The organism is Litoreibacter arenae DSM 19593, from assembly GCF_000442275.2.
GTDB lineage: Bacteria > Pseudomonadota > Alphaproteobacteria > Rhodobacterales > Rhodobacteraceae > Litoreibacter > Litoreibacter arenae.
This window is the reverse complement of the sequence record NZ_KE557314.1, coordinates 1-110,872: the sequence shown is the minus strand read 5'-3', so window position 1 is coordinate 110,872 and position 110,872 is coordinate 1. Positions and strand designations below refer to the sequence as shown.

Sequence of the window (110,872 nt, the reverse complement as noted above, 5' to 3'; positions counted from 1 at the left end):
TTTCGGGCTTTGTCAAAGGCGTCGTGGGCTTTGCGATGCCAACGATCTTCATCTCCGGTCTTAGCACATTCCTGTCGCCGGAACTGGCGCTTGCCGGTCTCATTTTGCCCACCGTGGTGACCAATGGCATTCAGGCTTTGCGACAGGGGGCTCGGGCGGCGTGGTCGTCGCTGATACACTATAAGCTCTTTCTCGGCGTCGGCGCGGTGATGCTGGTTTTAAGCGCGCAATTGGTGACGATGATCCCATCCAACGTCCTTTATGTGGCGATCGGTTTGCCCGTCGCCGTGTTCACAGGCGTGCAGTTGTTAGGATGGAACCCGACGCTGCCGCGCCGCTCCGGCATGGTCGAGGCTGCGGTGGGTGCCGCCGCCGGGTTCGTCGCGGGACTGTCAGGCATCTGGGGACCACCCACGGTATTGTACCTGTCAGCAGTGAACACCCCCAAGCAGGAGCAAATGCGCATTCAAGGCGTGGTCTTCGGACTTGGCGCGGTAATGCTGCTGGCGGCACATTTGCAATCCGGCGTTCTGCGGCCGGACACGGTGCCGTTCTCGGCCATTTTGATCCTGCCTGCGCTGTTCGGCATTTGGCTTGGGTTCAAGGTGCAGGACCGGATAGATCAGGCGATGTTTCGCAAGGTGACGTCTTGGGTGTTGTTGCTGGCGGGCCTGAACCTGATCCGCCGCGGCCTGATGGGCTAGGACATCAACGCGCCGTCGCAGTAACGGGACAGATGCGGGATCCGCGACGGATCGACCACGTTGAAGCTGACGGAATAGACGAGTCTGCCGTCATGGCTGGCCTGAATGCCCCATTCGCCGGCAACCATTTCGAACGGGAACTCGAACAGGAAGAAGTTCAGGTTGGAGGCTTGCGGCAAAAGGCTGCTGGTCCAACTCTCTGTCGTGACATCCGTGCCGGGGTAGGGCGGATGGGTTACCGTGATCTCGGCGTCGCGTAGCTCCAGACCGTCGGGCAGGTGCACGTCAACGCCGAAGCCGATGCCCTCTGACAGTGGAACGATCTGCGTCGTGTGCTCGATCCGTTGGCTCTGGTCGCGTTGGGTGATGAAGCCCAAATGAGTGCCCGGCGCTGGCATCTTGGTGGAGTTGCCGGACGGGCAAACCAGCCCGTATTCCAGCTTTGACACCAATGTGCTGTCGTAGAGGGCGTCAGGCGCAACACTATCCATATGTTGCGCCTGCGCTGCCGTGGTGAAGCTCAGGAGGCCAATGATCGTGGCTTTGAGCAGCTCACGCATCATCCGATTGCGGCACTTTTCACGTCGTCGTCGATGAATGGGACGTACTGGCCAAAGTTTTCCGCGAACATTTCGACCAGCTTGGCGGCTTGCGCGTCGTAATCCGCCTCTTTTTTCCAGGTGCTGCGCGGATCAAGCAAACGGTTGTCTACGCCGTCACAGGTCACCGGAACCTCGAAGCCGAAATTGGGGTCCTTGCGGAACTCGCCCTCGTTTAGCGACCCGTTCAGGGCCGCCGTCAGCAGCGCCCGCGTTGCGCGGATCGGCATACGTGAGCCGGTGCCGTAGGCCCCACCGGTCCAGCCGGTGTTGACCAGCCAGCAGGACGCGCCGTGGGTGGCGATCTTTTCGCGCAGCAGGTTGCCATAGACCTCGGGACGGCGTGGCATGAACGGCGCACCAAAGCATGTAGAGAACGTAGGCTCCGGCTCGGTCACCCCGCGCTCTGTTCCGGCGACCTTGGAGGTGAAGCCTGACAGGAAGTGATACATCGCCTGCGCAGGGGTCAGGCGGGCGATGGGTGGCAACACGCCGAACGCATCACAAGTCAGCATGATGATATTCTTGGGGTTGCCGCCAAGTGCAGTGTCGGAGGCGTTGGAGATATAGTGCAAGGGATAGGCGCAGCGCATGTTGGCGGTCAGGCTGTCATCCTCGAAGTCCAATTCCTTGGTGTCTTCGTCATAGACCATGTTCTCGATCACGGTGCCGAACTTCTCGGTCGTGGCGTAGATCTCCGGCTCCGCCTCGGCGGACAGGGAAATCGTTTTGGCGTAGCAGCCACCCTCGAAGTTGAAGATGCCGTCGTCGGACCAGCCGTGTTCGTCATCGCCAATAAGCGTGCGGGACGGATCTGCCGAAAGTGTGGTTTTGCCGGTGCCCGACAGCCCGAAGAACACTGCCGCGTCGGAGGGGTCGTCATGGGCGTGGTTGGCCGAGCAGTGCATCGGCATGATGTTCTTCTCGGGCAGCAGGTAATTCAGCAGCGAGAACACGGATTTCTTGTTCTCACCTGCATAGGCCGTGCCGCCAATCAGGATCAGCTTCTTGTCGAAGTTCATCGCAATAACAGTCTCGGAGCGGCAGCCATGTTTGGCCGGGTCCGCGTGGAAGCTGGGGCAGTTTATCACGGTGAACTCTGGAACGAACTTCGCCAGTTCGTCGGCCTCGGGGCGGCGCAGCAGATGGCGGATGAACAGGCCGTGCCATGCCAGTTCGGTGACGATACGCACGTCAAGACGATACTTGGGGTCCGCGCCGCCGAACAGATCCTGCACGAAGTAGTCGCCGCCCTTCATATGCTCCAGCATGTCGTCATAGAGTGCGTCAAAGGCCGCAGGCTCCATCGGGGCGTTGTTCTCCCACCAGATGCTGTCTTCGACAGAGGGCGTGCGGACCACGAATTTGTCCTTGGGCGAACGGCCGGTGTGCTTGCCGGTGGTGACCAGAAACGCGCCGCCTTTGCCCAGCGTTCCTTCGCCGCGCTTCAGGGCTTCTTCGACCAGTGCAGGCTCCAGATAGTTATAGTAGGCGCTCCCAAGGCCGGTGATACCTTGTTTGTCCAACGTTTTCGCTGGATTGACGCGTCCTTTAATCATGAGCTTGCTCCTGTTGCGGGGGGCATGTCCCGCTGGTCTTGGTGCCGGTCGGGTCCTGTATCCGCCGGTGCCGCCCCGGCGGAGCGACTGGCTTTCGTATACCACGTCGGTTTTTGGAGGAAACCAGTCGGGCGTGGCTTGGTAGCGTTATCATGCGTCTGATGTGCGGCAAATTAGTCAAACATTAGGGCCTAAATACCCAAATGACGGCAGCGAAGCCTTGATTCGGCACTATTTCGTTGATTCTACGGCAGCTAGGACCGATGGTATTAAAAAACAAAAGCAATGTGCAGTACAAAAGGGGGCACCCGATGTCTAGAATCGCGTTGGTGGACGACGACAGGAATATTCTTACGTCCGTTCAGATGACTCTTGAGGCCGAAGGCTTTGAGGTTGAGACTTACAATGACGGTCAAAGCGCGCTGGACGCTTTCAGCCGCAAGATGCCGGACATGGCAGTTCTGGACATAAAGATGCCGCGCATGGACGGCATGGACTTACTGCAACGCCTGCGCCAGAAATCTGAGATTCCAGTGATTTTTTTGACTTCCAAGGATGATGAGATCGACGAGGTTCTCGGCCTTCGAATGGGGGCTGACGACTATGTGCGCAAGCCATTTTCCCAACGCTTGCTGGTCGAACGCATTCGCGCAATTCTGCGCCGTAAGGACGCGATTGCCAAGGACGATGCTGGCGAAGGCGAAGTCGCCCAGACTATGGTGCGTGGCGATCTGGTTATGGATCCGCTCCGCCACACCGTGACCTGGAAGGGCAACGATGTTTCCCTCACCGTGACCGAATTCCTACTGTTGCAGGCGTTGGCCCAGCGTCCGGGTTTCGTGAAATCCCGCGACCAACTGATGGATGTCGCGTACGACGATCAGGTCTATGTCGATGACCGTACAATCGATAGCCACATCAAGCGCCTACGCAAAAAGATGCGCACCGCAGATGATGACTTCTCGGCGATTGAGACCCTGTACGGCATAGGCTACAGATATAACGAAGAGTAACTATGTCTGCAGTAACGAGGTTTTCTTTGGCGGAGGCTATGCCGGCTAAAAACGCAGAACTGGTGATGGGCGAGGACTGGACGCAGTCGGGCGACAGCGTCGAGCACGAACTCAGATCGAAACGGGAGAAGCGAAATCTGATTTCGCTGAACCGCTCCCCTTTGGCCCGCAAAATCATCACCTTCAACCTGCTGGCTCTGGTCTTGCTGGTGGCGGGTGTTCTGTTTCTCAACCCGTTCCGCGACAGCCTTGTCGCGCAGCGGGAGGTTGCTCTGGTGTCAGAGGCGCAATTGATCGCGGACGTGTTTGAGGCGCAGATCGCCATCGCTGGCGACGATGCGGCATTGGCCAATCCGTCTGCCACGCTCAGCGCTCTGGACATCGCGCCGGGCGTCGAGGTTTACGTGTTCTCCCCGTCGCAAACTCTGCTGGCCAGCACGCTTGGCGCGAAACGCCCGGAACTTGCGGGTACCGAAGACCTCGTCAACGACCGCAACGGTACCGTCATCACCGGTTTCCTGAACCGGATTTGGGAAAGCATTTCGGGTGCCTTCGGCTCCAAAACCAAGCCCGTGCCGACGGTAAGCGGCGAGGACGAGGCGCGCAAACTGCTCGCCGCTTCGGCTGAAGGAACCACGCAAAGCCGCACCGGAACTGACGGGGCAGGTGGCAGTATCTTCTCCGTGGCGACGCCGATCGTGCAAAACGGGCAGGTTATCGGTATCATTGCGCTGTCCACCGTGGCGGGGCAGATCGACGATCTTGTCCGCAGCGAGCGGGAACAGGTCCTGCAAATGTTCGTCATCGCCATTTTGGTCTCTATCGGTCTCAGCCTTGTTCTGGCGTCGACTATCGCGAACCCATTGTCCGATCTCGCGGCCGCGGCGGAGTTGGGGCAAGACAAGAACGCCCGCAAGGTCAGCCCAAGCCGCGTGCGCATCCCCGACCTGACCGCCCGTCCCGACGAAATCGGGCGTCTGTCCGGTGCGATGCGGGGCATGGTGTCTGCGCTTTACGAACGCATTGATGCCAACGAGCAGTTCGCCGCTGACGTGGCCCATGAGATCAAGAATCCGCTGGCCTCCCTGCGATCGGCGGTCGGCACCTTGCGTGTCGCGAAAAACGATGACCAGCGCGGGCGCCTGCTTGACGTCATTGAGCACGACGTGCGCCGCCTTGACCGCTTGGTGAGCGACATCTCAAACGCGTCGCGTCTCGATAGTGAACTGGTCAAAGAGGACGAAGAACCCTTCGACCTCATGCGCATGCTCAACAACCTGACCGAGTATCTGGGCCAGCAAGCCGCCGAGAACGGCGTCGAGTTCATCAAGGACGTCCCGAACGAGCCGATCATTATTCACGGGCTAGAGGCGCGCCTGGCGCAAGTGTTTGTTAACCTGATCACCAATGCCACATCCTTCTGCGAAGAAGGCGACGCCGTCCGCATCTGGGCCCGTCGCCGTGACAACCGTGTTCTGGTCGTCGTCGAAGACACTGGCCCGGGCATCCCTGAACAGGCGCTGAATAAGGTGTTCAACCGCTTCTACTCAGAGCGGCCGGAGCGTCAGTTCGGCAACCATTCCGGCCTTGGGCTGGCCATCTCAAAGCAGATCATCGAAGCGCATGGCGGTGTGATCTGGGCGGAGAACATTCGCCCGACCGATGCCGATGTCACCTCCGAACCCCTGGGGGCCCGTTTCGTGGTCGGCCTGCCAACCTGATCCCCTTGGCGCGGCAAGCTAATTCGCTGGGCGTTCGCGCTGTTTCGGCTTAACCTTCCCTCATGCCATTTATCTGCCCGCCCCTGCCGTGCCAGCTACATGCCACTTGCGTCTGTGTAGATGGTGCAGGGCTGCTGATCGCGGGGCAATCGGGCAGTGGAAAATCGGCACTCGCGCTTCAATTGATGTCGCTCGGGGCGTCCTTGGTGGCGGATGACCGTTGCGATCTGGCAGACAGTCCAGAAGGCATCATCGTCAGCCGACCCGACACATTGCCCGAGGCTATCGAGGCCCGTGGCCTTGGCATTCTTTCCGCCCGTTGCGCTGGCCCCACACGCCTGAGCGCCGTGCTTGATTTGGACGAAGTCACCACGGACCGGCTTCCGGCCCGCAGCACCGTTTGGATTGAGCAGCACAAACTGCCGCTCTTGGCCAACAGCGCTGCGTCACATCTGCCCGCGGCGCTTTTGCTCTTTCTAAAGAACGGGTTTCACGGTTCAATGCTGCCATGAGCACCCAGCCACCCTCACCCAATCCACACCGGATCGTCATCATTACCGGCCCATCCGGCGCGGGCCGTAGCACGGCCATCAACGCGTTGGAGGATCTGGGCTTCGAGGCCATCGACAACCTGCCGTTGTCGCTTATTCCCCGCTTGCTCAGCGGCAGGCCGCTGGAGCGCTCGGTCGCGCTTGGGGTGGATGTGCGCAATCGGGACTTTACGACCAAGGGCTTGATGAAACTCGTGGACGCATTGCCGCTCAAGACCGAAGCGGAGGTCAGCCTGCTCTACCTCAACGCCCGCGAGGACGTGTTGGTCCGCCGCTACTCAGAAACCCGCCGCCCGCACCCCATGGCGCCGAATGAAAGCCTGCAAGACGGAATCCGGCGCGAGCGCGAATTGCTCGGTGCGATCCAGTCCCGCAGCGATATCGTCATCGACACGTCGGACCTGTCCCCGCATGACCTGCGCGCAGAACTCACCAAGCTGTTTGCGGCTCCGGGGGAGTCCGGGCTTTCGGTGCTGCTCAACTCGTTTTCCTACAAGCGCGGCGTGCCGCATGGGGTCGATATGGTGTTCGATTGCCGCTTCCTGCGCAATCCGCACTGGGATCAGGACCTGCGCAGCCTGACCGGCCAAGACGCGCGTGTCGCCGAGTATGTCACCGCCGACGCCCGCTTCGCACCGTTTTTTGACAAGATCACCGAGCTGACCGATTTGCTGTTGCCCGCATTCCATGACGAGGGGAAGTCCTACCTGACCATTGGGCTGGGGTGTACTGGCGGCAAGCACCGGTCGGTTGCCGTGGCGGAAATGATGGGCAAGGCCCTTGCAAACAAGGGTTGGCAGGTGTCTATAAGGCATCGGGAATTGGAACGTCAGCTAAAATCTGGCGCCGGGGATACGTAACGGGATGTTAGTCGGGTGATCGGTATAGTCATCGTCGCGCATGGCGGTCTGGCCAGGGAATACCTGTCCGCTGTCGAGCATGTGGTCGGGAAGCAAACCGGCATCCGCGCGATCACCATTGAGGAAAATCACAACCGCGCCGACAAAGAAGCCGAAATCTGCGCCGCCGCCGATAGCGTCGACGAGGGGGCTGGCGTCGTGGTTGTCACCGACATGTTCGGTGGCTCGCCCTCGAACCTGTCCTTGCTGGCCTGCCGCCCGCAAAACCGCCGCATCCTCTATGGGGCGAACCTTCCCATGCTCATAAAGCTTGCCAAGTCCCGCAGTTACGAAGTCGGCGATGCCGTGGACCTCGCGATGGAGGCGGGGCGCAAATACATCAACAGTTTCGATGGACCGGTTTGATATGGTTGAACGCGTTTTGAAGATCGTCAACGAAAAAGGGCTCCATGCGCGCGCGAGCGCAAAGTTCGTCGAGGTGGCGGAAGGCTTCAAATCCCGTGTGACCGTATCCAAGGACGGCATGGACGCCTCCGGCGACAGCATCATGGGTCTACTGATGCTGGCCGCGTCGCGGGGCACGTCGATCAACGTGAAGACCGATGGCGACGACGCAGAGGCGGCCATGGAGGCGCTGGACGCCTTGGTTGCCGACAAGTTCGGCGAAGGCTTCTGATGTCGGTCCGCGCATGAATGACACGCCGCCAAAAGACGCGCCGACCGAGGATCTGCCTTACGACCACCCCGAATATGTGGCCTACGACAAGCGTAATCTGTCCTACGCCAACACGTTTTCCAATCCGTGGAAAGTGTGGACGATCCGGATCATGGAGTTGTTCACTGGCAAACTGCATTTGCTCTACCTGATCCGCAAGTTCGAGCGGGGCGGCGTGAAATTCGGTCAGGGCTTCTGGCGCGACGCGTTGGATGTCATGGGGATCGAGCTTCGAACCCCGCAGGAGCAGATCGACAACATCCCGAAAGAGGGGCCGGTCATTTTCGTGGCCAACCACCCGCATGGGTTGGTGGACGGCATGGTGCTGGCCGAGTTGATCGGGCGCGTGCGGACGGATTACAAAATCCTGACCCGATCCCTGCTCACCGGCGTGAATGCCATCGACATGTTCATGATCCCGGTGCCGTTTCCCCATGAGGATGATGCGCTTCAGAAGAACCTTGAGATGCGGCGCAAGGCGATGGAGCACCTGAAGGACGGGGGCGCAATCGTACTGTTCCCGTCAGGCGTCGTGGCCACGTCCGAGACGGCATTCGGCCCCGCGGTGGAGGCAGAGTGGAACCCGTTTACCGCTAAGATGATCCACCGCTCCGGCGCAAAAGTGGTGCCGATCTACTTTCAGGGCCAGAATTCCCGCGCCTACCAGATCGCCAACAGGCTGTCGGCGACCCTGCGCCAAGGTCTTCTGATCTACGAAGTGCGCCACGCGCTGTACAAGCCCCAATCCCCCGTTGTAGGCGAAACTATCAACCCTGACGAGTTGCGGGAATGGGCCAGCAATCCGCGCGGCTTTGTCGCATGGCTGCGTGAGAAGACGCTGGCGCTGAAGCCTGAAGATAAGAAGTAGCGCCTAGCGCGTGGGCACTGGCGGGTCTTGTCGATAGTCGTAGAAACCACGCTGCGACTTGCGGCCCAACCAGCCGGCCTCCACATATTTCGTCAGTAGCGGGCAGGGGCGGTACTTCGTGTCCGCCAGCCCGTCATGCAGCACGTTCATGATCGCAAGGCACGTATCAAGGCCGATGAAGTCCGCCAGTTCAAGCGGCCCCATCGGGTGATTTGCCCCGAGTTTCAGCGACTGGTCGATGGATTTGACCGAGCCGACGCCCTCATACAGCGTATAAACCGCTTCATTGATCATCGGCATCAGGATGCGGTTGACGATGAAGGCGGGGAAATCCTCGGCGCTCGCGGCGGTTTTGCCCAGTTTGTCGACGACTGCCATGCAGGCGTCATAGGTCTCGCGGTCGGTGGCGATTCCGCGGATCAACTCGACCAGCTGCATGATCGGAACCGGGTTCATGAAGTGGAAGCCCATGAATTTCTCGGGCCGGTCCGTGCGCGATGCCAGCCGGGTGATGGAAATCGACGAGGTGTTCGACGTCAGGATCGTGTGCGGCAGCAGGTGCGGTAGCAGGTCCTCGAAAATCGCGGTCTTCACCGTTTCGCGCTCGGTCGCTGCTTCGATGATCAGGTCAGAGGGCCCCAGATCAGTCAGTGTCAGCGTGGTGGATATATTCGCCATCGCCGCGTCGCGTTCTTCGGCAGTGATCTTTTCGCGGCTGACCTGCCGGTCCAGATTGCCCTGGATAATCTCGATCGCGTTATCAAGGCTCTCCTGCGAGATATCATTCATCAGGACCTTGTAGCCGGCAAGCGCCAGAACATGGGCAATGCCGTTACCCATCTGGCCTGCGCCAACCACACCAACTTTCGAGATTTCCATATACGCCTACTCCATCAGGTCGTGGCCAAGATAGGCTGTGGGAGAGGGGACGTGCAAGAGCGGCATGAAACCTAAAAGTTTACAGAAATTAACACTTTAGCTTTTTAGCAATCCCCGACTGCGAACTTGTCTTTGGGTGAGTCGAAATAGAGGTGGGGCAATGGCCTACGAAAAAGTGGACGTGAGTCCTTTGAACTACAACCAATGTCGCTACGGTCAGTCGAAACTTTTGTTCCGCGGACCAAGGCGGAGCCTGAAGAAAGACTATATCTCCTTCATTGGTGGCAGCGAAACCTACGGCAAGTTCGTGGAAAAACCATTTGTCGAGCTGATCGAGGATGCAAAGGGAATTCCCTGTGCCAATTTCAGTGCGGTGAATGCGGGCGTTGATGCGTTCGTGCATGATCCGTCCCTGATGGGCCTGTGCAGCCGGTCGCAAGCAACTGTCATTCAGGTGATGGGCGCGCAGAATATGTCGAACCGGTTCTACACCGTGCACGCGCGGCGCAATGACAGGTTTCTCAAGGCGTCGACCTTGCTGAAATCCATCTACCGCGACGTGGACTTTACCGAATTTTCTTTTACGCGGCACATGCTGAAGACGCTGAAGGCGATATCGCCGCAACGCTTCGCTGCAATCGAGATGGAATTGCGGTCTGCATGGCTTGCGCGGATGGACCTGATGCTGCGCCAGATTGACGGACGGCGCATCCTCCTATGGCTGCGCGAACCGCAGCCCGCGATATTCTCGAATGCCGATCTGGGGCCGGAACCTTTGTTCCTGGATGCGCCTTTGGTCGGCAGGCTTGAAAGGATGGTGGATGAGATTGTCGAGGTCGACATCGCGGCAGAGCGCGGTAAGCTGGACGGAATGCTCTACAGCGCGATGGAATTGCCTGCTGCGCAGGAAATGATCGGCCCCTCGGCGCATGTCAAAATCGCGGACCGCCTGCTTAAAGCCTTGTAACAGAAACGAAAAAGGCCCGCCAAAAGCGGGCCTTTCCCAATATCAAAAACTTACAGCGCGTCGATCAGTTTCGGAACCGCGTCGAACAAGTCTGCAACCAAGCCGTAATCGGCGACTTGGAAGATAGGCGCTTCCTCGTCCTTGTTGATCGCGACGATGATCTTGGAATCCTTCATCCCGGCCAAGTGCTGGATCGCGCCGGAAATGCCGACCGCGATATACAGGTCCGGTGCCACGACCTTGCCCGTCTGGCCAACCTGCCAGTCGTTCGGGGCGTAGCCGCTGTCGACAGCCGCACGGGACGCGCCAACGGCGGCGCCCAGTTTGTCGGCCAGCTTCTCAATCAGCGCGAAGTCTTCTTCCGAGCCAACGCCGCGCCCGCCGGATACGACAACGCCTGCGGAAGTCAGTTCCGGACGGTCGGACTCGGCGACTTTATCTTCGACCCACGACGACAGTCCCGGATCCGCAGCCGCGCCGATATTCTCGACCGAAGCAGACCCACCCGTGGCCGCCGCGTCAAACACGGAGCCACGCACCGAGATGACCTTCGTGGCATCAGCGGATTTGACTGTCTGCAAAGCGTTGCCTGCATAGATCGGACGCTCGAACGTGTCGGCGTCGATCACGGCGGTGATGTCGGAGATCACCATCACGTCCAGCAGCGCTGCGATGCGGGGCATCAGGTTCTTCGCGTCCGTGGTCGCTGGGGCCAGGATGTGCGAATAGTCACCGGCAAGGCTCACCACCAGATCGGCGGCAGGCTCTGCAAGGCGGTGGCCATAAAGATCGTGCTCTGCGCACAGCACCTTGGACACACCTTCGATCGTCGCGGCTTCCTCGGCGGCGGCGGCGCAGGTGGCACCTACGCACAGCACGGTGATGTCGCCCAATGGCTTGGCCGCAGTCACAGTTTTCGCGGTGGCGTCCATGGACAACTGACCGTCGGTGATTTCTGCAAGAAGTAGAACAGCCATCAGAGGACCCCCGCTTCGTCTTTGAGTTTCGTCACCAGTTCCTCGACCGAGGCGACCTTGATGCCCGCCTTGCGGGTCTCGGGCTCTGCCGTCTTGACGATTTCAAGCCGGTTGCCGACATCCACGCCGTAATCGGCCGGTGTCTTCTCGTCCAAAGGCTTTTTCTTCGCCTTCATGATGTTAGGCAGCGAGGCGTAACGCGGTTCGTTCAGGCGCAGGTCAGCGGTCACGACGGTCGGCATGTTGACCTTGATCGTCTGCAAGCCGCCATCCACTTCGCGGGTCACAACAGCCTTGTCGCCGTCAATGTCCAACTCGGACGCGAAGGTCGCTTGGCTCCAGCCTAGAAGTGCGGCCAGCATCTGGCCGGTCGCGTTCATGTCGTTGTCGATCGCCTGCTTGCCGCAGATCACCAGACCGGGCTGCTCTTCGTCGACAACCGCTTTTAGCAGTTTTGCAACCGCCAGCGGCTCGATATCGTTATGCACGTCATCGGCAGCCACGATCAGGATCGCGCGGTCCGCGCCCATCGCCAGCGCCGTGCGCAGCGTTTCCTGACTTTGCTTAACGCCAATGGAGACCGCCACGACCTCGTCGGCTTTTCCGGCCTCTTTCAGGCGGATCGCCTGCTCAACGGCGATTTCGTCGAACGGGTTCATGGACATTTTGACGTTTGCAAGATCGACGCCGCTCCCGTCCGCTTTCACACGAACTTTCACGTTATAGTCGATCACGCGTTTGACGGGTACGAGGACCTTCATCAGCGGTATCTCCCTAGATCAGTGCCCGACATAGGCACGTTGTAATTCCACTTTCCGAGATACCGGACACAAGCCTCGGAAAACAGGCTAAAATCGACACGAGGCCCATCTGTGACGCCGCGTTGGTGAAAAAAGACGTAAAAATTTCACAAACGCAAGATGTTTGCGCTAGCGATTTGCCCCCGGCACCCAAAGCACGTCGTCCTTGCCGTCATTATTGGCGATGCGCGACGCGACGAAGAACCAGTCCGACAGCCGGTTGAGGTATTTCACCGCGTCCGGATTGACTGATTCCATCGTAGCAAGCTCCACGGTCAGCCGCTCCGCGCGGCGTGACACGGTGCGGCATAAGTGCAGTTGAGCGGCGAGAGCCGAACCACCGGGCAGGATGAAGGACCGCAGCGGCTCCAACGCCGCGTTCATCGCGTCGATCTCGGATTCCAGCCGCGACACTTGTGCCGCCGCCATGCGCAGCGGCGGGTATTCGGCATCCGCATCTTTTTCCATATCGGGCCGGCACAGGTCCGCGCCAAGGTCGAACAGGTCGTTCTGGATCATCGCCAGTTGCGCGTCCATGTCGCCCTCCGCGTGCTGGCGGGCTAATCCCACGGTCGCGTTCGCTTCGTCCACTGTGCCATAGGCATTGACCCGTGACGAATGTTTGGCCACCCGCGTACCGTTGCCCAAAGCGGTCTCGCCCGCGTCGCCGGTTTTGGTGTAGATTTTGTTCAGAACGACCATTTAGTCATGCGCCTCCCATGCGCCGGAAAAAGACAAAAACAAGTATCAGGATCACCGCGATAAATTGCGCACCGATGCGGTAGCGCATGATGCGGTTGGCGTGTTTGCGGTTGAACTCGCCCCCTTTGGCGAAGCCGCCAATGCCGATCAGCAGGATGATCAGCACCGCGATACACGCGACTGCGACTACAATGAAAAGCGGATCGTCGGCCATGGGTCAGCCCCCGTAGGTTGCAATGGTTTTAGTTGCATCTAGCGGAGCATACACGAAAAGCGAACCCGAATTACATGCGGTCAATCAGCCAGTCCAGCATGCGCGTCGGCAACAGGCGCTTGAATACTGCCATCAAATATGTCGGCTTGGTGATCTTGTAGCGGGCTCGTGGGTTGGTGTCTGTCAACGCTTGCCAGACCTTGTCGCTTACTGCCGAGGCTGGCAGCTCGAACGTGTCCGGCCCACGCTCCTCGTAGAGCCGTGTCAGCACCTTTTGCTCGTACTCCGCCTTGCGGGCCGAGGATCGCCAGTCGATCCATTTTTCGAAATGCGGGATCGAATTTTCCCGCAGCTTCGACGTGATCGGCCCCGGCTGGATCAGGATCACGTCGATCCCGCTGCCCCGCATCTCGATGCGCAGGGTATCGGTCAGCCCCTCCATCGCGAATTTGGTGCTGTTATACGCCCCGCGGAACCTGAGCGCGACGAAGCCCAGAACGGAGGAACAATTCAGGATGCGCCCGTGACCCTGCGCCCGCATGATCGGGATCACTTGCCGCGTCAGATCATGGTAGCCGAACAGGTTGGTTTCGAAGATCGAACGCAGCGCGTCCGTCGGCACGTCCTCAACTGCCGCCGGAAAGCCGAAAGCCGCGTTGTTGAAAAGCGCGTCCAGAGTGCCGCCGGTGCGGGTCAGCACCTCTTCGATGGCGGCGCTCATCGAGTCCGTATCGCTTTGATCCAGCAGGAAACTTTCCAACCCCTCGCGGGTCAGCCGGTCACAGTCTTCCTGCTTGCGGCAGGTGGCGAATACCCGCCAGCCGCGTTTGTGCAGCGCGTGGGCCGCGTCGTAGCCGATGCCAGAGGAACAGCCGGTGATGAGAATGGATTTGCGTGTCATGCGCCAAGCGCTACCCGATGCAACGCGCCGCCGCTACCCCGCGTCGCTCAGAAATTGCGCAGAGATGTAGGCTTCCAGTCCAGTGTCCAGAATATAGACCTTGGCCCAGCCGGACGGCAGCAACTCGATCACCTCCGCCGTATCGTCGCGCACCGCGCGGCCCAGTATCGCGGTCGTGGTGGAAGGCCCCGCCCGCAGGTTCACCCGCCGTCCCGTCACGCGGCGAATGTCGGTGGCAGCGGGGGCAGGTGCCGCAATGGTTTGCGCGGCGACAGGTTCCGGCGCGGCGGGGGGCGTGGTGTCGGTCGTGGCAGACACAAGAACAGGGGATTCGATGGTCTCGACGACGGCAGGGGCAGCGACCACTTCCGGCTCTTCGACCTCTGCCACCACGGGCGCGTCGCTTACCACGCTTGCGCTGCGTGTAACGTGTCGTTCCGCGCGGCTTTCGCGTGCGGCCAATTCTTCGGGCGAAGGCTCGCCCATGGTCAACAAAATCAGATACAAACCGGCACAAAGGCCGACCACCCACTTAAACATCAACAATTCCCCACGGTGTTCAAATTCTTTTGTCGCATTCTATCACAAATCGACCATGGGGAAACGTACCCATTTCCTCCCCCGTCCGTGCATCTCGCCGCTTTACGCTCCCCACATGGGACGCTACACAGCATCTATGTCCGACAACGCCGACATCCCCCAGATGGAGCCACCTGAGCTGCTCGAACCGCTTCGCCGCGCAATCGGCGAGCGCTATCTGACCTATGCGTTGTCCACTATTATGCACCGCGCCCTGCCCGATGCGCGCGACGGGTTGAAGCCGGTCCACCGCCGAATCCTCTATGCCATGCGGGAGCTGAAGCTGGCCTCGAACGGCGGCTTCCGCAAATCGGCGAAGATTTCCGGCGACGTGATGGGCAACTACCACCCCCATGGCGACGCCGCGATCTATGACGCGATGGCGCGTCTGGCGCAGGATTTCAACGTCCGCTATCCGCTGGTCGACGGGCAGGGGAACTTCGGCAATATCGACGGCGACAACCCCGCCGCCGCCCGTTACACCGAAGCCCGCATGACCGCCGTGGCCGAGGCGCTGCTGGAAGGTCTCAACGAGAACGCGGTCGATTTTCGCTCCAACTACGACGGCACGCTCGAAGAGCCCGCCGTCCTGCCCGCGACCTTCCCCAACCTGTTGGCGAATGGCTCCAGCGGTATCGCGGTGGGCATGGCCACGAACATCCCGCCCCACAATATCGACGAGCTGATCAACGCCTGCATCCACCTGATCAAGGCTCCGAACGCCCGCGACGAAACCCTGCTCGACCACGTCCCCGGACCGGACTTTCCGACCGGCGGCACCATTGTCGAGCCGGGCGAAAACATCTTTGAGGCCTACCGCACCGGGCGCGGCTCTTTCCGCTTGCGCTCCAAATGGGAGGTCGAGGATCTGGGCCGTGGCGTCTGGCAGATCGTCGTCACCGAGATCCCGTATCAGGTCCAGAAGTCCAAGCTGATCGAGAAGATCGCCGAAGTAATCCAGACCAAGAAAGTCCCGATCCTCGCCGATATTCGTGATGAGAGCGCCGAAGACATCCGCATCGTGCTGGAGCCGCGCTCGAAGAATGTCGACCCCGAGGTGCTGATGGGCATGATGTTCCGCAACTCCGATCTGGAGGTGCGGTTCTCGCTCAACATGAACGTGCTGATCGACGGGCGCACGCCCAAGGTCTGCTCGCTCAAGGAAGTTTTGCGCGCCTTCCTCGACCACCGCCGCGAGGTGTTGCAGCGCCGCTCGAAGCATCGTCTGGAAAAGATCGACCACCGTTTGGAGGTCTTGGAAGGTTTCATTCTCGCCTTCCTCAACCTTGATCGCGTGATCGACATTATCCGCTACGACGACGACCCCAAATCCGGCCTGATGTTCGAGGATTGGGGTAAAGACCATCCGCGTGCGATGGATGAGAAAGACTATGTCGGCCCGACCTCCCGCACCGGCGAGCCGTCGCTGACAGAGGTTCAAGCTGACGCCATCCTCAACATGCGCCTGCGCAGCTTGCGCCGTCTCGAAGAGATGGAGTTGAAGCGCGAACGGGACGAATTGATGGTCGAGCGCGCCGGTCTCGAAGACCTGCTCGACAGCGAAGACCTGCAATGGAAAAAAATCACTGAACAGCTGCGCGACGTGCGCAAGCAGTTCGGCAAGGACAGCGAAGGCGGCGCCCGTCGCACCCAGTTTGCCGAGGCGACCGAAATCGCGGAAGTTCCGATGGAGGCCATGATCGACCGCGAGCCGGTGACGATCGTGTGCTCCAAGATGGGCTGGGTCCGCGCCATGACCGGTCATATCGACCTGACCCGCGAACTGAAGTTCAAGGACGGCGATGAGGGCCGCTTCATCTTCCACGCCGAGACCACCGACAAGTTGCTGGTCTTCGGCTCGAACGGTCGCTTCTACACCGTGCTGGCCGCCAACCTGCCCGGCGGTCGCGGCATGGGCGAGCCTTTGCGCCTGATGGTCGATCTGCCCAACGAGGCGGAGATCGTGGATATGTTCATCCACACACCGGGCCGCAAACTGCTGGTCGCGTCATCAGAGGGCAACGGTTTCGTCGTCCCCGAGGACGAGGTCGTCGCCCAGACCCGCAGCGGCAAACAGGTGCTCAACGTCAAGGACGACGCCCGCGCCGTCGTCTGCCGCCCTGTCACCGGCGACCACGTCGCCATCGTCAGTCAGAATGGAAAGTTTCTGGTCTTCCCCGCGTCCGAGCTTCCCGAAATGGGCCGCGGCAAAGGCGTGCGGCTTCAGAAATACAACATGGCGCGTGGCAAGCAGGGCTCGCTGGAGCTAGACGGCGGCCTGTCAGACCTGACCACCTTCGCGTGGGAGGACGGCCTGACATGGGGCATGGGCGGCGGCAAAACCCGCCATGAGCCCGACCTGACCGAGTGGCTAGGTAAGCGTGCGGGCGTTGGCAAACGTCCGCCATATGGATTCCCGAAGAACTACAAATTCGACTGAGTCGGAATGGCTTCAGGAGGGTTATCCTAGGCGCTGATATGGAGCCGCGCCCACTAGCAAAGAGGGGCCCAAGCGAGCCCCTCCAATATGTCAGATCAAGAACTGGCGATTAGTTCCACCAGCCTTCGTCGACCGATTCCATCTCTTCGAGCTGTTCCTCGGTCTTGCGTGTCACAACGGCGTAGGTCTTGTCGTCGACCGGTGTCAGACGCATGTCTTCAATTGGAATTAGGACGTGCTTGTCACCAATGTCGAGAAAGCCGCCGACTTCGGCAACGATTCCGACCATCTGACCGCTGCGGTCAAGAATGATGTCTTCGATTTCACCGATATCGTTCCAGTCAGGACCAACGCCATCCGCTTCCCAGTTGCCCCAAGTGTCTTCGTCCATCGGGCCGTTCAGCGTGTAGATGTCACCACCGGTGATGTCGCGTGTTCTGATCAGATTTTCGGTATCCATGTGCGTTTCCGCCAGCGCCGGAGCCGCTGCCAAGCCAAGAGCCAACGCGAGAGAAGTAAAGCGTGTCATGTCATTTCCTTTCCTAATTGCGATTGAAGAAAAAACGTTAAACTTCTGTGGTTGTTCCAAGCTCGTGTCTTATTTCTCTCAGGGAACATCATCCGAATCCGGGCGAAGCCGAATGCGCGAGCCGCTCCGCGCAGATGTTTCCGGGCCAGTCATATCGCTCAACAATTGCCTGCCTGCGCAGTGGATTATGTACCAAGTGGAGGAAATTCTGTACAAGCCATACGCCGTGTACAAAATCTTGCGTCTCAATCGGCCCGCTCGACGTTCAGCCAGACCCCGCCTTCGGGTCTTAGAGTCAGGATCAAAACGGGGTAGGGGTCCTTACCCTCCACCCGCGTGAATTTGAACCGGGACAGGATCGTGGCCAGTATGATCACCGCTTCCTGCACTGCGAAACTCATCCCGATACAGATGCGTGGCCCGTCTCCGAACGGCAGATAGGCGAAGCGGTCGACTTTCTTGTCCTTGGAAAATCGTTCAGGGTCAAAGGCATCCGGGTCGTCCCACAGCAGCCGCGACCGATGGAGCGCGTAAACCGGCAGCATCACAGTATCGCCCGGCGCGATGGGGCGTCCGCACAACTCATCCTGCACCTGAGCCGTGCGCGACAGGAACGCCGCAGGCGGGTAGAGACGCAGGGTTTCGTCAATGATTTGACGCACATAGGGCAGATGTTCCAAGTCCGCCTCCGTCGCCGTCCGTCCTTTCAGCACCTCCTGTGCCTCCTCCCGCGCACGGGTCTGCACGTCTTCGTCGAAGGCGCAGAGATACAGCGCCCACGCCAGAGTAAGCGCCGTCGTCTCGTGCCCCGCGACGATGAATGTCAGCAGGTTGTCCCGCAGCTCGGATGTATTCATTTTCCGTTTGGTTTCAGGGTCTTCACCCGCCATGAGCAGGTCGAGAAGGTCCATGACCTCGCCCTCGGCCTTTTCCTTGCGGCTGTCGATAACCCCGTCTGCCATGGATTTCATCGCCTTCATGCCGCCCGATGACATCATCCGTCCGGGCCGTGGAATCCATGTCGGAAGCCCCAAGACATCAAACAAAGATACCTTTGCAGTGCTGTCGATATAGCCGTCAATCGCCTTGTGGATAGCCTCGCGGTCAAAGCCTTCGTCGCCCGAAAACGTGACGTCAGAGATCACTTCGAAGGTCGACGTCACCATTTCCGAATACATATCCGCCGCCCGCCCCACATGCGCGTCGATGCGCGCGCAAGACCGCTCCGCGGCGGCACTCATGATGGGCGCGAGGCTGGCCACGTTGCGGTGCGAGAACACAGGCGCCGCCGCACGCCGCTGCCAGCGCCAATGCGCGCCCTCGGCCACAAACAGGCTGTCGCCGATGGCGGGGCGCAGGATGTTCTTGGTCACGTCGGACTTGGGGTAATCGTCCAGCCTGTCGCGCAGGATGCGGCGGATCGCGTCGGGGTCCATGACCATGTGCCAAGGCTTGCCCATCTTGCCGGTGACGATAGGCTGGTGCAGCGCGATTTCGGGAATGATTTCAATGAGGTTCCGCTGTGCCGCCCGGAGAGACTGCAAGATGCCCCACTTCTCGGTGACGAGCTTGACGCGGGGCGGATATGCGGGGGCTGTGTCTTTCATGCCTTTCAATATATGCGCTCTTCGAGCCACGGCAACGCGGCGTATGATTGCACCCTTGGCGCGGCTCCGTTATCCAGTCGGGACTCAACTTATGGGGATACAACACATGCGCGCCATTCTTGTTGCCTTGTCCACCGTGCTGCTTCTGTCTGCCTGCGCGGTGCCGGACCCGGATACCGAAGAGCAAGTGCCGCTGGGTGATTTCCGGCTGGACCTGAATGTTGCGGTGACGGATCAGGCCAAAAAGATGGGTGTTTCGCGCACTGCCACGGCGGCAGAGTGGGAGAAGGTGCTGGAGGCTGCGATCGACAAGCGGTTCCGCCGCTATGAGGGCGAAAAGCTTTATCACATCAGCTACAGTCTCGACGGCTATATCCTTGCGACAAAGGGCGGGCGTCTGGCGCTGGCACCACGCTCCGCGATGAGCATGACGGTGCATATCTGGGACAGCGCCACCAAGACGCGGTTGGAAGATCGGTCAAAGCAGATGATCATCCTTGAACAGTTGGATGGCGAGACCTTCGTGGGTTCCGGCTTCTTCAATGACAAAGAGCAGCAGATGGAGAATCTGGCCGCACAGTTTGCCAAAGCGGTCGAGCGCTGGCTTGTCGCGAATGGCGATCTGTTCGGGCAAGACGTTGATGCGGAGGCCAAGAAAGCGTCGGAAAAAGACGATCTTCAGGCGTTAGCCGCAAAAGCGAAGCAGGACGAAGCGGCCAAGGCAGGAAATGCAGGCCAAGACACGTCCAACTGACGCTTGATTTTTCCTGCGATCCTGCCTAGGTAGCGCGCGAAGTGAAACGGGGCCGGGTGGGCCCCCCCAATTTTGAGGCGCCCAAAAGCTATGGCTAAGGAAAAGTTTGAACGCTCTAAACCGCACGTTAACATCGGCACGATTGGCCATGTTGACCACGGCAAGACCACGCTGACAGCAGCAATCACGAAGTATTTCGGCGATTTCAAAGCGTATGACCAGATCGACGGCGCGCCGGAAGAGAAAGCCCGTGGCATCACGATCTCGACCGCCCACGTCGAGTACGAGACCGAGACCCGCCACTACGCACACGTCGACTGCCCCGGCCACGCCGACTACGTCAAGAACATGATCACTGGCGCGGCGCAGATGGACGGCGCGATCCTGGTTGTGAACGCCGCTGACGGCCCGATGCCCCAGACCCGCGAGCATATCCTGCTGGGCCGCCAGGTCGGCATCCCGAAGATGGTCGTCTACATGAACAAAGTTGACCAGGTTGACGACGACGAGCTGCTTGAGCTGGTTGAAATGGAGATCCGCGAGCTGCTGTCCTCCTACGAGTACCCCGGCGACGACATTCCCGTGATCCCCGGCTCGGCTCTGGCCGCGCTGGAAGGCCGCGACCCGGAAATCGGCGAAGAGTCGATCCGCAAGCTGATGGCCGCTGTCGACGAGTACATCCCGACGCCAGAGCGTGCTGTCGACCAGCCGTTCCTGCTGCCGATCGAGGACGTGTTCTCGATCTCCGGCCGTGGCACGGTTGTGACCGGCCGCATCGAGCGCGGTGTGGTTAACGTAGGCGACGAGCTGTCCATCGTGGGCATCCGCGACACCGCGAAAACCACCTGTACCGGCGTGGAAATGTTCCGCAAGCTGCTGGATCGCGGTGAAGCTGGCGACAACGTGGGCGTCCTGCTGCGCGGCATCGACCGTGACGGCGTCGAGCGTGGTCAGGTTCTGTGTAAGCCGGGCTCCGTGAACCCGCACACCAAGTTCGAGGCCGAGGCGTATATCCTCACCAAGGAAGAGGGTGGCCGTCACACGCCGTTCTTCGCGAACTACCGTCCGCAGTTCTACTTCCGCACGACGGACGTGACCGGCACCGTGAACCTGCCAGCCGGCACGGAAATGGTTATGCCGGGCGACAACCTGAAGTTCGACGTCGAGCTGATCGCGCCGATCGCGATGGAGCAAGGCCTCCGCTTCGCGATCCGCGAAGGCGGCCGCACTGTTGGTGCTGGCGTGGTTTCCAAGATTACGGAGTAATCTGTCACCCGCTCAGGGTTAGTGAATAGAAAAGGCCGTCCCGAAGGGGGCGGCCTTTTTGCTTGAAAGGGTCTAAAATAGCGGTCTGCAAGGCGTCGGCAAAGTGTCGGCAAAACGTATGGCAGGGTGGCGGGCAGAGCTGCAATCTGGTTTAGAGTTTAATCCAGACCCACAAAGGCCGTTTTTATGTCCGACGATTTCCCGAAACCTTCGATACGGTTTCCGATTGTCCTGCCGGATGGCTCGGCGCATTCGGGAACGGTTTTCCTGAAACCGGTCCTGAAGCACCCGCGCATCGCTGTGGGCGACTACAGTTATGCCAGCGCACATAAACCTCCTGACGATTGGGCCACCCATCTTGCCCCGTATCTCTACGAGTTCTCGCCAGAGCGTCTGGTGATCGGTAAGTTCTGCCAGATCGCGGATGGGGTGACGTTTATCACGTCGTCGGCCAACCACCGCCATGACGGGTTCTCCAGCTTTCCATTTGCCGTGTTCGGGGGCGATAGGGATGGGCGTCCTTCGATGCCTGCACCCGGGCCGGATACGGTAATCGGGAATGACGTCTGGATCGGGCAGGGCGCGCGGATATTGCCGGGGGTGCGTATTGGCTCCGGCGCGATTATCGGCGCGGGGAGTGTGGTGGCGGGAGCGGTGCCGGATTATGCGATCTACGCAGGTAATCCCGCCCGCCTTGTGCGGATGCGGTTCGACGCGGAAACGGTGCAGGCCTTGCTGGATATTGCTTGGTGGGACTGGCCTATTGAGCAGATCCTGCGCAGCGAGGCCGCGATCTGCGGCGCGGACATTGATGCGTTGAGGGTTGCTGGCCTAGGGTAGCCTTCCCGGCCCCCCCAAAACTTGACCCATGTGCAGATGATAGCTTGCAAAGCTATCGCGGCTTTTATAACACCGCATCTTAAGTGCAGGGGCTTAGCTCAGTTGGTAGAGCATCGGTCTCCAAAACCGAGGGTCGTGGGTTCGAGTCCCTCAGCCCCTGCCATTTAGACTGTTCGCGTAAGGGGTCGTGTCGGCCAACATGAAGTGCCTGTCCGACATTGTATACGACCCCCGGCACGATCTGGCGTTTGACCTTTACCTGCCTGACAACCTTAAAGCGGATGCCTGCGTGATCTATGCGCATGGCGGCGGTTTCCGGCGTGGGCATAAAGCGCATGTTGAAACGGGGCATTTCGCGTTGAAGCTGACCGAGGCCGGCTTCGCTATGGCGTCGATAAGCTACCGTCTGCGCACGGGTCTTGATGCGTTTTCGCAGGAAGATGTAGCGCATATCGAGGCGCAGATGGTCCGGACCGCGAAAGTCGGTCTGAACCTGTCGCCGAATCTTTACGGGGCAGCCTTCATCGCGGCGATGGAGGATATGTCGCACGCCATCGAATACCTGTGGGTCGAGGGGGAGTGCTTTGGTATCGCGTCACGGAAAGTAGGCGTGTTGGGCGTGTCAGCGGGTGGTATTGCCGGACTGGCGCTGGCCTATCCACCGAAGCCTTGGATGCGCCGCGTGTCGCGTCCGGATACGGTTGTGGCGATCAGCTCTGCCATCGTGCAGCCTTGGCGGCTTGAGCAGGACGGCCCGCCTTGCCTGATGTTTCACGGGCCACAGGATCGCATTATTGCTTTGAGCAATGCGCAGCTTGGGACTGCGCGTGCGCAGCAGGTGGGCGCGCCGGTGGTGTTGATCGACACGAAGGTGAAAGGGCACGTCTCGCAGGTGGATGAGGTGCTGGACGGCTCGCACCCCGACGGAACGCCTTATATGCAGATGGTGGTCGACCAGTTTGCCCGCCTGCGCGAGGAAGACTAAACGTCGCTGCCCCCTTGCAAACAGGGGCAAGGAGACGTAGTTGACCGTCTAGTTACAACCAAGGGTCCGATCATGGCACGCACGAATCCAGCACAGTTTATCCAGCAGGTCCGCGCAGAGGTCGCCAAGGTCGTCTGGCCGACACGCCGTGAAGTTATGCTGACAACCGTTATGGTGTTCATCATGGCGACGATCACCGCCATCTTCTTCTCGCTGGTGGATATCGGTATTCGCACCGGCCTGAACAGCGTCTTCGGCCTGTTCTAGAGAGACGACTCGCGCGGTTTGCGCTCAGAAAGCGCTGGTGATGTGGACCGTTTTCGCGTCAGATCACCTGTGAACTTTCCCGCTGAGACGTGATCCTCATGACTGACAAAAGCAACCGTACCCCGTCCCTTGCAACCCGTGTGGCGCAAGCGCTACATTTCGTGGAGGCCGAGACCGGCGCGGTTACCCCCTCCATCCAGCCGACGGCCACCTACGCGCGTGACGAGAATTACGAGGTTCGCAAACCATACTGGTATCGTCGGGATGGCAGCCAGACCACGGCGCAGGCCGAGGCGGTGATTGCCGAACTGGAAGGCGCGCGCGAGTCGCTGCTGTTCGCATCGGGCATGTCCGCCTGCACGGCGGTGATCGAACACCTGCCTACGGGGGCGCATGTCGTTGCACCCAAGGTGATGTATCACGGCGTTCTGGCGCAGATTCAGAGGTATGAGGCCAACGGGCGGATCAAGGTGTCCTACTACACCGCGGGTGATCTTGACGAGATGGCAGCGGCTGTGCGCCCCGGCGAGACGCAGCTGGTCTGGGTCGAGACGCCCAACAACCCGGACTGGGCGGTCACCGACATAGCCGCTGCCGCCGACATTGCGCATGAAGCGGGGGCCAAGCTGATAACGGATTGCACGGGCACGCCGCCAAACCTGACGCGGGCGTTGGATTTTGGGGCGGATATCTCGTTCCACTCCGCCACCAAATATCTGAACGGCCATTCGGACGTGACCGCCGGGGTATTGTCCGTGCGCGAAACCGGCGCGTATTGGGACGAGATTTGCAAGATACGGACGCTGCACGGCTCCGTGTTGCATTCGTTCGATGCGTGGCTGCTGATCCGCGGGATGCGCACGCTGTTCTTGCGGGTGGAGCGGTCGTGTCAGAATGCCATGGCTATGGCCAAGCATTTCGACGGGCATCCGCATGTTGAAAAAGTGCTGTATCCGGGTCTTCCGTCCGACCCGGGCCACGCGGTCGCCAAGCGGCAGACGGGCGGCCAGTTTGGCGGGATGATGTCTGTGATCGTGACGGGGACGGAGCAGACCGCGATTGACGTCAGCCGCTTTTGCGATGTGTTTTATCCCGCGACGTCGCTGGGCGGTGTCGAAAGCCTGATCGAGCATCGCAAGACCGTATCGGGGGAGGGGTTTCCCGTGCATCCCCGCCTGCTGCGTCTGTCGATCGGCATCGAGGACTCCGGCGATTTGATTTACGACCTTGAGCAAGCGCTTGCGCGCGCCAACGGTTGAGGCCTGCATGTCGTTTAATTGCCTTCCAACCCCTTGAATCTCGGGCGCTTGCGGCGTAGTCCAGCGCTCAACACGAACACATGGCGCGTATCGATTCGAGATGCGCGCTGTTTTCGTTTCGGCAAATGTCACTGGTGATTCCGGTGTAACCTGCTGAAAGCATTGGAACTTACCGGCAATGCCGGAACAGATAGAGGCGCAGGCAAGATGGCAAAACGGTGGTATTCGGTATCAGTGCTGTCCAACTTCGAGAAGCGGATCGCGGAGCAAATTCGCGCGGCTGTCGAAGAAAACGGCCTTCAGGACGAGATTGACGAGGTTCTGGTTCCGACCGAAGAAGTCATCGAGATCCGCCGCAACAAGAAAGTGACCGCAGAGCGCCGTTTCATGCCGGGCTACGTGCTGGTGCATATGGAAATGTCGGATCGCGGGTATCATCTGATTAACTCGATCAACCGCGTGACCGGCTTCCTTGGCCCGCAAGGCAAGCCGATGCCGATGCGCGACGCCGAGGTGCAAGCCATTCTGGGCCGTGTCGAAGAGGGGGCCGAAGCTCCGCGCTCGACCATCGTGTTCGACATCGGCGAGAACGTGAACGTGACCGACGGTCCGTTCGAGGGCTTCTCGGGGCAGGTCGAGGAAGTAGACGACGAGAACCAGCGCCTGAAGGTGACTGTCTCGATCTTTGGCCGGGCGACACCGGTCGAACTGGAATTCACACAGGTCACCAAGACGACCTGATGTGCATCGCGTGGGAGGCGGCGCGCACGCGTGCGGGCACCGGACCACGGACAACCTGACCCCGGAAACGCGTTCCGGGGCGTTCTAAAAGGAGAAGGCCAATGGCCAAGAAAATCGCTGGCACGATGAAGCTGCAGGTTCCTGCAGGTCAAGCCAACCCATCCCCGCCCGTAGGCCCCGCATTGGGTCAACGCGGCATCAACATCATGGAATTCTGCAAGGCGTTCAACGCCAAGACGCAGGATCTGGAGCCAGGTGCGCCTTGCCCGACCGTGATTACCTACTATCAGGACAAGTCCTTCTCGATGGACATCAAGACGCCACCGGCGGCCTACCTCCTGAAGAAAGCTGCGAAGTTGAAATCCGGCGCAAAAACCCCTTCGCGTGAAGTGGTTGGTCACGTGACCACCAAGCAGGTGCGCGAGATCGCCGAGACGAAAATGAAAGATCTGAACGCGAACGACATCGAGGCTGCGATGCTGATCATTCTGGGCTCTGCCCGCTCCATGGGCATTGAGGTGAAGTAATGGCTAAATACGGAAAACGCACCACCGCCGCTCGTGAGCAATTCGCTGGCAAGCGCGAAGTTACGGTGGAAGAGGCTGTTGCTCTGGTCAAGAACAACGCCAAAGCCAAGTTCGACGAAACCGTCGAGATCGCGATGAACCTGGGCGTCGACCCGCGTCACGCCGACCAGATGGTCCGTGGCGTCGTGTCGCTGCCGAACGGCACCGGCAAAACTGTCCGCGTGGCTGTTTTTGCCCGCGACGAGAAAGCGGAAGAAGCGAAAGCTGCTGGCGCCGACATCGTCGGAGCGGAAGACCTGATGGAAACCGTCCAGTCCGGCAAGATCGAGTTCGATCGTTGCATCGCGACACCGGACATGATGCCCATCGTCGGTCGTCTGGGTAAAGTGCTTGGCCCCCGCAACCTGATGCCGAACCCCAAAGTCGGCACCGTGACCATGGACGTGAAAGCAGCCGTGGAAGCAGCAAAGGGCGGCGAAGTTCAGTTCAAGGTCGAGAAAGCCGGCGTTGTTCACGCTGGTATCGGCAAGGCCTCGTTCACCGAAGACCAACTGACCGAGAACGTGCGCGCCTTCGTGGGTGCGGTGTCCAAGAACAAGCCTGCTGGCGCCAAGGGCACCTACATGAAGAAGATCGTTGTGTCTTCGACTATGGGCCCGGGTGTCAGCGTCTCGGTCGAGAACGCGACTGGCAACTAAGCGGCGGGCCGCTTTGGCCTTGCATGCGCGAATTTGGATCAGGGCGGACCATATGGTTCGCCCTTTTTCCGTGATCACGGTGGATTGATCGGCGTTGCGCGGAAAACTTGAAGAAAAGTGAAAAAAGCAGACGCTTCGGGCTTGGCATTTCGGTCTCGGGGGACTACGTAGCCTCATGCTCTAGAGCGCGCGATTCGTCACGCGCTCTTTTGCGTTTCGTCCGAGATGGCGGGTTGGGGCTTCAAACCCCTTTAATTCCTGCCTGAGACGGGATCAGACCAGATTGACTGTGGGTGCAAACTCCAGGCGGTTCGGGCGTCCCGTTTACGATGGACCCAACCGCCGGAGTAATCCGGTAGACTGAGCCGGAAGGGTAACCTTCCACAATTGGAGTGAAACTGTGGATAGAGCACAAAAAGAGAAACTGGTCGACGAACTCGGCCAAATCTTTGAAAGCTCTGGCGTCGTAGTGGTTAGCCACTACGAAGGTATCACGGTTGCCGAGATGCAAGACCTGCGTGCGCGTATGCGCGAAGCTGGTGGGTCTGTACGCGTCGCCAAGAACAGGCTCGCCAAAATCGCCCTTGAAGGTAAGCCGTGCGAGAGCATTGCATCCTACCTGACGGGTATGACCGTTCTCGCCTATTCAGAAGACCCGGTTGCCGCCGCGAAAGTGGTGCACGACTATTCCAAGGACAACGAAAAGCTCGTTATCCTTGGCGGGGCTATGGGCGATAACGCGTTGGATGTCGCTGGTGTCAAAGCCGTGGCCGCCATGCCAAGCCGTGATGAGCTTATTGCTTCTATCGTGGGTTGCATCGGTGCCCCTGCTTCGAACATTGCCGGCGCGATTGGCGCACCTGCCTCGAACTTGGCAAGCATTCTCAGCACCATCGAGGAAAAAGCAGCCGCTTAATCCTCGGGAGATACCTTCGTGGGGTTGATACTTACGCGTTGGAACACAACTTAATAGAACGGAAACAGTATAATGGCTGATCTGAAAAAACTGGCTGAAGAGATCGTTGGTCTGACCCTTCTCGAAGCACAAGAACTGAAAACCATCCTCAAAGACGAGTATGGCATCGAGCCCGCCGCTGGCGGCGCCGTGATGATGGCTGCTGGCGGCGACGCTGGCGGTGCAGCTGCTGAAGAGCAAACCGAGTTCGACGTGATCCTGGTTTCTGCCGGTGCGGCAAAAATCAACGTCATCAAAGAAGTCCGCGGCATCACCGGCCTGGGCCTCAAAGAAGCAAAAGACCTGGTCGAAGCCGGCGGCAAAGCTGTCAAAGAAGGCGTCGACAAGGCCGAAGCAGAAGACATCAAAGGCAAGCTGGAAGCAGCTGGCGCCGAAGTCGAGCTCAAGTAATCGCTGCGCAGCTTGGCTGCGTAGATCTGAAATAGCTGGATCCGGAGCATTTCCGGGTCCGGCTTTCCGCGTCTCAGAGAGGGCTTGATAGAAAAGCCTTCTCTAAGGAGCGGTAAAGGTTCGGGAGCACGCCCGTGGGAAGGCGCGCAAGTATTGAACCTCACCTCCCTTGTCCAAGTGGCATGCCACCCGGCCCCGGGGTGACATGACCCGAGGAAATTGAAAGGCTTTGACGAGCATGGCTCAAACATACGTTGGTCAAAAACGCATCCGCAAATATTTCGGCAAAATTAATGAAGTTCTGGCGATGCCGAACCTCATTGAGGTGCAGAAATCCTCCTATGATCTGTTCCTGAAGTCCGGCGACCAGCTGGCACCGATGGACGGCGAAGGCATCAAAGGTGTCTTCCAGTCGGTTTTCCCGATCAAGGACTTCAATGAAACCGCCATTCTGGAGTTCGTGAAATACGAGCTGGAGAAACCGAAATACGACGTCGAGGAATGTCAGCAGCGCGACATGACCTACAGCGCCCCGCTGAAGGTGACCTTGCGTCTGATCGTGTTCGATATCGACGAAGATACCGGCGCGAAGTCGGTCAAGGATATCAAAGAACAAGACGTCTTCATGGGCGACATGCCTTTGATGACCCCGAACGGGACGTTCGTCGTGAACGGCACCGAGCGTGTTATCGTTTCCCAGATGCACCGCTCGCCCGGCGTGTTCTTTGACCACGACAAGGGCAAGACCCACTCTTCGGGCAAACTGCTGTTTGCTTGCCGCATCATCCCGTATCGCGGCTCGTGGCTGGACTTCGAGTTCGACGCCAAGGACGTTGTGTTCGCGCGTATCGACCGCCGCCGTAAGCTGCCGGTGTCGACCCTGCTTTATGCACTGGGGCTGGATCAGGAAGGCATCATGGATGCCTATTACGACACCGTTGAGTTCAAGCAGGTGAAGAAAGATGGCTGGTCCACCAAGTTCTTCCCCGAGCGGATCAAAGGCACCAAGCCGACACGGGACATCGTTGACGCCAAAACCGGTGAGGTTATCGCCGAAGCCGGCAAGAAAGTGACCCCCCGCGCCGTCAAGAAGTTGATGGAAGAAGGCAATGTCGAAAACATCCTGCTGCCGTTTGAGGGCATCGTGGGCCGTTTCGTCGCGCGCGACATCATCAACGAAGAGACCGGCGAAATCTGGATCGAAGCTGGTGACGAGCTGACTTGGGAACTGGACAAGAATGACGAAGTCGTTGGCGGCACGCTCAAGACCTTGCTCGACAATGGTGTGACCACGATCCCGGTGCTCGACATCGACAACATCAATGTGGGTCCCTACATCCGCAACACCGTGGCTGTGGACAAGAACTTCAGCCGCGAAACCGCGCTGATGGACATCTACCGCGTCATGCGTCCGGGCGAACCGCCCACCGTTGAATCCGCGTCTGCACTGTTCGAGACGTTGTTCTTCGACAGCGAGCGCTATGACCTGTCCGCCGTGGGCCGCGTGAAGATGAACATGCGTCTTGATCTGGACGCCGAAGACACCGTGCGCACCCTGCGCAAGGAAGACATCATCGCCTGCATCAAGGCGCTGGTCGACCTGCGTGACGGCCGTGGCGACATCGACGATATTGACCACTTGGGCAACCGTCGTGTGCGTTCCGTTGGCGAGCTGATGGAAAACCAGTACCGCGTTGGCTTGCTTCGTATGGAGCGCGCGATCAAAGAGCGTATGTCCAGCGTCGAAATCGACACGGTCATGCCGCAGGACCTGATCAACGCCAAGCCTGCCGCCGCTGCGGTGCGTGAATTCTTCGGCTCCTCGCAGCTGTCGCAGTTCATGGACCAAACCAACCCGCTGTCCGAAGTGACGCACAAGCGTCGCCTGTCGGCGCTTGGGCCAGGTGGTCTGACGCGTGAGCGTGCAGGCTTTGAGGTGCGCGACGTTCACCCGACCCACTATGGTCGTATGTGTCCGATCGAGACGCCGGAAGGGCCGAACATCGGTCTGATCAACTCGCTGGCGACCTTTGCCCGCGTGAACAAATACGGCTTCATCGAAACGCCATACCGCAAGGTTGTGGACGGCAAGGTGACGGATGATGTGCAATACATGTCCGCCACCGAGGAAATGCGCCACACCGTGGCGCAGGCCAACGCGCAGCTGACCGACGAGGGCCGTTTCTCCAACGATCTGGTGTCGACCCGCCAATCCGGCGACTACATGCTGCAATCGCGCGATAACGTTGACCTGATCGACGTGTCGCCAAAGCAGTTGGTCTCGGTTGCGGCCTCGCTGATCCCGTTCCTTGAAAATGACGACGCCAACCGCGCCTTGATGGGTTCGAACATGCAACGTCAGGCTGTGCCATTGCTGCAAGCCGATGCTCCTTATGTGGGCACCGGCATCGAAGGCGTGGTTGCAACTGACTCCGGCGCTGCCATTCAGGCGCATCGTGGCGGTATTATCGACCAGGTTGACGCGACACGTATCGTTGTCCGCGTGACTGACGATCTGGAGCCGGGCGATCCCGGCGTGGACATCTACCGTCTGCGCAAGTTCCAGCGGTCCAACCAGAACACCTGCATCAACCAGCGTCCGCTGGTGAAAGTGGGTGGCGTGGTGTCCAAGGGCGAAGTTATCGCCGATGGTCCGTCGACCGACATGGGCGAGTTGGCCCTTGGTAAGAACGTGCTCGTCGCGTTTATGCCCTGGAACGGCTACAACTATGAGGACTCCATCCTGATCTCCGAGCGCATTGCGCGTGACGACGTCTTCACCTCGATCCACATCGAGGAATTTGAGGTCGCCGCCCGTGACACAAAGCTTGGGCCGGAAGAGATCACCCGCGACATTCCGAACGTCGGTGAAGAAGCGCTGCGCAACCTCGACGAGGCTGGCATCGTCTATATCGGCGCCGACGTGGAGCCGGGCGATATTCTGGTGGGCAAGATCACACCGAAGGGCGAAAGCCCGATGACGCCGGAGGAGAAACTTCTCCGCGCCATCTTCGGTGAGAAGGCGTCCGACGTGCGCGACACCTCGTTGCGTGTGAAGCCGGGTGACTTCGGGACCGTTGTGGAGGTTCGTCTGTTCAACCGCCACGGCATCGAGAAGGACGAGCGCTCGCTGCAAATCGAGCGTGAGGAAATCGAACGCCTTGCCCGTGACCGCGACGACGAAATGGGCATCCTTGACCGCAACATCTACGCGCGTCTGCAAGGGATGATCCTTGGCAAGAAGGCCGTGAAGGGTCCGAAAGGCGTTAAGCCGAATTCGGAAATCACCCCTGAGCTGCTGGAAACCCTGTCGCGTGGCCAGTGGTGGCAACTGGCTTTGGAAGAAGAAACCGAAGCCGCCGCCGTCGAAGCCCTGAACAGCCAGTATGAAGCGCAGAAGAACGCGCTTCAGGCCCGCTTCGAGGACAAGGTCGAGAAGGTGCGCCGTGGTGACGACTTGCCGCCGGGCGTGATGAAGATGGTCAAAGTGTTCGTGGCGGTGAAGCGCAAGCTGCAACCGGGCGACAAGATGGCCGGTCGTCACGGCAACAAAGGTGTTATCTCCAAGGTTGTGCCGATGGAGGACATGCCGTTCCTTGAGGATGGTACTCCGGTGGATTTCTGTCTGAACCCGCTGGGTGTGCCGTCGCGTATGAACGTCGGTCAGATCCTTGAAACCCATATGGGTTGGGCCGCACGTGGTCTGGGTCTGAAAATCGATGACGCTCTGGACGAGTTCAAACGCTCTGGCGACAGCCAGCCGGTGCGCGAAGCTCTGGAGCATGCGTATGGGTCCGAGACCTATAATGACGCTTTCGGCAACATGATCGAAGCCGACATGATCGAATCCGCCGAGGCCGTGCGCCGCGGTGTCCCGATCGCGACGCCGGTGTTCGATGGTGCGAAAGAAGCGGACATTAACGAGGCGCTGACCAAAGCGGGCTTCGATACGTCCGGTCAGTCGGTCCTGTTCGACGGTCGCACGGGTGAGCAGTTTGCGCGCCCTGTGACCGTGGGTGTCAAATACCTGCTGAAACTGCACCACCTTGTGGACGACAAAATCCACGCACGTTCTACCGGGCCGTACTCGCTCGTCACGCAACAGCCGCTGGGTGGTAAAGCCCAGTTCGGTGGTCAGCGTTTCGGGGAGATGGAAGTCTGGGCCTTGGAAGCCTACGGCGCCGCCTACACCTTGCAGGAAATGCTGACGGTGAAATCGGACGACGTGGCAGGCCGGACGAAAGTCTACGAGTCGATCGTCAAGGGCGAGGACAATTTCGAGGCCGGTATTCCGGAATCGTTCAACGTGCTCGTGAAAGAAGTGCGAGGCCTCGGCCTCAACATGGAACTCCTGGATGCGGAGGAGGAGTAGGGCGCCCGCGCCCCACTCAACCCATCCCCTAATTTGTAAGGACGCAAAATGAACCAGGAACTGACAACCAACCCGTTCAACCCGATCGCTCCGCCGAAAAGCTTTGACGAGATCAAGGTCTCGCTGGCTTCGCCCGAGCGTATCCTGTCGTGGTCGTATGGCGAGATCAAGAAGCCGGAGACCATCAACTACCGCACGTTCAAGCCGGAGCGTGACGGTCTTTTCTGTGCGCGCATCTTTGGCCCGATCAAGGACTACGAATGTCTGTGCGGCAAATACAAACGCATGAAGTATCGCGGCGTCGTCTGCGAGAAATGCGGTGTGGAAGTCACGCTGCAAAAGGTCCGCCGCGAGCGGATGGGCCACATCGAACTGGCCGCACCTGTGGCGCATATCTGGTTCCTCAAGTCGCTTCCGTCCCGGATCGGCCTGATGCTGGACATGACCCTGCGCGATCTGGAACGTATCCTTTACTTCGAGAACTACGTTGTGATCGAACCGGGCCTGACCGATCTGACCTATGGCCAGTTGATGAGCGAAGAGGAATTCCTCGACGCGCAGGACGCCTATGGCATGGACGCCTTCACCGCCAATATCGGCGCGGAAGCGATCCGCGAAATGCTGGCTGCGATCGATCTGGAATCCGAAGCTGACCAGCTGCGTGAAGACCTCAAAGAGGCCACTGGCGAGCTGAAGCCCAAGAAGATCATTAAGCGTCTGAAACTGGTGGAAAACTTCCTCGAGTCCGGCAACCGTCCCGAGTGGATGGTTCTGACGGTAGTTCCCGTGATCCCGCCAGAGCTGCGCCCGCTGGTGCCGCTGGACGGTGGCCGCTTTGCGACCTCCGACCTCAACGACCTGTATCGCCGCGTCATCAACCGGAACAACCGCCTGAAGCGCCTGATCGAGCTTCGCGCGCCGGATATCATCGTGCGTAACGAGAAGCGGATGCTTCAAGAGTCGGTGGACGCATTGTTCGACAACGGCCGTCGCGGCCGGACCATCACGGGTGCCAACAAGCGTCCGCTGAAGTCCCTGTCCGACATGCTGAAAGGCAAGCAAGGCCGCTTCCGCCAGAACCTTTTGGGTAAGCGCGTCGACTTCTCTGGCCGTTCGGTCATTGTGACCGGTCCGGAGTTGAAGCTGCATCAGTGCGGTTTGCCGAAGAAGATGGCGTTGGAGTTGTTCAAGCCGTTCATCTACTCGCGTCTGGAGGCCAAAGGTCTGTCCTCTACCGTGAAGCAGGCGAAGAAGCTGGTTGAAAAAGAGCGTCCGGAAGTTTGGGATATTCTCGACGAGGTTATCCGCGAACATCCGGTTATGCTGAACCGTGCACCGACTTTGCACCGTCTTGGCATTCAGGCGTTCGAGCCGGTTCTGATCGAAGGTAAAGCCATCCAGCTTCACCCGCTGGTCTGCTCGGCCTTCAACGCCGACTTCGATGGCGACCAAATGGCTGTTCACGTACCGCTTTCGCTGGAAGCCCAGCTGGAAGCCCGCGTGTTGATGATGTCGACCAACAACGTCCTGTCCCCTGCGAACGGTTCACCGATTATCGTGCCGTCGCAGGACATGATCCTTGGTCTCTACTACATCACCATGGAACGTGAAGGCATGCATGGCGAAGGCAAGATTTTCGCCAATGTCGACGAAGTCCAGCACGCACTGGATTCCGGCGAGGTGCATTTGCACGCCAAGATCCAGGCCCGCCTGCCGCAGATCGACGAGGAAGGGAACGAGGTGCTGAAGCGCTTCGAGACCACTCCTGGCCGTATCCGTTTGGGTGCGCTGCTGCCGCTGAATGCGAAAGCGCCGTTCTCGCTGGTGAACCGCCTTCTGCGTAAGAAGGAAGTTCAGCAGGTCATCGACACCGTCTACCGCTACTGCGGTCAGAAAGAGTCTGTGATCTTCTGTGACCAGATCATGACCATGGGCTTCCGCGAAGCGTTCAAGGCCGGCATTTCGTTCGGCAAGGACGACATGATCATTCCGGACAGCAAATGGCCGATCGTCGACAGCACGCGCGAGCAGGTCAAAGAGTTCGAGCAACAGTACATGGACGGCCTGATCACTCAGGGCGAGAAGTACAACAAGGTGATCGACGCCTGGTCGAAGTGTAACGACCAGGTCACAGACGCCATGATGGCCAACATTTCCGACTCCGGTCGGGACGAGAACGGCGCTGAGAACGAGCCGAACTCGGTCTACATGATGGCTCACTCCGGTGCGCGTGGCTCGGTTACGCAGATGAAGCAGCTGGGCGGTATGCGCGGCCTGATGGCCAAGCCGAATGGCGAGATCATCGAGACGCCGATCATCTCGAACTTTAAAGAAGGTCTGACCGTGTTGGAGTACTTCAACTCCACCCACGGTGCCCGTAAGGGTCTGTCGGATACGGCTTTGAAAACGGCGAACTCCGGTTACCTGACCCGTCGTCTGGTGGACGTTGCTCAGGACTGCATCGTGCGTATGCACGACTGTGGCACCGACAACTTCATCAACGCCTCTTCGGCGGTGAACGACGGTGAAGTGGTTGCCTCCATCGGTGAGCGTTTGCTGGGCCGGACTGCTGCCGAGGACATTCTTGTTCCCGGCACCGACGAGGTTCTGGTCGCCCGTGGCGAGCTGATCGACGAGCGCAAGGCCGATGCCATCGACGAGGCGGACATTCCAACCGCCAAGATGCGTTCGCCGCTGACTTGTGAAGCGGAAGAAGGCGTCTGCGCCATGTGCTACGGTCGTGACCTTGCACGCGGCACGCTGGTCAACACCGGAGAGGCAGTCGGCATCATCGCCGCGCAGTCCATCGGTGAGCCCGGCACGCAGCTGACGATGCGGACGTTCCACATCGGTGGTGTTGCGCAAGGTGGCCAGCAATCGTTCCTTGAGGCCTCGCAAGAGGGCAAGGTGGCGTTCGAGAACGCGTCCATCCTTGAGAACGCCGCTGGCGAGCAAGTGGTCATGGGCCGCAACATGCAGCTGACGATCACTGACGAAAACGGTACCGAACGGGCCCGCCACAAGATCGGCTACGGCTCCAAGCTGCATGTCAAAGACGGCGCGAAAGTCAGCCGTGGCGACAAGCTGTTTGAATGGGATCCGTACACGCTGCCGATCATCGCCGAGAAAGACGGTAAGGCCCGTTTTGTCGACCTTATCAGCGGTATCGCCGTGAAAGACGAGACCGACGATGCGACCGGCATGACCCAGAAGATCGTGGTCGACTGGCGTGCAGCACCAAAAGGCAACGAGTTGAAGCCGGAGGTGATTATCGAAGGTGCGGACGGCGAGCCCGTGCGTCTGGAGAATGGCAACCCTGCCACCTATCCGATGTCTGTGGATGCCATTCTGTCCATCGAGGACGGTCAGGACATCAAGGCCGGTGACGTGGTTGCCCGTATCCCTCGTGAGGGTGCCAAGACCAAGGACATCACCGGCGGTCTGCCCCGTGTGGCCGAACTCTTTGAGGCACGTCGCCCCAAAGACCACGCCATCATCGCGGAAATCGACGGCTATGTGCGGTTCGGCAAGGACTACAAGAACAAGCGCCGCATCGCGATCGAGTCCTCGGACGATGCGGACGTCAAGGTCGAGTACATGGTGCCCAAGGGCAAACACATCCCTGTGGCCGAAGGCGACTTCGTCCAGAAGGGCGATTACATCATGGACGGCAACCCTGCGCCGCATGACATTCTCGCCATCATGGGTGTGGAAGCGCTTGCGGACTACATGATCGACGAGGTGCAGGACGTGTACCGCCTGCAAGGGGTGAAGATTAACGATAAACACATCGAAGTTATCGTTCGTCAGATGCTCCAGAAGTGGGAGATCCAGACCTCGGGGACCACGACGCTGCTCAAAGGCGAGCACGTGGACAAGGCCGAGTTCGACGCCGCCAACGAGAAGGCGATCTCGAAAGGGGGCGAGCCTGCAACGGGCGAGCCGATCCTGCTGGGTATCACCAAGGCGTCGCTGCAAACGCGTTCGTTCATCTCTGCCGCGTCCTTCCAGGAGACGACCCGCGTGCTCACCGAAGCCTCTACCATGGGCAAACGTGACAAGCTGATCGGCCTGAAAGAGAACGTCATCGTGGGCCGCCTGATCCCGGCTGGTACCGGTGGTGCGACGCAGAAGATGCGCCGCATTGCTCAAGAGCGTGACAACGTGGTGATCGAAGCCCGCAAGGCCGAGGCGGAAGCCGCGCTTGCACTGGCCGCGCCTGATGAGTCCGCGATGGGTGACCAAGCGGATGCGGTCATGGTTGAAACGCCGGAAAGCCGCGACGAGTAGGTCACGGTCTTAAAGGGAAAACAAAATAGGCCCCCGTCGGGAATTCCGACGGGGGCCTATTGAGTTATTCGGGGTTATTCGCTGCGGTTACTTGAGTTTGTCGGCCACATTCTCGGCGAATTTGTCGACCATCTGGATATAGTAATCCGTCGTGCTGCTGCGCAGGACGACCACGTCCTCATCAGGCGACAGCACAATCGGAGCGGGTTCGAAGCTTACTGTCAGATTGTAAGCCTGATGCTCGGAGTTATCCTGCAAGTTGCTGATGGTCACAGAACCTGATAGTTCCGACTCTGCGATGCCCAGAATGGACTGGAAGCTGTTGGCCAGTGACAATTCATCGATGTCGACGATGACGCTGGCACCGTCAGTCGCCAGTTGAGGCGTCACCTTCGAAATGATCGCGGTTTCCAGATCCTCTTCCAAGCTGGTGTAATAGGCGGCTGCGGTCTCGTTTTTGACAGCCGTCAGATCGACAGTGACGTCAACATTGCTGACGGTCGTTTCCGCGAAAGATGCCGTTGCAAGAAGTGCCGCAGCGGCGGTGGCGGGGGCTAGTAATTTTAGCATTTTTATCTCCGATGTTAGTTCTCGGCGCAGATGCGCCTTGGATATCGGTTAAACTCGATCGTATCGGTAAAGTTCCGAGAACCCCGTCGCTTAGTGCGAAGCTTGCAAGATAAATGCACAGGGTAAGGCTGCATCTATTCAGGCCAGCGCTTTGATGATAGCTGCGATTCATGGCAATCTCAGACAACACTCGCGGCGCCCTGTATATGACGGGCTCAATGGCAGCGTTCACGGTAAATGACGCCTGCATGAAGTCGCTTTCCGGCGAGTTGCCGTTGTTTCAAGCTATCTTGTTGCGATCAATCGCCGTTATCGCGTTTCTTGGCTTCATGGCATGGCGCGCGGGGAGCTTCCGGACACCCATAGCGCGCAGGGATCAATTGCTTATCGCGCTGCGCACGGTGGTCGAAATTGCGGCGGCGTTTTTCTTTATCTCGGCGCTCTTTCATCTGCCTATCGCGGACGTGACCGCGATCCTTCAGGCGCTCCCGCTGACGGTCACGCTCGCCGGCGCGGTCTTTCTGGGGGAGGCCGTGGGGTGGAAGCGACTTGTGGCCATTTTGATAGGTTTCGCCGGTGTTATGCTGATCCTGCGCCCGCCACTTTTGTTCGGAGAGGGAAGCGGCTTTTCTGTCTATTCCATATACGTGTTGTTGGCGGTGGCCTGCGTTACCGTGCGCGATTTATGCGCACGGCGGATTTCGGTCGCGGTGCCGTCGATGACGATTGCGCTTTCGGCCGCTGTTGGCGTCATGTCGCTGGGCGCGGTTGGAAGCCTCACCCAACCGTGGCAGCCAGTGAGCGCGACGTCGCTCCTGTGGTTGGCCGGGGCGAGTTTCTTTGTCATTGGCGGATATATATTCTCGGTGTCAGCGATGAGGTCGGGTGAGATCGGATTTGTCGCCCCATTCCGCTACACCAGCCTGATCGTGGCGCTGCTGCTCGGGTTGCTGATTTTCGGTGACTGGCCGGACAACCTTACGCTGCTGGGCTCTGCCATCGTCGTGGCAACGGGATTGTTCACGCTTTACCGAGAACGCAAGACCGCGAAACGTCAGCGTGCGGGCCTACGTTTGAGGTGAAGAGGCGTAGCAATTGCTACGTGATGTCGGGGCGTGCTGTTGACACCATTCACGACTCCACCTATTACGCGCGCAATCAGGTCGGGGAACGCTCGGCCTGCACTCAAAATTTAGTGGTCACGATCCGGACACTTATTCGTCCCGATCCTCTGTAAACCCACCGCGCGGATCCCAGGTAGGGTAACCCGCTGCGGGTCTTTGTGTTTGTGGACGCGCAAATGCGAAACTGAATAAGACGCTCCGTTCGGAGCGAAGATAAGCCGGGGACGCGCGCCCCAAACGAAGTTGCAACGAAGGGGAAAGTCCTCAATGCCAACGATCCAACAGCTGATCCGCAATCCGCGACAGCCAAAACGTAAAACGTCCAAGTCGATGCACCTGGAGCAATGCCCGCAAAAACGTGGCGTTTGCACCCGTGTGTATACCACGACACCCAAGAAACCGAACTCCGCTATGCGTAAAGTCGCCAAGGTGCGCCTGACGAATGGCTTTGAGGTTATTTCCTACATCGGCGGCGAAAGCCACAACCTGCAGGAACACTCCGTGGTTCTGATCCGTGGCGGTCGTGTAAAAGACCTTCCGGGTGTCCGTTATCACATCGTGCGCGGTGTGCTGGATACCCAAGGCGTCAAAGACCGTAAGCAACGCCGTTCGAAATACGGCGCGAAGCGTCCGAAGTAAGGAAGAGATCACATGTCACGTCGTCACGCCGCTGAAAAACGCGAAGTTCTGCCGGACGCCAAGTTTGGCGACCGCGTTCTGACCAAATTCATGAACAACCTGATGATCGACGGCAAGAAATCTGCCGCCGAACGCATCGTCTACAACGCATTCGACCGCGTTGAAGCCAAGCTGAAGAAAGCCCCTGTGGAAGTGTTCCACGAGGCGCTTGAGCTGATCAAGCCATCCGTCGAAGTGCGCTCGCGCCGCGTCGGTGGTGCAACCTACCAGGTTCCCGTCGAAGTGCGCCCCGAGCGCCGCGAAGCCCTGGCAATCCGTTGGCTGATCAAAGCTGCGCGTTCGCGCAACGAGCACACAATGGAAGAGCGTCTTGCAGGCGAATTGATGGATGCTGTGAACTCCCGTGGTTCCGCCGTCAAGAAGCGCGAAGACACCCACAAAATGGCCGACGCGAACAAAGCGTTCAGCCACTACCGCTGGTAAGAGGAAAGCACCAATATGGCACGCGACTACCCCCTCGAACGTTACCGCAACTTTGGCATCATTGCGCATATTGATGCCGGTAAAACTACCGTTTCCGAACGTATCCTGTTTTATACCGGCAAGAACCACGTCATGGGCGAGACCCACGACGGTGCCGGTACGATGGACTGGATGGAGCAAGAGCAGGAACGGGGTATTACAATTACCTCCGCTGCGACGACGACATTCTGGGAACGCACTGAAACCGGCACCGAGCCGGACAGCCTCAAGCACCGCATGAACATCATCGACACTCCGGGCCACGTCGACTTCACAATCGAAGTTGAACGCTCGCTGGCTGTTCTCGATGGTGCGGTTACCGTTCTTGACGGCAACGCCGGTGTCGAGCCGCAGACCGAAACCGTTTGGCGTCAGGCCGACCGCTACAAAGTTCCGCGTATCGTGTTCGTGAACAAAATGGACAAGATCGGCGCCGACTATGCCAACTGCGTCCGTATGATCGAAGACCGCACCGGCGCGACAGCCGTTCCGGTCAACCTTCCGATTGGCTCGGAAACCGATCTCGAAGGAACGCTGGATCTGGTGACCATGGAAGAATGGCTGTGGCAGGGCGAAGACCTTGGTGCGTCCTGGGTCAAGGCCCCTGTTCGTGACAGCCTCAAGGCAGAAGCCGACGAATGGCGTGCCAAGCTGATCGAAGCAGCGGTCGAAATGGACGACGACGCCATGGAAGCCTACCTTATGGAAGGCACCGAGCCTGACATCCCGACGCTGCGCAAGCTGATCCGCAAGGGCTGTCTTGAGCTGAAATTCGTGCCGGTTCTTGGCGGTTCCGCGTTCAAAAACAAAGGTATGCAGCCGCTGCTCAACGCTGTTGTCGACTATCTGCCGTCCCCGCTGGACGTTGTCGACTACATGGGCTTTGCGCCCGGCGACGAGGAAGAAGTTCGTAACATTGCACGTCGCGCGGATGACAACATGCCGTTCTCCGGCCTCGCGTTCAAGATCATGAACGACCCGTACATGGGTACGCTTACCTTCACGCGCATCTACTCAGGCAAGCTTGAGAAGGGCGACAGCCTGATGAACACCACGAAGGGCAACAAGGAGCGTATCGGCCGTATGGTTATGATGCACTCCAACAAGCAAGATGAAATTACCGAAGCATTTGCTGGTGACATTATCGCGCTTGCCGGCCTGAAAAACACCACGACCGGTGACACTTTGTCTGACGAGAAACATCAGGTGGTTCTGGAAACGATGACGTTCCCCGATCCTGTCATCGAAATCGCCGTCGAGCCCAAGACAAAAGCCGACCAAGAGAAGATGTCTCTGGGTTTGCAGCGTCTGGCTGCCGAAGATCCATCCTTCCGCGTCGAAACGGATATCGAATCCGGCCAGACCATCATGAAGGGCATGGGCGAACTTCACCTCGACATCCTGATTGACCGCCTGAAGCGGGAATTCAAAGTCGAAGCGAACATCGGTGCGCCTCAGGTTGCCTACCGCGAAACCATCGGTCACGCTGTCGAGCACACCTACACCCACAAGAAACAGTCGGGTGGTTCGGGGCAGTTCGGTGAGGTCAAGCTGGCGATCATGCCAACAGAGCCCGGCGAAGGCTACTCTTTCGAGAGCAAGATCGTCGGTGGTGCCGTGCCGAAGGAATACATCCCCGGCGTGGAAAAAGGCATCAACTCGGTTATGGACAGCGGCCCGTTGGCTGGCTTCCCGGTCATCGACTTCAAAGTCGAGTTGCTGGACGGCAAGTTCCACGACGTTGACTCCTCGGTTCTCGCTTTCGAAATTGCTGCCCGCATGTGTATGCGCGAAGGCATGAGAAAGGCTGGCGCCAAATTGCTCGAGCCGATCATGAAGGTCGAGGTGGTGACACCTGAAGAGTATACCGGTGGCATCATCGGTGATCTGACGTCGCGTCGTGGTCAGGTGCAGGGTCAGGATACACGCGGCAACGCGATTGCTATCGACGCCTTCGTGCCTCTGGCGAATATGTTCGGCTACATCAACACCTTGCGTTCGATGTCGTCGGGCCGTGCGAACTTCACCATGCAGTTCGACCATTACGAGCCGGTGCCGTCGAACATCTCCGAAGAGATTCAGGCCAAATTTGCATAAACGGGATGGCGGGGTGAACCCCGCCCTACCCACCAAACCGTAGGGCGGGGTTCACCCCGCCATCCGCTTAATAAACAGGAGGCCATCATGGCTAAGGAAAAGTTTGAACGCTCTAAACCGCACGTTAACATCGGCACGATTGGCCATGTTGACCACGGCAAGACCACGCTGACAGCAGCAATCACGAAGTATTTCGGCGATTTCAAAGCGTATGACCAGATCGACGGCGCGCCGGAAGAGAAAGCCCGTGGCATCACGATCTCGACCGCCCACGTCGAGTACGAGACCGAGACCCGCCACTACGCACACGTCGACTGCCCCGGCCACGCCGACTACGTCAAGAACATGATCACTGGCGCGGCGCAGATGGACGGCGCGATCCTGGTTGTGAACGCCGCTGACGGCCCGATGCCCCAGACCCGCGAGCATATCCTGCTGGGCCGCCAGGTCGGCATCCCGAAGATGGTCGTCTACATGAACAAAGTTGACCAGGTTGACGACGACGAGCTGCTTGAGCTGGTTGAAATGGAGATCCGCGAGCTGCTGTCCTCCTACGAGTACCCCGGCGACGACATTCCCGTGATCCCCGGCTCGGCTCTGGCCGCGCTGGAAGGCCGCGACCCGGAAATCGGCGAAGAGTCGATCCGCAAGCTGATGGCCGCTGTCGACGAGTACATCCCGACGCCAGAGCGTGCTGTCGACCAGCCGTTCCTGCTGCCGATCGAGGACGTGTTCTCGATCTCCGGCCGTGGCACGGTTGTGACCGGCCGCATCGAGCGCGGTGTGGTTAACGTAGGCGACGAGCTGTCCATCGTGGGCATCCGCGACACCGCGAAAACCACCTGTACCGGCGTGGAAATGTTCCGCAAGCTGCTGGATCGCGGTGAAGCTGGCGACAACGTGGGCGTCCTGCTGCGCGGCATCGACCGTGACGGCGTTGAGCGCGGCCAGGTTCTGTGCAAGCCGGGTTCGGTGAACCCGCACACCAAGTTCGAGGCCGAGGCGTATATCCTCACCAAGGAAGAGGGTGGCCGTCACACGCCGTTCTTCGCGAACTACCGTCCGCAGTTCTACTTCCGCACGACGGACGTGACCGGCACGGTGAACCTGCCAGCAGGGACGGAAATGGTCATGCCGGGCGACAACCTGAAGTTCGACGTCGAACTGATCGCGCCGATCGCCATGGAACAAGGCCTCCGCTTCGCGATCCGCGAAGGTGGCCGGACTGTTGGTGCAGGTGTCGTGTCGAAGATTACGGAGTGATTTAAGAAACACGCCACGTGGGTGGCAGTTGCTCTGAAAGAGCAATGAGAACCCACTCGGTTGTTATTATAGAACAGGCCGCCCCGAGCACTCCTCGGGGCGGCCTTTTTTGTAAGCTCTTCTTTTCTGTAATCTTATGGTTAGGTAAGATAATAGCATGAGTGACAAAAGATATCAGGTGTTCATCAGTTCCACATTTGAAGACCTTCGCGAGGAACGGCGGGCGGTTCAGGATACGATCATCCAAATGGGTGACTTTCCTGTTCAAATGGAATCATTCCCTGCTGCGGATGAGGGGCAGTTCGCATTTATCAAAACGCTAATTGATCAATGTGATTATTACGTGCTCGTTATCGGTGGGCGATACGGCACTCCTGCAGACGATGGGCTTAGCTATACTCATAAAGAATACAGATACGCGGTGTCCAAAGGTGTTCCTGTTTTAGTTATTGTTCATGAAAATCCTAAAACCATTGCGGTGGGCAAGTCTGAGATTTCCGAAGAGGGCCGCAAAAAACTAGAAGCTTTTATCTCGGAGGCAACGGAAGAACGACTCCGAACCACATGGTCCTCAAGCGATCAGCTCAAACTACGTGTTCGTGAGGCCTTGGAACATGCAAAAGCGACCAAGCACCGAGTAGGCTGGGTTCGTGGTGATACGACAGCCAGTATTAAAGCGCTGGAAGAATTAAATGAGGTGAGGAGAGAGAACGAAAAGTTCCGAGCTGCAGTTAACCAACTAGCAATCGAAATTCCGCTCCCAGACTTGCCTGATGCAACTTCGACGATTGAGATCGATTTTTTGCCATCATCGCGTCGTGGTGGTTACGGAGCAAGTGTAACGACTGCAGGAAGCGGCTCAATTTCCACCTCATGGATGTCGGCGTTCCCCATTTTTTATGGAAACCTCAAGTGGCGATCAGACGAATATAACGGAGATGATTTTTACTGGGTCGATGTCGAGGATACCCTTACGGCGATAGGTTCTGCCTTAGTACAGGAGGTTAGTGATCAAGACTGCACTGGGGCCTTCAAAATCAGCAAGGGTACTTACGACAAGTTGTCGGCGTTTTATATTGAGGCTGGTTTGATGAATACTGAAGGAGTAGAACCCTTCACGCAACTGGCGCAAAGATTAGCGCGACGCCATTTGTTAACAGATCCGGAGAAGCCTCCGTTTATCTTGAGCCGAGGAAGAACTACAATTGCCTCGGTGACGAGCTCCGTTGATGATGAAATTCCGTTCTGAGAGGTTTGGTGCAGCAAGACATCTAAGTTGTCATGCATTTGCTCCTAAACCCCCTAGACACCTCGACCGACTCCCCCTATAGCACCCACACGGAACAGGGGTACGCCACGCGTGCCCTTCTTTTGTTTCGGAAAAATAGACGCGATGAGGGTGCCGGATGAGCCGCTATCCTCCAATCCGTTAAGACCTCAATGATGAGGGATGATGTCATGGCTGCAAGCCAAAACATTCGCATCCGCCTGAAGGCGTTTGACTACCGGGTCCTGGATGCCTCCACACAAGAGATCGTAAACACCGCTAAGCGCACCGGCGCTGACGTGCGTGGCCCGATCCCTTTGCCCAACAAGATTGAAAAATTCACGGTTCTGCGTGGCCCACACGTGGACAAGAAGTCCCGCGATCAGTTCGAGATCCGCACGCATAAGCGTCTGCTCGACATCGTTGACCCGACCCCGCAGACCGTGGACGCGCTGATGAAGCTCGACCTGGCGGCTGGCGTTGACGTCCAGATCTCGGTTTAAGGAGGGCTTCCTGATATGTTGCGCTCTGGTGTAATTGCGAAGAAGGTCGGCATGACCCGCCTCTTCATGGAAGACGGCAAGCAGATCCCTGTGACCGTTCTTCAACTCGACAAGCTGGAAGTGGTTGCCAACCGCACCATGGAGAAAGACGGCTATACGGCTGTTCAACTCGGTGCTGGCACTGCCAAAGCCAAACGGACCTCCAAAGCCATGCGCGGTCACTTTGCCGCTGCCAAGGTGGAGCCCAAGCGCAAGGTCGCTGAGTTCCGTGTTGCCGAGGAAAACCTGATCCCCGTTGGTGAAGAAATCATCGCGGCCCACTATTTTGAGGGTCAATTCGTGGATGTTGCCGGTACCTCTATCGGTAAGGGTTTTGCCGGCGCGATGAAGCGTCACAACTTCGGGGGCCTTCGCGCTACTCACGGTGTGTCGATTTCCCACCGCTCGCACGGCTCGACGGGTCAGTGTCAGGATCCTGGCAAGGTTTTCAAAGGCAAGAAAATGGCCGGCCACATGGGCGCTGCCCGCGTGACCACGCAAAACCTGCAAGTTGTCAAAACCGACATCGACCGTGGTCTGATCATGATCAAAGGCGCCGTTCCCGGCTCCAAGGGTGGCTGGGTCACCGTTAAGGACGCTGTGAAGAAGCCGCAGTCTGAAAGCGTGATCTTCCCCGCCGGGTTGGCCTCCGCTGCCCGCGAGGCGATGAAAGCCGCTGAGGAAGCCGCAGCCGCCGCTGAAGCAGAAGCACAAGCAGCGGCAGAAGCAGCCGCCGCAGAAGCCGCCGCCGCTGAGGAAGCCGCACTGAAAGAAGCAGAAGCATCCATCGAGGCTGACAAAGCCGAAGGTGATGCGCCGGAAGGAGACAAGTCCGATGAAAGCTGATGCCATCAAACTCGACGGCAAAACGGCTGGCTCTGTTGAGCTGGACGACGCCATCTTCGGTCTGGAGCCCCGTGCAGACATCCTGCACCGTGTGGTCCGCTGGCAGCGTAACAACGCGCAGCAGGGCACGCATAAGGTCAAGACACGCTCGGAAGTGAACTACTCGACCAAGAAGATCTATCGCCAAAAAGGCACCGGTGGCGCACGCCACGGCGCACGGTCGGCTCCGATCTTCCGCGGTGGTGGTGTCTACAAGGGTCCGACCCCTCGCAGCCACGGCCACGACCTTCCCAAGAAGGTTCGCAAGCTTGGTCTGATGCACGCCCTGTCCGCGAAAGCGGTCGCAGGCGAGTTGGTCATCATTGACAACATTGATATCAAAGACGTGAAAACCAAAGCTTTGGCCGCACAGATCAAAGAACTGGGTTGGAAACGTGCGCTGATCATCGATGGTGCCGAAGTGAATGCAGACTTTGCCCAAGCCGCACGCAACATCGCCGGTCTGGACGTTCTGCCTTCCATGGGCGCCAACGTCTTTGACATCCTGAAACGCGACACTTTGGTTATCACCAAAGCCGGTCTCGAAGCACTGGAGGCTCGCCTGAAATGAGCACGAAGTCTGAGCACTACGACGTGATCCGCAAGCCGCTTATCACCGAGAAGGCCACAATGGCCTCCGAGGCGAACGCGGTTGTGTTCGAGGTCGCTATCGAAGCCAACAAGCCAATGATCAAGGAAGCAGTGGAAACACTCTTCGGCGTCAAGGTGAAGGCGGTCAACACCACCATCACCAAAGGCAAGGTCAAGCGTTTCCGGGGCCAGCCCGGTCGCCGCAAGGACGTGAAGAAGGCTTATGTTACCCTCGAAGAAGGTAACACAATCGACGTGTCCACCGGCCTGTAAGGCAGGTTCCTAGCACGCTGAACGCTTGAATTTTAGGAAAGCCCCATCCGATTGGATGGGGCTTTTTTGTTGGATTGATGCGGTTTTCAGAGGGCTGTCGGCTTTGCTGAGGCCGCGGTGGGCGAGTCGTCGCGCCCGGGACAGGGCGGAATTCCTGTGAGAATAATGTTCCACTCTCGTGAATAGTTGCAAAATGAAGAACAGTTCTTTCTGTACTAGATCATTGTTTTCAATCCGAAAGCGGCCGTTGCTGCCGTGTAGTGCTGAATTCGATGAAGCTTAATAAACCTTTACTTTCCAGAGGAAATGACCGACTTTAGCCATGTAATTACCTTTTTGTTTCCGCCTTTTTCTGCGAGGCCCGATATGACTCTCAATAAATTCAAGACACTTTGTGTTGCCGCAAGCGCCGCAGCCCTTACGGCATTCTCGGCGCAGGCTGCGCCCGTCCTCTATGAAGTGAATGTCGAGACCGAGTTCAACTCGGTTGCCTTCGGGTCTGCCATTTCGCGTGATATGGCCACTGGCCGGTATCAACGTCACACGGGGCTGAGCTACACCGATGCCGCATCATCTGCCCTTGATGGCTTTAGCTGGATCGCAGATGCGCGCCAAACCACAGGATCGCTGCAGTTCGTCTATGATGAGGCGGACGCCGATGCTGTCGCGCCGGTCTTCTCGAATTGCACCGGTGTGTTGCGCTCGCTTTGCACTGGCACAGTCACGCGTTTGGCGTTCGACGCCACTGATTTCAGCAATAGCGACGGGCTCAGCTTTTTGACGCAACTTGGTGCCGGGTCTCTTCGGTACTCGGATGACCGGAGCTATTCCTGGGATGACGGAACCCGCCATTTTACGCAGATGGGATACGGGGTGACTGTCACGCATGACGTGACGTCCCTGTCGATCGCGCCGGTTCCGCTGCCAGCGTCGCTGGGCTTCCTGCTGGCCGGGCTAGGCTTGCTTGTAGGCGCGCGGCGGATGTCGCGGTCGAAGGCGACTGTCGGCTAACCACAGGGCCACCTCCTGATATTAAACCACGAACGCCCGGCTTTGTTGCGCTCGGAGCTTTGCGGCGGATCATTCATGGTCGAAAGCCCTAGTTCTCGCTTGACCCCCGAGGCTTCCCTTCCTAAACACCCCCATCGGCATAGGCCCCGGATTCGTCCGGGGCTTTGCTGTTGTTCCCGGTTCTGCCCAGCAGATGCCGAATGGGACACTTCAAGTCGGGGACCTTCGGGGCCCTATAAACACAAGCGGCGGGGCGACCCGTTTGCTGCAACAACGGAAGACAGAAAGCATGGCACTTAAGTCGTATAAGCCGACGACGCCAGGCCAACGTGGGTTGGTTCTGATCGACCGTTCGGAACTCTGGAAAGGCCGCCCGGTCAAGTCCCTCACTGAGGGTTTGAGCAAGAATGGCGGACGGAACAATACCGGACGGATCACGATGCGTCGCAAGGGTGGGGGCGCCAAGCGTCTTTACCGGATCGTTGACTTCAAGCGGACGAAATTCGACGTCTCTGCTACGGTTGAACGGATCGAATATGACCCGAACCGGACCGCGTTTATCGCACTGGTGAAATATGAAGACGGCGAGCAGGCCTATATCCTCGCTCCACAACGCCTCGGCGTTGGCGACACCGTCGTGGCGTCGCAGAAAGCCGACGTGAAGCCGGGCAACGCAATGCCGTTCTCCGGTCTGCCAATCGGCACAATCGTCCACAACATCGAGTTGAAGCCCGGCAAAGGCGGCCAGATTGCCCGTGCTGCTGGCACCTACGCCCAGTTCGTTGGTCGTGACGGTGGCTACGCCCAGATCCGTCTGAGCTCCGGCGAGCTTCGCCTCGTGCGTCAGGAGTGCATGTGCACCGTCGGCGCCGTGTCGAACCCGGACAACTCCAACCAGAACTACGGTAAAGCCGGTCGTATGCGCCACAAGGGCGTTCGCCCGTCCGTTCGTGGTGTCGTGATGAACCCGATCGACCACCCGCATGGTGGTGGTGAAGGCCGGACATCTGGTGGTCGTCACCCGGTTTCCCCATGGGGCAAGCCAACCAAGGGTGCGCGTACCCGCAACAAGAACAAAGCGTCGCAAAAGCTGATCATCCGCTCGCGTCACGCCAAGAAGAAGGGACGTTAAGATATGTCTCGCTCAGTCTGGAAAGGCCCCTTCGTCGACGCTTATGTGTTGAAGAAAGCCGAAGCTGCGAAAGAAAGCAGCCGCAACGACGTGATCAAGATCTGGTCGCGCCGCTCCACCATCCTGCCTCAGTTCGTTGGCCTCACGTTTGGCGTGTACAACGGCAAGAAGCACATCCCGGTGAACGTAACCGAAGAAATGATCGGTCAGAAGTTTGGTGAGTACTCGCCAACCCGGACCTATTACGGTCACGCCGCTGATAAAAAAGCGAAGAGGAAGTAAGCCATGGGCAAGGATAAGAACCCCCGCCGCGTGGCAGATAACGAAGCAATGGCAAAACTGCGCATGCTCCGGACTTCCCCGCAAAAACTGAACCTCGTGGCTCAGCTGATCCGTGGCAAGAAAGTGGACAAGGCTCTGGCCGATCTCACCTTCTCCAAGAAGCGTATCTCTGACGACGTGAAAAAGTGCCTGCAATCCGCCATCGCCAACGCAGAGAACAACCACAACCTCGACGTGGATGATCTGATCGTGGCCGAGGCCTATGTCGGCAAGAACCTGACCATGAAGCGCGGTCGCCCTCGGGCCCGTGGCCGGTTCGGTAAAATCGTCAAGCCATTCTCGGAGCTGACCATCAAGGTGCGCCAAGTTGAGGAGCAAGCATAATGGGTAACAAAGTAAATCCTATCGGCATGCGTCTTCAGGTCAACCGCACCTGGGACAGCCGCTGGTACGCTGAAAGCAAGGATTTTGGTAATCTTCTTCTCGAAGACATCAAAATGCGCGAATTCATCAAGGAAGAGTGCAAGCAAGCCGGCATCAGCCGTGTGATCATCGAACGTCCGCACAAAAAGTGCCGCGTCACGATCCACACTGCACGTCCGGGCGTCATCATCGGCAAAAAAGGCGCCGATATTGAAGGCCTGCGCCGCAAGCTGGCCGCGTTCACCGACAGCGAGTTGCACCTCAACATCGTTGAAGTGCGCAAGCCCGAACTGGACGCAGCACTGGTTGGCGAGTCCATCGCCCAGCAGCTGGAACGTCGTGTGTCCTTCCGCCGCGCCATGAAGCGTGCCGTGCAGAACGCAATGCGTATGGGTGCCCTTGGTATCCGTGTGAACCTCGCAGGCCGCCTTGGCGGTGCCGAGATCGCCCGGACCGAATGGTATCGTGAAGGCCGCGTGCCTTTGCACACCCTGCGTGCCGACATCGATTACGCACACGTTGAAGCGATGACCGCCTATGGCATCATCGGGATCAAGACCTGGATCTTCAAAGGCGAGATCATGGAGCACGATCCACAAGCGCGTGACCGTAAGCAACAGGAACTCCAGGATGGCCCAGCACCTCGTGGTGCAGGCGGTCGTCGCTAAGGAGGATTGATCAATGCTGCAACCAAAGCGTACTAAATTCCGCAAGATGCACAAAGGCCGCATCCGTGGCGAAGCCAAGGGCGGGACCGACCTGAACTTTGGCACTTACGGCCTAAAGGCAACCGAGCCTGAGCGCATCACCGCGCGCCAGATCGAGGCTGCCCGTCGTGCCATGACGCGTCACATGAAGCGTCAAGGCCGCGTCTGGATCCGGATTTTCCCGGACCTGCCCGTGACCTCCAAACCCATCGAAGTTCGTATGGGTAAGGGTAAAGGCTCGGTGGATTTCTGGGCATGCAAGGTCAAACCCGGCCGCATGATGTTCGAGATCGACGGCGTCAACGACGACGTCGCCCGCGAGGCCCTGCGCCTTGCTGCGATGAAGCTGCCGATCAAGACACGGGTCGTTGTTCGGGAAGACTGGTAACCGTCGCGCTTTAGCGCGACGCGGCGGAGGCAGCGTGTTTTCTTGAAAACGCGCGTTCCGCCACGGTTGAGATAATAGAGCCCCCGCTGAGAAATCGGCGGGGGCTTCTCGAATTCTGGGGGTTAAGATGAAGCTAACACTGGATTGGAATTGCATAATTGAAGTCGAGAATGATGGCCCTCAATCGAAGTATGTCGGGGCATTGATTGAACTGCACCGCAGTCATAAGTGTGAGGTTGCACTCTTGGCAACGTCGGCCTCGGAGAACACCAGATCGAAACGGTTTCCGGGAAGTGCTAGTGAGTTCACTGAGCGGGTACGTCGACTGAATTGGAGTGACTTACCCGTTGTCCCCATGCCCGCTGTGATCGGTCTAACATATTGGGATTTTTGCTATTGGATTGACGATGGCAATAAGTTTGAGCGCGAAACTGGCGCGATTTGGGACGTGATCGCCTCAAAGGTAGCGTGTGACCCAGTGGATCATTTTGACGGTCCTGACGCTCTAACCGATGAGATGATCCAATCAGAGAGTTTAACCAAATGGAGAAATAGTTGGTGTGATGTCTTGTCCGCATATTCTCACATTGAAGCAAACAGAGACGTGTTTGTTACACTGAACACCAGGGACTTTCAAAAGCACGCAGCAAAACTCAAGTCTCTGGGTATGAACCATATCTGTGATCCTGCTGGGGCGTTGGAATTTGTAGTTTGAATTTAGATGAGCCTACTTAAGCCCAAGCATAATTAAAGCTCACCGACACCCGATCCTCCTCGCTCAAATTCATCGGCACCTCATGCCGCAGCCAGCTTTCCCATAGCAGCACGTCTCCAACCTCGGGCGCGACATAGATAAACTGCCGCATCTCCTCGCGGGCGTCTTTCAGGCGGGTAGGGGCCGCCATCATCATCTGCGACCGAGGGTCCTCGAACTTGATCGCTGACGCGCCGGAGGGCATGGCCACATAGGTGGTGCCGGAAATGACCGAATGCGGGTGGATGTGGGACGTGTGGATGCCGCCTTCGGGTAGAATGTTGATCCAGATGTCCTCCAGCTTCAATTTGCGCCCGTCCAGATCGAACTGCAAATCCTTGGCGAATTCGGCCACGTGTTTGTCCAGCACCTTCACCAAGTCCTTGAAGATGGGCGAGCGCCATGGAAGATCAGTCAGGGACGCGTAGCTGGTGTAGCCCGCATAGCCGTTTTCCTCGCACCAGTCCTGACCGGCCTCGTCATCCTCGGCGATGCCAAGGCAGTTGTCCTCCAACTCCTCCGCGTCGATGGGTTTGCCATGATCGGCAAGGCGGGCTTGGTAGAGGCGGGTCACGAAGAGGGAGCGAATGTTTGTCATGTCGGTCCAATATCGCACAAAGCGATATTGGACCAGCGCGGCAGTCGCTTTTGATTGCAAAAGCGATGAGAGCGCCCGCTGATACCGCAGCCGAACCCGTAAGTAAGCCCTTATTTTACAGATATCAGCGACAGGGCTTGCAATATGTCGGGCAGGGGTCTAAAGCCACGTTTCATCATGAACTCCACTGGAATCAGGGTGACCTCTTATGGGGCCCTCCGGTGTATGAAAAAAGGAAACGGCTATGAACGCCAGCGAGCTTCGCGAGAAGACCGCGGACCAGCTCAACGAAGAGCTCGTCGCGCTGAAAAAGGAAGCCTTCAACCTGCGCTTCCAACAGGCCACCGGCCAACTTGAGAACACTGCACGTATGCGCGCCGTCAAACGCGGCGCCGCACGTGTGAAAACCATTCTGAACGAAAAAGCGAAAGCTGCAGCTGGGGAGGCCAAGTAATGCCCAAGCGTATCCTGACAGGCACCGTCACCAGCAACCAGAACGAGCAAACCGTAACGGTTTCCGTCGAACGCCGCTTCCGCCACCCCGTTCTGAAGAAAACGATCCGTAAGTCCAAGAAGTATCGGGCTCACGACGAGAAGAACACGTTTAACGTGGGAGATCAGGTTCGCATTCAGGAATGTGCGCCGAAATCCAAAACCAAGCGTTGGGAAGTCATCACCGCCGAGGCGTGAGGCTTTTCTAATTAATTCGAAACCCTGGGGCGCAGGCATGCGTCCCCAAAGGTCGGGAGACATCAAATGATCCAGATGCAGACCAACCTGGATGTAGCTGACAACAGCGGCGCTCGCCGTGTTCAGTGCATCAAGGTTTTGGGTGGTTCCAAGCGTAAATACGCATCCGTCGGCGACATCATCGTCGTGTCGGTCAAGGAAGCCATCCCGCGCGGCCGCGTGAAAAAAGGCGACGTCCGCAAGGCTGTCGTTGTACGCACCGCCAAGGAAGTTCGTCGCGACGATGGCACCGCCATCCGCTTCGACGGCAACGCCGCCGTTATTCTGAATAACAACAACGAGCCTATCGGCACCCGTATCTTCGGCCCGGTCGTTCGTGAGCTGCGCGCCAAGAACTTCATGAAAATCATCTCGCTCGCCCCGGAGGTGCTGTGACATGGCTGCCAAACTGAAAAAAGGCGACAAGATTGTCGTGCTGGCTGGCAAGGATAAAGGCAAGGAAGGCACCATTGCCTCCGTTGACCCCAAAGCCGGTAAAGCCATCGTGGAAGGCGTGAACGTCGCCATTCGCCACGTGAAGCAAAGCCAGAACTCGCAAGGTGGCCGCGTGCCGCAAGCGATGCCTATTCAACTGAGCAACCTCGCTCTTCTCGACGCCAATGGTAAGGCCACCCGTGTGGGCTTCAAAATGGACGGCGACAAGAAAGTGCGTTTTGCCAAGACAACTGGGGACGTGATCTGATGCTTGACGAAGCAAACTACACCCCGCGCCTGAAGTCTGTTTATGTCGACACCATCCGTGCCGCCATGAAGGAAGAGTTCGGCTACAAGAACGACATGCAAATCCCGCGCCTTGAGAAAATCGTTCTCAATATCGGTGCTGGCCGTGCGGCCGTGAAAGACAGCAAGAAGCCTGCGGGCGCTGCTGCCGATCTGACCGCCATTGCAGGTCAGAAGGCCATGGTTACCCGCGCCAAGAAATCCATCGCCGGCTTCCGCCTGCGTGAAGAGATGCCTGTCGGTGCCAAGGTAACCCTGCGCGGCGAGCGGATGTATGAATTCCTTGACCGTCTGATTACCATTGCAATGCCTCGCATCCGCGACTTCCGCGGCGTGTCCGGCAAAAGCTTTGATGGCCGTGGCAACTACGCCATGGGCCTGAAAGAGCACCTTGTGTTCCCCGAGATCGACTTTGACAAGATCGACGAGAACTGGGGCATGGACATCATTATCTGCACCACCGCAACCACCGACGCTGAAGCAAAGAGCCTGTTGAAAGCTTTCAACATGCCTTTCAACAGCTGATCGCTGGAGGGAATTAGACATGGCTAAAAAAGCAATGATCGAACGCGAGAAGAAGCGCGAAAAGCTGGTGAAGAAATACGCCGCTAAACGTGCTGCTCTGCTCGCCATCGCAAACGACAAAGAGAAGCCCATGGAAGAGCGTTTCAAAGCGCGTCTGAAACTGGCTGAACTGCCGCGCAACAGCTCGGCGACCCGTTTGCACAACCGCTGCCAACTGACCGGCCGTCCTCATGCTTACTACCGTAAGCTGAAGATTTCCCGGATCATGTTGCGGGACCTGGGCTCTGCCGGCCTGATCCCCGGCATGGTCAAGTCGAGCTGGTAAGGAGGGCATTAGATTATGAACGATCCTATCGCAGATATGCTCACCCGCATCCGCAACTCGCAGTTGCGCGGCAAAGCAACCGTTGAAACGCCCGCCTCCAAGCTGCGCGCTTGGGTGTTGGACGTACTCGCCGACGAGGGCTACATCCGTGGCTACGAGAAGGTGACGGGCAAAGACGGCCACCCGGCTTTGAATATCGAGCTGAAATACTACGAAGGCACTCCTGTCATTCGCGAACTGAAGCGGGTCTCCAAGCCCGGTCGTCGCGTCTACATGGGCGCCAATGACATCCCCGTGGTCCGTCAGGGCTTGGGCGTGTCGATTGTCAGCACACCTCGCGGTGTGATGTCGGACGCGAACGCTCGCAGCCATAACGTTGGCGGCGAAGTGATTTGCACGGTATTCTAAGGAGCGCCAGTTATGTCTCGTATTGGTAAAAAACCAGTCGATCTGCCCTCCGGCGTGACCGCGTCCGTCTCTGGCCAGACCATTGAAGTGAAAGGCCCCAAGGGGACCCGTTCCTTCAAGGCAACCGACGACGTGACCCTCACTGTCGAGGACAACGTGGTGACCATTACGCCTCGCGGCTCGTCCAAGCGTGCCCGCCAGCAGTGGGGCATGAGCCGCACGATGGTGGCAAACTTGATCACGGGCGTTACGGACGGCTTCAAGAAAGAGCTTGAACTTCAAGGTGTGGGTTACCGCGCCGCGATGGAAGGCAAGAACCTGAAGCTGAACCTCGGCCTGTCGCATGACGTAATCTACGAAGTGCCTGAAGGTGTAACGGTTACGTCTCCCAAGGCGACCGAAATCACCGTCGAGGGGATTGACGAGCAGGTTGTCGGCCAAGTGGCTGCCAACATCCGCGCGTGGCGAAAGCCAGAGCCTTATAAAGGCAAGGGCATCCGCTACAAGGACGAGTTCGTCTTCCGCAAAGAAGGGAAGAAGAAGTAATGGCTACTAGCAAACGTGATCTGTTCATCAAACGCCGCCTGCGCGTTCGGAACAAACTTCGCAAGGTCAACGCCGGACGCGCGCGTCTGTCGGTTCACCGCTCCAACAAGAACATCAGCGTGCAGCTGATTGATGATGTGAACGGCGTGACGATCGCCTCGGCTTCTTCTCTCGAGAAGGATCTGGGCATCGTTGGCAAGAACAACATCGAAGCTGCAACCAAAGTCGGGGCCGCAATCGCGGAACGCGCCAAGAAAGCTGGCGTGTCCGAAGCCTACTTCGACCGCGGTGGTTTCCTCTTCCACGGTAAAGTGAAGGCCTTGGCCGAAGCTGCCCGTGAAGGCGGTTTGAAAATCTAAGTCTTTGGGCGCTCCGTATCAGGGGCGCCCATTTTTGCAGGCCCTAGGGCCTCGATGATCGGGGGGCGCTTGCCCACTGCGATTGAGGTTAAACGGCGCTAAGGCGCAGAAATTGAAGGATTTGCCAATGGCAAGAGAACCAGGAAACCGCGGTCGCCGCGATCGGGACGAAACCCCCGAATTCGCAGATCGCCTCGTCGCGATCAACCGCGTGTCCAAGACCGTTAAAGGTGGTAAGCGTTTCGGCTTCGCCGCACTTGTCGTCGTTGGCGACCAGAAAGGCCGCGTCGGCTTCGGTAAAGGTAAAGCGAAAGAGGTCCCAGAGGCCATCCGCAAAGCCACCGAGCAAGCCAAGCGCCAGATGATCCGCGTGCCACTGCGCGAAGGCCGCACGCTGCACCACGATGTTGCTGGCCGTCACGGCGCTGGTAAAGTCGTTATGCGGACCGCGCCACAAGGTACCGGTATCATCGCCGGTGGTCCGATGCGTGCTGTGTTCGAGATGCTCGGCGTCCAGGATGTTGTCGCAAAATCAATCGGTTCGCAGAACCCTTACAACATGATCCGTGCTACGTTGAACGGTCTCGTGAACGAAGCTTCCCCCCGCATGGTGGCGCAGCGTCGTGGTAAGAAGGTTGCGGACATTCTGCGCTCGGAAGACGGCCCCAAGGTCGACGGCGAGCAAGCTCCAGTTGTGACGGAGGCCTAAGACATGGCTAAAACTATCGTTGTAAAACAGATCGGTAGCCCGATCCGTCGTCCGGAAAAGCAGCGTGCTACGCTGGTTGGTCTGGGCCTGAACAAAATGCACAAGACCCGTGAGCTGGAAGACACCCCTTCCGTACGCGGCATGGTCGAAAGCATCCCGCACCTCGTCGAGATCATCGAAGAGCGCGGCTAAGTGGCGGCGGGGTGAACCCCGCCCTACGCAAAGTTTGAGAACGCCTCGCTGAAAAGCGGGGCGTTTTTTTGGGGTGGTGGGGGTGGGATGAACCCCGCCAAACGAGGGGGTTTTCGTGTGCATGCGCCAACCGCATCCCTGCCATTCCGAAATGGCTCTGGCGTCGTGAGAGACGCTGGCGTAGAGACCGCACTGACTCGTTTACTCAAATGGACTCTCCTCACATGACCGCTCTTATTCTGCTCAAGGTCTTCGGACCTCGTCTCAAAGTCATTTTGAAATCCGAGCCTGCCCCGTCGTGGACCGAATACTGGCGCGGGACTGCCTTTAAGGCTGACAGGGTGGTGGGGTGAAACCCCGCCTTACAAATGCCGGATCATCCGGCTTGCAACAGGTGGCGCGAGGGCATATACGCCCACAGTGGCCTGGCTGACAGGTCCGACTCATAAACAAGAAACGCCGCGTTTGGTCCATTTCGCTTCGAGGACCCTTCCGGCAATAGGAGAAGCGATATGAAACTGCACGAACTTCGTGACAACCCCGGTGCGACCAAAACCAAAAAGCGCGTGGGCCGTGGCCCGGGCTCTGGCAAAGGTAAGATGGGTGGCCGTGGTATCAAAGGTCAAAAATCCCGCTCGGGCGTTGCTCTGAACGGCTACGAAGGCGGCCAAATGCCCCTTTACATGCGTCTGCCCAAGCGCGGCTTCAACAAGCCGAACCGCAAGGCGTTCGCCGTCGTCAATCTGGGCATGATCCAGAAATTCATCGACGCCAAGAAGCTGGACGCCAAAGGCGAGATCACCGAAGACACGCTGATTGAAGCAGGTCTGGTGCGTCGCAAGCTGGACGGCGTTCGCGTTCTGGCGAAGGGTGACTTCTCGGCCAAGGTGAACCTGAGCGTGACCGGTGCCTCCAAATCGGCTGTCGAAGCCGTGGAAAAAGCCGGCGGCAAGCTCAACACCGCAGCGGCTGCTGAATAAGCCTTGTGAGAGGCCACTGCGCCTCTTACATACCTTTTGAGTTTTCCAGCGCCGCGACGGGAAGCCCCGTGCGCGGCGCTGTGCATATCTAGACAGGATACCCAAGCACATGGCATCAGCCGCCGAGCAAATGGCCCAAAACATGAGCTGGTCCGCCTTCGGGAAGGCCACCGAGTTACGCCAACGCATCCTCTTCACCATCGGTCTGCTGATCGTCTACCGTCTGGGCACCTACATCCCCGTGCCGGGCATCGACGCGGACGCCTTGCGCCAGTTCGTCGAGCAGGCCCAGCAGGGCATCGGTGGCGTGTTGAACATGTTTACCGGCGGCGCGATTGGCCGCATGGGCCTGTTTGCGCTTGGGATCATGCCCTACATTTCCGCCTCGATCATCGTGCAGCTGATGACCGCCCTGGTCCCCCGGCTGGAGCAGTTGAAGAAAGAGGGCGAGCAGGGCCGCAAGAAGATCAACCAATACACCCGCTACGGCACGGTGTTTCTGGCGACCTTGCAGGCCTACGGGCTTGCCGCCGGTCTGGAAGGGTCTAACCTGGCCCATGACCCCGGCTGGTATTTCCGCATCTCCGCCGTAATCACCCTTGTTGGCGGCACCATGTTCCTGATGTGGCTGGGCGAGCAAATCACCCAACGCGGCATCGGCAACGGCATCTCGTTGATCATTTTCGTGGGCATCATCGCCGAAATCCCCGCCGCGCTGGCGCAGTTCTTTGCGCAAGGCCGCGAAGGCTCCATCAGCCCCGTGGTCATCGTGGGTGTGCTGCTGGTGGTCGTGGCGACCATCATGTTCGTGGTGTTCATGGAACGCGCCTTGCGCAAGATCCATATCCAATACCCGCGCCGTCAGGTTGGCATGAAAGTGTATGACGGCGGCTCGTCGCATTTGCCGGTCAAAGTGAACCCGGCGGGCGTCATCCCCGCGATCTTCGCCTCGTCGCTGCTGCTGCTGCCGACGACGGTGTCGACCTTCTCGGGCGCGCAAACCAGCGAGTTGATGGCGACCATCCTGAACTATTTCGGCCCGGGCCGTCCGCTTTATCTGGCGTTCTTCACCGGCATGATTGTGTTCTTCACCTATTTCTACACCTTCAACGTGGCCTTCAAGCCCGAGGAAGTGGCGGACAACCTGAAGTCGCAAAACGGCTTCATCCCCGGCATCCGCCCGGGCGAGCGCACCGCCGAGTATCTGGAATATGTCGTGAACCGCGTGCTGGTTCTGGGGGCCGCCTATCTGGCCGCCGTCTGCCTGCTGCCGGAAATCCTGCGAAGCCAGCTTGCGATCCCGTTCTACTTCGGGGGCACCTCGGTGCTGATCGTCGTGTCGGTGACCATGGACACCATCCAGCAGGTCCAGTCGCACATGCTGGCGCACCAGTATGAAGGCCTGATCGAGAAGTCCCAACTGCGCGGCAAGAAGCGTGGCGGGAAAACCAAATCGCGGGGGCCGTCGCGCCGATGAACATCATTCTGCTTGGCCCGCCCGGCGCGGGGAAGGGCACACAAGCCCGCAAACTGGTCGCGGAGCGCGGCATGGTGCAACTGTCCACCGGCGACATGCTGCGCGAGGCGAAAAGCTCCGGCACTGCGATGGGCAACAAGGTTGCCGCGATCATGGATGCGGGACAGTTGGTCACCGACGAGATCGTCATCGGGCTAATCGAAGAGAAGCTGGAAGGCGACCACGCGGGCGGGTTTATCTTTGACGGGTTCCCGCGCACGCTGCCTCAGGCGGATGCGTTAGGCGATCTGCTTGCGAAACATGGCACCACGCTGGACGCGGTGGTGGAGATGCAGGTGGATGACGATGCGCTGGTCGCACGGATCACCGCGCGGTCCACATGCGGGGATTGCGGCGAGGTCTATAACGACCTGACCAAACCGATCCCCGACGATGGCAAATGCTCCAATTGTGGCGGCACCGACTTCCAGCGTCGCGCGGACGACAACGAGGAAAGCCTGCGCACCCGGCTGATGGAATACTACAAGAAGACATCGCCGCTGATCGGATATTACTACGCCAAGGGCGACCTGCACACGGTCGACGGGCTGGGCGAAATCGACGCGGTGGCGAAGGCCATTGCGGGGGTTTTGGACCGCTAGACGCTACGGCGGGGCGGGGGGCTCTTGACCATATGGCAAAAACCTCCTAAGCCGCACCATCCCTCAAGGGAATCGCACCACGGCCTAGCTAGCTGACACGGTGTTGACCATATCCAAGCCAAGCCCGCAGGTTGTAAAAAACCTTCGGGCTTACGTTGTGAAAAAAGGTTCCGGAGCTACGGAACCGCGACCGAAGAAGGAATTGCCACTTGGCACGTATTTCCGGCGTTAACCTGCCAGACGCAAAGCGCGTCCCCATCGCACTGACCTACATCACCGGCATCGGCCACACCTCCGCGAAAGCGATTTGTGAAGCCGTCGGTATCGACGCATCGCGCCGCATGAACGATCTCTCGGACGCCGAGATTTTGAAAATCCGCGAGCATATCGACGAAAACTATGACGTCGAAGGCGACCTGCGTCGTGAGACCACCATGAACATCAAACGTTTGATGGATCTGGGTTGCTACCGTGGCCTGCGCCACCGTCGTAACCTCCCTGTTCGCGGTCAACGGACCCACACGAACGCACGCACCCGCAAAGGCCCCGCAAAGGCCATTGCCGGCAAGAAGAAGTAAGGGGAGGCTTGATCCATGGCACGTGAAAAACGCACCGTTAAGAAGAAGGTCCGCAAGAACATCGCCGCAGGCGTTGCGCATGTGAACTCTTCGTTCAACAACACCAAGATCCTGATCTCTGACGTTCAGGGCAACGCTATCTCCTGGTCCTCCGCTGGGACCTGTGGCTTCAAGGGCTCGCGCAAATCGACGCCTTACGCCGCACAGATGGCTGCCGAAGACGCAGGCCGCAAGGCTCAGGAACACGGCGTGAAGACGCTGGAAGTCGAAGTTCAGGGCCCAGGCTCTGGCCGTGAGTCCGCGCTGCGTGCGCTGGCTGCTGCGGGCTTCCAGATCTCGTCCATCCGCGACGTGACGCCAATGGCCCATAACGGCTGCCGCCCACCAAAGCGCCGCCGCGTTTAAGATACGATTTTATCGCGCGGTCCCCGTCCTTGTTCTGGGCGGGGTCCGTGTTTGTCATTTCAACCTCGAGTGGCCCCGGATTTGGACATGATCCGCGGTCGAGCATGGAGGCGACACACATGATCCATAAAAATTGGCAAGAGCTGATCAAGCCCACCCAACTGGACGTAAAGCCCGGCAACGACCCTGCGCGCAAAGCAACCGTGATTGCCGAGCCGCTGGAGCGTGGTTTTGGCCTGACCATGGGCAACGCCCTGCGTCGCGTTCTGATGAGCTCGCTTCAAGGTGCCGCGATCACCTCGGTCCAGATCGACAACGTGCTGCACGAGTTTTCCTCGATCGCGGGCGTGCGTGAAGATGTGACGGATGTGATCCTGAACCTCAAAGGCGTGGCCATCCGCATGGAAGTCGAAGGGCCAAAGCGCCTGTCGGTTTCCGCGAAAGGCCCGGCAGTCGTGACCGCTGGCGATATCTCGGATAGCGCTGGCATCGAAATCCTGAACCGCGACCATGTGATCTGCCACCTTGATGACGGCGCAGAGCTGTTCATGGAGCTGACGGTGAACACCGGCAAGGGCTACGTCTCGGCAGAGAAGAACAAGCCGGAGGATGCACCCATCGGCCTGATCCCGATCGACGCCATCTTCTCGCCCGTCAAGAAAGTGTCTTACGACGTGCAGCCGACCCGCGAAGGTCAGGTGCTCGACTATGACAAGCTGACGATGAAGATCGAAACCGACGGCTCCCTGACGCCTGACGACGCCGTGGCCTATGCCGCGCGCATCATGCAGGATCAGCTGGGCATCTTCGTGAACTTCGACGAGCCGGAATCGGCCCGCGCGCAGGACGACGAGGACGAGCTGGAGTTCAACCCGCTTCTGCTGAAGAAGGTGGACGAGCTGGAACTGTCCGTACGTTCGGCCAACTGCCTGAAGAACGACAATATCGTGTATATTGGCGATCTGATCCAGAAGACCGAAGCAGAAATGCTGCGTACGCCGAACTTCGGCCGCAAGTCGCTGAACGAGATCAAGGAAGTGCTGTCCGGCATGGGCCTGCACCTCGGGATGGACATCGTGGACTGGCCGCCAGAGAACATCGAAGATCTGGCCAAGAAATTCGAAGACGCGTTCTGAGAAACACCGTGAGGCGGGGTCGCCCCCGCCTTGCAGCTCCGCCCGGCGTGCCCGACAAAAGTCCGACACAATGCCGACGCGAAGCAGACCACGAAAATACCGGTGTTTTGACCGGGAAAACACGGGCAATCCCGCCCCAACAGAGGCAGCGACACGCATCGCTGACCCGTACAAAGTATAGATAGAAGGAACGACCAAATGCGTCACGCAAGAGGCTACCGCCGCCTGAACCGCACCCACGAGCACCGCAAAGCGCTGTTCGTCAACATGTGCGGCTCGCTCATCGAACATGAGCAAATCAAGACAACCCTGCCGAAAGCCAAAGAGCTTCGCCCCATCATTGAAAAGATGATCACGCTGGCGAAACGCGGCGATCTGCATGCCCGCCGCCTAGCTGGCTCGAAGCTGCGTCAGGACAAAGACCTGGCCAAGCTGTTCGACGTGCTGGGCCCCCGCTACAAAGACCGCCAGGGCGGCTATGTGCGCATCATGAAAGTCGGCTTCCGCTACGGCGACATGGCGCCCATGGCAATCATCGAGTTCGTCGACCGCGACGTATCCGCCAAGGGTGCCGCCGACAAGGCCCGCCTTGAGGCCGAAGACGCCGAATAGGGCGCTTCTGACGAGAGATTTGGAAGGCCCCGCCTGTGACCGGCGGGGCTTTTCACGTTTTGGTCATAGGCTCGACACGGGCCGCGGGGCCGCTTAGTTTTCCGGCAAACAAAAAAGACGTATGAGGCAGAAAAATTCTTAGACGATCGTTTCTTCTTATGTCCGGCGCAAGCCTGGCTCTGGCCGCCTGCGGGACGCCCTATCCTGACGGCCCGCCACAAGCCAGCAAGGCCGAGGTGGACGCTTTGGCAGCGAAAATCCGTGGGCTGGGTGCGCATGTGGACCCTGACGAGGCAGCGCGCGCGGCGCGGATTGCCTACGACTACCCTTTGCAACTGGCGAAGGAATACCGGATTACCGACCGCCCGCTGGCCCATAACCGCAAGGTGAACCGGGGGGAGCGCCCGCGCGGGCTATGCTGGCACTGGGCGGAGGACATGCAGGCGCGGTTGGCGCAAGAGCAGTTCAAGACGCTGGACCTGCACCGCGCGATTGCCAACGGGCTGAACCCGATCCTGATTTCGCACAGCACCGTGCTGATCTCGGCCAAGGGCGACGACATGTATGACGCGATCGTGCTGGACCCGTGGCGCGACAGCGGGCGGCTGTTCTGGAGCAAGACCCGCGAGGACAAGCGCTACAACTGGTATCCGCGTCTTGAGATACTGGCGGAGCGGCGCAGGCGGCGGCTGGCTTACGAAGGCGACCTGTAAGCGCATTGAATTCCGGCGGTCGCGGCGGCATATCAGAGGGACGCACCACAGAGGGAAACCCGATGCGACTGATTTTACCCGTTCTCGCCGTCCTTGCCTTTGCCCTGCCTGCGTCCGCCGAAGTGAAGGTGCCGCAGAGCCAGACCGAGATCAGCCTGAGCTTTGCGCCGCTGGTCAAGGAGGCAGCCCCCGCGGTGGTCAACATCTTCGCCAACCGCGTGGTGCAGCAGTCGGAAAGCCCGTTCGCGGGCAACCCGATGTTCGAGGATTTGTTTCGTGGGTTTGGCCTGTCGCGGCCACGGGTTCAGAACTCGCTGGGGTCGGGTGTGATCGTGTCCGAGGACGGGATCGTGGTGTCGAACTACCATGTGGTCGGCATGGCGACGGAAATCCGCGTGGTTTTGACCGACCGGCGCGAGTTCGAGGCGGATATTCTGCTGGCGGACCGGGACAGCGATCTGGCGATCTTGAAGATCAACGCGGACACGCCGCTGCCGCATCTGGACTTCCGCGACAGCGACCAGGTCGAGGTGGGCGAATTGGCGCTGGCCATCGGCAACCCGTTCGGGATCGGGCAGACCGTGACGTCCGGCATCGTCTCGGGGCTGGCGCGGTCCGGCACGGCGACAGGCAACGCGCGCGGGTACTACTTGCAGACGGATGCGGCGATCAATCCGGGGAACTCTGGCGGCGCGCTCATTGACGTGAGCGGGCGTCTGATCGGGATCAACACGTCGATCCTGACACGCTCCGGCGGGTCGAACGGGGTGGGCTTCGCCATCCCCGCCAATCTGGTTGCGCGCTATGTCGAGCAGGCGCGGGCGGGCAATGACAGCTTTACCCAAGCCTGGGCCGGTATTTTCGGGCAGGCCGTGGACTACTCGCTGGCCGAAGGGTTCGGGCTGAGCGTGCCGGAGGGCGTGGTGATTTCGTCGATGCATCCGGCCAGCCCGTTTGCCGAGGCTGGGTTGGCCTTGGGTGACATCGTGTTGTCGGTGGACGGGCAGCCGGTGAACTCGCCGCCGGAGATGCTGTTTCGCATGTCGGTGCGGCCGGTTGGCGACACGATCACGGTGGAGTATTTATCGGATGGCGAGGTCAGGAAGGCGGAGGTCGCTTTGATCGAAGCGCCTGACACGCCGCCGCGTGACGCGCGGGTGGTGCAGGGCGGCACGTTGGTGGGTCTGGCCGTGGCCAATATCAATCCGGCGGTGCAGTCGGAGTTGAACCTGCCCACGGCGCTGTCCGAGGGTGTGGTGGTGACGGATGTGTCCGGCCCGCTGGCTCGTGTGGGATTGCGTGCGGGCGACGTTCTGCTGGAAATCAACGGCGAGGCGATCATGTCGACGGCCGATGTGGAGGATGTGTCGGACATGCGCTCGCGCAACTGGCGGATTGACGGCTTGCGCGGCGGGCAGCGGTTTTCCTACAGGTTCCGTATCTGATGCCGGACCTGTTCGATACGGGCGCGAAAGAGCCGTCGAAGATGCAGCCTTTGGCGGATCGTTTGCGGCCCAAAACGCTGGGCGAGGTTATCGGACAGGAACAGGTGCTAGGGCCGGACAGCCCGCTTGGGGTGATGCTGGCATCGGGCGCTTTGTCGTCGCTGATTTTCTGGGGGCCGCCGGGGGTGGGCAAGACCACCATCGCGCGGCTGCTGGCGGATGAAACCGATCTGCATTTCGTGCAGATCAGCGCGATTTTCACCGGTGTGCCGGACCTGAAGAAGATATTCGATGCCGCGCGGATGCGCCGCGACAACGGGCAGGGGACGCTGCTGTTCGTCGACGAGATACACCGTTTCAACAAGGCGCAGCAGGACGGGTTTTTGCCCTATATGGAGGACGGCACGATCCTTCTGGTTGGGGCCACGACCGAGAACCCCTCGTTCGAGTTGAATGCCGCTGTGCTGTCACGGGCGCAGGTGTTGGTGCTGACGCGTCTGTCGCTGGTTGATCTGGAACGGCTGGCGCAGCGGGCGGAGAAGGACTTGGGCCGCAATTTACCATTGGACCCCGACGCGCGGGCGGCGCTGCTGGAAATGGCGGATGGCGACGGACGGGCGCTTTTGAACCTGATCGAGCAGGTGAGCGCGTGGAAGATCGACGGCAAACTGGACACCGAAAGTCTGGGCAAGCGGCTGATGCGCCGTGCGGCGCAATACGACAAGTCGGGGGACAGCCATTACAACCTGATCTCGGCCTTGCATAAATCGGTGCGTGGATCGGACCCTGACGCGGCCTTGTACTGGTTCGCGCGGATGCTGACGGGGGGCGAAGACCCGCGCTATCTGGCGCGGCGGATCACGCGGATGGCGGTGGAGGATATCGGCTTGGCGGACACCCATGCGCATCGCGTTTGTCTGGATGCTTGGGAGACGTATGAGCGGCTGGGTTCGCCCGAAGGGGAGCTGGCGCTGGCGCAGGCGGTGACCTATCTGGCGCTCGCGCCGAAGTCCAACGCTGGGTATGCGGCGTATAAGAACGCTATGGCAGCCGCGAAGAAAACCGGCTCGGAGCCGCCGCCGAAGCATATCCTGAACGCGCCGACAAAGCTGATGAAGGATCAGGGTTACGGCGACGGCTACGCCTATGACCACGACGCGGAGGACGGTTTTTCGGGGCAGAACTATTTCCCCGAGACGATGAAGCGCGGGGTGTATTACAACCCCGTGGAGCGCGGGTTCGAGCGGGAGTTGAAGCGGCGCTTGGACTATTTCACCAAGCTGCGGGCAAAACGCTGAACTTGACTCTGGGCCGCGCAGGGCAGAGAGAACGCGCATGTTTTATACCACTCTACAGGTCGCCCTTGGCGGGGCCATCGGGGCCGCTTTGCGGTTCCTCGCGGGCATTGGCATGTTCAAGCTGACGGGTCCGGGGTTTCCGCTGGGCGTGCTGTCGGTGAACATCGTCGGCAGCTTTGCCATGGGTCTGTTTGTGGTGTTCGCAGCCAAGACATCGAACACGCATCTGAGCCCCTTCGTGATGACGGGCATTTTGGGCGGGTTCACCACGTTTTCCGCCTTTTCCCTAGAGGCATACACCCTATTTGAGCGTGGCCAGACGGGGGCAGCCGGGCTATACGTGCTGGCTTCCGTAATCCTGTCCATCGCCGGACTGATCGCAGGCGTGATGATCGCCAGAGGACTATTCGCATGAGCAAGGTTCAGACCCTTAGAGTTGGCCCCGACGAGGCAGAGCAGCGGCTGGACCGCTGGTTCCGCAAGCAATTCCCGCATGTGCCACAGGGGCGCATCGAGAAGATGTGCCGCAAGGGCGAAATCCGCGTCGATGGCGGTCGGGTGAAATCGAGCACCCGTGTGGGGCCGGGCCAAGAGGTGCGCATTCCGCCGCTGCCGAGCGAGGAGGATATGGAAGCGCAAACGCGCATGCCGCATGTCTCCAAGGCCGACGCGGAGATGATCCGCGGCTGTGTGATCTACAAAGACGACCACATCATCGCGCTGAATAAGCCTGCCGGTCTGGCGGTGCAGGGCGGCTCGAAAACCGCGCGACATGTGGACGGCATGGCGGCGGCGCTGAGCTTTGACCGCCATGACACGCCGAAGCTGGTGCACCGTTTGGACAAGGATACCTCTGGCGTTCTGGTTCTGGCGCGGACCCCTGCGATGGCGACGGCGCTGACAGCGGCGTTCCGGCACCACGGCACGCGCAAGATTTACTGGGCGATGGTTGCGGGCGTTCCCTATCCGAAGATCGGAACGATCAAATACGGGCTGGTGAAGGCTCCGGGCCATGGCAAAGGCGGCGAGGGCGAGAAGATGCATTGCGTCCACCCGCGCGAAGTAGCGAATACGCCCGGCGCGAAACGGGCGCAGACGGATTACGCGACGCTGTGCTTTCTGGGGCAGCGGGCGGCCTGGATGGCCTTGGTGCCAATTACCGGCCGCACCCACCAGTTGCGCGCGCATATGGCCGAGATGGGGCATCCGATTGTGGGCGACGGCAAATATGGCGGCTCGGGGCAGGAGAATATGGGCGACGGCTGGGGCTCTCAGCTGGGCGACGAGATCAGCAAGAAGCTGCACCTGCACGCGCGGTCCTTAGAGTTCGAACATCCGGTGACGGGCAAGATGATCCGCATCGAAGCGGATTTGCCGGATCATATGCAGCGGTCGTGGGATTTCCTCGGCTGGTCCGAGAATGACGTGCCAAATGATCCTTTCGACGCGGATGAGCAATGGCAGAGCTGAAGCTGGTTGTCTTCGATGTCGACGGGACGTTGGTGGATAGTCAGGACGACATCGTCTCAGCCATGACCACCACGTTCGAGGCGATTGGCGAAGCTGTGCCGTCGCGGGCGGATATTCTGGGCATTGTCGGGCTGTCGCTGCACGCGGCGTTCGAGAAGCTGACGCCCGCGCTCTATCCCACCCATGGCGACGCGCTGGTGGAGGGGTACAAGACGTCGTTCATGACCTCGCGCAAGCTGCGAGACAGCACGGAAACGAGCCCGCTTTACCCCGGTGCTTTGGAGGCGATCGAGCGGCTGTATGCGCAGGATAACGTGCTGCTGGGGATCGCTACAGGCAAGTCTCGTCGGGGCTTGGACCACCTGCTGCATGCCCATGACCTGCGCCGCTTTTTCGTGACGACGCAGGTGGCGGATGACCACCCGTCAAAGCCGCACCCGTCGATGCTGGAGCGCTGCATGTATGACGCGGGCGTCGAGGCGGCAGACGCGGTGATGATCGGCGACACAAGCTATGACATGGATATGGCGGCGAATGCGTCGATGGCCTCGGTCGGGGTCAGTTGGGGGTATCACACGCCCGAGAAACTTCGCGCACGTGCGACTGTATTGATTGACACCTACGCGGATCTGGACGCCGCGTTGAACGGAATTTGGAGTAAGACGCCATGAGCGAATGGGCTGCGAAACGCTTTTGGGAAAACGTGACTGCCGATGAGGTCGAGGGCGGTTTTGCGGTGCATTTGGATGGGCGTCCGGTGCGCACTCCGCTCAAAGCGCCTGTGGTCGTGCCGACGCGGGCGATGGCAGAGGCCATGAAGGCGGAATGGGACGCACAAGGTGAGAAGATTGACCCGCTGTCGATGCCGGTGACCCGCGCGGTCAACGCGGCGCTTGATAAGGTGGCGACGCAGCATGCGGAGGTGGTCGACATGCTGGCGGCCTATGGGGACAGCGATCTGTTATGTTATCGCGCCGACAGCCCAGAGGGGCTGGTGCGCAAGCAGGCGGAGGGCTGGGACCCGATGGTCGACTGGTCGGCCACTGCGCTGGGCGCGCCGTTACAGCTGCGCACCGGCGTGATGCACAAGCCACAAGCGCCCGAGACGCTGACGACGCTTCGCCGTCATGTGGCTGGTTTCGACGCGTTCGAGCTTACGGCTTTTCACGACCTTGTGGCGATCACGGGATCGTTAATTCTGGGTCTGGCGGTCACCCGCGGGGAGCTTGATGCCGATAAGGCATGGACACTGAGCCGAATCGATGAGGACTGGCAAATGGCCCAATGGGGGGCCGATGAAGACGCCGAAGCGCAGGCGGCCCTTAAAAAGCGTGACTTATTAAGGGCAGAGGTATTTTATCATTTAGGCGCGCAAGATAGGGCCGATTAGGCCCTTTTAGCGTGCATTGTTGCGATTTTGGCTTCACCCACGCGGTCGTGCGTCTAATTTCAGTGCCTTACCAAGGGTAAATCCCCCGTATTGTCTTGACGTTTAACCGTCGATTTGGCCTTATTCAGCCCTATCGACGGGGAGAACCTTCCCCACGTATCGCTCTCGGCCTTCACTCGGCCAAATAAACCGCCCGAAAACGGGTGGACCATCAGGAAGAGGTAAACATGAAAAAATCCGTTTTTCTTGGCGCCCTGACCGTTGCCGGCATTGTTGCTGGCGGCGCATCGGCAGCCACGCTTGACGAAGTTAAAGCACGCGGCAAACTGAACTGTGGCGTGACCACAGGCGTGCCCGGCTTCGCTGAGCCAGACGCGCAAGGCGTATGGCAAGGTTTCGACGTGGCTGTGTGCCGCGCTGTGGCTGCCGCCGTGCTGGGCGACGGCAATGCTGTCGAATTCGTTCCAACCACCGGCAAGACGCGCTTCACCGCGCTGGCCTCCGGCGAAATTGATCTGCTGGCACGTAACACCACTTGGACGCTTTCGCGCGATGTCGACCTGAAGTTCGAATTTATCGGGGTCAACTACTATGACGGCCAGGGCTTCATGGTTCCAAAAGAGCTGGGCGTTGCATCCGCAAAAGATCTCGATGGCGCTACTGTCTGCATCCAGACCGGCACCACGACCGAGCTGAACCTTGCGGACTTCTTCCGCGCGAACGGCATTACCTACGAGCCGGTTCCGATCGAGACCGGCGCAGAAGCGGTCCAGCAGTTCATTGCTGGCGCATGTGACGTCTACACCACTGACGCGTCGGCACTTGCGGCACAACGCGCCAACTTTGAAGACCCGTCAGCCTATGTTCTGCTGCCAGAGATCATCTCCAAGGAGCCACTGGCGCCGCTGGTGCGTCACGGTGACAACGAATGGGCCGATATTGCCCGCTGGACGCTGAACTCGCTGATCGCAGCTGAAGAGCTGGGTGTGACTTCGGTCAATCTGGAAGAGCTGTCCGCCGGCACCGAGAACCCGGAAATCAACCGGTTGCTGGGCACTGAAGGTGATCTAGGCGCGATGCTTGGTCTTGATAAAGACTGGGCCAAGCGTGCGATCGGTGTTGCAGGCAACTATGGCGAGATCTTCGAGAAGAACATCGGCGCCTCCACTCCGATCGGTCTGGCCCGTGGCCTGAACGCACAGTGGACCGATGGTGGTCTGATCTACGCACCGCCGTTCCGGTAAACTCTAAGAGAGGAGGGCGCGGATTTTCCGCGCCCTTTTCATCTGTCCGACAACGACCATCCAAAAAAGAGCTGGTAGCGCCGCACGCGCAAATGACGTGCATAAAAATAGCGCCAGCCAAGACAGGGAACGTCCCAGATGACGACACTAGCCGACCCGCACACGGAGTCGTTCCGGCCCTCTATGCTGTTGAACGATACGCGCTACCGCTCGCTCACCTTCCAGTTCATCGCGCTTGTGGCAATTATCGCCGCCATGGCCTTTATCGGCGGCAACCTCGTGCGCAACCTGACGGAAGCCGGGCTGAATATTTCTTACGACTTCCTCGGTGCGCAAGCCGGATATGATATCAACCAGCGCCCCATTAGCTATGACAGCCAAGACACACATGGCCGTGCCGCGATGGTGGGCTTGCTGAACACGCTGATCGTCGCGTTTCTGGCTTGTGTCACCGCGACCATTATCGGTGTTCTCGCAGGGGTGCTGCGCCTGTCGCCCAACTGGCTGGTGCGCAAGATCATGTCTTTCTACGTGGAGATTTTCCGCAACGTGCCGGTGCTGATCTGGATCCTGATCATCTTCTCGATCATGATCAACGCCGCCCCCGCGCCGCGGGATTTCAGGGGCGACGACCCGTCGGCCTCCATGTGGTTGTTCGATACCATCGCGGTCACCAACCGCGGCGTTTACTTGCCAAAGCCCGTTTGGGGCAGCGGGTCGCTGCTGGTCGTGGGTGTCTTCATCGCCTCGATCATTGGCATATTCATGTATCGCCGCTACGCGCGGAAACAGCTCTACGATCACGGCAGACTGGTGCCGACATTCTGGCCTTCGGTCGCGTTGTTTTTCGTGCCCGTCATCCTGGCGCAACTGGTCATGGGCTCGCCCATCTCGCTTGAGTATCCGGAGCTGAAAGGCTTCAACTTCCGGGGCGGTGTTACGATACTGGGCTCGCTGATAGCCTTGTGGTTCGCACTCGCGATCTACACCGGTGCTTTTATTGCGGAGAACGTCCGGGCAGGTATCCTTGCGGTGTCCGCTGGGCAGACCGAGGCTGCGGCGGCGCTGGGCCTTCGGCCCGGGCGGATCATGAACCTTGTGGTGTTGCCGCAAGCGCTTCGGGTCATCATCCCGCCGCTGATCTCGCAATATCTCAACATTACCAAGAACTCGTCGCTGGCAATCGCCGTGGGTTATATGGACCTGACCGGTACGCTGGGTGGCATCACCTTGCTGCAAACCGGCCGGGCCATCGAGTCGGTGCTGCTGCTGATGCTGTTCTACCTCATCATCTCGCTGTCGATCTCGTTCATCATGAACATCTACAACAACACGATGAAATTGCAGGAGCGCTGATATGTCTGACACACACGCGCAATCAGTCGCTTTCGTCCGCGAAACCGAAATCCCGCCATCGCCGCCCCCTGTCGCGCAGGCCGGTGCTGTCAAATGGGTGCGGGAGAACCTGTTCTCGGGGGTTTTCAACACCGTCCTGACGCTGATCGCGCTCTATGTCGTGGCCAGGTTGGCTATCGCGGTGTTCCCGTGGTTCTACAATGGCGTGTGGGAGGCGGAGTCGATCCGCGACTGCCGCGACCAGTTGGACGGCGCAACGGGTGCCTGCTTCGCAGTTCTGGTTGACCGTTGGGATCACCTGCTGTTCGGCTTCAAGTATCCGCAAGATGGCTACTGGCGCATTCTGTTGGCTTTCGTGCTACTGATGGCCGCTGCCGCGCCGGCGTTGTTCCAGAAATTGCCGCGCAAGATGCTGCTGTTCACGGCGCTTTACCCGTTTCTGGCCTATTGGCTGATTTGGGGCGGGTCGCTTTGGATGCCGGTCACACTGCTGGCGTTGGTCATTGCGACCGGACTGGTTTTCCAGCTTGTAGCGCGGCAGATATCCGTCGACATGCGCAAAATCGTGTCCGGCGTCATCGGGGTAATCTGCGGCGTGGGTCTGACCTACCTGCTGTTCATCGGCGCACAGGAGCTTGTATTCATCGCGGGGAGCGTCGGGACCGAGGGGATCGTAAGTTCCGTTGCTTATGGTCTCTTCTGGCTGATGGCGATCTTCACCTTCGCTTTGTGCGTTCCCATGGGCATTTTCGTCGGCTACGCGATCTTCAACAGCTACGAGGATGGCGGGCTAGTCTCCGTCGTGACTGCCCTGTTGTTTATCTATGTTGCGCTGACATACCTGCTGGGGCCGATATGGATGGCGTTGAACGGTGTTTTCCCGATTGAGCTACAGGAGGTCGCATCGCGCGACATGGGGGGTTTCATGCTTAACATGATCCTCGGCACGGTTTGCGTGTCCCTGTCGATCCCGCTGGGTATTCTGCTGGCCTTGGGGCGCCAGTCCTCCATGCCGCTGATCAAGGGCGTTTGCGTGGTGTTCATCGAATTCATCCGTGGCGTGCCGCTAATCACTTTGCTGTTCGTGGCGAACGTGATGCTGGCCTACTTCCTGCCACCGGAATCCAATTTCGATCTGATCCTGCGGGTGATCATCATGATCACCATGTTCTCGGCGGCGTATATCGCCGAGGTGATCCGGGGCGGTCTGGCTGCGTTGCCGAAAGGGCAGTACGAGGCGGCGGACAGCCTAGGGCTGGATTACACGCAGGCCACGCGTCTCATCATTTTGCCACAGGCACTGAAGATTTCCATTCCGGGGATCGTGAACGTGGCGGTGGGGCTGTTCAAGGATACCACGCTGGTGTCGATCATTTCGATGTTCGATCTAGTGGGCATGATCCGCGGACCCATCCAGAACTCTACCGAGTGGATCAGCGTCTACTGGGAGGTCTACGGCTTCGGCGCGTTGCTCTTCTTTGTCGTGTGCTACTCGATTTCGCAATATTCCCAGTGGCTTGAGCGCCAGCTTAACACCAGCCACCGCTAAGGAGACCTGAATAATGACCCAAGCATCCCAAATGACGGTCTCGGACGAAGTCGCGATCGAGATCACCAACATGAACAAGTGGTACGGCACCTTCCACGTGCTGCGCGACATTGACCTGACCGTGCAACGTGGCGAGCGGATCGTGATTTGCGGGCCATCCGGCTCGGGCAAATCCACGCTGATCCGGTGTATCAACGCCTTGGAGGAGCACCAGCAGGGCAGGATCGTGGTGGACGGAACGGTGCTGTCATCGGACCTGAAAAACATCGACAAGATCCGGTCCGAAGTGGGCATGTGCTTCCAGCACTTCAACCTGTTCCCCCACCTGACCATTCTGGAGAACTGCACGCTGGCCCCGATCTGGGTGCGCAAGACGCCAAAACGCGAAGCCGAGGAAACGGCGATGCACTTCCTTGAGAAGGTGAAGATTCCGGAGCAGGCCGACAAGTATCCCGGCCAGCTTTCGGGTGGTCAGCAGCAACGTGTGGCGATTGCGCGATCACTGTGCATGCGACCGCGCATTATGCTGTTTGACGAGCCGACATCGGCGCTGGACCCCGAGATGATCAAAGAGGTGCTCGACACCATGATCGAGCTGGCGGAAGAGGGCATGACCATGCTCTGCGTGACCCACGAGATGGGCTTTGCCCGTCAGGTCGCCAACCGCGTGATCTTCATGGATGCGGGGCAGATTGTGGAGCAGAACGAGCCGGAGGAGTTCTTCAACAACCCGAAGAGCGAGCGCACCAAGTTGTTCCTGAGCCAGATCCTTGGCCACTAGGAGGCAGAGTTTCGACGAAACTCTGTCCGCAAATTTTCGATGAAAATTTGGCCCCGGCTAAGGTCGGGGCCTTTTTCGTTTCAGGCGGTATTGAGTTCTTTCAACTCGCGCGGGACGATGAACTGGATCACGCGGGCCATGCCGTATTGCAGCTCTGACCAGTCGTCGACCGGGACTTCGGCAATCAGGGTGGCGGTCGTGGGGTAGACGCCGAACCGCTCATGCGTCGGCCGCACGTCGACGATCAGGGCAGCGAGCGCTGCGATACCGGGATTGTGGCCGACGATCATCAGGTCGCCCTTGGGGGCCTTCTGGATGCGCGCCAACACGGTGTCGGGCGAGGCATGGTACAGCCCTTCATCCAAGGTCAGGCTCGGCGCTCCGCCCATTGCCTTGACCATGATTTCTGCGGTCTCACGTGCGCGCGCTGCGTCGGAGGTAATGACTTGCGCCGGCACATGGCGGCGGCCTTCGATCCATTTTCCCATCCGTTGCGCTGCTGACTGGCCCCGCTCGTTCAGGGGGCGGTCGTGGTCGTCCAGTGTCAGGTCGTCCCAGCTGGATTTGGCGTGGCGGGTGAGGATGAGTTTCAAGCCGGTGCTCCCTTATGAAACATCGACATATGATACGCCGATTGCTCCCTCACCCTGCCATAGCTTTGTGACACCGGGCAAGCGCGGCGGACGTTGCAGCCGTTGGTGAGATGTTCGCGACCCGCGTCGGTGTCGAGAAAGGCGTGGCATTCGGGGACGTCATACCCTGCCTCGGTCAACGCACCCGCAGGGCATGCAGTGCGGCAGGGCTGGGCTGCACAGGTGTCGCAGGGCTTGGGAGAGGGGGGCGGGAGCGAGAGGCGCTCGGGCAGCGCCAACGCACCGCGATAGGACACCATGAGACCTGCCCGCGCGTGTACCAGCAGGGATACCGGACTTTGCCACGCCTGGCCCGAGGCCAGCGCCCAGCGGAAGAACGGCTGATAGGGTGGCCCGCCGAACGGAAAGAGCGGGGTCGCGTTGGTTTTCTGCCCAAGGCTGGTGATGACACGGGTCGACCAACGATCCATCGGATCGGGTGCTTCGTCCTGCCACTCGGAACTGGCGGTGAAAGCGTCCCAGAAACCGGGCTCGTGCGGGCCGAGAAGGATGAGGGTGCCGCTCCCTTCGGGGGCAAGGTCTTCGGGGGTTGGGTGAAACGCGCCCAGCACAGCAAGGTGACTGGCCTCGCACAGGGTTTTGATGTCGTCCAGCGTCACTTGTTGCGGAACGGAAGTGACAGCGACCAGCCCAGTCTGGACGGGCGTTCATCTTGCCAGCGCAGCCCTATTTTCATGCCGTCATGCCCCTCGGACGGTTGCGAGATATAGGTGCGGAATATGCGGTCCCAGATCGACAGCGAGAAGCCGTAATTGCTGTCATGCTCGGCGCGGTGAACCGAGTGATGGACACGGTGCATGTCTGGGGTCACCAACACCTTTCGCAGGATCGCATCGAGCCGGAGCGGCAGTTTGATGTTGGCGTGGTTGAACATCGCGGTGCCGTTCAGGATGATCTCGAACAGGATCACGGCCACACCGGCCGGACCCATCAGGTAGACGAGGCCTATTTTCAGCAGCATCGATAGCGCGATTTCGATGGGATGAAAGCGGATGGCGGTGGTGACGTCGATATCGACATCCGCGTGATGGACCTGATGCAGCCGCCACAGCAGCGGCACCTTGTGGGTAATCAGGTGCTGCGCCCAGATGGCGAAGTCGAGGATCAGGATGGCCAGTGTGATCTCCAACCAGACGGGCCAGTCGACAGTGTTGAAAAAGCCCCAGCCCTTGCCCGCGGCGTCATAGGCGGCACCGACGGCGAGCAGGGGCATGAAGATGGCCAAGGCACGCAAGGTGACGGTGTCGAGAATGACGATGGCCCAGTTCGTCGTCCACCGCGACTTGCGCGGCTGGCTGCGAACCCGGCGCGGCGCGAGGGTTTCCATCGCGGCGAACAAGATGAACAGTCCGATAAAGACCGCGAGGCGGATGAAGGCTTCATGTTCCATAAAGCTCAACCTACGGCGCTAGGGCTTGCAGGCAAGGGTAGCGTGGGCACAACTGCGTGATTTTCGCTAGACCGTGGTGGCCTCGACATTGGAAGTTCAAACGTAAAACGCTTAGTCGCCTGCTAGTCAGCGACCAATTCCACGCACCCCCACCATAATTAACGCTTAGCTGTCCTGCCGGATCATGGAGCCCGCGCCATGGGGTGTGAACAGTTCCAGCAGGCAGGCGTTGGGGGCGCGGCCGTCGAGGATAACCGCCGCCCGCACACCGCCGTCAAGGGCGGCCAAGGCAGTTTCGGTTTTCGGGATCATGCCACCGGCGATGATGCCGTCTTGCGTCAGCTTGCGGATGTAGGAGGCGGTCAGTTCGGTCACAACCTCGCCCGATGCGTCCTTGACGCCTGCCACATCGGTCAGCAGCAAGAGGCGGTCGGCTTTCAAGGCGGCCGCGATAGCGCCTGCCGCGGTGTCGCCGTTGATGTTGAAGGTCTCACCCTCGTCGCCAAAGCCGATGGGCGCAATGACTGGGATGATCTCGGCCTCGAAAAGCTGGCGCAGGACATCGGGTTTCACCTCGACAGGTTCACCCACGAAGCCGAGTTCGGGCTTCGATGCCTCGCAGCGGATCATGGCGGCGTCCTTGCCGGACAGGCCGATGCCACGCCCGCCTTGACGGTTGATGGCTTGGACGATGCGCTTGTTAACCGAGCCGGATAAGACCATTTCGACCACCTCGACCGTCGCGGCATCCGTGACGCGCTTGCCGTTGACGAATTCCGACTGAACGCCCAGCCGCGCCAGCATGCCGTTGATCATCGGGCCACCGCCATGGACGATCACCGGGTTCACTCCGACTTGCTGCATCAGCACGACGTCGCGGGCAAACAGGTCCATCGCCTCATCGCTGCCCATAGCGTGGCCGCCAAGCTTGATGACCACGACCGCGCCATCATAGCGTTGCAGGTAGGGCAGGGCCGCCGACAGAGTCTTCGCGGTTTCGATCCAATTGCTGTTCATGGCGGTCTGCTTTTTCATTTTTTGGGCCGGTTTGTTGCGAATGTACGGATGTTCTAGCCGCTGGCGCGGGAGCTGCCAAGCGGGACCGGATCAGACCAGCGTGCCGATGATGTGGCGCAGGGTCGGGATGCCGATGCCTTTCTCGGACGAGGTCAGGACGATCTCTGGAAAGGCGGCGGGATGCTTTTGTAGCGCGTTGCTGACTTGGGCGATAACCTTGTCGAGCTCACCCTTCTTCAGCTTGTCGGTCTTGGTCAGCACGACCTGAAAAGTCACGGCGGAAGAGTTGAGCAAGGACAGGATTTCCTCGTCCACAGGCTTCACACCATGGCGCGAGTCGATCAGCACGAAAGCGCGGCGCAGGGTTTGGCGACCCGACAGGTAGGCTTTTAGCAAGCGTTGCCATTTTTGCACGATGGCGACGGGGGCTTCGGCAAAGCCATAGCCGGGAAGGTCCACGAGATAATGGCTGTCGGCGAGAGTGAAGAAGTTGATTTCCTGCGTGCGGCCGGGTGTGTTGGACGTGCGCGCCAAGGCTTTGCGACCGGTTAGCGCGTTGATCAGGCTGGACTTGCCGACGTTGGAACGACCCGCAAAGCAAACCTCCAGACGGTCGGCGGATGGCATCCCGTCCATCGCGACGACGCCTTTCAAGAAGTCGGTCTCGCCTGCGAACAGGACGCGGCCTTTCTCGATTTCCTCGGGGGTAGGTTCCTCGGCGATCTTGAAGGTGAAGCTGGTCATAGAAGTTCTGCCTTGTCGCCGCGACGGATAGTGCCGGAGGTTTTAACGACCGCGTAGACGCCGAAATCCTGATGATCCCAGGTCTTCAATGCGCCCAACGTATCCGCATCGCGTTCTCCCGTTTGCGGGTTCGCGGTGGTGGCAAGGCAGCGGGTGATACGCTCCTCGATCGCGAAATCCACCTCGCCGATGCGCAGGGTTTTGCCAAGCCAGTCGAACTCCGCCCAAGGTCCCAGCCCGTCGAGCCAGAGGTTGGCGCGCCAGCGGGTCGGGGCCAGCCTCTGTCCAAGCTGATCTTCAACCGCTTGGTGCGTGGCGGTGTTCGCGATTGAAATGGAGGGGAACGGAGTGTCGGTCATGCCGCGCCCTTCGACCCTGACGACCCGCGATGATTGCGCGCGATCTTCCGGCATCAAGGGACGTACCCAGTCGATCAAAGCGGCAGAGTCCCGTTCGGGATGAAGCGTTAGCTCTTCGCGGTCGGGATGGTTTAGTGTCACCGTTTCCGTGGACTCGCTCAGCTTGCAATTGATCGCCATGAGTTGCGGCGCTTTCGACCCGCGCGAGAAATTCGCGCAAGGCGCCCATTCGCTGCCGTCGATGCGCGCGCCCTCATGTGCGACCGCCCAGGTCCGGTCCCACGGCATGGTTTGACCTGCCTTGAGCGTGACCTGCGACAGTTCCTCCCGCCCATGCGATTTGACGGGATGCCGCCAGATATGGGCGAGAGTGGCCGTCACTTCTTGTCGCTCGCGGGCTTCTTCTCTCGTTTGAAGCCCGAGATGATATTGCCGAACACATCCGGCTTATATCCTTGGGTGCGCATGATCGTGTATTGTTGGGTGAACGTGATCACGTTGTTGGCGATCCAGTAGATGACCAGACCGGACGCGAAGCTGCCCAGCATGAACATGAATACCCAAGGCATCCACGCGAAGATCATCGCTTGCGTCGGATCGGCGGGTGCGGGGTTCAGCTTTTGTTGCAGCCACATGGAGATACCGAGGATGATCGGCAGCACACCCAGTGAGAAGATGAAAAAGATCGAACCGGGCTCCGGCGTCGCATAGGGCAGCAGGCCGAACAGGTTCAGGATCGACGACGGATCAGGTGCGGACAGGTCGCGGATCCAGCCGACCCAAGGCGCGTGACGCAGCTCGATCGTGTTGAAAATCACCTTGTAGAGCGAGAAGAAGATCGGGATTTGCAACAAGATGGGCAGGCAGCCTGCGGCTGGGTTGACCTTCTCCTTTTTGTAGAGCTCCATCATTTCCTGCTGGAGCTTCTGCCGGTCGTCGCCTGCCTTTTCCTTGATCTTCTCCATCTGCGGCTGAAGTTCCTTCATCTTCGCCATGGACACGTAGGATTTGTAGGCCAGCGGGAAAAGCAGCGCCTTGATCAGCAGGGTCAACACGATGATCGACCAGCCCATATTGCCGATGATTGCGTTGAGCCAGTGCAGCACGGCGAAGATCGGTTTGGTCAGGAAGAAGAACCAACCCCAGTCGATGCTGTCGATGAAACGATCCACGCCGCTGGCCTCGTAGGTCCTGATGGCTTCCCACTCTTTCGCGCCGGCAAACAGGCGGGTGGTGACCTCGGCGGTGGCTCCGGCGGCGATGTCGACGGGCTGAAGGCGGGCTTCGGTTTGATAGATGTCGGCACCGGGGACGTATTTGACGACGGAGGTGAAAGGCGTCTGGTTTTCGGGGATGAGGGTCGTCATCCAGTATTTGTCAGCAAAGCCGACCCAGCCGGTCTCCGTCACGGTCGTGACTTCCGCACTGGCGGCCTCGCGGGCGACAGTCGGGAAGTCGGGCATGTCGTCGTAGTCGATTTCGCTCAGTACCCCATCGGCCATGACCACCACGCCTTCATGCGCGATGAAGAAGCCTTCGATTTCCGGTTCGCCGTGGCGGGCCACGATACCGTAGGGCTGGATGCGCTGCGCCGTGCCTGTGGCGTTCTCGACCTTCTGCGTGACAGTGAACATGAAGTCTTCGTCCACGCTGAATGTGCGCGAGAAGGTCAGGCCAGCGCCGTTGTCCCAAGTCAGCGTGACAGGCGCGCCCGGTGCAAGAACGTCGCCTTCTGCCAACGTCCATTGGGTGTTCGCGCCGGGGACCTGTTCATAGGTGAGCGCGCCGGAAGGTGCCCAACCGTACAGAGCATAATACGCGGCGTCGGTGCCAACGGGCGACAACAGCGTCACATTCTCCGAGTCGGGTGCCAGCGTTTCGCGGTATGTCGACAAAGACAGGTCGTCGAGGCGTCCGCCTGTCAGCGAAATCGAGCCGCTGAGGCTCGGCGTTTCGATCTTGAGCCGCTGGTTTTCCGCCAGTGCGGTCTCCCGTGTCTGCGCGGTTGTTACGGGCGCTGGCGCGGGGGCGGCTGACGGACTTGCAGGCGGCAAGACGGCGGAGCCGTCCGACTGTGTCACCGCCGTGGACGTCGCATTCGGATCGACGACCGGCTCTTCAGGTGGGAAGAAAAAGAACCACCCCAAGATCACCAAAAAGCTGAGCGCAGTTGCAAGAATAAGGTTCTTGTTTTGATCGTCCATTAGGGGGCCGCCACCTGTCATTTTCAAGTCAGGCCGGTTCAACAGGTTGGGGACCGAAAGGTCAAGCAGTATTGGCTGGATTGCTGATCATGACGCCGCGTGTGGTTGGGGCGGTCTATACTGCGCGTCGGGGGAAATACGGCGCCTGCGCCATTTGGGATCGGTGTTCTTCCAGCCATGCAAGCGTCTTGTCGAACGGCATCGGGCGGGCAATAGCGTAGCCTTGCATATGGGTGCAGCCCAGTTGCGACAGAATGCTCTTTTCTCCGATGGTTTCGACCCCTTCTGCCAGTGTTTCGACGCCCATCTGCTCGGCCATGCTGATAATCGCATTAATCATCCTTTGCTGCTCGGGGTCGTCATCGGCACGGGTGATGAAGGAGCGGTCGATCTTTATCCGGTCGACCGCAAAGCGGCGAATATTGGCAAGCGATGCGTGCCCCGTACCGAAATCGTCCAGATCGATGCGGTATCCCTGATCACCGAGCGCCCTGATGTTGCGGGTGATTATATCGTCGTCATGCTCGGACACGACGGTCTCCAGAATTTCGACCGTCAGCCGCTTGGGGTCCATCTCGAAGCGGTCGACGTCCCACTTGATGCGTTCTATTAGGCTGGGATTTCGCAGATCCTGCGTCGCGAAGTTAACCGCGACGCCGGGCACCTTGTGACCTGCGACGTCCCAAGCCCGAAGCGCGCGCAGTGCGTGTTGCAGCATGGTTTCGCTAAGCAATTCCATGGCGTGGGCGGCCTCCAGCGCCGGCAGGAAGTCGGCGGGTGCCAGGGTGCCACGATCGGGATGCTCCCAACGGGCCAACGCCTCGAACCCGGTGACGATGCCCGTGTCGGTGGACAGTTGCGGCTGGAACCACGCGACGATCTGCCCGTCTTTCAACGCGGCCAGTGCGTCTTGTGCATGTTGGTCCGGCGTTGCCACACGCGCAGGTGTGTTGCTGGAATACCCCCGAAGGCTCTCCACTTGTTGCGATTTCGCGTCGAGCAGGGCCAGTTCGGCGGCATCACGCAGAGATTGTGGTGTTCGTGCGGGCGCACGGAATTCCAGGCAGAAACCGGCGCTAAGGGTCACGTAAACACCGACACCGTCCAGCGTGATGGTTTCCCGCGCAGCCTTCTGAAGCCGCTCGATCAGCGAGATAACTCCGCCAAGTTCGGGTATACGGATGTTTGGCAGGGAGATCGCGAAGCGGGCCGTGTCTATTTGCACAACGACATCATCTTTGCGCAGGACCGAGCAAAGCCGGTCGGTCACCGCAGACATGATGGCGTCGATCCCTTCGGGCCCCCATGCATCGCGGAGCTTGTCGATCTCGTCGAGTTCCAGCATCAGCGCGGCGCAGCGGTGTGTTGTGCTGGATTGCGCCAAGGCGTCGGCAAGTGCGGCGTCTATGTCTGGCGTGCCACCCTTGCGAAGTTGTATCCGGTAGGGGCGTGCCTGCGCCGGTCGGATACCAAGTAGCAATACCGGTATTGCAAAGCAGGATAGGACCAGAATCTGCCATTGACCGGTTGCGTAGGACACCCCCGCGACGACCGGCAGGCTTGCCAGCCCCAAGCGTGTCAAAAACCCTGATTGCAGTAATCCAGACGCCCACGTCTTCAGCCTATTCATAACTCACCCTTTCGCACTCCTGAGCAGAACGATTAGGGTGGCATGCTTTTCAGCGTGTTAACTTCCTCGGGACAAGTCCGGCGGGTTTTGCTCAATTTTTACCGGATCGCGGGTCAGGCCTGCAAAGTCGAACAGGCTTGGGTCCAGCAGGTGTGACGGGTTGGTGTTCGTCAACGCGCGAAACATTTTCTGGCGGCGGCCGGGGGACTTTTGTTCCCATAGATCAAGCATTTGCTTGATGTTCTGACGTTGCAGCCCGTCCTGAGAGCCGCATAGGTCGCACGGGATGATCGGGTAGTTCATGTCGCGGGCGAAGCGTTCGCAATCAGCCTCCGAGACATAGGCAAGCGGCCGGTAGACGAAGACGTCGCCTTCCTCGTTCAGCAGCTTAGGCGGCATCGCCGACAGGCGGGAGCCGTGGAAGAGGTTGAGAAAGAAGGTCTCCAGAATGTCGTCACGGTGATGGCCGAGAACGACGGCGGAGCAGCCTTCCTCGCGGGCGATCCTATAGAGATTGCCGCGACGCAGGCGCGAGCAGAGGGCGCAGTAGGTCCGACCGGCTGGCACCTTGTCCTTCACGATGGAATAGGTGTCCTGATACTCGATCCGGTGCGGCACACTCATCTTCTCGAGGAATTCCGGCAGCACGGTCGCGGGGAAGTTGGGTTGCCCCTGATCCAGATTGCAGGCCAGAATTTCAACCGGCAGCAAGCCGCGCCATTGCAACTCGGTAAGCGCCGCGAGCAAGGTGTAGCTGTCCTTGCCGCCCGATAGGCAAACGAGCCACTTTGCCCCGCGCTCCACCATGCCGAAATCGTCAATGGCCTGACGAGTATCGCGGATGATGCGTTTGCGCAGTTTTTTGAACTCGGTCGTTGAGGGTGCGCCGTGGAACAGCGCATGAATGTCGTCGAGCGGTTCGGCGGGGGTGTCGGGTTTGTCCAGCATGGCCGTGCTTATAGGGCGAGGCCGGGAGCAAAGGAAGATACATCTGCTCGAAGGGCGCGCGGAGTTTTTGGTGTTTGAAACAGACGCGGCTATGGTCGGACATGCCCAAAGAAAATTGGAGGTCGCCATGACGTTGTTCTTCTCCCGCCGCGCGCTGAACACCAAGACCAATACCTTCACCAACAACATGTCCAGTTTGACCCGCTATGTATCTGTGCAAGGCCAGCGACCGGACGGCAAATGGTCGTCGCATCTGTTAGATCGTGACGCGTTCGTGGCCGCCACGCAGGCGGAGGCCCAGAGCGACGACGTGCTGATTTATGTGCACGGGTTCAACACCAGACAGCGCGATATGCTTGCACGGCACAAGCTGATCGAGGACGGATTGCGCGCTGAGGGATATCGCGGCGCGGTGATTTCCTTTGACTGGCCCAGCCGTGGCAAAAGCACGTCCTATGCCCGCGATCTGCGCATGGCGGGCAAGGTGGGGAAGTATTTGGTGGAGGGCGGTGTCCTGCCCTTATTGGACTCGACCTGGAAGCCACGCGTTCATTTGATCTGCCATTCGATGGGGGCGTTCATCACGCTGGACGGGTTCGCGCGGTTCGGGGACAGCAGCGGACCCGGATCGGGCGCTTGGAAAGTGGATGAGATATTGTTTGCCGCGGGGGATGCGCATCGGCGTGACTTCGAGAAAGGCGCTGCCGGGGCCTTGGTGCTGCGTCATCATTCGAAGCGGCTGACGAACTACTATTCGAACGACGACGAAGTCCTGACGCTGGCCTTCGCCTATCACGGCAAGCCGCGCGTCGGCTTAAGCGGGATGCCTGATCTGGTATTTGCTGAGCATGTGGATCTCTACGCGACGGAGCGCTATCGCCACATCAAACCGACATTTCCAGACGACACCGAGGCGCAGCTTTTCTCGCATAGATGGTGGTTCGAGGACGCGCGGTTTTTGAAAGATGCAGCCCTGACATTGGCAGGGGGCGCGGCCGGTGCTTTGCCGACGCGGACGCGCACCAATCTGGGGACGCTGGCGTTGAAGCCCTAGTCCGGCACGTCGTCCACGCCCATGCCGCCCCAAGGGTTGCAGCGGGCGATGCGTTTCGCGGCAAGCCAGGAGCCCTTGATGCCACCGTGCTTTTGAAGCGCTTCCAGCGCGTAGGCGGAGCAGGTCGGATCATAGCGGCAGTTGTGGCCGACCCACGGGCTGAACACGGCGCGATAGCCGCGCACGGGCAGGGCGCATATCCATGCCAGCGGTGTCATGTGTGAACCTTGGTGATGGCGCGTTGCAGGTCAGCGACAAGTTGGTCGAAGGGGAGGGAGACCGTTTCGTTCGGGCGTCCGACCAGAACGTAGTCCCAGCCCTGCTTCGCCTCGGCACCCAATACAAGCCGTGCGGCTTCGCGCAGGCGTCGCTTGGCGCGGTTGCGGGTGACTGCGTTGCCTAATTTCTTGGAGCAGGTGTAGCCGACACGAGGGGGCGCGTCGTCGTCGCGCTTGCGGGCTTGCACCAGAAACCCCGGTTGGCCAGAGCGTTTGGCACGGGCGGCGCGCAGGAAGTCGGCGCGTTTGCGCATGACATCCAGACGAACGGAAACCGCCGGTGGCGCGTCCGCGACGCGGACATCTCGTCCTGTCACGTGGGCCTCCGGCGGCATCTAGGTCAAAAGGAGAAGAAGGGCGCTTACGCGCTCAGCTTCGCCCGGCCTTTCGCGCGACGCGCGTTCAGGATCTTGCGGCCAGCCTTGGTTGCCATACGCGCACGGAAGCCGTGGCGGTGCTTGCGAACCAGGTTCGACGGTTGGAATGTACGTTTGCTCATGAGCGGGGCTCCTGCGGATCGGGGGCAAATCCATCGCGGATTCGAACCCATAAGTGTTCAGAGCCTGCGTCATAGACAGCCCTGCGTTCTGCGTCAACGGGCAAACCCGCCCATTTCTGCAACAATTGACCTGCATGTTGTAACGAACCCCGTGTCAAAAGGCCACCATGGGCGGAATCCCATCACCGACGATCAAGCGACCGTGAGGGGCAGTATCCAAGACGCCCCTTTTCACAGATGAACGTGGCAGCTTAGATTTCAGGATACCCCAAGCCCATGGCGGACATGATGACCAAAACCGACCAATCGGCCCTTCGCAGAAAGCTGCCGATTCTTATCATCGTCGCCGTGGCCGCGATCGGCGCGTTTACCTTGCGCGACTATCTCAGCTTTGACGCGCTGCGTGACAATCGCGAAGCGCTGATCGCATTCAGGGACGCGAATTACCTACTGGCAGTGCTGGGATTCATCGCCATCTATGTGGTGATCGTGGCGTTTTCCCTGCCCGGTGCGGCGATTGCCACGCTGACGGGCGGCTTCCTGTTCGCGACCTTTCCGGGCTTTCTTTACAATATCATTGCGGCCACCATCGGGGCGACGGCGATATTCTCGGCGGCGCGCATGGGGTTTGGCGAAAAACTGGCATCGAGGATGGAGGCGGGCGAGGGCTTGGTCAAACGCATCAAGGACGGCATCGACGAGAATCAGTGGTCCGTCCTGTTCCTGATCCGGTTGGTGCCGGCGGTTCCCTTCTTTGTCGCCAATCTGGTGCCCGCACTGGTGGATGTGCCGCTGCGCCGTTTCGTGATCTCGACCTTTTTCGGCATCATTCCCGGCTCGATTGTCTACACCTCGGTGGGTGCCGGACTTGGCGAGGTGTTCGAGCGTGGCGACACGCCCAACCTCGGCATCATCTTCGAGCCTCATATTTTGCTGCCGATCCTTGGCCTGTGCGCGTTGGCGCTGCTGCCGATTATCCTCAAGGCCGTGCGCGGCAAAGAAGGTATTTGACCATGAACAAGATCAAGACCGACCTACTGGTTATCGGCGCGGGCTCTGGCGGGTTGTCCGTCGCAGCGGGTGCCGTGCAGATGGGCGCCAAGGTGGTGCTGCTGGAAGACCACAAGATGGGCGGCGACTGCCTGAACTATGGCTGCGTGCCGTCCAAGGCGCTGATCGCGGCGGGCAAACAGGCGCATGTGTTGCGGCACGGAGCGCAGTTCGGCGTGGCGAATGCGGAGCCGCAGATCGACTATGCGGCGGCGAAGGACCATGTGAACAAGGTGATCGCCACGATTGCGCCAGTCGACAGCGAGGAGCGGTTCGAGGGGTTGGGTGTCACCGTTATCCGCGAACGCGGGCGCTTTACGGGCGAGAACACGGTGCAGGCAGGCGATACCGAGATCACTGCGCGGCGGATTGTAGTGGCGACTGGATCGTCGCCCTTCGTGCCGCCCATTCCCGGGTTGGAGAATGTTCCCTACCTGACCAACGAGACCCTGTGGGATTTGCGCGACCTGCCGGAGCATCTGTTGATCGTCGGCGGCGGCCCTATCGGGATCGAGATGGCGCAGGCGCATTTGAGGCTCGGCGCCAAGGTCACGGTGATTGAGGGTGACAAGGCCATGAACAAGGACGACCCCGAACTTGCCGCGATTGTGCTCGATCGGATGCGCGAAGAAGGAATGGTCATCGAAGAGGACGCTTTGGCTGAGGAGATTTCAGGCAAGGCGGGCGACATCACCGTGAAGGCCAAGGATGGGCGTGTCTTTAGAGGAACGCACCTGTTGATGGCAGTGGGCCGCGCCGCCAATGTCAACGATCTGGATCTTGAGAAAGCGGGTGTCGCGTATTCCCGTGGCGGCATCGAAGTGGATGCCTCGATGAAAACCACAAACAAGAAGGTCTACGCGATTGGTGATGTCGCGGGGCAGCTGCAATTCACTCACGTGGCGAATTATCATGCGGGTGTCGTGATCCGCTCCATCCTGTTCGGCCTGCCGTCGAAAGCTAAGCAGGGGCATATCCCGTGGGCCACCTATACCGACCCAGAACTGGCGCAGGTCGGCCTGACCGAAGCGCAGGCGCGCGAGGAACATCGCGACAAGGCTGAGGTCTACCGCTTCCCCTTCCACGAAAACGACCGCGCGATTGCCGAGGGCAAAACCACGGGGCTTATCAAAGTGATGGTGGTCAAAGGGCGTCCTGTGGGGGCGTCCATCGTGGGTGCGAGCGCGGGTGATCTGATCGGCGTCTGGGCGCTGGCGCTGGCCAACAATCTGAAAATGAGCCAGATCGCGGGCATGGTCGCGCCCTATCCGACGCTTGGGGAGGTTAACAAACGCGCGGCGGGTGCCTATTTCTCGCCAAGGCTGTTTGAAAGCGATATGGTGAAAAGCGTTGTTAGGTTTGTGCAGAAGGTCTTGCCATAGGGCATCTCTGCTGGAGGCGGTCGGTTGATCAATTCGCTATCAGGTCGGTTCCTTATGCTGACGATCATCTTTGTGATGATTGCCGAGGTGCTGATCTTCGTCCCCTCCGTCGCGCGGTTCCGACAGGACTACCTGCTGGCGCGGCTGGAAAAGTCGCAGATCGCGTCTTTGTCGGTTCTGGCGTCGCAAAACCAGAATATCTCGTCAACGCTGGCGCAGGAACTGTTGGACAACGCGGGCGTGTATAACGTCGTCCTGCGTCGTGATGCTGCCAGCCAACTGGTTCTGTCTTCGCCCGTGCCGGGACCGATTACCACGATGGTGGATTTGCGCGATCCGTCCCCTTGGTATCTGATCGCCGGAGCCTTGATGCAGTTGTTTGACCCGCCCGAAGGCGTGATCCGCGTGATCGGCTCGCCCACACAGGCGGCTGGCACGCTGATCGAGGTGGCGATGCCGCAAGCGCCGTTGCGGTCCGCGATGATCGACTACGGTTTGCGCGTTCTGGCACTGTCGGCATTCATCTCTATCATTTCGGCGGCGCTGCTGTTTCTGGCCGTCCGGAGGTTCATGGTGAAGCCTATCAAACGCGTCGTCACCTCCATGGAAGCGTACGCCAAAGCGCCGGAAGATGCCCGCCGCGTCATCGTGCCGAAATCTTCCATCACCGAGTTGCGGGCCGCCGAAGATACGCTGGCCGAATTGCAGACCCGTCTGACCGGGTCGCTCAAGCAGAAGGAACACCTTGCGCAGCTTGGGGGTGCGGTCGCCAAGATCAGCCACGATTTGCGCAACATTCTGACGACCGCGACCCTGCTTGCCGACCGCATGGAGCGCTCGGACGATCCTGCGGTGCAACGCTCCGCGCCGAAGCTGGTGAATTCACTCAGCCGCGCGGTGAACCTTTGCGAAGGCACGCTTGCGTTTGGCCGGGTGGATGAGGCACCACCCAAGCTGGCGATGACACAGGTGCAGGAAATCGTCGACGATGTACTGCAAAGTGAACAGCTTTCTGCCCCCGATGGTATTCGTTTCGAGTGTGACGTCCCGCCACACATGATGGTGCGCTGCGACAGCGAGCAGTTGCACCGGATCCTTGGCAATCTGGTGCGCAATGCGCGCCAAGCGCTTGAAACAACGGGTGAGGCAGGTGTGATCAAGGTCTCCGGAACGGAGGATGCGAACGGTTGGCATCTTACGGTGTCAGATACCGGCCCGGGTTTGCCGCCCAAAGCCCGCGAGAACCTGTTCACCGCCTTCGAGGGCGGGGTGCGCAAGGGTGGCACGGGGCTCGGGTTGGCCATCGCGTCGGAGCTTGCACGGGGTCATGGCGGCGCATTGACACTGGTGCGTTCGGACGAGCAGGGCACCGAGTTCCAGCTTTTCCTTCCGAAAGAAAACGCGCTGTTTGAAGACGCCGCCGAGTAGGTTTGCCTACGCGAATTTTCCCAATAGCTGCCAATAAGTTGCCCGAATTTGGGACCATACTGCCGTGAATCCAGCAATTGGGGCGAATGGCGGAATGGCAAATTTTTATCGGAATGTGATCCTCGGAACGGCGGCGGCATTCATGCTGATCATCATGGCGGGCTTTGCGATCACCGATGCGGAAGAGCCTCCCATGGTCTACGCCACCATCGACAGCAACGGTGCCAAGAGCGCCGCGATCGGCGAACGCACGCAGAATTTCGCGCTCACGCCAGAAGGCGCGTATGCCAACGACGTCAGCTTCGTGGACAGTGTCCGGGCGTGGTTCGGCGTGGATATCGAGGCCGAGCGGAAGACCGATCATCTCAAGGCCGAGCTGCGAAAGCTGGACCTGCGCCGCAGCGGGCACCGCACGTACAACACCCGTACCAAGGGTGTGCTCTATAACGGCTCGTAGAAAGGGGTCACGATGTTTGCGAAGGTCGCATGGAAAATGGCACTCTTCAGTTTCAGCATCTTCATGCTGCTTTTGACCATGGGATATGGTCAGGGCAACTATTCCCAGCCGAAGAACTGGGCGATTTTCTCCGGTCAGGCCAAGGTTGCCAAACCGGGTGCCCGCATTGATGGTTTCAGGTCTGTCGAACAGCCGCCGGAGCCGGACAAAACGATCTGGGACACCATTCGCGACACCACCAGCGAATGGATGGGCGGCGGGAACATAGGCAGCGCCGGAGGCAGAACTGCACCCAAGACGGAGCTTCAAAAGCTGAACAAACGCAACAAGCCACTTACCGGTGTGATGACAGTCGGTCGCTGAGAGAGGGCAGTCAATGCACGCGATCCGCAAAGCCATCCTTTCGCTGGGCATCACGCTGTTCGGACTCACCATTGGCTTCGTCATCATGGCGTATGAGATGCCGGGCGTTTATCCGGGCCTGTCGGACGTAAAGGCCTTCCTTGACGAGAAATTCTCCGAAGACGCCAAGCCGGAACTGACCCCGCTTCAGGCGCTGCGTGAGCGCAACCCGGCTTTGCCCGTGTCTCCGCAAGGCATGGCCGAGCCAATCGGTGGGGGTAACACCTACGGCATTCTCGACGTATTCCGGATGAAGCAGATATTTCGTCCGAATGACGCTGTGAAAGAGCCACTTCGCACGGTGCCCGGCCAGGATCGCAACGGCGCACCCTTGCCGACAATCGGTGAAACCCGAAAATCGAGCAATGTTCTTTCGGGAACGCTTTGAATTGGGGTTGCATTGCGGTTGGGGCGGGGTTACATCGCCCTCACCCCGCGCGCTGGTAGCTCAGTTGGATAGAGTACTTGACTACGAATCAAGGGGTCGGGGGTTCGAATCCTCCCCAGCGCGCCATTTTTTCCTTTTAAGACGTCAGACGAAATTGGCTTTTGCGTCAAAAAGCGACCCAATCACCGCGAACCGGATGTTTGTGGCCGAACCGCGAATGTCCGGTTCGAATCTTCTCCACTTGGTTTCTCGTAAGATCTTTAGGACGACTATTCACAGAAAGCGCCGCATACAATGCCGGCGCTGGCTTTCGGCGCAAACGGCCCAAAGCTGCCGTTGACCAGTAATCCAAACGCTGCATTGCAGCTTCCCTGAAGCAGCCGTTGGACACATCGTGCAGCATTTTGGTTGCCAGAGGGCGGCTATGCGGGACACAGCGGTCATTACAGACTAACAGTTGAATGGCGGCTTTCCGTGTGCCCGGAAGTTAGTCATGCAAGAACTCTTCAACTGCAGACCGGTCCGCTTCAGCAGCATCGAAAGCCCATGATCGAAACGCCTCGACTTTAGCAGACCGCCATTTGCTATGATCGCCAACAAGGCAGATACCACTATCTGTAACTTGGGCGGTGAGTTGCTCCGTGAATTAGGGCGGAAACCGGACGTTCTATGCATGTGCGAAGAAAATTTGAAAAATTCGAAAAGCGGACACAATTGCGCTGATGGTACCGACAAGTTCTCTCACTCCATATCAAACAACTTTGCAATTTCAACAAAAGCAATCATTTATAAGGTGAGATGTTAGTTCCCGGCACTTTGCATTTTTCGCGACGCGGTTACGCCTTCCAGCCACCCTATTTCCATCTCAGGCACCGAAGACAGCAACAAGTCGGTGTAGTCATCGAAGGGCGGCGAGAGAACTTCGGTCTTTGTACCGTACCGCGCAAGTTTCCCCAGATGCATAACGGCGATTGAATCGGCTATCGCTTTTACTGTCGCCAGATCATGCGTGATGAACATATAGGCCACGTTTTCGCGTTTTTGCAAATCGAGGAGCAGCTTCAGGATGCCATCAGCTACGAGAGGGTCGAGGGCGCTTGTCACCTCGTCGCAGATGATAACCTTGGGTTCTGCCGCCAAGGCGCGGGCGATACAAACGCGCTGTTTTTGCCCGCCGGAAAGTTCAGCAGGATAACGGTTGGCCATATCGGACGGCAGCTCGATTTTTTCGAGCATTACCGCGATGCGATCTTGCAACGCCTTGCCTGTCACGCCGAAATAAAACTGGATAGGTCGGCCGATGATCGTACCGATGGTCTGGCGCGGATTCATCGCGGTGTCGGCCATCTGATAGATCATCTGGATGTCACGCAAATCATCCAACGGCCGGTCTTTTTGGGCATTGGTCAATGGTCTGCCCTCAAAGGTACTCTGGCCTGACCGCGGTGGTAGCAGACCCGTCAAAACCCGCGCGAGCGTTGATTTCCCAGACCCGCTTTCCCCGACAACCGCCAGAGTTTGGCCAGAGTAGATGTCGACGGTCACATCATTGATGACTGCCGGCCCGCGTCCATAGCCTGCGACGATGTTCTCCATCCGGATCAATGGCGTCTGGGAAGGTTGCTTCTCCTCGTGAATAATAGAGCGCACGGAGACCAGCGCCTGTGTGTACTCTTCTTTAGGGGTCTCGATGATCTGTTGGGTCGTCCCGTGCTCGACAGTTTCGCCATCGCGCAGCACCATGATTTCATCGGCGATCTGCGCGACAACGGCCAGATCATGCGTGATATAAAGCGCTGCGACGCCGGTAATGCGGATCGCTTTCTTGATCGCCGCCAGGACGTCGATCTGGGTGGTGACATCCAACGCGGTTGTCGGTTCATCAAAGACAATTAAATCCGGCTTTGGACACAACGCCATTGCCGTCATCACGCGCTGTAATTGGCCACCCGAAACCTGATGCGGATAGCGATTACCGATCGTGTCGGGATCAGGTAAGCTTAGAGCCTCGAACAGTTCTTTGGCGCGGGCTTCGGCCTCCGAGCGGTTTAGTAATCCATGCTCGAGAGTGGCCTCGATCACTTGATCAATTAGTCGGTGCGCCGGGTTGAAACCGGCGGCAGCCGATTGGGACACATAAGAGACCTCTCGCCCGCGAAACCCGTTCAGGTCCGCGCGCGACAGTTTTAGAATGTCGCGGCCATTGACGAACACCTCGCCGCCTGTGATCTCGACCCCGCCGCGCCCGTAAGCAAGTGAGGACAGACCAATCGTGGATTTACCTGCGCCAGACTCTCCGATGAGGCCCAGCACTTTGCCCTTGCCCAATGTACACGACACACCCTCAACGATAGTAATGTCGCGCGGTGGTTTGCCAGGTTCACGTACGGTGACGCCGATCTTGAGGTCACGGATGTCGAGTAATTGCTCGTCTGCCGGATCAGTTGCCACCTCGGCCCCCTTTTAAGTCGGTTGTACGATTGAGGATCCAATCGGCGATCAAATTGACAGAGATTGCCAGCACGGCAATAGCACCTGCTGGGATCAAGGCGGCGGGGATGCCAAAAATGATCCCGTCCTTGTTTTCCTTAACCATGCCGCCCCAGTCCGCCTCGGGTGGTTGGATGCCTAGGCCTAGGAATGACAAGGCTGAGAGGAACAACACCATGAAGATAAACCGCAGGCCCAATTCGGCCACGAGGGTCGACAAGGCGTTTGGGAGTATTTCGCGTGTGATGATCCAAATACGCCCTTCACCGCGCAATTTTGCCGCCTCGACAAAGTCCATAACATTGACGTCGACGGCAACGGCGCGCGACAGGCGGAAGACGCGGGTCGCATCCAGGATGCCCATGACAAGGATCAACGTCGCGATGTTGGCGGGCATGACCGACAAAACCACCAGCGCGAATATGAGGGTAGGGATCGACATCAACAAATCCACTCCGCGCGATAGCACCTGGTCGGCCCAGCCGCCGATGACTGCCGCTGCCATGCCAAGGAATGCGCCAAGTGTGAAGGACACAATGGTTGCTAATGCTGCAATGGCCAGTGTCGTGCGTGCGCCGAAGATCATACGCGACAGCAAATCGCGACCCAGATTATCGGTTCCCAACAAGTGCTCTGCCGACATCGGCTCCCAGACGTCGCCTACGATTTCGCTCATACCATAAGGGGCAATCAAAGGCGCGAAGAGTGCGGCGAAGGCGAACAGGCTCGCGGAGATGATGCCGAGCCATGCGCTAACGGGAATTGTTCTGAAGTTCATTGCCCCTCCCTTATTTCGGATGCCGCAAGCGCGGGTTTGACAGGACCGAGATAATGTCGGCCACAAGGTTCAGTCCGATATAGATCGCGGCGAATATCAGTCCGCACGCCTGCACAACAGGCACGTCACGCTTCGACACATGGTCGACCAGATACTGTCCCATGCCAGGGTAGACAAAGATCACTTCGACGACGACGACACCGACAATCAGATAGGCCATGTTCAGCATGACCACATTAATGACCGGGGAAATTGCGTTGGGAAGTGCGTGTTTCCAGATGATTTTGAAAGAACTCAGCCCCTTCAACTCTGCCGTCTCAATGTAGGCTGATTGCATCACGTTCAAAATGGCAGCGCGGGTCATGCGCATCATGTGTGCAAGCACGACGAGGGTCAGCGTTAGCGCCGGCAACATCACCGCGTTCAGGCGGTCGCCAAAACTCATCCCGTCATAGACTGTGGCGACCGTCGGGAACCATCCCAGTTTGACGCCAAAGACGAGGATCAGCAGGTAGCCAATGAAAAATTCAGGTAAGGATATCGACGCCAATGTCGAGGCGGAGATTAGTTTGTCAGGCCAGCGGTCCTTGTAGCGCACCGCAAACAGGCCAAGCAGAATGGCGATTGGGACCGAGATCATTGCAGCAACGGCAGCCAAAAAAAGCGTATTTCCTAGGCGCGAGGTGATGGCCTCGGAGATACTCGCGCCACTGGTCAGCGCCGTGCCTAAATCGCCGACCATGATACCGCCAAGCCAGTTGAAATAGCGTGTGAGCGCAGGCTCGTTCAGACCAAGCTCCTTGCGCAGATTTGCAAGATTTTCAGGTGTAGCGGATTGGCCCAGGATGGATTCCGCTACGTCGCCAGGCAGAATTTGTGTGCCAACAAAGATCAAGGCTGACACGGCGAATAGCATGAGTATGCCCAGCGAAATTCGCTGGGCAATCAATGTCAGGGCCAGGCCCATATCAGCCTGTTACCCACATTTTCATCGGGGCGTAGAAGTTCATCAGGCCAAAGCCCTTGCTTGGTCCCCAACCAGCAACTTTATCAGAGGTTGCGTCAATAAAGTTGTTGAACATTGGGGCGATCAGACCGCCTTCGTCGCGGACCAATGTGCCCATGTCAGCGTACATCTGGGTGCGTTTTGCAACGTCCAACTCTCCACGTGCTGCAACCAAGAGCTGGTCGAACTGTGGATTGAAGAAGCGTGTGTCGTTCCAGTCCGCACTCGATAGGTAGGCCGTCGAATACATCGCATCCTGAGTAGCACGTCCGCTCCAATAGCTGGTGCTGAACGGCTGCTTGTTCCACACTTCGGACCAATACCCGTCGCTAGGCTCACGCTTGATATCGAGCGATATACCAGCCGCTTTGGCGCTTTGCTGGAATAGCTGTGATGCGTCCGGGGCACCCGGGAACGAGTTGTCGGAGGTCCGCAGCAGAATGCTTCCGTCATGTCCCGACGCCTTGAAGTGGAAGGCGGCCTTATCCGGATCATATGTGCGCTGTTCTGCCTCTGTGTAGAGCGGATAGGAGGAGTTGACGGGCATGTCGTTGCCAATTGATCCGTTGCCAAACAAGATCTTATCAACCATTTCCTCTCGGTTGATCGCGTGTTTTAGCGCCAGTCGCAGGTCATTGTTGTCAAAAGGCGCCGTATTGCAGTGCATGATAAACACGTAGTGACCAGCACTCGGGACGGAGTGGATTTCAACCCCGGGCATCCGACCGACAAGCGACGCGACTTTTGGAGGCACGCGCGTACACATGTGAACCTGACCCGATTGCAGTGCAGCAACACGAGCGGTATCGTCATTGATCACCGTCACTTCGATGGTTGATGCGTGGCCCAGGTCCGGGTTCCAGTAATTCGGATTTTTCTCGGCCACAAAGCGGACGCCCAATTCAGCGCTTTCGATGGTGTAGGGGCCGGTGCCGATCATCGCCGAGGGGTCATCCTTGCCGCCATTTGGCTGGATCATCAGGTGATAATCGCTCAGCAGGAAAGGCAGGTCGGCGTTCGGACCGGTGAGTTCGACGATAAACGCATTGCCTTCAGTGCGCATGGATTTGATACCACTCAGGATGCCCAGGGCACCCGATTTTGACTCTTCGCCTGCGTGGCGTTCAAGCGTCGCCAAGACGTCTTCGGCTGTGAGCGCCTTACCGTTCGAGAACGTCACGCCGTCGCGAATTTTGAATGTCCATGTCACCGCGTCATGCGAAGCTTCAACCTCAGACGCCAAGCGCATTTCCAAGCCGCCGTCCGCGTCCAACTCTACCAACGGTTCGCCCCAGAGGCGATTGACCATGGTGCCGGTTGAGTTTGTGACCAATGCAGGATCAAGACTGTCTGTTGAAGACCCGCCCTCGACGGCAACTTTCAAAGTACCGCCCTTGATTGCGCCTTGAGCCATAACAGCGCTTGATAGAAGTGTACTTGCGCCAACTGCGGACAGACCTAAAGCGCCAGCGCGGCCCAAAAAGCTGCGGCGATCAAGGCGCTGACGTGCCACTTGTTGACTGAGATATTTCAGCTCGTCGTTCATTTGTTTTTCTCCCTCAAGTTTGGTTGGTCGGTTCGCCTTTGAGCGTTAGATCGCGCCTAAAGCTATCTTGATATTGTCGTTCGAACACACAGGTCTCGGCATCATGTGCCCGAATATTCAAACTAACGAAATATGTGTCACTGTCACTGTGCATCTGGGTAACAATCTCTGTCGATGCAAAAAAGTCGCCGCGCGCCACTGACCGGTTCCAGACGATGTGGGCGCTGGCTTTGCTAATGTCGGATTGATTTATTGACCAGGTTTCACGAATTTCACTGGAGGTACGCAAGCTGTGGTCGGGGTGCTCTACTTCGCCATGGTCCGCATGGATAACCAGTTTTAGCTGACCGTCTTCGATAAGTGTACGTTTGTCTTCCAGTCCGGAACGCGTGACGGTGGTGATCGGGTCGTCGCTTTGGGTCAACGGCGGGCAAGGCCATTCCAATCCGCCGGTGTCATGAAACACTGGTAACTCCAGCGTTCCTTGCGAGATTTTCAGCGTTGTTTCTCCACGTTCTGGCCAGATAAACGGCCAGTAGGACGGCGAAATGGACAACCGCAGGCGGTGTCCTTTCGGTACAACATACGCCGCCTGATCCAGATCAAGCGTGATCGCGTAGTCCTGATCCGGGACCAGCGCCTTGGGTGTCTCGAACCCCTCGCGGAACTGGAGGTTAAGAAGGCCAATGGAGATTAGCGTCGACGCCCCGTCTGGCGCGACATCACATAAACGAGCGGCCAATTGTGCGTAGGGTGTCCGCGACGAGACCGTCAGTTTGATGCGGGGTGCACCAATCAGCGGTGTTGCTTCGCTCAGGGCTTGCGTATCGAAACACGCTGACAGGGCGTCATCTGCGCGTTGGTCATCCGGCAACTCGCCCGGGCCAAAGCCGAAAGGGAAGTATTCGCCAAACCCTTGCCCGCAGCTCACGTTCGATTTTACTGCGACAGGGCTTGCCATCACATCCTGCCCAAGCGTGCCGTTGCCAAGGGGCAGGGATTGGCTCTGAATTTCGGGCGCCGGCCATTTTGGCAATCCGACCCATCGGCCCGGCCTTGTGACGTAGCTGGTCTTTGGCGGCACCCCATCCATCAAATGGGGCCTATATACCTAACTAGCCGACCAGAAAAAGCAAAAGCCCCAAAGGCTTGCGCCGATGGGGCCTCACAGCACTGACCTGAAACTTGCTTTCGCTTCGTCGGCCAGTGGCCCTTGGTAGGGTCTTAATGCGGATGCCGAAGCAGTGCCGCCACACGTTATATATAGGAACTCACTATGGTTGTGTCAAAGCGGGAAGTCCAAGACTGGCTAACACTCCGTTACTAATATGCCGTAAATGTATGCTGGATAAGGTGTTTAGTTGATATTGTCGCACCCCTTGCGCGTTTTTGCCTAAACGCAACAAATCAAGCCTATGAAAGCCTACCGCGCACACCATATCACACTTGGCCCAACGCATCCCGTTGCCCCAGTTCGGGGGCATCTGAAAGGGTATCTCGAATTGATAGTGATAGGGTTGCACGGCTTCTGGGTCCGAGCGACTAAGGGGAACAACTGTGCAAAGGCCGAACCTCGCCTCAATGGGCGGGGATATCACAACACATAACCTGCGCTTCACCATTTCGGGAACTTTGAAGCCTTGGTCGAAGTTCGCACAAACAATGGCCCCGCGTGGGGGGTGGTACTCAATAGCCAATTTTCTGCTCGTTTCTTTTTACGACATGACTGGCGCCTACTACTCGCCAAGGTCCAATTCATATTGATCGCCGTATGCACGCTTAAAGAGACTCATAAACGCTTTAGGGTTGTTCGATGGGGAGGCACGAAGAAGCGCCATGACGCCCGCCATTTGGGTTTTGAAATGGCTGACGCCAACCTCCGGTGTCAGACTCTGAAAATGTTTACGCTTCCGTTGATACTTTTCGTTCGTCGGGTTGACTTCATCTAGCTCTGGCAAAACAGGTTCTGGCAATTGCTCATATATGAGCTTTCGCAATAGTTTACCCGCGTATCGCGGTCCCCTATTGTCTGCCCGTCTTTCCCATCCGTAGACGCGATATAATTCATCTGTGAACTCTTTGGGAACACTAGAAAGATACGGCTGGTGTTCTGGAAGAATGTAAGCGCTAAGAACCTTTTGCAGTTCGTCTTTTCGTCTAATTTCTTGATATCCGGTGGCTTCATCCACCAATGCCATAATGGCGATTTCATCAAAGCCTTTTAGAAGTGATATCGCTTGAAGGGCGATATGCTCTTGCTGGGGCTTTAAGGCGCCAGCCTCATAAGCTTTTTCCCAGACCCGTAACACCCTAGGGAATGCCGTAGCCAGCAACCCATTTGCCTTGGCGCCTGACTTTTTAGTGCGGTACGGAACGGGATTAGAAAGAATGTAGATTAGGTCCTGCGGGATGAATGGCCGAAGATTTGCCGCTGAGATATAAGGAGGCAAGGCTATGGCGCCTTCCTCTTTCATCCTAAGCCAATGTGACCCGCCACGCTTGCCACCCATTGATTTGGTTACGCTTCGGTCAGAAAGAAGTCTGGTTTCATCTGCAAGTACTGCACAGTCTATTTCCACATCACCAATAGACAGCGGTCCTGAGGCTATCGCTACAGGGATTTCATCTGGCTTTTCAAATCCTGGCATGGCCGTAGTCTGCAAAGGCGCCGAAGGCGCTTCACTAGCCAGAATAGAATCGACAACATCATCAAAATTAGCCTCAATCGGCTCAATAATATCGGGCTTTTTAGCCATTAGTCAGGTCCTTGTAGGTCAGACGCTTATCAACCATGCGGTCAATCGTCATGTTGATGAAGTTAATTGTGCCAACTTTTGAAGTGTTATGGCGGAATGAAAATTCGTTTACATAGCGGTGCAAGTGATCTTCGCTCATGTAGTGGTAAACGCCGATGTAGCCACGCTTAAGCAGGGACCAGAAGCTTTCAATGCCGTTGGTATGGGCCATGTCGCGGACATACTCGCCAACGGAGTGACGGACAGTCTTGTGGGTGTAACCCAGTGCGCTAAGGCCGTTGTAGGCGCGAAACTCGTCCGTAACCACTGCGCCGCCCTCTGGGGCGTTGTCTTGCACAAAACCAACCAGAGTGGCCGCATTGGTACGCTTGATAGGTGTGGCGCGCACTACGCCATTCTCGTCGCGCATACCGACTACAGCAGTCTTGCCGACAGCACCGCGACCCGCGTGAAGCTTCTTATCCGCGTGCTTGTTCTTTTCCTTGCCGCCAACATATGTTTCATCGACTTGAACTTGACCGTCCATCTTGTCCTTGTCGTTATTTCCGCCCATCCATGTTTCACGGATGCGTTGCGCAAGAAACCATGCGGTTTTCTGTGTGACGCCCAATTCGCGGGCCATCTGAGTGCTGGGGATGCCCTTACGTGCGCTTGTGAGCATGTAGATGGCAAGAAGCCACTTAATCAGCGGCAAGCGGCTCTCGGCCAGCACTGTGCCTGTGCGAACGCTGAAATGCTTGCGGCAATCTTTGCAGCGATAGGCCATTGGTTTGTGATCTTTACACTCAGTAACCGAAACGGAACCGCAGTGACCGCAAACAGGCTCGTCATTCCAACGGCGTTTCTCGAAAAACTGACGCGCCGCTTCTTCATTTGGGAATTTCTGGAAAAACTCGAATGTGCTAAGTGTATCAGTCATGGGCCTAATCTCTCTTGTTGAGATTAAGTTAGCCAAAATACGGTATGTCGTCAAGCAAATTTTGGCTAGTTAAGTATATAGCCCCCCATCAAATAGACACGGTAATCAGGGTCATCATCGACGCTATTCGGAGCATCCTTTAACCAACGATCCCACCACCGCAGCGCTTCGGATACGAAATCCATGCGTGGCTCTGGCGTGGCAAGATGCGGGTATTTATGGTTCCAAGGACCCATGATCGCTTTGACGGGGCCACTGGTACCGCCCTTAAGCAACTTTGCGGCCGTATTGCGGTAGCCGTCATGCCAGCCGCCGATGACCAGCACGGCAGCTTCGATCTGTGAGAAGTCTTCGCTAACCGAGCCATGTTTCCAGTAGCTGTCCTTGCTGGAATGCTGCTGCCATTTGTTGATCAGGGGCGGGGTGTTTTCCAATCGCTCAAGCCAAATGTCGCGCCAGTCATCCCCGACCAGCAACGGGTCTGGCGGCATGGAAAACCAAGAGGTTGCTGTCGCGGCCCAGCCGATGTTTTCCATCAGCTGACAACCACCTTTGTAGTGGATGTCGTCAGCAAACCGGTCAACCGAAGAACATAGGCTAATGACGGCCTTTAACGCGGGGGGTCTGCGAGCGGCAGTCTGTAGGCCGTTAAATCCGCCCCATGAAATTCCCATGATCCCGACCGCGCCTGAACACCACGGCTGTTGGGAAATCCAACCGATGACGTCTTCGATATCGCTTAATTCTTGTTCAGAGTATTCGTCTTCAAACAAGCCTTCAGATTCACCGCAGCCACGCAGATCAACCCGCAAACAAACATAGCCATGCTGTGAGAACTTCGCGTGGGTCGTGGCATCTCGGGCATTGGTGCCATCGCGTTTGCGGTAAGGCAGTATTTCAAGAATGGCCGGTAAAGGCGTTGTTTTGGCGTCCTCCGGCATCCAGACGCGCGCCGATAGGGTAATCCCATCACGCACGACGATCCGCATGTCGTCATGTACCGTTAGATTTGGTTGTTGTGTGATTGGTATCTCCCCCCTGAAATTAGCTTCGCACACCGCGCTTGCTCTGAATAGACCATTCCGTGTCAGTCGAAAGGCCAGCGGGCTTGGCCCAAATCGGTCAAGGTTGATGTGATGCGCTCAAAACTGGTTTTGGCACGCTGAACTGTCGTCCGCGCCCGTAAATATCCGTGGACAAGGCCCGGCTCGTTGATCCACACCGCCCGCCCATTGGCAGCTTGGATAGCGTCGCGGTAGACGCGCCCGTCGTCGGAGAGTGGGTCACATTCCGCAGACACAATCACAGTCGGAGGCAGCCCGGAGAAATCGGTATCGAGAAGTGGCGCAAAGGTTGGGTCATCGCTTGGCTCGACACCATTCAAGCGCATCTGTGAATAGAACAAAACGTCGTCGCGCGATAACAACGGGGCTTCGGCGTGTGTCAGATAACTGCCGCGTTCCGTATTCCCGCCAAGCCCGGGGTAGATCAAAACCTGCCCCAGAATCCGGTCTGTCGTACCGCGCATCGCATGGGCAACGCAGGCGGCAAGGTTGCCCCCGGCACTATCACCGCACAGCAAGATTGGCCCCTTATATGTGGCAAGCACGTGCTCAGTTGTCGTTTTCGCGTCGTCGAACATTGCCGGATGCTTGAACTCCGGTGCCAAACGATAGTCACACGAGACGACTTTAAAACCAGTTCGATCACATATTTCAGCACAAACATCGTCGTGGCTATCAAGCCCACCTACAACAAAGCCGCCACCATGGAAGTAGACCACTGTCGTCTCAGTTGCAGCTTTGCTGTAAATGCGAACGGGGACACCGCCAATGAGAGTGTCTGTCGCCGCGACGCCTGCCGGATAACCCTGAAAGAAGGCGCGACACATTTTTTTGTAGACGCGCCTCTGCTCGGCAACAGTAAACCCGATTGTGTCGACAGGATAGAAACGCTCGGTCGCTCTAATAAACGCCCAAGTCTCAGTATCAATCAGGTCGTCATAGTTCATAACACTCTCCAAGTTGAGTAATATTGATTTGTGCAAAAGAATCTACTCTTACCCGCCGCCACTGGACTTGCTGATCGGCTGAATTGGTTTTTTTGTTATTTCGTCGTAAACGAAATCGCTGCCCTGTTCTTATGGTGCCGATGACGGCGCAATACGCGATTTTTCTTTACAGGAGCATCAATTTTTCGGACGGGCTCGGTTCGCGCGGTGACAGCTATGTGTCCATTTCGGCTGAAGCGAAAAGCAGTCGAGCGGTAACTTAACTGGACGATGTGGAAATCTGGTGCAATGGGATTTCTCAGGAAAATTATTAACTTCTTCAATCATCCCATTCTACATCGAACTTGGTCACAAGCGCCTGCACCTGATCCTCCGTCAGCCCGCGTGCGTTCATGCCGCGCAGCATCATTGCCAGCCTTGCCGTATCCTCAAGCTCTTCCGCCGCATTGCAGGCCGCTTCCACATCCTTTCCGGCAACAACCGGCCCGTGATTGGCCAGCATGACCGCGCTGCGTTTGCCGACGAGCCCGCGCACCGCGTCCCCCATCGCGGGGTCACCCGGCAGAAAGAACTGCAAGAGCTTGATGCGACCCAGCTTCATAGTCCGGTAGGGCGTCAGCGGGGTAGGAAATTGTCGGGGTCCGTTTCGGGCAACATCGACAGGGCAACCGAATGACAACTGTGCAAATGCACAACGGCACCGGCGGTGCTGCGCGTGTCATAAAAGGCCTGATGCTGTGGCATTTCATTGGTTGGCGGGTCGCCGCCAATCAGCGTGCCGGTCGCGTCAAGGTGGGACAGACGCGCAGGGCAGTATCGCGCATCAGTTCCCACCAAGCATGTTTGCGGCTTTCTCGAAATAGTCCTCGCTGCCGAAATTGCCGGATTTTAGCGCTATGACAAGCGTATCGCTGGCACGCAATGCGGGCACGCCGGGGTCAATCTCGGGGCCGATCTCCAGTGTGCGAATGTTGAGCGCTTCGACCACAGCGCCGGAGGTTTCCCCTCCCGCGGTCAGGATGCGTGACACACCATGCTCGGTCAGACAAACCGCCGTTTTTCCAAAGAAATCTTCAAGCGCATGGGCAGCGGTATCTGCTCCGAACCGCGCTTGAATTGCCGCAACTTCATCGGGATCAGCAGAGCTGTAGGCGAGAGGTAGGCCATCGGTTTCAGCTAGCCATTTTGCCACCACTTCGGGCGTTTGCGAACCACTGATCACCTCGGCAGGATCAATTTTGAGGCTGGGATGACGCGCCACATGATACGCGATCTGGCCGCGTGTCGCGGTTGAACACGAACCAGACAGAATCGCCGCTTTGCCGCTTTGTGCCTGCCAAGGCACTTGCGCAGGCGAGATGCCGAAATTCGCAGGTAGACCCAGCGCCACGCCAGAGCCCCCGGTGATCAACGGCAAACCTTTGGCCGCCGCGCCGATCTGCATCAAGTCGCTGTCGCGCAGGGCGTCGACAATGATCATGCGGTGACCTGCGGCATGCTCGGCATCGAGCCTGGCTGAAATCGCTTCGGCCCCGTCAAACACAGCTTCCGCAGGGACATGCCCGACTGAATGGACGCTTTGCGCAGCCATCAGGCGGCGCAGGTTTGCGTCTTTCATCGGGGTCAGCGGATGGTTTTCCATCCCGCTTTCGTTCAGCAACGCATCTTTGACAAACAGATAGCCTTGGTAGACAGAGCGTCCTGCCCCCGGAAAGGCGGGGCAGACAATGACCTTGTGAGCATCCAGCGCATCCGCAAGCGCATCTGCGACAGGTCCGATATTGCCCTGCGCCGTACTGTCGAAGGTAGAACAGTATTTGAAGAATATCTGCTCGCATCCTTGGGCCTGAAGCCATTTTAACGCATCAAGAGACTGGCGCACCGCATCGGCAGGCGCAATTGAACGGGATTTGAGCGCGACAACACCCGCCTGCACGTCAGCATCCGCCGCCCCTGTCGGCACGCCGCTGTATTGCACGGTGCGCATCCCTGCCTTGGCAAGTGTATTGGCCAGATCACTTGATCCTGTGAAATCGTCCCCGATACAGCCCAGCAACATCAGCTATCTCCCGGTAAGGTCACGCCACCCTGACGTGCGAAGTATTTTGCGATTGCGGCATCATCCTCTTGTCCCAGGCCCGCTTCCGATGCGGCGCGGAATTGGGCCAGGGCATTGGCACAGACCGGCACGGGCAATCCAGAGGACGCCGCGATATCCCCAACGATCCCCAGATCTTTCAGCCATATGTCCACTTTCGAGCGCGGCGTATAATCACCCTCGACCACATGGGGGGCGCGGTTTTCAAACATCCATGATGTGCCTGCCGAAACGGACACAACGTCAACCATCTGCGCGAGGTCCAAACCCTGCGATGCGCCAAAAGCCAGCGCTTCGCCCATGGCGGCGATGTGAACGCCCGCCAAAAGCTGGTTCACTGCTTTCATCGCAGACCCGGGTCCGGCGTGGTCGCCCAAGCGGTGAACAGTCTCGGCCATTGCCTCCAGCAACGGGTCGGCAGTGGCCATTGCCGCAGGCTTGCCTGACGCCATGATTGACAAGCGTCCCTCGGCGGCCTTGACCGCACCGCCGGAGATTGGGGCATCGAGATACAAGACCTCTTGTGTCGTGGCTTTTGCCTCCATCTCAACCGCAAATTCCGGAGACACGGTCGCGCATGAGATAATCACGCCCCCCTTGCGCAAGCGCCCGACACGCCCTTGATCGCCGAAGAGGACCGCGCGCGTCTGATCCGCGTTCAGGACCGCGCTGACGATCGCATCGGCCTTTGGCGCGGAATCATCCCCGGACACGGCGCCACCCTGTGCGCAGAACAGATCGACCCGCGCCGTGTCGGGGTCAAATCCACGCACTTCGTGGCCCGCGCGCACAAGGCTGGTCGCCATGCCAAGACCCATTGAACCGAGGCCTACAAAATCAATCAACATCACTTATTCTCCAAAAACCCATTCCACCGGCCAAAGCGTGATCGCAGGGACATAGGTGATGACCATCAGTGCCGCGAAAACCGTCAGAACAAACCAGATGAGCTGTGGAATGATCTTTTCCACGCGCAGATTTGCCACAGTACACGCCGCAAACAGGTTTACTCCAAGAGGGGGCGTGATCATCCCCAATGCCAGATTGACCACAATAATGAGGCCGAAATGGACCGGATCAACGCCATAGCTCAGGGCGATGGGCGTCAGGATTGGTGCCAGCACAAGGATCGCGGCCGAGGTTTCGATGAACATGCCCACGATGAGCAGCAAGACATTCACCGCCAGCAGAAAGGCAATCCGGCTTTCGAAGGTTTCCTTGAACCATGCGGCAATCTCGTTCGGGAGGCCCGAGCGGGTGATCAGGAACGAGAACAGCGCCGCTGCAGAGATGATGATCATGATCGCAGAGGTCGAGACCACTGTTTTTGTCAGGATATCGGGCAGATCGCGGAACTTCAGCTCGCGATAAAGGCCCATACCGACAATCAGCGCAGCGGCAACAGCGGCAGCACTGGCTTCGGTCGGGGTGAAGATACCGGAATAGATGCCGCCCAGGATGACAACAGGGACCATCAGAGCAGGCAAGGCCGCCCAAAGCGCCGCACCGGGGGCGGCGCGATCCATGCCGTCGTCCTTACCGATCCCGCGCATGTGGCAGATCACCAGCACCAGGGCGATAAGCGACCCTGCGACCACCAGACCGGGCCCAAGCCCCGCGACGAACAGCTTGCCGATCGAGGTGTCGGTGGACACGCCGTAGAGGATCAGCGGAATGGACGGCGGGATCAGGACACCAAGCTCTGCCGAGGATGCCTGAATCGAGGCCGCAAGCGGCTTGGGGTAATTGTGCTTTACCATCGCGGGAATAAGGATCGCGCCAATCGCAAATGTCGTGGCGACGGAAGAGCCGGAAACAGAAGCAAACAGCATACATGTCAGCACACAGGTGCAGGCAAGCCCCCCCTGTATCCCGCCCACAAGCGATTTGGCCAGATCAACCAGGCGTTGGGAGATGCCACCCGCCGACATGAGATTGCCAGCAAGGATAAAGAGCGGAATCGCCATCAGCGGGAAGCTGTCGATGCCCGCGAACATGCGCTGTGCCACCAGCAAGAGGGGCAGACGCCCGTTTGCTTCGATGCCGATGACCGATGCCAGCCCGATTGCGACCGCAATCGGGACGCCAAGGACAAAGAGAATACCGAGAGAGAGAGCTAGTGCGCTGTTCATTGTGCATCATCCGCATTGCGTCCGGTCAACCATGCACCTTGGATGCCCCGCACCATGCCAGCGGCGATTGCCATCAGAATAAACGCGGACCCCACAGGCAATGCGGCATAGACCCATGCAATGGAAACTTCGAGTGCTGACAGGTTTTGCGGTATCACACGCAGGGTCATCAGATATCCCTGCCACATCAGTACCGTGAAAAAGATCAAAGAGCCGGTACTGGCCAGGATGTATACCCAAAGGCCAATGCGCGGCGGCAAAGCGTTCTGGACAACATCAACCGAGATCATGGCCCCGTGTTTGAAAGCGACAGCCACCCCCAGAAATACAGACCAGATCATGGCGGAACGTGTGATCACCTCTGACCAGGTCGAAGGTGCGCCGAAGGCAAAGCGGGTGATCACCTGATACAACGCAAGGCTCGCCGCGATGATCAGAAACGCGATGGACAGCAGTCGTGCAACCTCCGTCGTGAAGTCTTCGAGACGCAGTAAATGGCGCATGGCAGTGCCTCATCGTGAGTGAGAAATTGAAAGCGGCAGGCGCGGGATGTTCCGCACCTGCCATTGTCGGATTATTCGACGGCCTGAATACGCTCGACCAGTTCTGTGCCGTATTGGTCGGTGTATACCGCATAGGCGGGCTGGGCCAATTTTGCGAACGGTGCCTTGTCGATGTCGGTGATCACTTCCATGCCGTTTTCGCGCAGCAGGGCAACGCCTGCTTCTTCCAGGCGGTTCACTTCGGCGCGTGTCGCTGCGGCAGACGCTTTTGCGGCTTCGGCAAACCAGCCTTTCTGCTCATCGGTCAGACCGTCGATCAGGATCGGCGATGCCAGCACAACGGCGGGCGAATAGACGTGGCCGGTGAGCGACACAAAACCCTGTACTTCCCAGAATTTGGACGCCGTGATCACAGTGACGGGGTTCTCCTGACCGTCAACAACACCTTGCTGCAAGGCTGTGAACAGCTCGGGAAATGCCATCGGGGTAGGGGATGCGCCCATTTCGGAGAACGCCTCCATGTGAACCTTGTTCTCCATGGTGCGCAGTTTCAGACCATCCAGGTCGGCAGGCGTTTTGACGGCGCGCTGGGAATTGGTCACATGACGGAAGCCGTTTTCAGACCATGCAAGGCCGACCAACTGGTTCTCGCCAATCTTGGCCAGCAGCTCCTGACCGATGTCACCGTCCAGCACCTTGCGGGCATGGGCATAGTCACGAAACAGGAACGGCAGGTCCAGCGCGAAGACTTCGGGCACGAAGTTGCCCAGCGGACCGGTGGACGTGATGACAACATCCATCGAGCCGATTTGCAGACCCTCGATCATGTCACGTTCGCCACCCAGCTGACCCGCGGGTGCTTGTGTGCCGGTAAATTCACCGCCTGACAGCTCTGTCAGTTTGCTGATGAACGCGTCAGCGCCGATGCCATAGTGCGATGTCGGCGACAGAGAATGCCCGATCACGATGGATTGCTCTGCCTGCACAGACGTGACGGCCAGCGAGGCAATCGCGCCTACAACTGCAAAAAAGGTATGTTTCATTCTGATTTCTCCCAAGGTGATGTTTCTGATCGTTCAGGCCAGTCTCTGGCACAGGTGTTTGGTGCCTAAGTCGCGGCACCCGTGAGAGCCGTTCGGCCCATCTCATCCTCCAGATATATCGCGATGATTTCCTGAAAGGATTTTTCTGCACGAAAGCCCATCTTGAGGGCGCGTGCGGTATCAAAATCGCGGGGCCAGCCTGCCACGATACTGGCGACGGCGGGGTCGGGCGCGCGGCGGATCAGGGCGACCGCCTCATCGCCTGCAACGTCGCGCAATGCCTCGATCTGCTCGCCCACTGTGGCCGTCACACCCGGCATTGTCATACAGCGCTGCGCGCCAAGCGGCGCAGTGTCCATTGTTGCGGCATGTTCGATATAGCCGACGGCAGCACGGGGGCTGGCAAACCAGTGGCGGACATCGTCAGCAACAGGCAGAATTGCTTCTTGCCCGTTCAGCGGTTCGCGCAGAATGCCCGAGAAAAAGCTCGACGCCGCTTTGTTGGGTTTGCCGGGCCGGATACAGATTGTCGGAAAGCGGATGCCAACACCGTCCAGAATGCCACGGCGGGAATAATCGTTCAGCAGCATCTCTCCCATAGCCTTTTGCGTGCCATAGCTGGTGAGCGGGGTCAGATGAAAATCGTCGGGGATTTTGGCAGGAAATGGCGCACCAAAGACGGCAAGCGATGACGCATAGATCACGCGCGGGCAATAGCCGTCATGCGCCGCGATCGCTTCGAGCAAGGCCCGCGTGCCGTCCAGATTGACGCGGTAGCCCTTTTCCATATCCGCCTCGGCCTCGCCGGAGACAACGGCCGCAAGGTGTACGATCACATCAGGCTGGTCTGCGACAACTTGCGCAGCCACGCCTGCCTCGGCCAGATCCGCCGCATATGCATCCCGCGTTCCCTTGAAATCAGTCGCAACATCGGGCGTTACCACATCAACCAAGGTCAATGCGTCCACGTTTTGTCCGTTGATCTGGCCTGTGATTGCAATGCGCTCTGCCAGTTTGCGGCCAATCATGCCCGCCGCGCCAAGGATCGTTACTCTCATGCTGTTGCCCTCTTTGATGATGTCGCCAGCAACGCGCGCGTGCTGTCATAAATTCGTCGCTCATGCACGCCAAGCGCCTGCGCCAACGCCTCGGCATCGCCGGCTTCCAGCGCGGACAGGATGACGCGGTGATCTGCGATACTTTGCTCAATCGCGCCGGGCTTGCTGACTGCACGGCGGCGGTGATCCAGTTGGTAGGAATAGAGCGTGGCCGCAAGATCAGACAGAACCGCATTGCCGCAAGACTGATATATGGCAATATGGAACGCGCGGTCGGCGATCAGGAAACTGACAGGATCATCTATCGCCGCTTCCTGTGCTTGAATCAGTTCGCTTAACCGAGTGACAGTTGCGGCATCAACCCGCTCGGCGGCTAGGACAGCAAGGCGCGCCTCAACCATCAGTCGGCCTTCATGAACGTCATCCAGCGCGTAATCGGTGACGCGCCCGTTCGACAATGCCGACATGCCAAGGCCACCAACATCAACCGATGCCACTTTGGTGCGTGCACCTTGCACCACTGTAACGATGCCTTTTTGGGACAGGATCAAAAGCGCACCACGGATGGTTTCACGGCTGACCCCCATCGTAGAGGCCAAGTCACGCTCGCTTGGCAGACTGTCGCCTACATTCAGGACACCGGAGGCAATGAGCGTGGCAAAACGCTCTGCAACTTCGTCCTTGATAGAGCGATGCGCGACTTTCTCCAAAGGCGCGTTATATGCCGTCAAAAACGCCGCGTCGCTCATATCTCCTCCCCAGTAAGATATTATGAACCATCAAAGTGGTCTGCTCTCTGGACCACTAGACCACTAACCACTCAAAAGTCAACTGCGCTCGCAGATCCGAACCGCTGGTGTCGCTGTGGCCAGACAAATGGTGACATCCCCTTTGGTCACATCAACACTCCCTAGGTTACTCGGTAGGTTGGGATTCTCTATCGCAGGCACCGGACTTTCAATCTGCACAGGCACAAAATATATGCCGTCTAGATTGGGCAAAGCCAGCTTGCCGGTCCTGGCCATGCGCCGCCAGTCAGATACATTGCTCGGCTGTAGATCAAAGCGCTTGGCAACCGCATTCACCGTGGCACCCGTCGCAGAAAGGCCGCCGTAGGCTCCATCGCAAAACTGTGACCGCACATTTCGAGACACCGGCCACATTGACACGGTGATAATTGAACATCTTTGGTCCAAGGTCGGGGCGGAGGATAACTCTGGATCGTAGATCACTTTGCCTTCGGCATGAAGCGGTCCCAAGTTTTGGGAAAGTTTTGCAGCGCTTCTAAGGTGTATGGGGTCTAGGTTTCATGCCGCTTTCAGTTGCTCCAAGTCGGCCGGGTATCCGTCGTCCGGCGTTTGCCCGATCGTCCAGATGTATAGGTATAGGCAACGCTGGGTGGCGTCTCGCCATCCCAGGCCCGATCGTCGCGAGCCAGCGCCCAAAATACCCATTCTTCACTTTGTCGCGTCCCTGATCCAACACCGGCGCTGGCGTTTCGTCCATGAAGAGCTTGGAACTGATTTTTGAGGTGTGCCAGCAACGCGTTATGGACGGGCTCTAGCTCATGGGTCGCTTTGCCCAACCGCAGCTTAGGGCAGTTTTGTCCCTGAGAATTCAACGAGTGGTCGCAACACTCTAGTCGTTTTGGAAAGATGGAGAGTTGCGACGACCCGTTGAATCCACACCGCAGCGCTGATCTTTGCCAATCTAAATGCTGCGCTCTCACTATAACGTCTGCTTTTGGGACGCTACATCGTAGCGTCGCGATGCTATAGGAATGGCGGCTTTGGGCTGGAAGCTGACCTGCTCAGTAGGATGCACCCAAGTCCGCTCTGCGGGACTTTCCCGACATTGGGCCCACGTTGATCAGACGGCTGGTATCTGACTAAAGCGGACCTTCGTCGTAACTTTCCGCATTGCGCTCAAGCGTTACAGAAACACCAGTGATGCGGAGCTGGACCGATGTCGCTAGAAATCACTTGGCGAGGCGGGTTCGCAGGACCGGGATCACGATCAGACCTGCCGCGATGACCAGCAGCGCAAGTGTCATGGGGCGTTCCAGGACGAACGAGACGCCTCCGTAAAGCCGCATCGAGCGTGAAAAGTTATCCTCCATCATGCCGCCCAGAATAAAGCCGATCAGGAGCGGTGGAAGCGGATAGTTGGCGAATTTCAATGCGATACCGCAGATGCCGAACCCGACCAAAAACAACAACTCTGTCGCATTGTTCTGGCCAATGTAGGCCCCCATCAGGGTTAAGAAGAGGATGAACGGAATCAGGAAGTTGCGCGGGATCGCCAGAAGCTTGGCGATGTAGGGGATCAGCGGCAAGTTCAGAATCAGCAGCACCAGATTGCCGATGAACATCGACATAATGACGGCCCAGAAGATTTGCGGCTCGTCGATCATCAGGCGCGGGCCGGGTGTCACGTTCAGCGCGATCAATGCGCCCAAAAGAATGGCCGTCGTGCCGGACCCCGGAATACCCAACGTCAGCAAAGGCACGAATGACCCCGTGCAGGCCGCGTAGTTGGCGGTTCCTGGCGCGGCGAGGCCCTTGATCGACCCTTTGCCGAATTTAGCCTGTTCATGCTTTGGCGCGATGTTGCGTTCGACGGCGTAGCCAAGGAAGCTGGCAATCGTCGCACCGGCACCTGGCAGAACGCCGATGAAGAACCCCTGAATGGATTGGCGGCCAATGACGGGCTCAATCGCGCGGGCTTCGGCGCGGGTGATGCGCAGGTCTTTGATTTCGCCCCCGTCATCGCCAAGGTTCTTTGGTTTCAAGACGAGGAAGATCGCTTCGGGTAGGGCAAACATAGCCATGGCCAGCGCGATAAACCCGAAACCAGATTGCAGGTCCATGATGCCAGCCGTGAAGCGTGGCATGTTGAACAATGCACCTTCCCCCACGGTCGCCATGATGAGGCCGAGGACCGTCATCATCAGCGCCTTGGTCACCTGACCTGGGCCTGCGAAGGCGGCGATGGCTGACAGGCCAACAACCATTAGTGCAAAATATTCAGGCGAGTGAAACAACAGGGCAACCGTGGACAGCATTGGCGCGAAGACCATCAATAGGATTGCGCCGATGGTGCCGCCCGCGAAACTCGCGATTGCGGCGATGGTGAGTGCTTTGCCAGCCTTGCCTTGTCGCACCATCGGGTAGCCATCAAAGGACGATGCGACCGTTCCCGCGACACCCGGCGCATTGAGCAGAATGGAGGATGTCGATCCGCCAAAGATCGCACCGTAGTAAACCCCTGCCAACAGGATTAGCGCTGCGGACGGATCGCCCATCGTGATCGCCACTGGGATCATGATTGCGATGATCGACATGGGCCCAAGGCCCGGAAGCATGCCGATGAATGTGCCAATTGTCTGACTTCAGCGCTTATGGGCCAGTTTAGGGCTATTT

Annotated in this window: 120 protein-coding genes, 2 tRNA genes and 2 pseudogenes (1 of these 124 cut by a window edge); 79 read left to right on the top strand and 45 right to left on the bottom strand. The window is 58.6% G+C overall.

The features are described from left to right. Positions 1-704: the 3' portion of a sulfite exporter TauE/SafE family protein gene (locus THALAR_RS12870; protein ID WP_021102009.1), read on the top strand. The gene continues 64 nt to the left of window position 1, outside the view; only the last 704 of its 768 coding nucleotides appear in the window; the start codon falls outside the window, past its left edge; its stop codon occupies positions 702-704. Here the strand turns inward: THALAR_RS12870 and THALAR_RS12865 are convergent. Both THALAR_RS12865 and THALAR_RS12860 read right to left on the bottom strand, forming a co-directional pair. Then, the gene (locus THALAR_RS12865; RefSeq protein WP_021102008.1) at positions 701-1,264 is read right to left on the bottom strand and encodes a DUF3859 domain-containing protein; all 564 of its coding nucleotides are present in this window, start codon (positions 1,262-1,264) and stop codon (positions 701-703) included. The genes THALAR_RS12870 and THALAR_RS12865 overlap by 4 nt on opposite strands. Then, positions 1,264-2,862 (bottom strand): phosphoenolpyruvate carboxykinase, encoded by a 1,599-nt coding sequence (locus THALAR_RS12860; protein WP_021102007.1) that lies wholly within the window; start codon positions 2,860-2,862, stop codon positions 1,264-1,266. The genes THALAR_RS12865 and THALAR_RS12860 overlap by 1 nt, the downstream gene beginning before the upstream one ends. 311 nt (positions 2,863-3,173) lie before the next feature. Between THALAR_RS12860 and THALAR_RS12855 the strand changes: the two genes are divergently transcribed. The 7 genes from THALAR_RS12855 to THALAR_RS12825 all read left to right on the top strand — a co-directional run bounded on the left by THALAR_RS12855 (position 3,174) and on the right by THALAR_RS12825 (position 8,590). Continuing rightward, positions 3,174-3,875 (top strand): response regulator transcription factor, encoded by a 702-nt coding sequence (locus THALAR_RS12855; protein ID WP_021102005.1) that lies wholly within the window; start codon positions 3,174-3,176, stop codon positions 3,873-3,875. A 2-nt stretch (positions 3,876-3,877) separates the two neighbouring features. Beyond that, the gene (locus THALAR_RS12850) at positions 3,878-5,596 is read left to right on the top strand and encodes a sensor N-terminal transmembrane domain-containing protein (protein WP_040818732.1); all 1,719 of its coding nucleotides are present in this window, start codon (positions 3,878-3,880) and stop codon (positions 5,594-5,596) included. A 62-nt stretch (positions 5,597-5,658) separates the two neighbouring features. Beyond that, a complete protein-coding gene (locus THALAR_RS12845) occupies positions 5,659-6,108 on the top strand; it encodes an HPr kinase/phosphorylase (RefSeq protein ID WP_040818730.1) in 450 nt (149 codons plus the stop codon). Next, entirely contained in the window at positions 6,105-7,007 is a 903-nt protein-coding gene (gene rapZ, locus THALAR_RS12840; RefSeq protein WP_021102002.1) for an RNase adapter RapZ, read from the top strand. Before THALAR_RS12845 ends, rapZ begins: the two co-directional genes overlap by 4 nt. A gap of 15 nt (positions 7,008-7,022) precedes the next feature. Next, the gene (locus THALAR_RS12835; RefSeq protein WP_021102001.1) at positions 7,023-7,412 is read left to right on the top strand and encodes a PTS sugar transporter subunit IIA; all 390 of its coding nucleotides are present in this window, start codon (positions 7,023-7,025) and stop codon (positions 7,410-7,412) included. Position 7,413: 1 nt separating this feature from the next. Continuing rightward, positions 7,414-7,683, top strand: coding sequence for an HPr family phosphocarrier protein (locus tag THALAR_RS12830; RefSeq protein ID WP_021102000.1), 270 nt, complete (start codon positions 7,414-7,416; stop codon positions 7,681-7,683). 13 nt (positions 7,684-7,696) lie between these two features. Beyond that, positions 7,697-8,590, top strand: a complete 894-nt coding sequence (locus tag THALAR_RS12825; RefSeq protein ID WP_021101999.1) for a lysophospholipid acyltransferase family protein — start codon at positions 7,697-7,699, stop codon at positions 8,588-8,590. A 3-nt stretch (positions 8,591-8,593) separates the two neighbouring features. On the opposite strand, the gene THALAR_RS12820 is transcribed toward THALAR_RS12825, so the two are convergent. Further along, the gene (locus THALAR_RS12820) at positions 8,594-9,469 is read right to left on the bottom strand and encodes a 3-hydroxybutyryl-CoA dehydrogenase (protein ID WP_021101998.1); all 876 of its coding nucleotides are present in this window, start codon (positions 9,467-9,469) and stop codon (positions 8,594-8,596) included. 160 nt (positions 9,470-9,629) lie between these two features. On the opposite strand from THALAR_RS12820, the gene THALAR_RS12815 reads away from it, so the two are divergent. Continuing rightward, complete coding sequence (locus tag THALAR_RS12815) at positions 9,630-10,436, top strand: DUF6473 family protein (RefSeq protein WP_021101997.1); 807 nt, start codon at positions 9,630-9,632, stop codon at positions 10,434-10,436. Between the two features lie 50 nt (positions 10,437-10,486). Here THALAR_RS12815 and THALAR_RS12810 read toward each other — a convergent pair whose 3' ends face one another. From THALAR_RS12810 to THALAR_RS12785, 6 genes are all read right to left on the bottom strand, one after another. After that, positions 10,487-11,413, bottom strand: coding sequence for an electron transfer flavoprotein subunit alpha/FixB family protein (locus tag THALAR_RS12810; RefSeq protein ID WP_021101996.1), 927 nt, complete (start codon positions 11,411-11,413; stop codon positions 10,487-10,489). Continuing rightward, positions 11,413-12,174 carry an electron transfer flavoprotein subunit beta/FixA family protein gene (locus tag THALAR_RS12805; protein ID WP_021101995.1) on the bottom strand — a complete coding sequence of 254 codons (762 nt, stop codon included), beginning with the start codon at positions 12,172-12,174 and terminating at the stop codon, positions 11,413-11,415. The genes THALAR_RS12810 and THALAR_RS12805 overlap by 1 nt, the downstream gene beginning before the upstream one ends. Positions 12,175-12,342: 168 nt before the next feature. Continuing rightward, positions 12,343-12,915, bottom strand: a complete 573-nt coding sequence (locus THALAR_RS12800) for a cob(I)yrinic acid a,c-diamide adenosyltransferase (protein WP_021101994.1) — start codon at positions 12,913-12,915, stop codon at positions 12,343-12,345. 4 nt (positions 12,916-12,919) lie between these two features. After that, on the bottom strand, positions 12,920-13,129 hold the full coding sequence (locus tag THALAR_RS12795; protein WP_021101993.1) for a twin transmembrane helix small protein: 210 nt from the start codon (positions 13,127-13,129) through the stop codon (positions 12,920-12,922). 70 nt (positions 13,130-13,199) lie between these two features. Then, positions 13,200-14,030, bottom strand: a complete 831-nt coding sequence (locus tag THALAR_RS12790; RefSeq protein WP_021101992.1) for an SDR family NAD(P)-dependent oxidoreductase — start codon at positions 14,028-14,030, stop codon at positions 13,200-13,202. Positions 14,031-14,063: 33 nt separating this feature from the next. Further along, positions 14,064-14,570 carry an SH3 domain-containing protein gene (locus THALAR_RS12785; protein WP_021101991.1) on the bottom strand — a complete coding sequence of 169 codons (507 nt, stop codon included), beginning with the start codon at positions 14,568-14,570 and terminating at the stop codon, positions 14,064-14,066. Positions 14,571-14,706: 136 nt separating this feature from the next. Here THALAR_RS12785 and THALAR_RS12780 point away from each other — a divergent pair, with 136 nt between their 5' ends. Next, positions 14,707-17,049, top strand: coding sequence for a DNA topoisomerase IV subunit A (locus THALAR_RS12780; protein WP_021101990.1), 2,343 nt, complete (start codon positions 14,707-14,709; stop codon positions 17,047-17,049). A gap of 109 nt (positions 17,050-17,158) precedes the next feature. On the opposite strand, the gene THALAR_RS12775 is transcribed toward THALAR_RS12780, so the two are convergent. Both THALAR_RS12775 and THALAR_RS12770 read right to left on the bottom strand, forming a co-directional pair. Further along, the gene (locus tag THALAR_RS12775; protein WP_021101989.1) at positions 17,159-17,578 is read right to left on the bottom strand and encodes a PRC-barrel domain-containing protein; all 420 of its coding nucleotides are present in this window, start codon (positions 17,576-17,578) and stop codon (positions 17,159-17,161) included. Between the two features lie 245 nt (positions 17,579-17,823). Then, positions 17,824-19,185: a cytochrome P450 gene (locus THALAR_RS12770; RefSeq protein ID WP_040818727.1), complete on the bottom strand. Its 1,362-nt coding sequence runs from the start codon at positions 19,183-19,185 to the stop codon at positions 17,824-17,826. A gap of 106 nt (positions 19,186-19,291) precedes the next feature. On the opposite strand from THALAR_RS12770, the gene THALAR_RS12765 reads away from it, so the two are divergent. The 14 genes from THALAR_RS12765 to rpoC all read left to right on the top strand — a co-directional run bounded on the left by THALAR_RS12765 (position 19,292) and on the right by rpoC (position 36,550). Continuing rightward, positions 19,292-19,939, top strand: coding sequence for a hypothetical protein (locus THALAR_RS12765; protein WP_021101987.1), 648 nt, complete (start codon positions 19,292-19,294; stop codon positions 19,937-19,939). A 90-nt stretch (positions 19,940-20,029) separates the two neighbouring features. Next, positions 20,030-21,205, top strand: coding sequence for an elongation factor Tu (gene tuf, locus THALAR_RS12760; protein ID WP_021101970.1), 1,176 nt, complete (start codon positions 20,030-20,032; stop codon positions 21,203-21,205). A 186-nt stretch (positions 21,206-21,391) separates the two neighbouring features. Further along, the gene (locus tag THALAR_RS12755) at positions 21,392-22,045 is read left to right on the top strand and encodes a CatB-related O-acetyltransferase (RefSeq protein WP_021101986.1); all 654 of its coding nucleotides are present in this window, start codon (positions 21,392-21,394) and stop codon (positions 22,043-22,045) included. An 87-nt stretch (positions 22,046-22,132) separates the two neighbouring features. Continuing rightward, a tRNA-Trp gene (locus THALAR_RS12750) sits at positions 22,133-22,208 on the top strand. Positions 22,209-22,244: 36 nt separating this feature from the next. Beyond that, entirely contained in the window at positions 22,245-23,030 is a 786-nt protein-coding gene (locus THALAR_RS12745; protein ID WP_040818725.1) for an alpha/beta hydrolase, read from the top strand. Between the two features lie 72 nt (positions 23,031-23,102). Further along, the gene (gene secE, locus THALAR_RS12740) at positions 23,103-23,297 is read left to right on the top strand and encodes a preprotein translocase subunit SecE (protein ID WP_021101984.1); all 195 of its coding nucleotides are present in this window, start codon (positions 23,103-23,105) and stop codon (positions 23,295-23,297) included. 98 nt (positions 23,298-23,395) lie between these two features. Further along, the gene (locus THALAR_RS12735; protein WP_021101983.1) at positions 23,396-24,556 is read left to right on the top strand and encodes a trans-sulfuration enzyme family protein; all 1,161 of its coding nucleotides are present in this window, start codon (positions 23,396-23,398) and stop codon (positions 24,554-24,556) included. Positions 24,557-24,763: 207 nt separating this feature from the next. Beyond that, a complete protein-coding gene (gene nusG / locus THALAR_RS12730; RefSeq protein ID WP_021101982.1) occupies positions 24,764-25,297 on the top strand; it encodes a transcription termination/antitermination protein NusG in 534 nt (177 codons plus the stop codon). A 101-nt stretch (positions 25,298-25,398) separates the two neighbouring features. Continuing rightward, positions 25,399-25,824, top strand: a complete 426-nt coding sequence (gene rplK, locus THALAR_RS12725) for a 50S ribosomal protein L11 (RefSeq protein WP_021101981.1) — start codon at positions 25,399-25,401, stop codon at positions 25,822-25,824. Continuing rightward, positions 25,824-26,522, top strand: coding sequence for a 50S ribosomal protein L1 (rplA, locus tag THALAR_RS12720; RefSeq protein WP_021101980.1), 699 nt, complete (start codon positions 25,824-25,826; stop codon positions 26,520-26,522). Before rplK ends, rplA begins: the two co-directional genes overlap by 1 nt. Positions 26,523-26,922: 400 nt before the next feature. Further along, the gene (gene rplJ, locus THALAR_RS12715) at positions 26,923-27,438 is read left to right on the top strand and encodes a 50S ribosomal protein L10 (RefSeq protein ID WP_021101979.1); all 516 of its coding nucleotides are present in this window, start codon (positions 26,923-26,925) and stop codon (positions 27,436-27,438) included. Between the two features lie 72 nt (positions 27,439-27,510). Continuing rightward, positions 27,511-27,888 carry a 50S ribosomal protein L7/L12 gene (rplL, locus tag THALAR_RS12710; protein WP_021101978.1) on the top strand — a complete coding sequence of 126 codons (378 nt, stop codon included), beginning with the start codon at positions 27,511-27,513 and terminating at the stop codon, positions 27,886-27,888. Positions 27,889-28,126: 238 nt separating this feature from the next. After that, positions 28,127-32,260, top strand: coding sequence for a DNA-directed RNA polymerase subunit beta (gene rpoB / locus THALAR_RS12705; protein ID WP_021101977.1), 4,134 nt, complete (start codon positions 28,127-28,129; stop codon positions 32,258-32,260). A 48-nt stretch (positions 32,261-32,308) separates the two neighbouring features. Then, positions 32,309-36,550 (top strand): DNA-directed RNA polymerase subunit beta', encoded by a 4,242-nt coding sequence (gene rpoC / locus THALAR_RS12700; RefSeq protein WP_021101976.1) that lies wholly within the window; start codon positions 32,309-32,311, stop codon positions 36,548-36,550. Positions 36,551-36,637: 87 nt separating this feature from the next. Here the strand turns inward: rpoC and THALAR_RS12695 are convergent, their stop codons facing one another. Continuing rightward, positions 36,638-37,120, bottom strand: coding sequence for a hypothetical protein (locus THALAR_RS12695; RefSeq protein ID WP_021101975.1), 483 nt, complete (start codon positions 37,118-37,120; stop codon positions 36,638-36,640). Between the two features lie 170 nt (positions 37,121-37,290). On the opposite strand from THALAR_RS12695, the gene THALAR_RS12690 reads away from it, so the two are divergent. From THALAR_RS12690 to THALAR_RS12610, 17 genes are all read left to right on the top strand, one after another. Then, positions 37,291-38,202 (top strand): DMT family transporter, encoded by a 912-nt coding sequence (locus tag THALAR_RS12690; RefSeq protein WP_040818716.1) that lies wholly within the window; start codon positions 37,291-37,293, stop codon positions 38,200-38,202. A 309-nt stretch (positions 38,203-38,511) separates the two neighbouring features. Beyond that, positions 38,512-38,883 (top strand): 30S ribosomal protein S12, encoded by a 372-nt coding sequence (gene rpsL / locus THALAR_RS12685; protein WP_021101973.1) that lies wholly within the window; start codon positions 38,512-38,514, stop codon positions 38,881-38,883. Positions 38,884-38,895: 12 nt separating this feature from the next. Continuing rightward, positions 38,896-39,366 carry a 30S ribosomal protein S7 gene (gene rpsG, locus THALAR_RS12680; protein WP_021101972.1) on the top strand — a complete coding sequence of 157 codons (471 nt, stop codon included), beginning with the start codon at positions 38,896-38,898 and terminating at the stop codon, positions 39,364-39,366. 15 nt (positions 39,367-39,381) lie between these two features. Next, the gene (gene fusA / locus THALAR_RS12675; protein WP_021101971.1) at positions 39,382-41,502 is read left to right on the top strand and encodes an elongation factor G; all 2,121 of its coding nucleotides are present in this window, start codon (positions 39,382-39,384) and stop codon (positions 41,500-41,502) included. Positions 41,503-41,589: 87 nt separating this feature from the next. After that, the gene (gene tuf / locus THALAR_RS12670; RefSeq protein WP_021101970.1) at positions 41,590-42,765 is read left to right on the top strand and encodes an elongation factor Tu; all 1,176 of its coding nucleotides are present in this window, start codon (positions 41,590-41,592) and stop codon (positions 42,763-42,765) included. Between the two features lie 157 nt (positions 42,766-42,922). Next, positions 42,923-44,014 carry a DUF4062 domain-containing protein gene (locus THALAR_RS12665; RefSeq protein WP_021101969.1) on the top strand — a complete coding sequence of 364 codons (1,092 nt, stop codon included), beginning with the start codon at positions 42,923-42,925 and terminating at the stop codon, positions 44,012-44,014. A 209-nt stretch (positions 44,015-44,223) separates the two neighbouring features. Beyond that, positions 44,224-44,535: a 30S ribosomal protein S10 gene (rpsJ, locus tag THALAR_RS12660; protein ID WP_021101968.1), complete on the top strand. Its 312-nt coding sequence runs from the start codon at positions 44,224-44,226 to the stop codon at positions 44,533-44,535. 15 nt (positions 44,536-44,550) lie between these two features. Then, entirely contained in the window at positions 44,551-45,420 is an 870-nt protein-coding gene (gene rplC / locus THALAR_RS12655) for a 50S ribosomal protein L3 (RefSeq protein WP_021101967.1), read from the top strand. Then, entirely contained in the window at positions 45,410-46,030 is a 621-nt protein-coding gene (gene rplD, locus THALAR_RS12650; protein ID WP_021101966.1) for a 50S ribosomal protein L4, read from the top strand. Before rplC ends, rplD begins: the two co-directional genes overlap by 11 nt. Continuing rightward, on the top strand, positions 46,027-46,323 hold the full coding sequence (locus THALAR_RS12645; RefSeq protein WP_021101965.1) for a 50S ribosomal protein L23: 297 nt from the start codon (positions 46,027-46,029) through the stop codon (positions 46,321-46,323). The genes rplD and THALAR_RS12645 overlap by 4 nt, the downstream gene beginning before the upstream one ends. Before the next feature lie 366 nt (positions 46,324-46,689). Then, complete coding sequence (locus tag THALAR_RS12640) at positions 46,690-47,334, top strand: hypothetical protein (RefSeq protein ID WP_021101964.1); 645 nt, start codon at positions 46,690-46,692, stop codon at positions 47,332-47,334. A 289-nt stretch (positions 47,335-47,623) separates the two neighbouring features. Next, entirely contained in the window at positions 47,624-48,466 is an 843-nt protein-coding gene (gene rplB / locus THALAR_RS12635; RefSeq protein WP_040818700.1) for a 50S ribosomal protein L2, read from the top strand. 3 nt (positions 48,467-48,469) lie between these two features. Beyond that, positions 48,470-48,748: a 30S ribosomal protein S19 gene (gene rpsS / locus THALAR_RS12630; RefSeq protein ID WP_021101962.1), complete on the top strand. Its 279-nt coding sequence runs from the start codon at positions 48,470-48,472 to the stop codon at positions 48,746-48,748. 3 nt (positions 48,749-48,751) lie between these two features. After that, positions 48,752-49,132, top strand: coding sequence for a 50S ribosomal protein L22 (rplV, locus tag THALAR_RS12625; RefSeq protein WP_021101961.1), 381 nt, complete (start codon positions 48,752-48,754; stop codon positions 49,130-49,132). Further along, entirely contained in the window at positions 49,132-49,839 is a 708-nt protein-coding gene (gene rpsC, locus THALAR_RS12620) for a 30S ribosomal protein S3 (protein WP_021101960.1), read from the top strand. Before rplV ends, rpsC begins: the two co-directional genes overlap by 1 nt. Before the next feature lie 13 nt (positions 49,840-49,852). Further along, positions 49,853-50,266 carry a 50S ribosomal protein L16 gene (rplP, locus tag THALAR_RS12615; protein ID WP_021101959.1) on the top strand — a complete coding sequence of 138 codons (414 nt, stop codon included), beginning with the start codon at positions 49,853-49,855 and terminating at the stop codon, positions 50,264-50,266. Positions 50,267-50,393: 127 nt separating this feature from the next. Then, positions 50,394-50,981, top strand: coding sequence for a hypothetical protein (locus THALAR_RS12610; protein WP_040818694.1), 588 nt, complete (start codon positions 50,394-50,396; stop codon positions 50,979-50,981). Between the two features lie 16 nt (positions 50,982-50,997). On the opposite strand, the gene THALAR_RS12605 is transcribed toward THALAR_RS12610, so the two are convergent. After that, complete coding sequence (locus THALAR_RS12605; RefSeq protein ID WP_040819229.1) at positions 50,998-51,618, bottom strand: 2OG-Fe(II) oxygenase family protein; 621 nt, start codon at positions 51,616-51,618, stop codon at positions 50,998-51,000. Positions 51,619-51,862: 244 nt separating this feature from the next. On the opposite strand from THALAR_RS12605, the gene rpmC reads away from it, so the two are divergent. The 30 genes from rpmC (at position 51,863) to THALAR_RS12460 (ending at position 73,227) form a co-directional block, all read left to right on the top strand. After that, on the top strand, positions 51,863-52,072 hold the full coding sequence (gene rpmC / locus THALAR_RS12600; protein ID WP_021101957.1) for a 50S ribosomal protein L29: 210 nt from the start codon (positions 51,863-51,865) through the stop codon (positions 52,070-52,072). After that, positions 52,072-52,308, top strand: coding sequence for a 30S ribosomal protein S17 (rpsQ, locus tag THALAR_RS12595; RefSeq protein WP_021101956.1), 237 nt, complete (start codon positions 52,072-52,074; stop codon positions 52,306-52,308). The genes rpmC and rpsQ overlap by 1 nt, the downstream gene beginning before the upstream one ends. A gap of 66 nt (positions 52,309-52,374) precedes the next feature. Beyond that, positions 52,375-52,743, top strand: coding sequence for a 50S ribosomal protein L14 (rplN, locus tag THALAR_RS12590; RefSeq protein ID WP_021101955.1), 369 nt, complete (start codon positions 52,375-52,377; stop codon positions 52,741-52,743). A 1-nt stretch (position 52,744) separates the two neighbouring features. Then, a complete protein-coding gene (rplX, locus tag THALAR_RS12585; protein ID WP_021101954.1) occupies positions 52,745-53,050 on the top strand; it encodes a 50S ribosomal protein L24 in 306 nt (101 codons plus the stop codon). Then, positions 53,050-53,613 carry a 50S ribosomal protein L5 gene (rplE, locus tag THALAR_RS12580; protein WP_021101953.1) on the top strand — a complete coding sequence of 188 codons (564 nt, stop codon included), beginning with the start codon at positions 53,050-53,052 and terminating at the stop codon, positions 53,611-53,613. The genes rplX and rplE overlap by 1 nt, the downstream gene beginning before the upstream one ends. A gap of 19 nt (positions 53,614-53,632) precedes the next feature. Continuing rightward, a complete protein-coding gene (gene rpsN, locus THALAR_RS12575; protein ID WP_021101952.1) occupies positions 53,633-53,938 on the top strand; it encodes a 30S ribosomal protein S14 in 306 nt (101 codons plus the stop codon). A gap of 15 nt (positions 53,939-53,953) precedes the next feature. Further along, positions 53,954-54,346, top strand: coding sequence for a 30S ribosomal protein S8 (gene rpsH / locus THALAR_RS12570; RefSeq protein WP_021101951.1), 393 nt, complete (start codon positions 53,954-53,956; stop codon positions 54,344-54,346). 12 nt (positions 54,347-54,358) lie between these two features. Further along, positions 54,359-54,892, top strand: coding sequence for a 50S ribosomal protein L6 (gene rplF / locus THALAR_RS12565; protein ID WP_021101950.1), 534 nt, complete (start codon positions 54,359-54,361; stop codon positions 54,890-54,892). Then, positions 54,892-55,251 (top strand): 50S ribosomal protein L18, encoded by a 360-nt coding sequence (rplR, locus tag THALAR_RS12560; RefSeq protein WP_021101949.1) that lies wholly within the window; start codon positions 54,892-54,894, stop codon positions 55,249-55,251. The genes rplF and rplR overlap by 1 nt, the downstream gene beginning before the upstream one ends. Positions 55,252-55,378: 127 nt before the next feature. Further along, the gene (gene rpsE / locus THALAR_RS12555) at positions 55,379-55,960 is read left to right on the top strand and encodes a 30S ribosomal protein S5 (protein ID WP_021101948.1); all 582 of its coding nucleotides are present in this window, start codon (positions 55,379-55,381) and stop codon (positions 55,958-55,960) included. Between the two features lie 3 nt (positions 55,961-55,963). After that, positions 55,964-56,152, top strand: coding sequence for a 50S ribosomal protein L30 (gene rpmD / locus THALAR_RS12550; protein ID WP_021101947.1), 189 nt, complete (start codon positions 55,964-55,966; stop codon positions 56,150-56,152). A 224-nt stretch (positions 56,153-56,376) separates the two neighbouring features. Next, on the top strand, positions 56,377-56,505 hold the full coding sequence (locus THALAR_RS18965; protein ID WP_021101946.1) for a hypothetical protein: 129 nt from the start codon (positions 56,377-56,379) through the stop codon (positions 56,503-56,505). A 159-nt stretch (positions 56,506-56,664) separates the two neighbouring features. Next, the gene (gene rplO, locus THALAR_RS12545) at positions 56,665-57,132 is read left to right on the top strand and encodes a 50S ribosomal protein L15 (RefSeq protein WP_021101945.1); all 468 of its coding nucleotides are present in this window, start codon (positions 56,665-56,667) and stop codon (positions 57,130-57,132) included. 109 nt (positions 57,133-57,241) lie between these two features. Next, a complete protein-coding gene (gene secY / locus THALAR_RS12540; protein ID WP_021101944.1) occupies positions 57,242-58,609 on the top strand; it encodes a preprotein translocase subunit SecY in 1,368 nt (455 codons plus the stop codon). Beyond that, positions 58,606-59,250, top strand: coding sequence for an adenylate kinase (locus THALAR_RS12535; protein ID WP_021101943.1), 645 nt, complete (start codon positions 58,606-58,608; stop codon positions 59,248-59,250). The genes secY and THALAR_RS12535 overlap by 4 nt, the downstream gene beginning before the upstream one ends. A gap of 209 nt (positions 59,251-59,459) precedes the next feature. After that, positions 59,460-59,828 (top strand): 30S ribosomal protein S13, encoded by a 369-nt coding sequence (gene rpsM, locus THALAR_RS12530; protein ID WP_021101942.1) that lies wholly within the window; start codon positions 59,460-59,462, stop codon positions 59,826-59,828. Between the two features lie 15 nt (positions 59,829-59,843). After that, complete coding sequence (gene rpsK / locus THALAR_RS12525; RefSeq protein WP_021101941.1) at positions 59,844-60,233, top strand: 30S ribosomal protein S11; 390 nt, start codon at positions 59,844-59,846, stop codon at positions 60,231-60,233. Between the two features lie 119 nt (positions 60,234-60,352). Further along, the gene (locus tag THALAR_RS12520) at positions 60,353-61,369 is read left to right on the top strand and encodes a DNA-directed RNA polymerase subunit alpha (RefSeq protein WP_021101940.1); all 1,017 of its coding nucleotides are present in this window, start codon (positions 60,353-60,355) and stop codon (positions 61,367-61,369) included. Between the two features lie 198 nt (positions 61,370-61,567). Further along, positions 61,568-61,981 (top strand): 50S ribosomal protein L17, encoded by a 414-nt coding sequence (gene rplQ, locus THALAR_RS12515; RefSeq protein ID WP_021101939.1) that lies wholly within the window; start codon positions 61,568-61,570, stop codon positions 61,979-61,981. Between the two features lie 158 nt (positions 61,982-62,139). Then, positions 62,140-62,694: a hypothetical protein gene (locus THALAR_RS12510; protein WP_021101938.1), complete on the top strand. Its 555-nt coding sequence runs from the start codon at positions 62,140-62,142 to the stop codon at positions 62,692-62,694. Between the two features lie 62 nt (positions 62,695-62,756). Beyond that, positions 62,757-64,139: a trypsin-like peptidase domain-containing protein gene (locus THALAR_RS12505; RefSeq protein WP_021101937.1), complete on the top strand. Its 1,383-nt coding sequence runs from the start codon at positions 62,757-62,759 to the stop codon at positions 64,137-64,139. Beyond that, complete coding sequence (locus THALAR_RS12500) at positions 64,139-65,437, top strand: replication-associated recombination protein A (protein WP_021101936.1); 1,299 nt, start codon at positions 64,139-64,141, stop codon at positions 65,435-65,437. The genes THALAR_RS12505 and THALAR_RS12500 overlap by 1 nt, the downstream gene beginning before the upstream one ends. Before the next feature lie 37 nt (positions 65,438-65,474). After that, on the top strand, positions 65,475-65,852 hold the full coding sequence (gene crcB, locus THALAR_RS12495) for a fluoride efflux transporter CrcB (RefSeq protein WP_021101935.1): 378 nt from the start codon (positions 65,475-65,477) through the stop codon (positions 65,850-65,852). Beyond that, positions 65,849-66,907, top strand: coding sequence for an RluA family pseudouridine synthase (locus THALAR_RS12490; RefSeq protein WP_021101934.1), 1,059 nt, complete (start codon positions 65,849-65,851; stop codon positions 66,905-66,907). Before crcB ends, THALAR_RS12490 begins: the two co-directional genes overlap by 4 nt. Beyond that, on the top strand, positions 66,895-67,578 hold the full coding sequence (locus tag THALAR_RS12485) for an HAD-IA family hydrolase (protein ID WP_021101933.1): 684 nt from the start codon (positions 66,895-66,897) through the stop codon (positions 67,576-67,578). The genes THALAR_RS12490 and THALAR_RS12485 overlap by 13 nt, the downstream gene beginning before the upstream one ends. Then, on the top strand, positions 67,575-68,297 hold the full coding sequence (locus THALAR_RS12480; RefSeq protein WP_021101932.1) for an ATP12 family chaperone protein: 723 nt from the start codon (positions 67,575-67,577) through the stop codon (positions 68,295-68,297). Before THALAR_RS12485 ends, THALAR_RS12480 begins: the two co-directional genes overlap by 4 nt. 227 nt (positions 68,298-68,524) lie before the next feature. Beyond that, positions 68,525-69,541, top strand: a complete 1,017-nt coding sequence (locus THALAR_RS12475) for an amino acid ABC transporter substrate-binding protein (protein WP_021101931.1) — start codon at positions 68,525-68,527, stop codon at positions 69,539-69,541. 138 nt (positions 69,542-69,679) lie between these two features. Beyond that, positions 69,680-70,897 (top strand): amino acid ABC transporter permease, encoded by a 1,218-nt coding sequence (locus tag THALAR_RS12470; RefSeq protein WP_040818678.1) that lies wholly within the window; start codon positions 69,680-69,682, stop codon positions 70,895-70,897. A 1-nt stretch (position 70,898) separates the two neighbouring features. Continuing rightward, positions 70,899-72,446, top strand: coding sequence for an amino acid ABC transporter permease (locus THALAR_RS18875; protein WP_021101929.1), 1,548 nt, complete (start codon positions 70,899-70,901; stop codon positions 72,444-72,446). Between the two features lie 13 nt (positions 72,447-72,459). Then, positions 72,460-73,227: an amino acid ABC transporter ATP-binding protein gene (locus THALAR_RS12460; protein WP_021101928.1), complete on the top strand. Its 768-nt coding sequence runs from the start codon at positions 72,460-72,462 to the stop codon at positions 73,225-73,227. An 80-nt stretch (positions 73,228-73,307) separates the two neighbouring features. Here the strand turns inward: THALAR_RS12460 and THALAR_RS12455 are convergent, their stop codons facing one another. From THALAR_RS12455 to ttcA, 9 genes are all read right to left on the bottom strand, one after another. Next, the gene (locus THALAR_RS12455) at positions 73,308-73,820 is read right to left on the bottom strand and encodes a SixA phosphatase family protein (protein WP_021101927.1); all 513 of its coding nucleotides are present in this window, start codon (positions 73,818-73,820) and stop codon (positions 73,308-73,310) included. Next, a complete protein-coding gene (locus THALAR_RS12450) occupies positions 73,817-74,479 on the bottom strand; it encodes a hypothetical protein (protein ID WP_021101926.1) in 663 nt (220 codons plus the stop codon). The genes THALAR_RS12455 and THALAR_RS12450 overlap by 4 nt, the downstream gene beginning before the upstream one ends. Next, entirely contained in the window at positions 74,476-75,270 is a 795-nt protein-coding gene (locus THALAR_RS12445) for a sterol desaturase family protein (protein WP_021101925.1), read from the bottom strand. Before THALAR_RS12445 ends, THALAR_RS12450 begins: the two co-directional genes overlap by 4 nt. Positions 75,271-75,435: 165 nt before the next feature. Then, the gene (gene argB, locus THALAR_RS12440; RefSeq protein WP_021101924.1) at positions 75,436-76,305 is read right to left on the bottom strand and encodes an acetylglutamate kinase; all 870 of its coding nucleotides are present in this window, start codon (positions 76,303-76,305) and stop codon (positions 75,436-75,438) included. A gap of 72 nt (positions 76,306-76,377) precedes the next feature. Continuing rightward, positions 76,378-77,031, bottom strand: coding sequence for a ribosome biogenesis GTP-binding protein YihA/YsxC (gene yihA / locus THALAR_RS12435; protein ID WP_021101923.1), 654 nt, complete (start codon positions 77,029-77,031; stop codon positions 76,378-76,380). Next, the gene (locus THALAR_RS12430; RefSeq protein WP_021101922.1) at positions 77,028-77,771 is read right to left on the bottom strand and encodes an MOSC domain-containing protein; all 744 of its coding nucleotides are present in this window, start codon (positions 77,769-77,771) and stop codon (positions 77,028-77,030) included. The genes yihA and THALAR_RS12430 overlap by 4 nt, the downstream gene beginning before the upstream one ends. Then, positions 77,768-79,594: a membrane protein insertase YidC gene (gene yidC, locus THALAR_RS12425; RefSeq protein ID WP_021101921.1), complete on the bottom strand. Its 1,827-nt coding sequence runs from the start codon at positions 79,592-79,594 to the stop codon at positions 77,768-77,770. The genes THALAR_RS12430 and yidC overlap by 4 nt, the downstream gene beginning before the upstream one ends. A 115-nt stretch (positions 79,595-79,709) precedes the next feature. Next, positions 79,710-81,224 (bottom strand): putative bifunctional diguanylate cyclase/phosphodiesterase, encoded by a 1,515-nt coding sequence (locus THALAR_RS12420; protein WP_051153756.1) that lies wholly within the window; start codon positions 81,222-81,224, stop codon positions 79,710-79,712. Positions 81,225-81,281: 57 nt separating this feature from the next. Beyond that, positions 81,282-82,172 (bottom strand): tRNA 2-thiocytidine(32) synthetase TtcA, encoded by an 891-nt coding sequence (gene ttcA / locus THALAR_RS12415; RefSeq protein ID WP_021101919.1) that lies wholly within the window; start codon positions 82,170-82,172, stop codon positions 81,282-81,284. Between the two features lie 70 nt (positions 82,173-82,242). Between ttcA and THALAR_RS12410 the strand changes: the two genes are divergently transcribed. Beyond that, a complete protein-coding gene (locus tag THALAR_RS12410) occupies positions 82,243-83,226 on the top strand; it encodes an alpha/beta fold hydrolase (RefSeq protein ID WP_211264802.1) in 984 nt (327 codons plus the stop codon). Here THALAR_RS12410 and yidD read toward each other — a convergent pair. Genes yidD through rpmH form a run of 3 tightly spaced genes read right to left on the bottom strand, consistent with a single transcriptional unit; the run spans position 83,223 to position 84,003 of the window. After that, complete coding sequence (gene yidD, locus THALAR_RS12405) at positions 83,223-83,444, bottom strand: membrane protein insertion efficiency factor YidD (protein WP_021101917.1); 222 nt, start codon at positions 83,442-83,444, stop codon at positions 83,223-83,225. The genes THALAR_RS12410 and yidD overlap by 4 nt on opposite strands. Beyond that, positions 83,441-83,839 carry a ribonuclease P protein component gene (gene rnpA, locus THALAR_RS12400; protein ID WP_040818671.1) on the bottom strand — a complete coding sequence of 133 codons (399 nt, stop codon included), beginning with the start codon at positions 83,837-83,839 and terminating at the stop codon, positions 83,441-83,443. Before rnpA ends, yidD begins: the two co-directional genes overlap by 4 nt. A 26-nt stretch (positions 83,840-83,865) precedes the next feature. Continuing rightward, positions 83,866-84,003, bottom strand: a complete 138-nt coding sequence (rpmH, locus tag THALAR_RS12395) for a 50S ribosomal protein L34 (protein WP_021101915.1) — start codon at positions 84,001-84,003, stop codon at positions 83,866-83,868. Between the two features lie 288 nt (positions 84,004-84,291). Between rpmH and THALAR_RS12390 the strand changes: the two genes are divergently transcribed. From THALAR_RS12390 to THALAR_RS12360, 7 genes are all read left to right on the top strand, one after another. After that, positions 84,292-85,014 (top strand): TVP38/TMEM64 family protein, encoded by a 723-nt coding sequence (locus tag THALAR_RS12390; protein WP_154666804.1) that lies wholly within the window; start codon positions 84,292-84,294, stop codon positions 85,012-85,014. A 2-nt stretch (positions 85,015-85,016) separates the two neighbouring features. Then, positions 85,017-86,435, top strand: a complete 1,419-nt coding sequence (locus THALAR_RS12385; protein WP_021101913.1) for a dihydrolipoyl dehydrogenase family protein — start codon at positions 85,017-85,019, stop codon at positions 86,433-86,435. Between the two features lie 54 nt (positions 86,436-86,489). Further along, the gene (locus THALAR_RS12380; RefSeq protein ID WP_021101912.1) at positions 86,490-87,863 is read left to right on the top strand and encodes a sensor histidine kinase; all 1,374 of its coding nucleotides are present in this window, start codon (positions 86,490-86,492) and stop codon (positions 87,861-87,863) included. Between the two features lie 94 nt (positions 87,864-87,957). Beyond that, positions 87,958-88,320, top strand: coding sequence for a hypothetical protein (locus THALAR_RS12375; protein ID WP_040818666.1), 363 nt, complete (start codon positions 87,958-87,960; stop codon positions 88,318-88,320). A 36-nt stretch (positions 88,321-88,356) separates the two neighbouring features. Further along, entirely contained in the window at positions 88,357-88,683 is a 327-nt protein-coding gene (locus THALAR_RS12370; protein WP_169788542.1) for a hypothetical protein, read from the top strand. A gap of 13 nt (positions 88,684-88,696) precedes the next feature. Then, on the top strand, positions 88,697-89,110 hold the full coding sequence (locus tag THALAR_RS12365; RefSeq protein WP_021101909.1) for a hypothetical protein: 414 nt from the start codon (positions 88,697-88,699) through the stop codon (positions 89,108-89,110). Positions 89,111-89,159: 49 nt separating this feature from the next. Continuing rightward, positions 89,160-89,236 (top strand) — tRNA-Arg (locus tag THALAR_RS12360). A gap of 675 nt (positions 89,237-89,911) precedes the next feature. On the opposite strand, the gene THALAR_RS12355 is transcribed toward THALAR_RS12360, so the two are convergent. The 20 genes and pseudogenes from THALAR_RS12355 to THALAR_RS12270 all read right to left on the bottom strand — a co-directional run bounded on the left by THALAR_RS12355 (position 89,912) and on the right by THALAR_RS12270 (position 110,832). Further along, a complete protein-coding gene (locus THALAR_RS12355) occupies positions 89,912-91,561 on the bottom strand; it encodes an ABC transporter ATP-binding protein (RefSeq protein ID WP_021101908.1) in 1,650 nt (549 codons plus the stop codon). After that, positions 91,551-92,378: an ABC transporter permease gene (locus tag THALAR_RS12350; RefSeq protein WP_021101907.1), complete on the bottom strand. Its 828-nt coding sequence runs from the start codon at positions 92,376-92,378 to the stop codon at positions 91,551-91,553. Before THALAR_RS12350 ends, THALAR_RS12355 begins: the two co-directional genes overlap by 11 nt. A 10-nt stretch (positions 92,379-92,388) precedes the next feature. Then, a complete protein-coding gene (locus THALAR_RS12345) occupies positions 92,389-93,345 on the bottom strand; it encodes an ABC transporter permease (RefSeq protein ID WP_021101906.1) in 957 nt (318 codons plus the stop codon). A 1-nt stretch (position 93,346) separates the two neighbouring features. Then, positions 93,347-94,930, bottom strand: coding sequence for an ABC transporter substrate-binding protein (locus THALAR_RS12340; protein WP_021101905.1), 1,584 nt, complete (start codon positions 94,928-94,930; stop codon positions 93,347-93,349). Between the two features lie 13 nt (positions 94,931-94,943). Next, a complete protein-coding gene (locus tag THALAR_RS12335) occupies positions 94,944-96,023 on the bottom strand; it encodes a CocE/NonD family hydrolase C-terminal non-catalytic domain-containing protein (protein WP_021101904.1) in 1,080 nt (359 codons plus the stop codon). Between the two features lie 181 nt (positions 96,024-96,204). Then, entirely contained in the window at positions 96,205-96,627 is a 423-nt protein-coding gene (locus THALAR_RS19035; RefSeq protein WP_083483475.1) for a type II toxin-antitoxin system PemK/MazF family toxin, read from the bottom strand. 39 nt (positions 96,628-96,666) lie between these two features. Then, positions 96,667-97,686 (bottom strand): P63C domain-containing protein, encoded by a 1,020-nt coding sequence (locus THALAR_RS12330; RefSeq protein WP_051153753.1) that lies wholly within the window; start codon positions 97,684-97,686, stop codon positions 96,667-96,669. Continuing rightward, positions 97,679-98,605 carry an IS1595 family transposase gene (locus THALAR_RS12325; RefSeq protein WP_040818663.1) on the bottom strand — a complete coding sequence of 309 codons (927 nt, stop codon included), beginning with the start codon at positions 98,603-98,605 and terminating at the stop codon, positions 97,679-97,681. The genes THALAR_RS12330 and THALAR_RS12325 overlap by 8 nt, the downstream gene beginning before the upstream one ends. A 65-nt stretch (positions 98,606-98,670) precedes the next feature. Then, positions 98,671-99,594 carry a CocE/NonD family hydrolase gene (locus THALAR_RS12320; RefSeq protein ID WP_021101900.1) on the bottom strand — a complete coding sequence of 308 codons (924 nt, stop codon included), beginning with the start codon at positions 99,592-99,594 and terminating at the stop codon, positions 98,671-98,673. A 98-nt stretch (positions 99,595-99,692) separates the two neighbouring features. Further along, entirely contained in the window at positions 99,693-100,616 is a 924-nt protein-coding gene (locus tag THALAR_RS12315) for an alpha/beta hydrolase (RefSeq protein ID WP_021101899.1), read from the bottom strand. A gap of 319 nt (positions 100,617-100,935) precedes the next feature. Continuing rightward, positions 100,936-101,435, bottom strand: a pseudogene (locus THALAR_RS12310) (class II aldolase/adducin family protein); the annotation flags it as partial. Between the two features lie 4 nt (positions 101,436-101,439). After that, on the bottom strand, positions 101,440-102,675 hold the full coding sequence (gene otnK, locus THALAR_RS12305) for a 3-oxo-tetronate kinase (RefSeq protein WP_021101895.1): 1,236 nt from the start codon (positions 102,673-102,675) through the stop codon (positions 101,440-101,442). After that, positions 102,675-103,562 carry an L-threonate dehydrogenase gene (ltnD, locus tag THALAR_RS12300; protein WP_021101894.1) on the bottom strand — a complete coding sequence of 296 codons (888 nt, stop codon included), beginning with the start codon at positions 103,560-103,562 and terminating at the stop codon, positions 102,675-102,677. Before ltnD ends, otnK begins: the two co-directional genes overlap by 1 nt. Positions 103,563-103,565: 3 nt before the next feature. After that, positions 103,566-104,846 (bottom strand): TRAP transporter large permease, encoded by a 1,281-nt coding sequence (locus THALAR_RS12295; protein ID WP_021101893.1) that lies wholly within the window; start codon positions 104,844-104,846, stop codon positions 103,566-103,568. After that, a complete protein-coding gene (locus THALAR_RS12290; protein WP_021101892.1) occupies positions 104,843-105,349 on the bottom strand; it encodes a TRAP transporter small permease in 507 nt (168 codons plus the stop codon). The genes THALAR_RS12295 and THALAR_RS12290 overlap by 4 nt, the downstream gene beginning before the upstream one ends. 71 nt (positions 105,350-105,420) lie before the next feature. Further along, on the bottom strand, positions 105,421-106,392 hold the full coding sequence (locus tag THALAR_RS12285; protein ID WP_021101891.1) for a TRAP transporter substrate-binding protein: 972 nt from the start codon (positions 106,390-106,392) through the stop codon (positions 105,421-105,423). Between the two features lie 65 nt (positions 106,393-106,457). Continuing rightward, positions 106,458-107,450, bottom strand: coding sequence for a D-erythronate dehydrogenase (gene denD / locus THALAR_RS12280; protein WP_021101890.1), 993 nt, complete (start codon positions 107,448-107,450; stop codon positions 106,458-106,460). Continuing rightward, a complete protein-coding gene (locus tag THALAR_RS12275) occupies positions 107,447-108,199 on the bottom strand; it encodes a FadR/GntR family transcriptional regulator (protein ID WP_021101889.1) in 753 nt (250 codons plus the stop codon). The genes denD and THALAR_RS12275 overlap by 4 nt, the downstream gene beginning before the upstream one ends. Positions 108,200-108,807: 608 nt before the next feature. Beyond that, positions 108,808-109,035 (bottom strand): annotated as a pseudogene (locus THALAR_RS18870) (IS66 family transposase); the annotation flags it as partial. A gap of 393 nt (positions 109,036-109,428) precedes the next feature. Continuing rightward, a complete protein-coding gene (locus THALAR_RS12270; protein ID WP_051153752.1) occupies positions 109,429-110,832 on the bottom strand; it encodes a tripartite tricarboxylate transporter permease in 1,404 nt (467 codons plus the stop codon). Positions 110,833-110,872 lie beyond the last annotated feature (40 nt).

What these genes read in the sequence shown, in the direction of transcription:
- THALAR_RS12865 (WP_021102008.1), bottom strand. Translation starts at nt 1,264, where the DNA reads ATGCGTGAGCTGCTCAAAGCCACGATCATTGGCCTCCTGAGCTTCACC.
- THALAR_RS12860 (WP_021102007.1), bottom strand. Translation starts at nt 2,862, where the DNA reads ATGATTAAAGGACGCGTCAATCCAGCGAAAACGTTGGACAAACAAGGT.
- THALAR_RS12855 (WP_021102005.1), top strand. Translation starts at nt 3,174, where the DNA reads ATGTCTAGAATCGCGTTGGTGGACGACGACAGGAATATTCTTACGTCC.
- THALAR_RS12850 (WP_040818732.1), top strand. Translation starts at nt 3,878, where the DNA reads ATGTCTGCAGTAACGAGGTTTTCTTTGGCGGAGGCTATGCCGGCTAAA.
- THALAR_RS12845 (WP_040818730.1), top strand. Translation starts at nt 5,659, where the DNA reads ATGCCATTTATCTGCCCGCCCCTGCCGTGCCAGCTACATGCCACTTGC.
- rapZ (WP_021102002.1), top strand. Translation starts at nt 6,105, where the DNA reads ATGAGCACCCAGCCACCCTCACCCAATCCACACCGGATCGTCATCATT.
- THALAR_RS12830 (WP_021102000.1), top strand. Translation starts at nt 7,414, where the DNA reads ATGGTTGAACGCGTTTTGAAGATCGTCAACGAAAAAGGGCTCCATGCG.
- THALAR_RS12825 (WP_021101999.1), top strand. Translation starts at nt 7,697, where the DNA reads ATGAATGACACGCCGCCAAAAGACGCGCCGACCGAGGATCTGCCTTAC.
- THALAR_RS12820 (WP_021101998.1), bottom strand. Translation starts at nt 9,469, where the DNA reads ATGGAAATCTCGAAAGTTGGTGTGGTTGGCGCAGGCCAGATGGGTAAC.
- THALAR_RS12815 (WP_021101997.1), top strand. Translation starts at nt 9,630, where the DNA reads ATGGCCTACGAAAAAGTGGACGTGAGTCCTTTGAACTACAACCAATGT.
- THALAR_RS12810 (WP_021101996.1), bottom strand. Translation starts at nt 11,413, where the DNA reads ATGGCTGTTCTACTTCTTGCAGAAATCACCGACGGTCAGTTGTCCATG.
- THALAR_RS12805 (WP_021101995.1), bottom strand. Translation starts at nt 12,174, where the DNA reads ATGAAGGTCCTCGTACCCGTCAAACGCGTGATCGACTATAACGTGAAA.
- THALAR_RS12800 (WP_021101994.1), bottom strand. Translation starts at nt 12,915, where the DNA reads ATGGTCGTTCTGAACAAAATCTACACCAAAACCGGCGACGCGGGCGAG.
- THALAR_RS12795 (WP_021101993.1), bottom strand. Translation starts at nt 13,129, where the DNA reads ATGGCCGACGATCCGCTTTTCATTGTAGTCGCAGTCGCGTGTATCGCG.
- THALAR_RS12790 (WP_021101992.1), bottom strand. Translation starts at nt 14,030, where the DNA reads ATGACACGCAAATCCATTCTCATCACCGGCTGTTCCTCTGGCATCGGC.
- THALAR_RS12785 (WP_021101991.1), bottom strand. Translation starts at nt 14,570, where the DNA reads ATGTTTAAGTGGGTGGTCGGCCTTTGTGCCGGTTTGTATCTGATTTTG.
- THALAR_RS12780 (WP_021101990.1), top strand. Translation starts at nt 14,707, where the DNA reads ATGTCCGACAACGCCGACATCCCCCAGATGGAGCCACCTGAGCTGCTC.
- THALAR_RS12775 (WP_021101989.1), bottom strand. Translation starts at nt 17,578, where the DNA reads ATGACACGCTTTACTTCTCTCGCGTTGGCTCTTGGCTTGGCAGCGGCT.
- THALAR_RS12770 (WP_040818727.1), bottom strand. Translation starts at nt 19,185, where the DNA reads ATGAAAGACACAGCCCCCGCATATCCGCCCCGCGTCAAGCTCGTCACC.
- THALAR_RS12765 (WP_021101987.1), top strand. Translation starts at nt 19,292, where the DNA reads ATGCGCGCCATTCTTGTTGCCTTGTCCACCGTGCTGCTTCTGTCTGCC.
- tuf (WP_021101970.1), top strand. Translation starts at nt 20,030, where the DNA reads ATGGCTAAGGAAAAGTTTGAACGCTCTAAACCGCACGTTAACATCGGC.
- THALAR_RS12755 (WP_021101986.1), top strand. Translation starts at nt 21,392, where the DNA reads ATGTCCGACGATTTCCCGAAACCTTCGATACGGTTTCCGATTGTCCTG.
- THALAR_RS12745 (WP_040818725.1), top strand. Translation starts at nt 22,245, where the DNA reads ATGAAGTGCCTGTCCGACATTGTATACGACCCCCGGCACGATCTGGCG.
- secE (WP_021101984.1), top strand. Translation starts at nt 23,103, where the DNA reads ATGGCACGCACGAATCCAGCACAGTTTATCCAGCAGGTCCGCGCAGAG.
- THALAR_RS12735 (WP_021101983.1), top strand. Translation starts at nt 23,396, where the DNA reads ATGACTGACAAAAGCAACCGTACCCCGTCCCTTGCAACCCGTGTGGCG.
- nusG (WP_021101982.1), top strand. Translation starts at nt 24,764, where the DNA reads ATGGCAAAACGGTGGTATTCGGTATCAGTGCTGTCCAACTTCGAGAAG.
- rplK (WP_021101981.1), top strand. Translation starts at nt 25,399, where the DNA reads ATGGCCAAGAAAATCGCTGGCACGATGAAGCTGCAGGTTCCTGCAGGT.
- rplA (WP_021101980.1), top strand. Translation starts at nt 25,824, where the DNA reads ATGGCTAAATACGGAAAACGCACCACCGCCGCTCGTGAGCAATTCGCT.
- rplL (WP_021101978.1), top strand. Translation starts at nt 27,511, where the DNA reads ATGGCTGATCTGAAAAAACTGGCTGAAGAGATCGTTGGTCTGACCCTT.
- rpoB (WP_021101977.1), top strand. Translation starts at nt 28,127, where the DNA reads ATGGCTCAAACATACGTTGGTCAAAAACGCATCCGCAAATATTTCGGC.
- rpoC (WP_021101976.1), top strand. Translation starts at nt 32,309, where the DNA reads ATGAACCAGGAACTGACAACCAACCCGTTCAACCCGATCGCTCCGCCG.
- THALAR_RS12695 (WP_021101975.1), bottom strand. Translation starts at nt 37,120, where the DNA reads ATGCTAAAATTACTAGCCCCCGCCACCGCCGCTGCGGCACTTCTTGCA.
- THALAR_RS12690 (WP_040818716.1), top strand. Translation starts at nt 37,291, where the DNA reads ATGGCAATCTCAGACAACACTCGCGGCGCCCTGTATATGACGGGCTCA.
- rpsL (WP_021101973.1), top strand. Translation starts at nt 38,512, where the DNA reads ATGCCAACGATCCAACAGCTGATCCGCAATCCGCGACAGCCAAAACGT.
- rpsG (WP_021101972.1), top strand. Translation starts at nt 38,896, where the DNA reads ATGTCACGTCGTCACGCCGCTGAAAAACGCGAAGTTCTGCCGGACGCC.
- fusA (WP_021101971.1), top strand. Translation starts at nt 39,382, where the DNA reads ATGGCACGCGACTACCCCCTCGAACGTTACCGCAACTTTGGCATCATT.
- tuf (WP_021101970.1), top strand. Translation starts at nt 41,590, where the DNA reads ATGGCTAAGGAAAAGTTTGAACGCTCTAAACCGCACGTTAACATCGGC.
- THALAR_RS12665 (WP_021101969.1), top strand. Translation starts at nt 42,923, where the DNA reads ATGAGTGACAAAAGATATCAGGTGTTCATCAGTTCCACATTTGAAGAC.
- rpsJ (WP_021101968.1), top strand. Translation starts at nt 44,224, where the DNA reads ATGGCTGCAAGCCAAAACATTCGCATCCGCCTGAAGGCGTTTGACTAC.
- rplC (WP_021101967.1), top strand. Translation starts at nt 44,551, where the DNA reads ATGTTGCGCTCTGGTGTAATTGCGAAGAAGGTCGGCATGACCCGCCTC.
- rplD (WP_021101966.1), top strand. Translation starts at nt 45,410, where the DNA reads ATGAAAGCTGATGCCATCAAACTCGACGGCAAAACGGCTGGCTCTGTT.
- THALAR_RS12645 (WP_021101965.1), top strand. Translation starts at nt 46,027, where the DNA reads ATGAGCACGAAGTCTGAGCACTACGACGTGATCCGCAAGCCGCTTATC.
- THALAR_RS12640 (WP_021101964.1), top strand. Translation starts at nt 46,690, where the DNA reads ATGACTCTCAATAAATTCAAGACACTTTGTGTTGCCGCAAGCGCCGCA.
- rplB (WP_040818700.1), top strand. Translation starts at nt 47,624, where the DNA reads ATGGCACTTAAGTCGTATAAGCCGACGACGCCAGGCCAACGTGGGTTG.
- rpsS (WP_021101962.1), top strand. Translation starts at nt 48,470, where the DNA reads ATGTCTCGCTCAGTCTGGAAAGGCCCCTTCGTCGACGCTTATGTGTTG.
- rplV (WP_021101961.1), top strand. Translation starts at nt 48,752, where the DNA reads ATGGGCAAGGATAAGAACCCCCGCCGCGTGGCAGATAACGAAGCAATG.
- rpsC (WP_021101960.1), top strand. Translation starts at nt 49,132, where the DNA reads ATGGGTAACAAAGTAAATCCTATCGGCATGCGTCTTCAGGTCAACCGC.
- rplP (WP_021101959.1), top strand. Translation starts at nt 49,853, where the DNA reads ATGCTGCAACCAAAGCGTACTAAATTCCGCAAGATGCACAAAGGCCGC.
- THALAR_RS12610 (WP_040818694.1), top strand. Translation starts at nt 50,394, where the DNA reads ATGAAGCTAACACTGGATTGGAATTGCATAATTGAAGTCGAGAATGAT.
- THALAR_RS12605 (WP_040819229.1), bottom strand. Translation starts at nt 51,618, where the DNA reads ATGACAAACATTCGCTCCCTCTTCGTGACCCGCCTCTACCAAGCCCGC.
- rpmC (WP_021101957.1), top strand. Translation starts at nt 51,863, where the DNA reads ATGAACGCCAGCGAGCTTCGCGAGAAGACCGCGGACCAGCTCAACGAA.
- rpsQ (WP_021101956.1), top strand. Translation starts at nt 52,072, where the DNA reads ATGCCCAAGCGTATCCTGACAGGCACCGTCACCAGCAACCAGAACGAG.
- rplN (WP_021101955.1), top strand. Translation starts at nt 52,375, where the DNA reads ATGATCCAGATGCAGACCAACCTGGATGTAGCTGACAACAGCGGCGCT.
- rplX (WP_021101954.1), top strand. Translation starts at nt 52,745, where the DNA reads ATGGCTGCCAAACTGAAAAAAGGCGACAAGATTGTCGTGCTGGCTGGC.
- rplE (WP_021101953.1), top strand. Translation starts at nt 53,050, where the DNA reads ATGCTTGACGAAGCAAACTACACCCCGCGCCTGAAGTCTGTTTATGTC.
- rpsN (WP_021101952.1), top strand. Translation starts at nt 53,633, where the DNA reads ATGGCTAAAAAAGCAATGATCGAACGCGAGAAGAAGCGCGAAAAGCTG.
- rpsH (WP_021101951.1), top strand. Translation starts at nt 53,954, where the DNA reads ATGAACGATCCTATCGCAGATATGCTCACCCGCATCCGCAACTCGCAG.
- rplF (WP_021101950.1), top strand. Translation starts at nt 54,359, where the DNA reads ATGTCTCGTATTGGTAAAAAACCAGTCGATCTGCCCTCCGGCGTGACC.
- rplR (WP_021101949.1), top strand. Translation starts at nt 54,892, where the DNA reads ATGGCTACTAGCAAACGTGATCTGTTCATCAAACGCCGCCTGCGCGTT.
- rpsE (WP_021101948.1), top strand. Translation starts at nt 55,379, where the DNA reads ATGGCAAGAGAACCAGGAAACCGCGGTCGCCGCGATCGGGACGAAACC.
- rpmD (WP_021101947.1), top strand. Translation starts at nt 55,964, where the DNA reads ATGGCTAAAACTATCGTTGTAAAACAGATCGGTAGCCCGATCCGTCGT.
- THALAR_RS18965 (WP_021101946.1), top strand. Translation starts at nt 56,377, where the DNA reads ATGACCGCTCTTATTCTGCTCAAGGTCTTCGGACCTCGTCTCAAAGTC.
- rplO (WP_021101945.1), top strand. Translation starts at nt 56,665, where the DNA reads ATGAAACTGCACGAACTTCGTGACAACCCCGGTGCGACCAAAACCAAA.
- secY (WP_021101944.1), top strand. Translation starts at nt 57,242, where the DNA reads ATGGCATCAGCCGCCGAGCAAATGGCCCAAAACATGAGCTGGTCCGCC.
- THALAR_RS12535 (WP_021101943.1), top strand. Translation starts at nt 58,606, where the DNA reads ATGAACATCATTCTGCTTGGCCCGCCCGGCGCGGGGAAGGGCACACAA.
- rpsK (WP_021101941.1), top strand. Translation starts at nt 59,844, where the DNA reads ATGGCACGTGAAAAACGCACCGTTAAGAAGAAGGTCCGCAAGAACATC.
- THALAR_RS12520 (WP_021101940.1), top strand. Translation starts at nt 60,353, where the DNA reads ATGATCCATAAAAATTGGCAAGAGCTGATCAAGCCCACCCAACTGGAC.
- rplQ (WP_021101939.1), top strand. Translation starts at nt 61,568, where the DNA reads ATGCGTCACGCAAGAGGCTACCGCCGCCTGAACCGCACCCACGAGCAC.
- THALAR_RS12510 (WP_021101938.1), top strand. Translation starts at nt 62,140, where the DNA reads ATGTCCGGCGCAAGCCTGGCTCTGGCCGCCTGCGGGACGCCCTATCCT.
- THALAR_RS12505 (WP_021101937.1), top strand. Translation starts at nt 62,757, where the DNA reads ATGCGACTGATTTTACCCGTTCTCGCCGTCCTTGCCTTTGCCCTGCCT.
- THALAR_RS12500 (WP_021101936.1), top strand. Translation starts at nt 64,139, where the DNA reads ATGCCGGACCTGTTCGATACGGGCGCGAAAGAGCCGTCGAAGATGCAG.
- crcB (WP_021101935.1), top strand. Translation starts at nt 65,475, where the DNA reads ATGTTTTATACCACTCTACAGGTCGCCCTTGGCGGGGCCATCGGGGCC.
- THALAR_RS12490 (WP_021101934.1), top strand. Translation starts at nt 65,849, where the DNA reads ATGAGCAAGGTTCAGACCCTTAGAGTTGGCCCCGACGAGGCAGAGCAG.
- THALAR_RS12485 (WP_021101933.1), top strand. Translation starts at nt 66,895, where the DNA reads ATGGCAGAGCTGAAGCTGGTTGTCTTCGATGTCGACGGGACGTTGGTG.
- THALAR_RS12480 (WP_021101932.1), top strand. Translation starts at nt 67,575, where the DNA reads ATGAGCGAATGGGCTGCGAAACGCTTTTGGGAAAACGTGACTGCCGAT.
- THALAR_RS12475 (WP_021101931.1), top strand. Translation starts at nt 68,525, where the DNA reads ATGAAAAAATCCGTTTTTCTTGGCGCCCTGACCGTTGCCGGCATTGTT.
- THALAR_RS12470 (WP_040818678.1), top strand. Translation starts at nt 69,680, where the DNA reads ATGACGACACTAGCCGACCCGCACACGGAGTCGTTCCGGCCCTCTATG.
- THALAR_RS18875 (WP_021101929.1), top strand. Translation starts at nt 70,899, where the DNA reads ATGTCTGACACACACGCGCAATCAGTCGCTTTCGTCCGCGAAACCGAA.
- THALAR_RS12460 (WP_021101928.1), top strand. Translation starts at nt 72,460, where the DNA reads ATGACCCAAGCATCCCAAATGACGGTCTCGGACGAAGTCGCGATCGAG.
- THALAR_RS12445 (WP_021101925.1), bottom strand. Translation starts at nt 75,270, where the DNA reads ATGGAACATGAAGCCTTCATCCGCCTCGCGGTCTTTATCGGACTGTTC.
- argB (WP_021101924.1), bottom strand. Translation starts at nt 76,305, where the DNA reads ATGAAAAAGCAGACCGCCATGAACAGCAATTGGATCGAAACCGCGAAG.
- yihA (WP_021101923.1), bottom strand. Translation starts at nt 77,031, where the DNA reads ATGACCAGCTTCACCTTCAAGATCGCCGAGGAACCTACCCCCGAGGAA.
- yidC (WP_021101921.1), bottom strand. Translation starts at nt 79,594, where the DNA reads ATGGACGATCAAAACAAGAACCTTATTCTTGCAACTGCGCTCAGCTTT.
- THALAR_RS12420 (WP_051153756.1), bottom strand. Translation starts at nt 81,224, where the DNA reads ATGAATAGGCTGAAGACGTGGGCGTCTGGATTACTGCAATCAGGGTTT.
- ttcA (WP_021101919.1), bottom strand. Translation starts at nt 82,172, where the DNA reads ATGCTGGACAAACCCGACACCCCCGCCGAACCGCTCGACGACATTCAT.
- yidD (WP_021101917.1), bottom strand. Translation starts at nt 83,444, where the DNA reads ATGACACCGCTGGCATGGATATGCGCCCTGCCCGTGCGCGGCTATCGC.
- rnpA (WP_040818671.1), bottom strand. Translation starts at nt 83,839, where the DNA reads ATGCCGCCGGAGGCCCACGTGACAGGACGAGATGTCCGCGTCGCGGAC.
- rpmH (WP_021101915.1), bottom strand. Translation starts at nt 84,003, where the DNA reads ATGAGCAAACGTACATTCCAACCGTCGAACCTGGTTCGCAAGCACCGC.
- THALAR_RS12390 (WP_154666804.1), top strand. Translation starts at nt 84,292, where the DNA reads ATGACCAAAACCGACCAATCGGCCCTTCGCAGAAAGCTGCCGATTCTT.
- THALAR_RS12385 (WP_021101913.1), top strand. Translation starts at nt 85,017, where the DNA reads ATGAACAAGATCAAGACCGACCTACTGGTTATCGGCGCGGGCTCTGGC.
- THALAR_RS12380 (WP_021101912.1), top strand. Translation starts at nt 86,490, where the DNA reads ATGCTGACGATCATCTTTGTGATGATTGCCGAGGTGCTGATCTTCGTC.
- THALAR_RS12375 (WP_040818666.1), top strand. Translation starts at nt 87,958, where the DNA reads ATGGCAAATTTTTATCGGAATGTGATCCTCGGAACGGCGGCGGCATTC.
- THALAR_RS12370 (WP_169788542.1), top strand. Translation starts at nt 88,357, where the DNA reads ATGGCACTCTTCAGTTTCAGCATCTTCATGCTGCTTTTGACCATGGGA.
- THALAR_RS12365 (WP_021101909.1), top strand. Translation starts at nt 88,697, where the DNA reads ATGCACGCGATCCGCAAAGCCATCCTTTCGCTGGGCATCACGCTGTTC.
- THALAR_RS12350 (WP_021101907.1), bottom strand. Translation starts at nt 92,378, where the DNA reads ATGAACTTCAGAACAATTCCCGTTAGCGCATGGCTCGGCATCATCTCC.
- THALAR_RS12345 (WP_021101906.1), bottom strand. Translation starts at nt 93,345, where the DNA reads ATGGGCCTGGCCCTGACATTGATTGCCCAGCGAATTTCGCTGGGCATA.
- THALAR_RS12340 (WP_021101905.1), bottom strand. Translation starts at nt 94,930, where the DNA reads ATGAACGACGAGCTGAAATATCTCAGTCAACAAGTGGCACGTCAGCGC.
- THALAR_RS12335 (WP_021101904.1), bottom strand. Translation starts at nt 96,023, where the DNA reads ATGGATGGGGTGCCGCCAAAGACCAGCTACGTCACAAGGCCGGGCCGA.
- THALAR_RS12330 (WP_051153753.1), bottom strand. Translation starts at nt 97,686, where the DNA reads ATGGCTAAAAAGCCCGATATTATTGAGCCGATTGAGGCTAATTTTGAT.
- THALAR_RS12325 (WP_040818663.1), bottom strand. Translation starts at nt 98,605, where the DNA reads ATGACTGATACACTTAGCACATTCGAGTTTTTCCAGAAATTCCCAAAT.
- THALAR_RS12320 (WP_021101900.1), bottom strand. Translation starts at nt 99,594, where the DNA reads ATGCGGATCGTCGTGCGTGATGGGATTACCCTATCGGCGCGCGTCTGG.
- THALAR_RS12315 (WP_021101899.1), bottom strand. Translation starts at nt 100,616, where the DNA reads ATGAACTATGACGACCTGATTGATACTGAGACTTGGGCGTTTATTAGA.
- otnK (WP_021101895.1), bottom strand. Translation starts at nt 102,675, where the DNA reads ATGTTGCTGGGCTGTATCGGGGACGATTTCACAGGATCAAGTGATCTG.
- ltnD (WP_021101894.1), bottom strand. Translation starts at nt 103,562, where the DNA reads ATGTTGATTGATTTTGTAGGCCTCGGTTCAATGGGTCTTGGCATGGCG.
- THALAR_RS12295 (WP_021101893.1), bottom strand. Translation starts at nt 104,846, where the DNA reads ATGAACAGCGCACTAGCTCTCTCTCTCGGTATTCTCTTTGTCCTTGGC.
- THALAR_RS12290 (WP_021101892.1), bottom strand. Translation starts at nt 105,349, where the DNA reads ATGCGCCATTTACTGCGTCTCGAAGACTTCACGACGGAGGTTGCACGA.
- THALAR_RS12285 (WP_021101891.1), bottom strand. Translation starts at nt 106,392, where the DNA reads ATGAAACATACCTTTTTTGCAGTTGTAGGCGCGATTGCCTCGCTGGCC.
- denD (WP_021101890.1), bottom strand. Translation starts at nt 107,450, where the DNA reads ATGAGAGTAACGATCCTTGGCGCGGCGGGCATGATTGGCCGCAAACTG.
- THALAR_RS12275 (WP_021101889.1), bottom strand. Translation starts at nt 108,199, where the DNA reads ATGAGCGACGCGGCGTTTTTGACGGCATATAACGCGCCTTTGGAGAAA.